At 68.8% G+C, this 114,703-nt stretch carries 102 protein-coding genes and 2 pseudogenes (1 of these 104 cut by a window edge); 59 read left to right on the top strand and 45 right to left on the bottom strand.

The annotated features are described in order from the left end of the window. On the top strand, positions 1 to 2,146 hold the 3' portion of the coding sequence (locus tag ACLJQF_RS35010) for an alpha-L-rhamnosidase (protein ID WP_020638712.1). Its footprint begins 485 nt before the window's first position; the window shows 2,146 of its 2,631 coding nt (coding positions 486-2,631); its start codon lies beyond the left edge, outside the window; its stop codon occupies positions 2,144 to 2,146. Between the two features lie 742 nt (positions 2,147 to 2,888). Here ACLJQF_RS35010 and ACLJQF_RS35005 read toward each other — a convergent pair. From ACLJQF_RS35005 to ACLJQF_RS34985, 5 genes are all read right to left on the bottom strand, one after another. Beyond that, positions 2,889 to 3,647, bottom strand: coding sequence for a hypothetical protein (locus ACLJQF_RS35005; protein WP_169523916.1), 759 nt, complete (start codon positions 3,645 to 3,647; stop codon positions 2,889 to 2,891). Between the two features lie 138 nt (positions 3,648 to 3,785). Continuing rightward, complete coding sequence (locus ACLJQF_RS35000; protein WP_410614584.1) at positions 3,786 to 5,255, bottom strand: multicopper oxidase family protein; 1,470 nt, start codon at positions 5,253 to 5,255, stop codon at positions 3,786 to 3,788. 271 nt (positions 5,256 to 5,526) lie between these two features. Beyond that, a complete protein-coding gene (locus ACLJQF_RS34995) occupies positions 5,527 to 5,799 on the bottom strand; it encodes a hypothetical protein (protein WP_020638715.1) in 273 nt (90 codons plus the stop codon). A 59-nt stretch (positions 5,800 to 5,858) separates the two neighbouring features. Continuing rightward, the gene (locus ACLJQF_RS34990) at positions 5,859 to 6,395 is read right to left on the bottom strand and encodes an amidohydrolase family protein (protein WP_211231802.1); all 537 of its coding nucleotides are present in this window, start codon (positions 6,393 to 6,395) and stop codon (positions 5,859 to 5,861) included. A 200-nt stretch (positions 6,396 to 6,595) separates the two neighbouring features. Then, positions 6,596 to 6,769, bottom strand: a complete 174-nt coding sequence (locus tag ACLJQF_RS34985; RefSeq protein ID WP_020638717.1) for a hypothetical protein — start codon at positions 6,767 to 6,769, stop codon at positions 6,596 to 6,598. A gap of 200 nt (positions 6,770 to 6,969) precedes the next feature. Here ACLJQF_RS34985 and ACLJQF_RS34980 point away from each other — a divergent pair, with 200 nt between their 5' ends. The 4 genes and pseudogenes from ACLJQF_RS34980 to ACLJQF_RS34965 all read left to right on the top strand — a co-directional run bounded on the left by ACLJQF_RS34980 (position 6,970) and on the right by ACLJQF_RS34965 (position 9,983). Continuing rightward, positions 6,970 to 7,269, top strand: coding sequence for a cupin domain-containing protein (locus ACLJQF_RS34980; RefSeq protein ID WP_020638718.1), 300 nt, complete (start codon positions 6,970 to 6,972; stop codon positions 7,267 to 7,269). A 99-nt stretch (positions 7,270 to 7,368) separates the two neighbouring features. Beyond that, a complete protein-coding gene (locus ACLJQF_RS34975) occupies positions 7,369 to 7,677 on the top strand; it encodes a RidA family protein (RefSeq protein ID WP_211231887.1) in 309 nt (102 codons plus the stop codon). A 144-nt stretch (positions 7,678 to 7,821) separates the two neighbouring features. After that, positions 7,822 to 8,626, top strand: a pseudogene (locus ACLJQF_RS34970) (fumarylacetoacetate hydrolase family protein). 82 nt (positions 8,627 to 8,708) lie between these two features. After that, positions 8,709 to 9,983, top strand: a complete 1,275-nt coding sequence (locus ACLJQF_RS34965; protein ID WP_410614583.1) for a glycoside hydrolase family 1 protein — start codon at positions 8,709 to 8,711, stop codon at positions 9,981 to 9,983. 689 nt (positions 9,984 to 10,672) lie between these two features. Here the strand turns inward: ACLJQF_RS34965 and ACLJQF_RS34960 are convergent. Together ACLJQF_RS34960 and ACLJQF_RS34955 are read right to left on the bottom strand one after the other, a co-directional pair. Further along, complete coding sequence (locus ACLJQF_RS34960) at positions 10,673 to 11,665, bottom strand: phosphotriesterase (protein WP_410614582.1); 993 nt, start codon at positions 11,663 to 11,665, stop codon at positions 10,673 to 10,675. Positions 11,666 to 11,820: 155 nt separating this feature from the next. After that, positions 11,821 to 12,786: a sugar-binding transcriptional regulator gene (locus ACLJQF_RS34955; RefSeq protein ID WP_020638723.1), complete on the bottom strand. Its 966-nt coding sequence runs from the start codon at positions 12,784 to 12,786 to the stop codon at positions 11,821 to 11,823. 49 nt (positions 12,787 to 12,835) lie between these two features. Here ACLJQF_RS34955 and ACLJQF_RS34950 point away from each other — a divergent pair, with 49 nt between their 5' ends. The 12 genes from ACLJQF_RS34950 to ACLJQF_RS34895 all read left to right on the top strand — a co-directional run bounded on the left by ACLJQF_RS34950 (position 12,836) and on the right by ACLJQF_RS34895 (position 24,139). Next, the gene (locus ACLJQF_RS34950; RefSeq protein ID WP_125592013.1) at positions 12,836 to 13,642 is read left to right on the top strand and encodes an orotidine 5'-phosphate decarboxylase / HUMPS family protein; all 807 of its coding nucleotides are present in this window, start codon (positions 12,836 to 12,838) and stop codon (positions 13,640 to 13,642) included. Continuing rightward, positions 13,642 to 14,514 (top strand): L-ribulose-5-phosphate 3-epimerase, encoded by an 873-nt coding sequence (locus ACLJQF_RS34945; RefSeq protein ID WP_410614581.1) that lies wholly within the window; start codon positions 13,642 to 13,644, stop codon positions 14,512 to 14,514. Before ACLJQF_RS34950 ends, ACLJQF_RS34945 begins: the two co-directional genes overlap by 1 nt. A 12-nt stretch (positions 14,515 to 14,526) precedes the next feature. Next, positions 14,527 to 15,189, top strand: coding sequence for an L-ribulose-5-phosphate 4-epimerase (locus tag ACLJQF_RS34940; protein WP_026468116.1), 663 nt, complete (start codon positions 14,527 to 14,529; stop codon positions 15,187 to 15,189). A gap of 150 nt (positions 15,190 to 15,339) precedes the next feature. Continuing rightward, positions 15,340 to 16,170, top strand: a complete 831-nt coding sequence (locus ACLJQF_RS34935) for an ABC transporter permease subunit (protein ID WP_020638727.1) — start codon at positions 15,340 to 15,342, stop codon at positions 16,168 to 16,170. A 2-nt stretch (positions 16,171 to 16,172) separates the two neighbouring features. Continuing rightward, positions 16,173 to 16,967 carry an ABC transporter ATP-binding protein gene (locus ACLJQF_RS34930; RefSeq protein ID WP_245589773.1) on the top strand — a complete coding sequence of 265 codons (795 nt, stop codon included), beginning with the start codon at positions 16,173 to 16,175 and terminating at the stop codon, positions 16,965 to 16,967. Then, positions 16,964 to 17,998: an ABC transporter ATP-binding protein gene (locus tag ACLJQF_RS34925; protein ID WP_410614580.1), complete on the top strand. Its 1,035-nt coding sequence runs from the start codon at positions 16,964 to 16,966 to the stop codon at positions 17,996 to 17,998. The genes ACLJQF_RS34930 and ACLJQF_RS34925 overlap by 4 nt, the downstream gene beginning before the upstream one ends. Continuing rightward, complete coding sequence (locus tag ACLJQF_RS34920; protein WP_020638730.1) at positions 17,995 to 19,023, top strand: ABC transporter permease; 1,029 nt, start codon at positions 17,995 to 17,997, stop codon at positions 19,021 to 19,023. Before ACLJQF_RS34925 ends, ACLJQF_RS34920 begins: the two co-directional genes overlap by 4 nt. Before the next feature lies 1 nt (position 19,024). Further along, positions 19,025 to 20,002 carry a sugar kinase gene (locus tag ACLJQF_RS34915; protein WP_020638731.1) on the top strand — a complete coding sequence of 326 codons (978 nt, stop codon included), beginning with the start codon at positions 19,025 to 19,027 and terminating at the stop codon, positions 20,000 to 20,002. 34 nt (positions 20,003 to 20,036) lie between these two features. Continuing rightward, a complete protein-coding gene (locus ACLJQF_RS34910) occupies positions 20,037 to 20,708 on the top strand; it encodes a nuclear transport factor 2 family protein (RefSeq protein ID WP_410614579.1) in 672 nt (223 codons plus the stop codon). Between the two features lie 4 nt (positions 20,709 to 20,712). Then, positions 20,713 to 21,381: a hypothetical protein gene (locus tag ACLJQF_RS34905; protein ID WP_410614578.1), complete on the top strand. Its 669-nt coding sequence runs from the start codon at positions 20,713 to 20,715 to the stop codon at positions 21,379 to 21,381. Positions 21,382 to 21,441: 60 nt separating this feature from the next. Continuing rightward, positions 21,442 to 22,272, top strand: a complete 831-nt coding sequence (locus ACLJQF_RS34900) for a cyclase family protein (protein WP_020638734.1) — start codon at positions 21,442 to 21,444, stop codon at positions 22,270 to 22,272. Between the two features lie 232 nt (positions 22,273 to 22,504). Then, complete coding sequence (locus tag ACLJQF_RS34895) at positions 22,505 to 24,139, top strand: ABC transporter substrate-binding protein (protein ID WP_410614577.1); 1,635 nt, start codon at positions 22,505 to 22,507, stop codon at positions 24,137 to 24,139. Positions 24,140 to 24,208: 69 nt separating this feature from the next. Here ACLJQF_RS34895 and ACLJQF_RS34890 read toward each other — a convergent pair whose 3' ends face one another. Further along, positions 24,209 to 25,693: a M36 family metallopeptidase gene (locus tag ACLJQF_RS34890; RefSeq protein WP_020638736.1), complete on the bottom strand. Its 1,485-nt coding sequence runs from the start codon at positions 25,691 to 25,693 to the stop codon at positions 24,209 to 24,211. 240 nt (positions 25,694 to 25,933) lie between these two features. Here ACLJQF_RS34890 and ACLJQF_RS34885 point away from each other — a divergent pair. Further along, positions 25,934 to 26,580, top strand: a pseudogene (locus ACLJQF_RS34885) (AI-2E family transporter); the annotation flags it as partial. A gap of 170 nt (positions 26,581 to 26,750) precedes the next feature. On the opposite strand, the gene ACLJQF_RS34880 reads toward ACLJQF_RS34885, so the two are convergent. Beyond that, entirely contained in the window at positions 26,751 to 28,886 is a 2,136-nt protein-coding gene (locus tag ACLJQF_RS34880) for a hypothetical protein (RefSeq protein ID WP_410614576.1), read from the bottom strand. A 358-nt stretch (positions 28,887 to 29,244) separates the two neighbouring features. On the opposite strand from ACLJQF_RS34880, the gene ACLJQF_RS34875 reads away from it, so the two are divergent. From ACLJQF_RS34875 to ACLJQF_RS34850, 6 genes are all read left to right on the top strand, one after another. Beyond that, positions 29,245 to 30,168 carry a hypothetical protein gene (locus ACLJQF_RS34875; protein ID WP_020638739.1) on the top strand — a complete coding sequence of 308 codons (924 nt, stop codon included), beginning with the start codon at positions 29,245 to 29,247 and terminating at the stop codon, positions 30,166 to 30,168. After that, a complete protein-coding gene (locus ACLJQF_RS34870; RefSeq protein ID WP_026468117.1) occupies positions 30,165 to 31,196 on the top strand; it encodes a hypothetical protein in 1,032 nt (343 codons plus the stop codon). The genes ACLJQF_RS34875 and ACLJQF_RS34870 overlap by 4 nt, the downstream gene beginning before the upstream one ends. Next, positions 31,180 to 32,283 carry a HAMP domain-containing protein gene (locus tag ACLJQF_RS34865; RefSeq protein ID WP_043790664.1) on the top strand — a complete coding sequence of 368 codons (1,104 nt, stop codon included), beginning with the start codon at positions 31,180 to 31,182 and terminating at the stop codon, positions 32,281 to 32,283. The genes ACLJQF_RS34870 and ACLJQF_RS34865 overlap by 17 nt, the downstream gene beginning before the upstream one ends. Then, a complete protein-coding gene (pgsB, locus tag ACLJQF_RS34860) occupies positions 32,280 to 33,461 on the top strand; it encodes a poly-gamma-glutamate synthase PgsB (protein ID WP_020638742.1) in 1,182 nt (393 codons plus the stop codon). Before ACLJQF_RS34865 ends, pgsB begins: the two co-directional genes overlap by 4 nt. Then, positions 33,455 to 33,937, top strand: coding sequence for a poly-gamma-glutamate biosynthesis protein PgsC/CapC (locus tag ACLJQF_RS34855; protein WP_020638743.1), 483 nt, complete (start codon positions 33,455 to 33,457; stop codon positions 33,935 to 33,937). Before pgsB ends, ACLJQF_RS34855 begins: the two co-directional genes overlap by 7 nt. 349 nt (positions 33,938 to 34,286) lie before the next feature. After that, on the top strand, positions 34,287 to 34,985 hold the full coding sequence (locus ACLJQF_RS34850; protein ID WP_410614575.1) for a S1 family peptidase: 699 nt from the start codon (positions 34,287 to 34,289) through the stop codon (positions 34,983 to 34,985). A gap of 448 nt (positions 34,986 to 35,433) precedes the next feature. On the opposite strand, the gene ACLJQF_RS34845 is transcribed toward ACLJQF_RS34850, so the two are convergent. The 3 genes from ACLJQF_RS34845 to ACLJQF_RS34835 form a co-directional block, all read right to left on the bottom strand. Continuing rightward, entirely contained in the window at positions 35,434 to 36,081 is a 648-nt protein-coding gene (locus tag ACLJQF_RS34845; protein ID WP_020638745.1) for a response regulator, read from the bottom strand. Further along, positions 36,078 to 37,151 (bottom strand): sensor histidine kinase, encoded by a 1,074-nt coding sequence (locus ACLJQF_RS34840; RefSeq protein WP_169523933.1) that lies wholly within the window; start codon positions 37,149 to 37,151, stop codon positions 36,078 to 36,080. Before ACLJQF_RS34840 ends, ACLJQF_RS34845 begins: the two co-directional genes overlap by 4 nt. A gap of 119 nt (positions 37,152 to 37,270) precedes the next feature. Next, entirely contained in the window at positions 37,271 to 40,150 is a 2,880-nt protein-coding gene (locus tag ACLJQF_RS34835; protein ID WP_211231804.1) for an ATP-binding protein, read from the bottom strand. 423 nt (positions 40,151 to 40,573) lie between these two features. On the opposite strand from ACLJQF_RS34835, the gene ACLJQF_RS34830 reads away from it, so the two are divergent. After that, entirely contained in the window at positions 40,574 to 41,455 is an 882-nt protein-coding gene (locus tag ACLJQF_RS34830; RefSeq protein WP_125592007.1) for a ribonuclease domain-containing protein, read from the top strand. A gap of 96 nt (positions 41,456 to 41,551) precedes the next feature. Here ACLJQF_RS34830 and ACLJQF_RS34825 read toward each other — a convergent pair whose 3' ends face one another. From ACLJQF_RS34825 to ACLJQF_RS34815, 3 genes are read right to left on the bottom strand one after another with little or no spacing between them, the layout of a single operon-like run. Then, entirely contained in the window at positions 41,552 to 42,040 is a 489-nt protein-coding gene (locus tag ACLJQF_RS34825) for a flavin reductase family protein (RefSeq protein ID WP_026468118.1), read from the bottom strand. A gap of 14 nt (positions 42,041 to 42,054) precedes the next feature. Next, positions 42,055 to 42,885, bottom strand: a complete 831-nt coding sequence (locus ACLJQF_RS34820) for a hypothetical protein (protein WP_020638750.1) — start codon at positions 42,883 to 42,885, stop codon at positions 42,055 to 42,057. Continuing rightward, positions 42,882 to 44,105, bottom strand: coding sequence for an MFS transporter (locus ACLJQF_RS34815; RefSeq protein ID WP_084641242.1), 1,224 nt, complete (start codon positions 44,103 to 44,105; stop codon positions 42,882 to 42,884). The genes ACLJQF_RS34820 and ACLJQF_RS34815 overlap by 4 nt, the downstream gene beginning before the upstream one ends. Positions 44,106 to 44,362: 257 nt before the next feature. Here ACLJQF_RS34815 and ACLJQF_RS34810 point away from each other — a divergent pair, with 257 nt between their 5' ends. The 7 genes from ACLJQF_RS34810 (at position 44,363) to ACLJQF_RS34780 (ending at position 52,944) form a co-directional block, all read left to right on the top strand. After that, the gene (locus ACLJQF_RS34810) at positions 44,363 to 45,844 is read left to right on the top strand and encodes a carotenoid oxygenase family protein (RefSeq protein ID WP_026468120.1); all 1,482 of its coding nucleotides are present in this window, start codon (positions 44,363 to 44,365) and stop codon (positions 45,842 to 45,844) included. A gap of 6 nt (positions 45,845 to 45,850) precedes the next feature. After that, a complete protein-coding gene (locus tag ACLJQF_RS34805) occupies positions 45,851 to 46,273 on the top strand; it encodes a nuclear transport factor 2 family protein (RefSeq protein WP_410614574.1) in 423 nt (140 codons plus the stop codon). Positions 46,274 to 46,297: 24 nt separating this feature from the next. Then, positions 46,298 to 47,746 carry a FadR/GntR family transcriptional regulator gene (locus tag ACLJQF_RS34800; RefSeq protein ID WP_410614573.1) on the top strand — a complete coding sequence of 483 codons (1,449 nt, stop codon included), beginning with the start codon at positions 46,298 to 46,300 and terminating at the stop codon, positions 47,744 to 47,746. Positions 47,747 to 47,834: 88 nt separating this feature from the next. Further along, entirely contained in the window at positions 47,835 to 49,145 is a 1,311-nt protein-coding gene (locus tag ACLJQF_RS34795) for an acyl-CoA dehydrogenase family protein (RefSeq protein ID WP_026468121.1), read from the top strand. 19 nt (positions 49,146 to 49,164) lie between these two features. Further along, positions 49,165 to 49,965: an SDR family NAD(P)-dependent oxidoreductase gene (locus ACLJQF_RS34790; protein ID WP_020638756.1), complete on the top strand. Its 801-nt coding sequence runs from the start codon at positions 49,165 to 49,167 to the stop codon at positions 49,963 to 49,965. Positions 49,966 to 50,018: 53 nt separating this feature from the next. Next, entirely contained in the window at positions 50,019 to 51,482 is a 1,464-nt protein-coding gene (locus ACLJQF_RS34785) for an aldehyde dehydrogenase family protein (protein ID WP_020638757.1), read from the top strand. Between the two features lie 19 nt (positions 51,483 to 51,501). Further along, on the top strand, positions 51,502 to 52,944 hold the full coding sequence (locus tag ACLJQF_RS34780; protein ID WP_410614572.1) for a carotenoid oxygenase family protein: 1,443 nt from the start codon (positions 51,502 to 51,504) through the stop codon (positions 52,942 to 52,944). Positions 52,945 to 53,000: 56 nt separating this feature from the next. Here ACLJQF_RS34780 and ACLJQF_RS34775 read toward each other — a convergent pair whose 3' ends face one another. Beyond that, positions 53,001 to 53,516 (bottom strand): VOC family protein, encoded by a 516-nt coding sequence (locus tag ACLJQF_RS34775; RefSeq protein ID WP_020638759.1) that lies wholly within the window; start codon positions 53,514 to 53,516, stop codon positions 53,001 to 53,003. A gap of 120 nt (positions 53,517 to 53,636) precedes the next feature. Here ACLJQF_RS34775 and ACLJQF_RS34770 point away from each other — a divergent pair, with 120 nt between their 5' ends. Beyond that, complete coding sequence (locus tag ACLJQF_RS34770; protein WP_020638760.1) at positions 53,637 to 55,274, top strand: FAD-dependent monooxygenase; 1,638 nt, start codon at positions 53,637 to 53,639, stop codon at positions 55,272 to 55,274. Beyond that, entirely contained in the window at positions 55,220 to 56,047 is an 828-nt protein-coding gene (locus ACLJQF_RS34765; RefSeq protein WP_020638761.1) for a fumarylacetoacetate hydrolase family protein, read from the top strand. Before ACLJQF_RS34770 ends, ACLJQF_RS34765 begins: the two co-directional genes overlap by 55 nt. A 19-nt stretch (positions 56,048 to 56,066) precedes the next feature. Here ACLJQF_RS34765 and ACLJQF_RS34760 read toward each other — a convergent pair whose 3' ends face one another. The 3 genes from ACLJQF_RS34760 to ACLJQF_RS34750 form a co-directional block, all read right to left on the bottom strand. Further along, the gene (locus ACLJQF_RS34760; RefSeq protein ID WP_026468122.1) at positions 56,067 to 56,870 is read right to left on the bottom strand and encodes an IclR family transcriptional regulator; all 804 of its coding nucleotides are present in this window, start codon (positions 56,868 to 56,870) and stop codon (positions 56,067 to 56,069) included. A 612-nt stretch (positions 56,871 to 57,482) separates the two neighbouring features. Then, the gene (locus tag ACLJQF_RS34755; protein ID WP_410614571.1) at positions 57,483 to 58,157 is read right to left on the bottom strand and encodes a MerR family transcriptional regulator; all 675 of its coding nucleotides are present in this window, start codon (positions 58,155 to 58,157) and stop codon (positions 57,483 to 57,485) included. Then, complete coding sequence (locus tag ACLJQF_RS34750) at positions 58,154 to 59,161, bottom strand: serine hydrolase domain-containing protein (protein ID WP_312024835.1); 1,008 nt, start codon at positions 59,159 to 59,161, stop codon at positions 58,154 to 58,156. Before ACLJQF_RS34750 ends, ACLJQF_RS34755 begins: the two co-directional genes overlap by 4 nt. Before the next feature lie 139 nt (positions 59,162 to 59,300). Between ACLJQF_RS34750 and ACLJQF_RS34745 the strand changes: the two genes are divergently transcribed. Continuing rightward, a complete protein-coding gene (locus ACLJQF_RS34745; protein ID WP_169523882.1) occupies positions 59,301 to 59,570 on the top strand; it encodes a hypothetical protein in 270 nt (89 codons plus the stop codon). A 480-nt stretch (positions 59,571 to 60,050) separates the two neighbouring features. On the opposite strand, the gene ACLJQF_RS34740 is transcribed toward ACLJQF_RS34745, so the two are convergent. From ACLJQF_RS34740 to ACLJQF_RS34720, 5 genes are all read right to left on the bottom strand, one after another. Continuing rightward, positions 60,051 to 60,224 (bottom strand): hypothetical protein, encoded by a 174-nt coding sequence (locus ACLJQF_RS34740; protein WP_020638766.1) that lies wholly within the window; start codon positions 60,222 to 60,224, stop codon positions 60,051 to 60,053. Positions 60,225 to 60,471: 247 nt separating this feature from the next. Beyond that, positions 60,472 to 61,422, bottom strand: a complete 951-nt coding sequence (locus ACLJQF_RS34735; protein ID WP_084641245.1) for a tyrosine-type recombinase/integrase — start codon at positions 61,420 to 61,422, stop codon at positions 60,472 to 60,474. Further along, positions 61,412 to 62,053, bottom strand: coding sequence for a hypothetical protein (locus ACLJQF_RS34730; protein WP_245589419.1), 642 nt, complete (start codon positions 62,051 to 62,053; stop codon positions 61,412 to 61,414). The genes ACLJQF_RS34735 and ACLJQF_RS34730 overlap by 11 nt, the downstream gene beginning before the upstream one ends. Continuing rightward, entirely contained in the window at positions 62,050 to 63,162 is a 1,113-nt protein-coding gene (locus ACLJQF_RS34725; protein ID WP_410614570.1) for a TRM11 family SAM-dependent methyltransferase, read from the bottom strand. Before ACLJQF_RS34725 ends, ACLJQF_RS34730 begins: the two co-directional genes overlap by 4 nt. Continuing rightward, positions 63,159 to 64,037, bottom strand: a complete 879-nt coding sequence (locus ACLJQF_RS34720; RefSeq protein WP_125592201.1) for a hypothetical protein — start codon at positions 64,035 to 64,037, stop codon at positions 63,159 to 63,161. Before ACLJQF_RS34720 ends, ACLJQF_RS34725 begins: the two co-directional genes overlap by 4 nt. 386 nt (positions 64,038 to 64,423) lie before the next feature. Here ACLJQF_RS34720 and ACLJQF_RS34715 point away from each other — a divergent pair, with 386 nt between their 5' ends. The 5 genes from ACLJQF_RS34715 to ACLJQF_RS34695 all read left to right on the top strand — a co-directional run bounded on the left by ACLJQF_RS34715 (position 64,424) and on the right by ACLJQF_RS34695 (position 70,839). Beyond that, a complete protein-coding gene (locus tag ACLJQF_RS34715; RefSeq protein WP_020638773.1) occupies positions 64,424 to 65,308 on the top strand; it encodes a sigma-70 family RNA polymerase sigma factor in 885 nt (294 codons plus the stop codon). A gap of 161 nt (positions 65,309 to 65,469) precedes the next feature. Beyond that, a complete protein-coding gene (locus tag ACLJQF_RS34710; protein WP_020638774.1) occupies positions 65,470 to 65,793 on the top strand; it encodes a pilin in 324 nt (107 codons plus the stop codon). A gap of 507 nt (positions 65,794 to 66,300) precedes the next feature. Further along, positions 66,301 to 67,989 carry a hypothetical protein gene (locus ACLJQF_RS34705; RefSeq protein ID WP_410614569.1) on the top strand — a complete coding sequence of 563 codons (1,689 nt, stop codon included), beginning with the start codon at positions 66,301 to 66,303 and terminating at the stop codon, positions 67,987 to 67,989. A 13-nt stretch (positions 67,990 to 68,002) separates the two neighbouring features. Next, positions 68,003 to 69,040, top strand: coding sequence for a PrgI family protein (locus ACLJQF_RS34700; RefSeq protein ID WP_410614568.1), 1,038 nt, complete (start codon positions 68,003 to 68,005; stop codon positions 69,038 to 69,040). 5 nt (positions 69,041 to 69,045) lie between these two features. Then, entirely contained in the window at positions 69,046 to 70,839 is a 1,794-nt protein-coding gene (locus ACLJQF_RS34695; RefSeq protein ID WP_026468124.1) for a VirB4 family type IV secretion system protein, read from the top strand. A gap of 44 nt (positions 70,840 to 70,883) precedes the next feature. Here the strand turns inward: ACLJQF_RS34695 and ACLJQF_RS34690 are convergent, their stop codons facing one another. Next, positions 70,884 to 71,570: a hypothetical protein gene (locus ACLJQF_RS34690; RefSeq protein ID WP_020638778.1), complete on the bottom strand. Its 687-nt coding sequence runs from the start codon at positions 71,568 to 71,570 to the stop codon at positions 70,884 to 70,886. Between the two features lie 386 nt (positions 71,571 to 71,956). Between ACLJQF_RS34690 and ACLJQF_RS34685 the strand changes: the two genes are divergently transcribed. The 4 genes from ACLJQF_RS34685 (at position 71,957) to ACLJQF_RS34670 (ending at position 77,240) form a co-directional block, all read left to right on the top strand. Then, a complete protein-coding gene (locus ACLJQF_RS34685; protein WP_410614567.1) occupies positions 71,957 to 74,431 on the top strand; it encodes a type IV secretory system conjugative DNA transfer family protein in 2,475 nt (824 codons plus the stop codon). Beyond that, a complete protein-coding gene (locus ACLJQF_RS34680; protein ID WP_410614566.1) occupies positions 74,428 to 75,498 on the top strand; it encodes a replication-relaxation family protein in 1,071 nt (356 codons plus the stop codon). The genes ACLJQF_RS34685 and ACLJQF_RS34680 overlap by 4 nt, the downstream gene beginning before the upstream one ends. A gap of 18 nt (positions 75,499 to 75,516) precedes the next feature. Then, the gene (locus ACLJQF_RS34675; protein ID WP_410614565.1) at positions 75,517 to 76,479 is read left to right on the top strand and encodes a C40 family peptidase; all 963 of its coding nucleotides are present in this window, start codon (positions 75,517 to 75,519) and stop codon (positions 76,477 to 76,479) included. Positions 76,480 to 76,655: 176 nt separating this feature from the next. Then, the gene (locus tag ACLJQF_RS34670; protein WP_125592199.1) at positions 76,656 to 77,240 is read left to right on the top strand and encodes a MarR family transcriptional regulator; all 585 of its coding nucleotides are present in this window, start codon (positions 76,656 to 76,658) and stop codon (positions 77,238 to 77,240) included. Between the two features lie 79 nt (positions 77,241 to 77,319). Here ACLJQF_RS34670 and ACLJQF_RS34665 read toward each other — a convergent pair whose 3' ends face one another. The 19 genes from ACLJQF_RS34665 to ACLJQF_RS34575 all read right to left on the bottom strand — a co-directional run bounded on the left by ACLJQF_RS34665 (position 77,320) and on the right by ACLJQF_RS34575 (position 98,445). Next, entirely contained in the window at positions 77,320 to 77,916 is a 597-nt protein-coding gene (locus ACLJQF_RS34665) for a hypothetical protein (RefSeq protein ID WP_020638783.1), read from the bottom strand. A gap of 107 nt (positions 77,917 to 78,023) precedes the next feature. After that, on the bottom strand, positions 78,024 to 79,793 hold the full coding sequence (locus ACLJQF_RS34660) for a vWA domain-containing protein (protein WP_410614564.1): 1,770 nt from the start codon (positions 79,791 to 79,793) through the stop codon (positions 78,024 to 78,026). A 41-nt stretch (positions 79,794 to 79,834) separates the two neighbouring features. Next, positions 79,835 to 81,049, bottom strand: a complete 1,215-nt coding sequence (locus tag ACLJQF_RS34655; RefSeq protein WP_410614563.1) for an AAA family ATPase — start codon at positions 81,047 to 81,049, stop codon at positions 79,835 to 79,837. A 787-nt stretch (positions 81,050 to 81,836) separates the two neighbouring features. Then, complete coding sequence (locus ACLJQF_RS34650; RefSeq protein WP_410614562.1) at positions 81,837 to 84,284, bottom strand: transcriptional regulator; 2,448 nt, start codon at positions 84,282 to 84,284, stop codon at positions 81,837 to 81,839. 69 nt (positions 84,285 to 84,353) lie between these two features. After that, positions 84,354 to 84,761, bottom strand: a complete 408-nt coding sequence (locus tag ACLJQF_RS34645; RefSeq protein WP_410614561.1) for a hypothetical protein — start codon at positions 84,759 to 84,761, stop codon at positions 84,354 to 84,356. 18 nt (positions 84,762 to 84,779) lie between these two features. Continuing rightward, on the bottom strand, positions 84,780 to 86,429 hold the full coding sequence (locus tag ACLJQF_RS34640; RefSeq protein WP_410614560.1) for a TadE/TadG family type IV pilus assembly protein: 1,650 nt from the start codon (positions 86,427 to 86,429) through the stop codon (positions 84,780 to 84,782). Continuing rightward, positions 86,426 to 87,301 (bottom strand): hypothetical protein, encoded by an 876-nt coding sequence (locus tag ACLJQF_RS34635; RefSeq protein WP_410614559.1) that lies wholly within the window; start codon positions 87,299 to 87,301, stop codon positions 86,426 to 86,428. The genes ACLJQF_RS34640 and ACLJQF_RS34635 overlap by 4 nt, the downstream gene beginning before the upstream one ends. Before the next feature lie 18 nt (positions 87,302 to 87,319). Further along, a complete protein-coding gene (locus tag ACLJQF_RS34630) occupies positions 87,320 to 87,742 on the bottom strand; it encodes a TadE/TadG family type IV pilus assembly protein (protein ID WP_410614558.1) in 423 nt (140 codons plus the stop codon). Between the two features lies 1 nt (position 87,743). After that, positions 87,744 to 87,944, bottom strand: coding sequence for a hypothetical protein (locus ACLJQF_RS34625; RefSeq protein ID WP_410614557.1), 201 nt, complete (start codon positions 87,942 to 87,944; stop codon positions 87,744 to 87,746). Positions 87,945 to 87,965: 21 nt separating this feature from the next. Further along, positions 87,966 to 88,853, bottom strand: coding sequence for a type II secretion system F family protein (locus ACLJQF_RS34620; RefSeq protein ID WP_410614556.1), 888 nt, complete (start codon positions 88,851 to 88,853; stop codon positions 87,966 to 87,968). Further along, entirely contained in the window at positions 88,850 to 89,734 is an 885-nt protein-coding gene (locus tag ACLJQF_RS34615) for a type II secretion system F family protein (RefSeq protein ID WP_410614555.1), read from the bottom strand. The genes ACLJQF_RS34620 and ACLJQF_RS34615 overlap by 4 nt, the downstream gene beginning before the upstream one ends. Further along, positions 89,731 to 91,083, bottom strand: a complete 1,353-nt coding sequence (locus ACLJQF_RS34610) for a CpaF family protein (RefSeq protein WP_410614554.1) — start codon at positions 91,081 to 91,083, stop codon at positions 89,731 to 89,733. Before ACLJQF_RS34610 ends, ACLJQF_RS34615 begins: the two co-directional genes overlap by 4 nt. Then, positions 91,080 to 91,922, bottom strand: a complete 843-nt coding sequence (locus ACLJQF_RS34605; RefSeq protein WP_410614553.1) for a MinD/ParA family protein — start codon at positions 91,920 to 91,922, stop codon at positions 91,080 to 91,082. The genes ACLJQF_RS34610 and ACLJQF_RS34605 overlap by 4 nt, the downstream gene beginning before the upstream one ends. Beyond that, a complete protein-coding gene (locus ACLJQF_RS34600; protein ID WP_410614552.1) occupies positions 91,922 to 92,587 on the bottom strand; it encodes a hypothetical protein in 666 nt (221 codons plus the stop codon). The genes ACLJQF_RS34605 and ACLJQF_RS34600 overlap by 1 nt, the downstream gene beginning before the upstream one ends. Positions 92,588 to 92,722: 135 nt before the next feature. Then, positions 92,723 to 93,496: a hypothetical protein gene (locus ACLJQF_RS34595; RefSeq protein ID WP_410614551.1), complete on the bottom strand. Its 774-nt coding sequence runs from the start codon at positions 93,494 to 93,496 to the stop codon at positions 92,723 to 92,725. Between the two features lie 194 nt (positions 93,497 to 93,690). Next, positions 93,691 to 94,248: a hypothetical protein gene (locus ACLJQF_RS34590; RefSeq protein WP_410614550.1), complete on the bottom strand. Its 558-nt coding sequence runs from the start codon at positions 94,246 to 94,248 to the stop codon at positions 93,691 to 93,693. 560 nt (positions 94,249 to 94,808) lie between these two features. Continuing rightward, on the bottom strand, positions 94,809 to 95,147 hold the full coding sequence (locus ACLJQF_RS34585; protein WP_410614549.1) for a DUF6355 family natural product biosynthesis protein: 339 nt from the start codon (positions 95,145 to 95,147) through the stop codon (positions 94,809 to 94,811). Between the two features lie 171 nt (positions 95,148 to 95,318). Continuing rightward, entirely contained in the window at positions 95,319 to 96,101 is a 783-nt protein-coding gene (locus ACLJQF_RS34580; protein ID WP_410614548.1) for a hypothetical protein, read from the bottom strand. 43 nt (positions 96,102 to 96,144) lie between these two features. Then, a complete protein-coding gene (locus ACLJQF_RS34575; protein WP_410614547.1) occupies positions 96,145 to 98,445 on the bottom strand; it encodes a helix-turn-helix domain-containing protein in 2,301 nt (766 codons plus the stop codon). Positions 98,446 to 98,666: 221 nt separating this feature from the next. On the opposite strand from ACLJQF_RS34575, the gene ACLJQF_RS34570 reads away from it, so the two are divergent. From ACLJQF_RS34570 to ACLJQF_RS34540, 7 genes are all read left to right on the top strand, one after another. Further along, entirely contained in the window at positions 98,667 to 99,086 is a 420-nt protein-coding gene (locus tag ACLJQF_RS34570; RefSeq protein ID WP_410614546.1) for a helix-turn-helix domain-containing protein, read from the top strand. A gap of 186 nt (positions 99,087 to 99,272) precedes the next feature. Further along, a complete protein-coding gene (locus tag ACLJQF_RS34565) occupies positions 99,273 to 99,719 on the top strand; it encodes a hypothetical protein (protein ID WP_410614545.1) in 447 nt (148 codons plus the stop codon). Next, a complete protein-coding gene (locus tag ACLJQF_RS34560) occupies positions 99,716 to 100,840 on the top strand; it encodes an MAB_1171c family putative transporter (RefSeq protein ID WP_410614544.1) in 1,125 nt (374 codons plus the stop codon). Before ACLJQF_RS34565 ends, ACLJQF_RS34560 begins: the two co-directional genes overlap by 4 nt. Then, the gene (locus tag ACLJQF_RS34555) at positions 100,837 to 101,283 is read left to right on the top strand and encodes a hypothetical protein (protein ID WP_020638811.1); all 447 of its coding nucleotides are present in this window, start codon (positions 100,837 to 100,839) and stop codon (positions 101,281 to 101,283) included. Before ACLJQF_RS34560 ends, ACLJQF_RS34555 begins: the two co-directional genes overlap by 4 nt. 13 nt (positions 101,284 to 101,296) lie before the next feature. Beyond that, positions 101,297 to 102,475 carry an amidohydrolase family protein gene (locus ACLJQF_RS34550; RefSeq protein WP_410614543.1) on the top strand — a complete coding sequence of 393 codons (1,179 nt, stop codon included), beginning with the start codon at positions 101,297 to 101,299 and terminating at the stop codon, positions 102,473 to 102,475. 273 nt (positions 102,476 to 102,748) lie between these two features. After that, positions 102,749 to 103,132, top strand: a complete 384-nt coding sequence (locus tag ACLJQF_RS34545; RefSeq protein ID WP_410614621.1) for an HAD family hydrolase — start codon at positions 102,749 to 102,751, stop codon at positions 103,130 to 103,132. Between the two features lie 280 nt (positions 103,133 to 103,412). Beyond that, the gene (locus ACLJQF_RS34540) at positions 103,413 to 103,970 is read left to right on the top strand and encodes an NUDIX hydrolase (RefSeq protein WP_410614542.1); all 558 of its coding nucleotides are present in this window, start codon (positions 103,413 to 103,415) and stop codon (positions 103,968 to 103,970) included. On the opposite strand, the gene ACLJQF_RS34535 is transcribed toward ACLJQF_RS34540, so the two are convergent. After that, entirely contained in the window at positions 103,961 to 105,409 is a 1,449-nt protein-coding gene (locus ACLJQF_RS34535) for a helix-turn-helix domain-containing protein (RefSeq protein WP_020638816.1), read from the bottom strand. The two genes, ACLJQF_RS34540 and ACLJQF_RS34535, sit on opposite strands and share 10 nt — an antisense overlap. Positions 105,410 to 105,919: 510 nt before the next feature. On the opposite strand from ACLJQF_RS34535, the gene ACLJQF_RS34530 reads away from it, so the two are divergent. From ACLJQF_RS34530 to ACLJQF_RS34495, 8 genes are all read left to right on the top strand, one after another. Continuing rightward, positions 105,920 to 106,747, top strand: coding sequence for a Scr1 family TA system antitoxin-like transcriptional regulator (locus tag ACLJQF_RS34530; RefSeq protein WP_410614541.1), 828 nt, complete (start codon positions 105,920 to 105,922; stop codon positions 106,745 to 106,747). Further along, positions 106,744 to 107,004 carry a hypothetical protein gene (locus ACLJQF_RS34525; RefSeq protein ID WP_245589424.1) on the top strand — a complete coding sequence of 87 codons (261 nt, stop codon included), beginning with the start codon at positions 106,744 to 106,746 and terminating at the stop codon, positions 107,002 to 107,004. Before ACLJQF_RS34530 ends, ACLJQF_RS34525 begins: the two co-directional genes overlap by 4 nt. Positions 107,005 to 107,051: 47 nt before the next feature. Then, positions 107,052 to 108,158: a radical SAM protein gene (locus ACLJQF_RS34520; RefSeq protein WP_410614540.1), complete on the top strand. Its 1,107-nt coding sequence runs from the start codon at positions 107,052 to 107,054 to the stop codon at positions 108,156 to 108,158. Beyond that, the gene (gene tmk, locus ACLJQF_RS34515) at positions 108,155 to 108,787 is read left to right on the top strand and encodes a dTMP kinase (protein WP_410614539.1); all 633 of its coding nucleotides are present in this window, start codon (positions 108,155 to 108,157) and stop codon (positions 108,785 to 108,787) included. Before ACLJQF_RS34520 ends, tmk begins: the two co-directional genes overlap by 4 nt. Further along, a complete protein-coding gene (locus ACLJQF_RS34510; protein WP_410614538.1) occupies positions 108,778 to 109,593 on the top strand; it encodes an endonuclease/exonuclease/phosphatase family protein in 816 nt (271 codons plus the stop codon). Before tmk ends, ACLJQF_RS34510 begins: the two co-directional genes overlap by 10 nt. A gap of 57 nt (positions 109,594 to 109,650) precedes the next feature. Then, positions 109,651 to 110,145: an NUDIX hydrolase gene (locus tag ACLJQF_RS34505; protein WP_020638822.1), complete on the top strand. Its 495-nt coding sequence runs from the start codon at positions 109,651 to 109,653 to the stop codon at positions 110,143 to 110,145. A gap of 514 nt (positions 110,146 to 110,659) precedes the next feature. Further along, positions 110,660 to 111,259 (top strand): restriction endonuclease, encoded by a 600-nt coding sequence (locus tag ACLJQF_RS34500; RefSeq protein WP_020638823.1) that lies wholly within the window; start codon positions 110,660 to 110,662, stop codon positions 111,257 to 111,259. A gap of 21 nt (positions 111,260 to 111,280) precedes the next feature. After that, complete coding sequence (locus ACLJQF_RS34495; protein WP_410614537.1) at positions 111,281 to 114,367, top strand: DEAD/DEAH box helicase; 3,087 nt, start codon at positions 111,281 to 111,283, stop codon at positions 114,365 to 114,367. The last annotated feature ends 336 nt before the right edge of the window (positions 114,368 to 114,703 follow it).

The following is a 114,703-nucleotide window of genomic DNA, read 5'->3' as shown; positions in this document are numbered from 1 at the left end:
CAACGGCGCCCGAGTCGGCGAAGACACGCTGGCGCCCGGCTGGACGAGCTACGGCAGCCGCTTGCGCTACCAGACCTATGACGTCACCGATGCGCTGCGCACCGGCGACAACGCCATCGGGGTCACCGTGGCCGATGGCTGGTGGCGCGGGCGCCTCGGCTGGACCGGCCTGCGCAACGTCTTCGGCCACCGCCTCGGGCTGCTGGCGCAGCTCGTCATCACCCACGACGACGGATCGAAGACGACGCTCGTCAGCGACAGCGCCTGGCACTGGTCGACCGGGCCCGTGCAGACCGCTGACCTGTATGACGGAGAAACCTACGACGCCCGCCTGGCGCGTCCGGGATGGGCCGAGCCGGGCTACGACGACACCGACTGGAAACCGGTTGAAGCGACAGCAGCGCCAACCGAGCTGCTCTGCGCGCCGGATGGACCCCCCGTACGCCGGACCGAAGAGATCCCGGCCAGGCAGGTGATCACGACACCGTCGGGCGCGACCGTCCTCGACTTCGGTCAGAACCTCGTCGGTCGCCTCCGCATCCGGGTAACGGGGCCGGCGGGGACCGAGATCACGCTGCGGCACGCCGAGGTCCTGGAGAACGGAGAACTCGGCGTTCGCCCACTGCGCAGCGCCAAGGCCACCGACACCTACGTCCTGCGCGGCGACGTCAAGGGTGAGGTGTGGGAGCCGGAGTTCACCTACCACGGGTTCCGCTACGCCGAGGTCACCGGTTGGCCGACCGCGGTGAACCCCGCGGACGTCGTCGCCGTCGTGCTGCACACCGACCTGCGACGCACCGGATGGTTCGAATGCTCCGACGAGCGGGTCAACCAGTTGCACGACAACGTCGTCTGGAGCATGCGAGGCAACTTCGTCGACCTGCCGACCGACTGCCCCCAGCGTGACGAGAGACTCGGCTGGACGGGCGACATCCAGGTGTTCGCGCCCACGGCGAGCTACCTCTACGACTGCGCGGGCTTCCTCATCTCGTGGCTCAAGGACCTGGCGGCCGACCAGCGAGCTGACGGCGACGTGCCGGTGTTCATCCCCTTCGTGCCCATCCCCGGACAGACCGCCGGCGCGTTGGCCGGCCAAGCGGGCTGGGGTGACGCCGCGGTCATCGTCCCGTGGGTGCTCTACCAGCGGTTCGGCGACCTGGAAGTGCTGCGCACGCACTACGGCAGCATGTGTGCCTGGGTCGATCGCTTTCAGACCGGCGATCCGTCAGGGCACGGCGGCGACAACCAATTCCAGTTGGGGGACTGGCTCGATCCGAACGCGCCACCGGATGATCCGGCACGCGCCGAAACCGACCCCATCCTGGTCGCCACGGCTTACCGAGCACACGTCGCCCGTCTGCTCGCCCGCATCGCCGGGCTCCTCGACCAGGCGGCCGACTCCGGCAAGTACCACGACCTGGCCGACTGCCTTTCCGCGCGGTTCAACGACGAGTACGTCACGCCGAACGGCCGTCTCGTGAGCGACTCCCAAACCGCCTACGCCCTCGCGCTGAGCTTCGGCCTGCTCTCCGCCGACCGCGTGCCGCACGCCGCCGAGCGATTGGTCGAGCTGGTCCGCGAAAAGGGTCACCGCATCAGTACCGGTTTCCTCGGGACGCCGCTGATATGCGACGCGTTGACCCAGGCCGGCGCCCTGGATGACGCCTACCGCATGCTGCAGCAAACCGAGTGCCCGTCGTGGCTCTACCCCGTCTCGATGGGGGCGACCACGATCTGGGAACGCTGGGACAGCATGGTGCCCGACGGCCGCATCAATCCGGGCGAGATGACGTCCTTCAACCACTACGCACTGGGAGCGGTGGCCGACTGGCTGCACCGCGTCGTCGGTGGGCTTCGATCGACAGCGCCCGGCTTCCGCACCTTCGACGTCACCCCGCAACCGGGCGGCGACCTGAACTGGGCGCGCACCGCCCACGAGACTCCCTACGGCCTGGCCGAGGTGTCCTGGCGCCGTGCAGACAGCAGGTGGGAGGTCGACGTGACCGTGCCGGTCGGGAGCGAAGCGACGATCCGCCTCCCCGTGCCGGAGTGGACGCCCGTCGTGGTCGGTGCCGGTCGCCATCGGTTCACCCACCCGGACACGCCCGGCGCCCTCGGCGACGCCACGCCTCCGGCTCAACTCTGAAAACGGCCCCGCGCCCATCCACCGTGCGTCGCCGAACACCCGGCGCTGCTCGACGGGTCCCGGGATTCGCCGACCTGGACGCATTCGCGGTCGCCAGCGGTCTCGGGGAACCGCCCGCCCGTCGCGATCGAAGAAGTCGCCGTTCCGGGACCCACACAGGTCGATCAGCGTTCGGATCTACCGGATGGCCTCCGACGGTATCGAACCCGCCGTCGCTCGCGCACATCCGTAACCATCGGTGTCATGCCGCCATACAACAGGTACCGCCCACTTACGGTGCAACGCGGGTGATACGAGCTGAAATGCGGCTATTCGAGTGCACATCGGCGCCAAGCTCGTCACCGGCGGCAGGCGACTGCGTTCCGCCCTCGACCCGAACCCGCCTCAAGCATCGAGGTGCACGATGATCATTACCGCCCGCAGAGCCACCATGCCACACGCAGTCTCGCCGCGCCGCGCCGGTGCCCGGCGCCGCCGGCGGTCATGGAATGAGGTTCGCATCTTACGGGAGGATGTCCACGGTCGAGTTCCAAGATCGGGAGACGTCGTCGGGGTGGCAGCGAGAGGTCGCTGAGGAGACGGTCCGCGGGCACGGTGTCATCGTGGCGGAGTACTTCGACGAAGGATGTTCACGTCGGCTGCCCTGGCATCAACGGCCAGCCGCGGCCCAGCTGATCGCAGCAGCAGAGCGACCGGACCGTTCGTTCGACGCGGTCGTGATCGGCGAATACGAGCGCGCGTTCTACGGCGACTCGAACCGCAGCCCCGGCGCGGACCACCCCGTGAGGAACGACCTGATGCGGTGGTAGAAGACGTAGTGGTCGCACCAGCGCTCCACGTCGAGGAACGCGTCCGTCACCCGGTCGACGACACTCCGGATGCCGGACAGCGCCTCGGTGAGACGGGCGTGGTCCTCGCCCGCCACCGCGTGCTGGGCCTGCACGAGAAGAGGCAGCCCGGGGGCACCGGCGAGCTCGACACCCACCGTCGCCAGATAGAACCACTTCTCGTCCACACCGCCGAGGAACGTCAGCTGGGTGTCGATGTTGGACATGCTCAGCGGTTCACCGGCGTCGATGCGCCGCCAGTTGTTCAGGACCATGGAGGCGTGGGCGGCGATCGGAGCCCGGTCCAGGTCCTGGGCGAGCGCGTGGAGAGGCTGCGCCACCGGCGCCGGAAGCAGGTCCACGGGCGTCTCGGCGCCCCAGACGTAGGCGTTCGCCAGACAGCTCAGCAGCAGCATGGCCCGCTCCTGCTCCCCGGCCGACCGGAGGCGGTCCGGGGTGAGGACGGGCATCGACTCCACCGCCGGGCGCATGCGTCCGGTCATGACCAGCGCCGCGACGTTCCGCCCGAGCCGCTCCCAGGGCGCGTAGAACGCGGGCAACGCGTCCACCGGGTCCTCGCCGGGCACGAACCCGCGCTCGGCGTCGAAGGCGTACTCGCCCAGCGTGGCCACCCGGGGCCTGGTAGCGCGGCTGCGCGTCGTCTCGGGGATCACTGCGCGCCTCCTCGTGTGTCCAACGAGGTTCGCTCCCCGCACGGGGTTGTGCCTATGGGCGGCAGCACGAAGCCCACGTGTTCTGATTGGGGTAGAGCACAATGACCTTGTCCGGACGCGGGCTGCGGCGGTCTATGGTTATCCGGTGCCGCCTGCGGCGTTGACGTTGACGTAGCCCATCATGCCGTTGTCCTCGTGGCCGGTGATGTGGCAGTGGAACATCCACTTCCCGGTAAAGTCCGCGAAGCGGATCCGGATCACCACTTTTCCGGCCACGCCGTCGACCGCGTAGGGAACGGTCACCCCATCCAGGTAGTCGGCAGGCGGCTGGGCGACACCGTTCACGCTGAGGAGCTGGAACGGTGCGGTGTGGATGTGGAACGGATGGTTCTGGCCACTCGCGTTCGTGAGCGTCCATTCTTCGACGGTGCCGAGGGCGGCCGGTTCCGGGAACGTCGGCTGCATGTCGAACAGCTTGCCGTTGATGGAGAAGTTGTTGCCGCCGTCGTCGTTGAGTTCCACGCTGCGAGACCGGGCGACGGGTTCCCCGGACAGATCGGGCAGGGATCCGGGAAGCGGCCCGGCGATCTGGGGCGAGGCGGTCATGCCCGCCGGTCCAGCGCCGTCGCCCTGTTGGACATCGACCTTCATCAGGGTCGTGTCGGGGTAGTTGTCGGCGGTCGGCCCGGTCGAGTAAGCCAGGGTTCGCAGCCAGGTCGATCCGGGGGCTCCGGCGGTCACCAGGACGTCGAAACGTCCGCCGGGCGGCAACAGGAGGTGGTTCACCTGAGCCGGCGCCGCGGACGGATTTCCGTCCTGGCCGACGATCGTGAAGCTGCCGCCGTCGAGCTGGAGGTCGTAGGCGATGGCGTAACCTTCGTTGGCGATCCGCCACAACTGGGTTTCCCCGGCTGCCATGGTCAGCGTGGGCTGGTATTGACCGTTGACCAGGCGAACCGTCGCCGATGCGGGCTCGAGGACCCCGTCCGGGTAGACGATCGAATTGCCTTCCTTGACCTGGGCGTCCTTGAGCGCCAACGTGTGCGCGGTGACGCCGCGGTAGGCGGGCGGCAACGATTCGCGGTTGTCCCCGACGATGATGGTTCCCGACAGCCCGGCCCCGATCTGGCTCTCGGTTCCGTCGCAACGGCCGTTCGCCGGGTCGGCGGGCATCGTCATCCCCGGCATCGACTGGCCGCTCTTGGGGCACATGTCGTGGTCGTGGTACCAGTACGTCCCCGGCGGCTGGTTCGCGGGAATGTCGAGCTGGTAGGTCAGAGTGCGACCAGGCTTGCCGGACAGGAAGATGTTGTCCGCGTTCCCCTCCGGGGACAGGTGCAGCCCGTGGAAGTGCAGGTTGGTCGACGTGCCCAGCTTGCTGACCAGGTTCAAGGTGACCCGCTGGCCGGGCAGCACGTGCAGCGTCGGCCCGACGAGGCTCCCGTTGTAGGTCTCCGCCATCACCTTCTTGCCCGAGATCATCACCTCTTGCTGAACCGCCGTCAGCTCGACCGCCTGGTCGCCGGGGGTTGCCGGATTGAGGTCGGGCGGATCCGCCAGCGCGGCGCCGGAAACCATGCCGGACGCCTGCTCCTCGGCGGCCGGCACCTTCCCCCCTTTGGGGGCCGAGTCCGGCCCTGCGCTCTCGCACCCCACGAGGCAAGCAGACAATAGCGCGGCCCCGGCAGCGAGGGCTCCCAGGCGGACGACACGCGATCGAGGCGCGATTGAACGTGCGGTCAAGAAGGCCATTCCTCTCCGGCCGACGGAACAGACATCGTCCCGATGAACGGGAAGATCATAAGTTCCCCGGATGCACCGACCGGGTCAAGCCATCTGACACAACCCGAAGGTGTGAGGACCGTGACACAACCTGCCTTCAGGCGGCGGTGCCCCGGGCTCCGAAGCCGGCGTCGGCTAGGACGCCGCGGCCGGTGTCGGTCAATCTCGCCGGGACCTGTTCGCCGATCCGGCCGGGCCTGGCCGGGCTGATCAGCCCGGCGTGGATCAGGGCACGGGCGCCGGGTTGGTCACAGAAGGCCAGGCCGTCGACGAAGATGTCCGGTTCGCAGCTGAGCGAGACGCGGACACGGCCGCACGCCGTCGCGCGGAGGATGGCGTGGGCTCGGTGGGTGAGCTGGGGGTTCGTCATGGTGGATCACCACTCGGTTCGTCCGCTGCCCTGACCCTGCCGACGTTAGGTGACCGGGGTCACTGCCGATATCCGTTGAGCGCGTCCGGCCGTCCGTTGTGCGATGCCAGTGCGGAAGCCGCGTTCACCGAGGCGACCTGCCGCACGAACTCCTCGCCGCGATGGGAGACTTGACCGCGCGGGTCGTCGGTGCCCATGGCGAAGGGCCAGTCGCTGCCGAGCACCATGCGGTCCTCCCCGAACACCGCGACGGCCTGGTCCACGAGCGCGGGGTCGTGGGCGAGGCAGTCCACGAACACGCGACGCAACGCGGCAAGGGGGCCCTCGGCCAGCGGCGCGACGTCCGGCCGGGCTGTGTCGACGCCGCGTTGCCAGCGCCCCGCGACCGTGGGCACGGCGCCGCCGCAATGCACGAGCAGCACGCGCAATCCCGGATGGGTGGCGAGGACGTCGCCGAAGACGAGCTGCGCGGCCGCAACTGCCGTCTCGACGGGTTGCCGAGCAGGTTGTGCAGGTAGAACGGGGAAAGCCGGTCGTCCGGCGACGCGCCGGGGTGCAGCAGGAGCAGCCGCGAGTCCGCGTCCAGGACCTTCCACAGGGAACCGAACCGCGGGTCCGCAAGGGACTGTGACGCGCCGTCCGCCGCGCCACAGACTCCGGCGAACCGCGGTTCGGTCCGGACGCGGTCGTACTCGGCCCCCGCGAGTTCCGGCTCCTCCAACGGAAGGTAAGCCAGCGGTCGCAGGCACGGCCGGCCGCCGACCGCGCGCAGGATCCCGTCGTTCACCGCGCGCACTCACTCCGCCGTGGCGGGTTGCCGGAAATACGGCGGTGGGATGGACACGACCCCCTCGTCCAGGCCCGCGCGGTCGAGGTAGGCCACGGCTTCGCCGGGCTGGTGCAGCAGCGCCGGCCCCACCTGGCCGACGCCTGCGGGGGCGAGGTGGACGTGCAGATCGATCGACGTCATCAGGCCACCGCCGCGGTGTCGCGCAGGACTTCGTCGAGAACCGATGACGACCAACCTCTCGGCCCCCGCCGCCTACTCCGGCGAAGCCGCCGACCGTGCCCGCGTAGGCAAGCCCGGCGCGCTCAGCCGGTTCCGGGAGATCCTCGTCCAGACCCACGACCCGGACTGGATCGACAAGACCCTGGACGGCCTGTCACAAGATGCTCTGGCGCGACGACGAGACCGGCGCGTCGATCGCGCTCGTCCGGTTCCGGAAGGGCGCGGGCATCCCGTCCCGGCACGCGCACGCGTCGAACCAGTTCATGTTCTGCCTCAAGGGCCGCTACACGTACGTGCCGACCGGCATCACGCTCACCGAGGGCGCCTTCTACTGGAACACCAAGGGATCCGAGCACGGCCCGACGCACGCCGACGAGGAATCCGTGCTGCTCGAGATCTACGACGGCCCACACTACCCCACCCAGCCCGACTGGTACGAAGACCCTGCCGACGCCCGCTGAAGGAACTCCCATGCCCAAACAGGAAATCGTCTCCCCGGATCTGGCTGTCCCCAACGGACACTTCGCGCAGGCGACCCGCGCGGGCCGGCTGGTCTTGATATCCGGCATGACCGCCCGCAATGCCACGGCGGCGTCACCGGCGTCGGGGACATCAGCGCCCAGACCCACCAGGTGTGCCAGAACCTCGAAGCCGCGGTCAAGGCCGCCGGCGGCACGCTCGACGACATCGCCCGCGTCGACGTCTACGTCCGCAACATGGAGGACTTCGAAGACATCCACGCCGTGCGCCGGCAGTACTTCACCGGCGCGGCCTCCGCCTCGACCATGGTCGAAGTCTCGAAGTTCGTGAACAAGGACTACCTGATCGAGATCAACGCGATCGCCGTCCTCCCGGAGGACGCGCGATGAGGATCGCCACCGTCCGGCTCCGCGGCAAGGACCACCTCGGCGCGGTGCGGCCGGAGGACGCGACGGTGACGATCCTGCCCGCGGCGGCGCCGACGCTCGACGACGTCGTCCGCGACGGTCCCTCGGCACTCGCCGCCGTCCGCCGTGAGCTTCTCGGCGGCGAGCGTCTCTCGCTGGACGCCGTCCGGCTCGCCGCGCCGCTGCGCCGGTTCAACCCGCAACGTCCTGTGCACGGGCTGGAACTACTGGGACCACTTCGAGGAATCCCGGGGCAAACGCGATGGACAGGACCCACCGGAGCGGCCGCGGCATCCGACGTTCTTCACCAAGGGCCCGGGCACGGTGATCGGCCCGTTCGACGACATCGCGTTCGACCCGGCGATCTCGGCCAGATGGGACTATGAAGCCGAAGTCGCGCTGATCGTCGGCAAGGACGGCCGGTCCATCCCGGAAGAGCGGGCCTGGGAGCACGTGTTCGGGCTGTGCGTCGCCCAACGACGTGTCCCAGCGCGACCTCCAGCGCCGCCACGGCGGCCAATGGCTCAAGGGCAAGAGCATCGACGCGACCATGCCGCTGGGCCCCTGAATCACCACGGCCGACGAGGTCACGGACCCGTACGACCTCACCGTGCGCTGCACCCTGAACGGCGAGGTACTGCAAGAGGCCTCCACGCGCCAGGTCGCGTTCCGCTTCGAGCGCATCATCGCCGAACTGAGCTGGGGCGTGACCCTGCGGGCCGGCGACGTGATCCTCACCGGAACCCCAGCGGGATCGGCAACGCCCGCGAACCGCAAGTGTTCCTCGCGTCCGGAGACGAGGTCGTCACCTCCGTCAGTGGTCTCGGCGAGCTTCGCAACCGGGTTGTCACGACCGACCTCAGCGGGCAGCCGTAGCATCACCAGCGGCGATTACGGCCCCGCCTCTCGACGAACGAATGTGCAACAGTAGTTGACGTACGTACAGGGGTAGCTAGCGTTACCTCGAACTCCGAAAGCTCCGATCAGTCGCCGGAAGGAAAGGCACTCACCGGATGTCCGACAACCCGGGCGCACCCGCACAGGGAAAGCGCCCGCTTCGCTTCCCGGACGGCTTCCTCATCGGGGCGTCGACCGCAGGACACCAGACCGAGGGCAACAACACCAACTCGGACTGGTGGGAGTTCGAGCACCGCCCGGGTTCCCCGGTGCACGAGCCGTCGGGAGACGCCTGCGACTCCTACCATCGCTACCCCGAGGACATCGGCCTGGTCGCGGGCTTCGGGCTGAACGCCTACCGGTTCAGCGTCGAGTGGCCACGGCTCGAGCCGGCCGAAGGGATGTTCTCCAGGGCCGAGACGGCACATTACCGCCGCATGCTTGCCGCCTGCCACGAGCACGGCATCGTGCCCGTAGTGACCTACAACCACTTCACGCTGCCGCTCTGGTTGCAGCGGCGTGGCGGTTTCGCGGCCGACGATTTTCCGCAGCTCTTTCAGCGCTTCTGCGCCCACGTCACGCGGACTCTGGGTGATCTCATCGGCTGGGCGGTCACGATCAACGAACCGGAGGGAGCCGGTGATGCCGGGTACGTCCTCGGCATCCACCCGCCCGGCAGGGTGGGCGACCGCGAGCTCGCTCACCGCGTCGCGGACAACGTGCTGACCGCCCACCGCTTGGGAGTCAAGGCCATTCACGACCACGGTTCGATGCCGGCGGGAGTCTCACTCGCCCTTCAGGACATGCAGTACGAAGACGGCGCGACACCCGGCAAAACCGAGTGGGAGCTCAACGCACTGATCAGCGAACGGTACATCGAAGCCGCCCAGGAGGATGACTTCGTCGGGCTGCAGACCTACACGCGCATCCGGTTCGGCCCCGAAGGGGAACGCGGACCGGGCCTGCACCCCGAGAACAAGAACGGCCTTGTGGAAACCGACGACACGACGCAAGTCGGCTGGGAGTTCTACCCCGAAGCTCTCGACGGGACGATCCGGCGGGTTCACCGAGTCAGCGGCGGCAAGCCGATCCTGCTCACCGAGAACGGCATCGCCACCACCCACGATCCGAAACGGGTGGCTTTCATGGACCGGGCGCTGCGCGCCGTGCACACGTGCCTGGCAGACGGTATCGACGTGCGCGGCTACCTCCACTGGTCACTCCTCGACAACTACGAGTGGTCAGGCGGATTCGAGCCGACCTTCGGTCTCGTCGCGGTCGACCGTCAGACCTTCGCTCGCCGGCCGAAGGAGAGCGCGTATTGGCTCGGAGACGTCGCACGTTCCCGATGCCTGCCGGCTGAGCCGGTGACGTGGCCCCCCGCGGCATAGGCGATCGGGCAGGTCGTCGGCGCGGCGGCCACGGCTGGTTCTGTCTGTGCGAAGTGGCCGCGTTTGTTCGTCGGAGCCGATCACACCCCGGTGGGGGAAGTCCGTGTCCGCGAGGAGTGATCGCACTTGCCCGTGGGCCTAGCGCGGCCTCCGGATCAGCCGCTTCGGCCAGTCGAACTTCAGCACGGACTGAGAGTCCAATGTGGACCATTGCTCGCCAAGAGCACCCAATGTATCGGTGGCGCGGGCGATGTCTGCGGATGTCCACGGGAACGGATCCTGGTTGACCACCCCCCACGCCTCGCGCACTGCCGATTGCGGAACCGGTCGGCGATGCTCCACCGGCTTGGTGCAGCACTCCGGCCAGCACCTCCGCCGGTCCTAGGCCAGTCCCAGCTCCCGCTCGGTGACCGCATGCGCAAGGTCGTGCGGCACCCGCCACTTTCGCGAGTACGACGGCAGTCACACCAGCACCCCGTCGGGGCGGTGGACCCATACCTGCGACTCTCCCCGCGGCGCGCGGCGGAACTCGATCAGCACCTCGTGAGCATCCCCACCGGCACGTCTGCTCACAAGCCGATTCCCGCACGCCCTCCCAGTGCGGTCGGTTCAGGCGAACATCGGAGTCCGCACGCCAGCCCGCCCGGCATCGAACGACATCGGGCGGGCTGAGCTGTCCCCAAGAACGCTTACTGCTGACGCCCCTCGCCGAACTGGAAGAAGGTCTGGGCGTTGTTGACAAGCAGGTCCAGGACGACGTCGCGGTCGAAGCCTTCGTCGAGCAGCCGGGGAGCGAACACCGCCGGGTCGAAGTCCATGCCGGTGACCGAGCCGTAGGCCTTCTGGTAGGACCGCTTGCCGGAGTCCGTGCCGAGCAGGAGTTGCTTGCCGTAACCGAGTTCGGTCAGACCCTTGACGATCATGACGCGGCTGCTATCGGGCAGGTACTTGATCCGGCTCGTGCCGTCCAGCTCGAGGTAGCAGCCGAGCTTGGTGATCTGCGAGAGGTACCAGACGTCATTGTTGCGCTGGACGTGGCCGATCGCGACCTTCGCCGGGTCGACACCGAGCTTGACGAACGCCTTGGCCTGCTCGAGCGCCGCGGTTCCCGCGGACGTGTGGGTGTTGATCGGACAGCCGGTCTCTTTCGCCGCAATGGCGACGGCCTCCAGGGTCTTGTGCTCCCACTCGGTGATCTTGCCGTAGGCGGAGGCGAACTTGATGACACCGGCCTTGTGCTTGGTGCGCTCGACGATCGGGCCCATGTAGTCGTGGGCATCGACCCCCTCGACGATGTCGGCGATCAGCAGGTCCGCGATCTGGTTGACGGAGTACTGGTTGACCCAGCTGGTACGCGTCTCGAGGTACACCTTTTCCTGGTGAAAGCCGGTCGCGACGACGATCTGCAGTCCGTCGACGCGGCTGTCGACCTCAGCGAGCTTCGTCACCGAGCGCCCGCACGCCGAGGGGCACATGTCGATGACCGTACCGCCGGCAACCCAATCCTGGCTGGCCTTGACGAAGTACGAGGCCTCTTCGACGGCCTTGTCGACGTCGTCGAGCAGATGGTCGGCGTCGAGGAAGACTTCTCCGGCACCGACCCGGATCAGGTGGTCATGGCAGTTGACCACGCCGAGACTGCTGGGATCGACGTCACCTTGGATGGTGCGGACGAAGGACATCGTTGCTCCTGGGAGTCTGCGGTAGTGGGAGAAGGCGGCAGATTCTCATGGCGAACCAACTGCCATCCGTACTCACATCCTCGCCCCCCGTGGACACCTGTCAATCAGCCGTGCACGAATGTTCAAGCTTGAGGGGAGCCCGGAATCAGGGCCGGCTACCGGACGGGCGTCATCCGCAGCATCCGCTCGGCCGCGCGGTCGTCGGTGATCAGCGTGTTGAAGTACCCGCCTCGAAGACCGGCGACGATCGCGGTCGCCTTGGACGCTCCCCCGGCGACAGCGATGACCTTCGGAATCCGCTTCATCGCGTCGAGGCCGATGCTGATCGTCCGGTCATTGAGGTTGGCCTGCACGCGGGCACCGGTCGCGGTGTAGAACTCGCCGCAGATGTGGCCGATGCCGCCGGCCTGCCTGGTCTTGACGATGTCCTTCTGCGTGATGAGACCCTCGAAGATGGGACTCTGGTTCGTCGGATCCAAGGTGCCGACGCCGACGACGGCCACATCGACGTTCGCGCCGACACGCAGCGTCTGCGCGATGTTGCGATCACGCATCAGCGTCTGCTTGATGACGGGGCTCTCGACCAGGATCGGCACGTGCAGGTACCGGCACGTGGCGTCATAGGCCGTGGCGAAAGCCCGGGCCACGTCCGGCCCGTCGATCGCCGGATTGTCGTGGCCGAGTGCGCCGATGATCTGAACGACGTTGATGTGGACCGCGAGTTCAGGCTGCAGGAAACGCGCAGTGGCGGCCAGCGACCGGCCGTTCGAAACACCCAGGGCCATACCATCGCGGAGAACTGACTGCAGGTAGTTCGCTGCGGCACGCCCGAGATGATCGGCCGTGTCCGGTTCCCCGGATGTCGACCTGACCACGCGCGCGTCTTCGAGTCGGAAACGTTCCTGGAGCGCGCGCTCCAGCGGAACCAACCGCGTCAGCGGTGGCCGGATCTCGATGTGCACGATCCCTTGCTTGCGCGCGGCGGCCAGCATCCGGGAGACGGTCGGCCGTGACTTCCCCAGAGCTTTGGCGATCTCGTCCTGGGACAGATCCTGCTCGTAGTACATCCGCGCAGCTGCCACCAAATTGTGGATCTGGTCCTCGATCGAGTCCGCAGTCATCCCCTCCTTGAGTCGGGCGACGGCCAGTGTATCGCGACCGTGAACAAAAGTGCAGGGGAAGTTGACGATTGTCCGCCCCCTGCTGACCCTAGGTCGGCGTCAAGCCCGCACCGACACCAAGGAGTGCGCCACAGTGACAGAAACACATACGAGGGCTGCTCGCCTCGGATCCCTTGAGGAGCAGCGGACGGCGGTCCGTCCGGGCCGCAAGGTCCAGGTCGCGCTCGACACGAAGAACATTTTCGACGCGCTCGCCGCGGCGCGCCAGGTCGGGCAGCACATCGACATCATCGAGATCGGCACCGTCCTCTGCCTTGCCGAGGGTATGCGTGCGGTCCGGGAGATGCGGGCCTGCTACCCGGATCACCTGCTGCTGGCCGACATCCGCGTCGCGGAAGCCGGCTCGATCCTCTCTCGCCTCGCGTTCGAGGCCGGCGCCGACCTCGTCTCCGTCGTCAGCGGTGCCGCTCCGGAGAGCTTTGCGGCCGTCGTGGACGTCGCCGCCGAGTTCGGCGGCGACGTCCAGGTCGAACTCTCGGACGGCTGGACCTGGGCCCTCGTCGAGAAATGCCGCGATCTCGGCATCCGCCATTTCATCCTGCACCGCAGCCGTGACGCCGAGGCGCGCGGCGAGCTCTCCTGGTCCGCCGACGACCTGGCGTCGATCTCCCGCATTCACGAACTCGGCGGCCGGGTCAGCGTTACCGGCGGCATGTCGGTGAGCGAGGTCCCCCACTTCGCCGCGTACCCCGTCGAGATATTCATCGCCGGGCGGGCTCTGTACGACTCCGCCGATCCGGCTGCGAGCGCGTGGGATTTCCGGGCCGCGGTCGCGAATCTCCCGTCACTGAAGTAATGGAAAGCGATCCGAAAATGCGCACCGCATTGGCCGACCGCCCGTTCGGCATCTACGAGAAGGCTCTCGCGCCGGGACCGTGGCTCGGCATGCTCGAGCAGGCACGCGATGCCGGTTTCCAGTTCGTCGAGATGTCACTGGACGAGTCCGCCGATCGTCTGGCCAGGCTGGCCTGGTCCGCGGAGACACGACGCCGGCTGGTCGCCGACATCCAGGAGACCGGCATCCCGATCTACTCCATCTGCCTCAGCGCACATCGACGCTTCGGCCTCGGCAGCGCGGACCCGCAGGTGCGGACCAAGGCGGCGCGGATCCTGCACGACGCCGTCGATCTCGCGGCCGATCTCGGTGTCCGCGTCATCCAGATCGCCGGCTACTTCGCCTATTACGAGCCCGAATCCCCCGACGCCCGCTCCCGGTATGTCGACGGCCTTCGCGTCGGCCTGGCGCACGCCGCTGAACGCGGCGTGATGCTCGCCGTGGAAAACATCGACACCGTCGACATGGCGTCAGTGAGCGACTGCCTGACCTTGCGGGACGAACTGGACAACCCGTGGTTCCAGATCTACCCGGATATCGGCAACCTCGCCGTCCATTCCCTCGGAGTCGCGGCCCAGACCGCACTTGTCAAGGGAGCGGCGGTGGGCCTTCACCTGAAGGACGCGCGGGCCGGCGAACCGCGACGTGTGCCGTTCGGCGAGGGCACCGTACCGTTCCCCGCCGTCTTCCAGACGCTGAACCAGATCCGCTACGACGGGCCACTGACGCTCGAGATGTGGAACGACGATCCCACCACCGCCACCCAGATCGCGACAGACGCGCTGCGGTGGATCCGCCAGACGATCTCCGACGCGCTCGCCAGCGCCAGTTGACAGGACACCAGGATGCTTCTCCCCGAACTTCGCGAGCAGGTCTGCACTGCCAACCGACAGCTCCCCGCTGCCGGCTTGGTGACCTGGACCTCGGGCAACGTGAGCGTTCGCGACCCCGAGACCGGCTTGGTCGTCATCAAGCCGAGCGGCCGCATGTTCGACGACCTCACCCCGAACGACATGGTGGTCGTGGACCTGGACGGCAAAGTCGTCGACGGTGACCTCGGTCCGTCCTCGGACACCGCCGCGCACCTCTACGTCTACGCGAACCGGGACGACGTGCGAAGCGTCATCCACACGCACTCGACCTTCGCGACGGCCTTCGCCACGGCCGGTCTTTCGATCCCGGTCTACATGACCGCCATCGCCGACGAATTCGGGTGCGAGATCCCCCTCGGCGACTATGCCGCCATCGGCGGCGACGCCATCGGGAAGGAGATCTGCCGGTCCATCGGTCGATCGCCGGCCATCCTGATGAAGCAGCACGGCGTGTTCACCATCGGCGCGTCGATCAAGGCCGCACTCAAGGCCGCGGTCATGGTCGAGGACGTGGCGAAGACCGTTTGGTACGCAAGCCAGCTCGGCCCGCTCACCCCGCTTCCCGAGGCCGAGATCACGGCCAACCACGAGCGATACACCCACCGTTACGGCACGGCAACAGCAAGTCAGGGTTGACGCACATACGTGCATTCACATTTGACGAATGTACGTAGTTGCTTAGAGTTATGGCACTCACGGCGAAGTGGTGCGCGTCACGCCGCGTGAGTGGAACACACTCGACGAGACGGCGGTGATTGCGTGACTACAGCAAGTGTCGTTGACACGATGCTCCCGGAGTCGCATGAGGCTCCGAAGTCGCCGCGCGGCGACTACATCCGGCTCGCGCTCGGACTCGGGCCGATCATCGGCCTGTTCCTGGCGAGCGTCTTCGCACCGCTGCCGTACGCCCCGACCACGCCCGACACGAGCGTGATCTCGGTGGCCCCCAACGGCAGCCACTGGTTCGGGACGGACGCCAACGGGTTCGACGTGTTCTCCCGGACGATCGAGGCGGCCCGGATCGACCTGCCGCTGGCGTTCGGCGGTGTGCTCCTCGCGATGGTGATCGGCGTGCCGATCGGGCTGGCGGTCAGCAAAGAGTCCTGGTTGTCCAACATCGTGATGCGCGGAGTCGATGCGCTCCAGTCACTTCCGCTGCTGATCGTCACCGTAGCCGTGGTGGCACTGGCGGGCGACCACTTCTACGACGTCATCCTCGCGATGGTGCTCGTCATCGCACCCGGCTTCATCCGCCTGGTTCGAGCCGGCGCCGTCGTGATCCGGTCCAAGCGGTACGTGGAGGCGGCCACCGCCACCGGCAGCAGCGAAGCACGCATTCTCCGGGTGCACGTGCTGCCCAACGTGCTCAACCTCGTTCTCACGCAGCTGACGCTCGGCGTCGGACTCGCCATCGTCGTGATCGCCGGCCTGAACTTCCTGGGAGTGGGCGTCGATCCGCCCACCCCGACCTGGGGCGGCATGATCTTCGATGGTGCTGGCGTCATCAACCAGGGCCAGTGGTGGGTAGCGCTGTTTCCCAGCCTGGCGATTCTCGTGGTCATCAGCTGTGTCAACCTCACGGCCCGCGTGGTCGAAGATCTCACTCAGGCGCGGTGACCATGGTGCTCTCCGTCGAAGACATGACCGTCACCTACCGGACCCGGCGTGGCTCCAACGTTGTCGTCGACAACATGAATCTCGAAATCGGCGACGCCGAGTTCGTGGGCCTGGTGGGCGAAAGCGGATCCGGCAAGTCGGCAGCCATCCATGCGATCGCCCGGCTTCCTCGCCCGGTCGAGTCCACTGTGGCCGGACAAATTCACCTTTCGGGCGTGGACATGCTCGCCGCTCGAGGAGAGCAGCTGCGCCAACTCCGCGGAACAACGCTGGGTTTCGTGGGACAGAACCCCTTCGGGTCACTCCATCCCACACTTCGCATCAGCAGGCAGTTCCACAACGTGCTGCGTGCACACCGCAAGACCAGCTCCAAGTCCGAGTCTTTCCGGTTGGCCAAGGAAGCGCTCGACTCCGTCGGCATCGTCGCCGTCGACAAAGTCCTGAACGGATATGCCCACCAGCTCAGCGGTGGAATGGCGCAGCGCGTGGTGATCGCCATGGCCACCATGCTCGGCCCGAAGCTCCTCATCGCGGACGAACCGACCACCGCGCTCGACCCGACGGTCCAGGTGCAAATCCTCGACCTGCTCGCCCGGCTCCGCGACGAGATGCACACCTCTGTCTTGATCGTCACGCACGACCTCGGCGTGATCGCCAACTACTGCGATCATGCGCTGGTGATGAAGTCGGGGAGCGTGGTCGAGCAATCCTCGGTCTCCACGCTGTTCACGGACCCGACCCACCAGTACACACGCGAGCTCTTCGCCGACGACTTCGAACTCCGGGAATCGGTATGACGACCAATGGTCCCGCGCCTGTCGTGATCGACGCACGCCATCTGCGAAAGACTTTTCGAGGTCAGGGCGGAACCGACCTGATCGCGGTGAACGACGTGAACCTTGCGATCCGCGCCGGCGAGACCGTCGGCCTGATCGGTGAGAGCGGGTCGGGAAAGTCCACTCTGGGCCGCCTGCTGCTCGGGTTGCTCGCCGCGGATTCGGGCGAAGTGTACTTCCAGGACACCGAAATCGTCGGAGCATCACCGAAGGATCTTCAGCGACTCCGCACCCAGATGCAGGTGGTCTTCCAGGAGCCGTACGAGTCCCTCAATCCGCGGCTGCGGGTCAGCTCCTTGGTCGCCGAGCCGCTCGTCGTCCAGGGCGATGTCTCCAAGGCCGAACGCAGGCAGCGCGTCGCCGAGGCCCTCAGCCAGGTCGGCCTGAAGCCCGAACTGGCCGGTCGGTTCCCGGGCGAGCTCAGCGGCGGGCAGCAGCAGCGCGTCGGGATTGCCCGCGCCATCATCGGACGTCCCAAGCTCGTCGTCCTCGACGAGCCCACGGCCTCCCTGGACCGCACCATCCGGCGACAGATCACGGACCTGCTTCACAAGGTGCAAGCCGACCTCGACCTCGCCTATCTGCTCATCACCCACGACATCGGCTCGGTGCGGCGGATGGCCAAACGATCGGTCGTCATGTTCCGCGGCCATCTGGTCGAGTCAGGCCCGACGGCAGCCATCCTCAACGCGCCCGGGCACCCCTACACCAAGGCTCTCGTGTCGTCCGAGCTGCCGGCGAAACTCGACGCGGCGCCGTCACGCTACCGGCTCAAGCCGCGGCCGCCGGGCAGCGAAGGGTTGCCGACGGGCTGCCCGCTGCGCGCCGTCTGCCCGCTGGCCATCGATGCCTGCGCAACCGAACTGCCCCCGATGGCAGCCATCCGGCCGGGCCACGAATCGCGCTGCATCCGCTGGGCGGATCTGACGCCTCCGCCATCGGCCCCGGCCGACGCAGCGCGCGAGCGAAGTGCGAAGGAAGCGATCCGATGAAAGCCTGGGCCAAGTTCCTCAGCCGCCGGCTCCTGCTCATGGCAGCCTCCCTCTGGTTCCTGATCACGGTCACGTTCCTCTTGGTCACGCTGGCCCCCTCCGACCCCGCGCGGACGATCGGCGGGCCGTACGCGACCAACGACCAGATCGCCGAGATCAGCCATCGCCTGGGCCTGGACAAGCCGCTGCTGACGCGCTACTTCGACTACTGGAGCAGCTTGTTCCACGGCTCCCTAGGCAATTCGCTGTTCGGAGCCAATCCGAGCGTGCGCGACCAGATCGGGAAGTACCTGCCTTCGACGATCGAGCTGATCATCCTCAGCCTGCTCGTCGCCGTGGTCCTCGGCCTTCTGCTCGGCAGCGTCAGTGCGTACTTCCACCGGCGATGGCCCGACCGCGCGGCCTCCACCGTCGCGGGCATCTTCCAGTCGATGCCGGACTTCATCGTCGCGGTGGTGCTCATCTACTTCCTCAGCTACCTGACGGGGGCTCTGCCCGGACCTGAGGGGCAGCTGTCCATCGTCACCACACCTCCCCCGCACCGCACCGGTATGGTTCTGCTCGACAGCCTGCTGACCGGTCAGTGGGACACGTTCCACGACGCATTGATGCATGCGATCCTCCCGGTCCTCACGCTGGGCCTCGTCATCGCCGCGGTGTTCGCCAGGATCAGCCGCACGGCCCTGCGCGAGGCTCTCGAGTCCGACCAGACCAAGTTCGCCCGGGCCTGCGGGCTGCCAGAGCGGCAGATCCTCCGGTACGCGTTGCTGACCTCCAGGACGCCGATCCTGACTTATGGTGCCATCGTGTTCGGCAGCCTTTTCGGTGGTACGGCCATCGTCGAAACGATCTTCAACTGGAACGGGCTGTCCCAGTGGGCGGTTCAGTCGATGGAGCGGTCCGACTACCCCTCGGCCCAGGGTTTCGTCCTGCTGGCCGGTGTCGTCACCTTGATCGTCTACGTCCTCCTCGATGTTTTCACCGCGATCTTCGACCCGCGTGTGCGGACTGAGCAGGCGCGGTGACATGACGACCGGCAAGATGCAGCCATCCCGCGATGTCACCGCCATCGGCGAAGGTCAGCTACGGCTGAACACCCGGCTCGGAACATCGCTCGAGGTGGCGAACGACCTCGCCGTGCACGTCGCCGGCGCGGAGGGCAACGTACTCGGCCTGCTGTCCCGCCTGGGGAATCGCACCGGCTTGGTGACCAGCCTCCCCACCGGATCTCTGGGCCGGCGCATCGCCGGCGAGTACCGCACGGCCGGCGTCGACACGTCGGCGATCGTGTGGCGGGAAACCGGCCGGGTCGCGCTCTACTTCGTCGAAACCTCCACCCCACCGGTACCCAGCCGGGTGACCTACGACCGAGCCGACTCCTGCTTCGCCCGGCTCACCCGGGACGACATCGACTGGGACTACCTGGGTGACGCCCGACTGCTCCACGTCACCGGCATCACGGCCGCGCTCAGCGAAGGCCTCTACGCCTGCCTGACCGAAGCGGTGGCTCAAGCACACCGGCACGCGCAAGCCGTCTCGGTCGACGTCAACTACCGGTCGCAACTCACCACGCCCGAACGCGCGCTGAAACAGCTCACCCCCCTGCTGGACGGAGCCTCGATCATCTCCTGCTCACGACGTGACGCCGCGACGGTCTTCGGCCTCTTCGGCCCTGTCGGCGACGTCGCGACCGCACTGAGCAACCGCTTCGGCGCCCGCTGGGTGCTGGTTTCCGACGGGGCGTGCGACGCCGCAGCCTACGTGGACGGGACCGTGCTCCTGGCAAAGCCGCCGGCGACCACCGTCGTGGACCGGGTCGGCGCCGGCGACGCGCTGATCGGTGGTTTCCTGCATGGATTCCTCAACGAAGACCCCGAGCAGGGCCTGCGGCTGGGAATCGCGGCAGCCGCCCTCGCCCTCACGCGCCACGACGACCAAGTACGGACGACTCTGCCGGACTTGGAAGCCCTGACCAGGTCGTTCGGCCAGGATATTGTTCGCTGAGCCTCACCGTAGAGCCGAGTGGAGAAGACCGAGAATGGCTGTCACAGACGAGCGGCGGGCTCGGCTCGCCGCGAACCTGAACAAGTTGCGGGCGTACCACGAGATCCAGAACGAGATGGGCCGCGTTGTCGCGGCCGTCAACTTCGGACAGCCCGACAAAGTTCTCGCGCGATTCGCCCTCGGCCGTCCCGACGTCTCCGTGGAGTGGGCCGACGAAGGCGTCTTCATCGGCCCCGAAGCCGTGACGACGATCGTGCGGGAAACCATCGGACGTGAACGTGCGCCCGGCGAGATGGTCGACCTCCAACTCACCACACCGATGATCGAGGTCGCGGACGACCAGCGAAGCGCCGAAGCGCTCTGGTGGTGCCCCGGCGCCGGCACGCTCGTCGAGGGCACCGACGAGCCGGAAGCGATCTGGCTGTGGGGAACGCTCGCCGCCGACTTCGTACCCGACGGCGGCACGTGGAAAATCTGGCACCTGCACTACTTCCGGTACATCAAGTGCCACTACGACCGGGGCTGGACGGACGACACCAGTCTGATCAACAGGCCGAACGTGCCGATGCACCCGCTGGCCGAGCCGACGACCCATCACAACCCGTACTCGCCGCTGAGCATCCGGGACGGTCTTCCCGCAGCCCCACGGCCCCACCGCACCTACGAGGGCATCGGCTGGATGCTCAACCGCGACAAGACGCACTGACCCGATGGACCCGATCACGATCGACGACCTCGCCGCGCTCGACGACGAGGAGTTCGAACAGTACGAGGCAGAGGTGGAGCGGCTGCTCGCGGTGTGGCAGGTGCAGAATCTGCGCGGGCAAGCCGCGATCTTCCATGACGACCAGCACCTCGGAGAGGCGCGCCGCGAGCTGTACGCGACCCGGCACCCCGGTGCGAACCCGGCCTACACCGCTCCCCGGGCCGCGGTGGTCGACAGTCTCGAAGGGAACGCGCTCTTCCACCCTCTGACGACGCCGATCATCGAGGTCGACCAGACCGCCACCCGGGCACGCGGCGTCTGGTGGTCACTCGGGCTCGAGGGGTTGTCGAAGCACCGTGAGCACCCGATGGCGATCATCAGTATCGGCATGGTCCCCGGAACTCACGTTGTGGAGGATGGCGAGTGGCGCATCCTCTCCGGCGTCTGGCAACGGACGACGAAGAACGAGTACCACGCCGGCTGGGTGCACAGCATGGAGCCGACGAACACACGCCCGCCGTTGACGCCGGAACAGGACAGGGCCTTCCTCGGCAGATTCGCCTACCGCAAGGACGAGGTCCGGCCAGCGGTACCCGAGCCGCCGGCGCGCGACACGTGGGAACGCTATCCCGACGAGACCGACGATGGCTGGCTGTACGAAGGTCTTCCCTGACACACAAAGGCGTTATCACGGCCGGGCCGGACGGCCCGGGCAGACCGAAGAGGTGAGGGCGTGGGCGATCAGGTCGCGGTGCTGAACGGGCTGTTGCAGGCTGAGGTGGTATCGCTCGCGCACCCTCTTCGGGTCGGGGAGGCCCGGGCTGCCCTCTCGCCGCCCTACATGCATGCCTTGCTCAGTCCGCTCGGCACCACAGCGGGAAATCTCCCCGGACAATCCCCCGAGATCCATGGCGCCACCGACGCGATATCGCTCGGCGCACACACCGGGACGCATGTGGACGGCCTGGCCCACGTCTCCTACCGGCGCAAGCTCCTCGACGGTACCCGCATCGACGACCCCGGGGTGCAGGACGCCGCCCACGGCATCCGGATGCGCACCATGGAGAACTTGCGGCCTGTGGTGTCCCGAGGCGTCCTGCTGGACTTCGCGCGATGGTTGGACGTCGAGAGGATCCCCGGTGACTATGTGATCACCCCGGATCGCCTCGACGCCTGCGCGGCCGACCAAGGCGTGCAGATCCGGAGCGGCGATACCGTTCTGTTGCGCACCGGCTATGACAGCATCTATCACGATGCGGACACCTTCCTCGAAGCACCGATGCCCGGTCCCGACACCGCAACCGCCAAAGCACTCACAGCACGCGGGATCGTGGCGACCGGGTCCGACACCATGCCTTACGAGGCAGTCCCCTCCCCCGACCCCCTCGGCGTGCACGCGGAACTCATCCCCAAGGCAGGGGTCTTCATCCTGGAGATGCTCGACTTGCGTGCGCTCTCGGAGCGCCGGCCGGCAGAGTTCCTGTTCGTGATGGCACCCCTGATGATTTCAGGCGGCACCGGGTCGCCGGTCAACCCGCTCGCGCTCATCCCGGCGAACGCCTGACGAACCGGTCCTCCTGCGGCCAGGAGGCTCCGCGTGGACCCTCGTGCCCGCCTGTTTGCGGCCCTGACCTCGCACTATAGTCGCCTGCACATATGTGCACGTCGCGTTGACGTACGTACATTTGCGGTTAGCGTTACCGGTCAACCAGACGGTTCCACTACATGCGTCGACGTCGTTCGGTGCCGTGGAGGGCGGCTCGAGGAGACCGCAACTGACATTAAGAGAGGCAATGATGCCCAAAATCGGCAACCTGTCGCCCCTTGGGCGCATCCGGGGGCGCTCGCGCACCGCTGCGGCGTGCTTGAGCCTCTTGGCCGGCGCCGGCCTCGTCGCCGGATGTGGCAGCAGCGGAGGATCGGGTTCTCCTGCATCGTCCACCTTCGTCGCCGCCATCCCCGCCCTGCCGCCGACGCTCGACCCGACCTCGTTCAGCGGCGGCACGCGGCCGGCGATGTCCTTCCTCGACTCGTTCCTCTTCGACTTCGAGTCCACGAGCTGCACCACCTCGTTGTCCGGCGACAAGCTCGTCGGCAACCTGGCGAAGTCATGGACGCAGTCGCCGGACAAGAAGTCCTACGACATAGTCCTGAACGACTACAAGAGCAGCTACGGCAACCCGTTGACAGCTCAGGACGTCAAGTGGAGCGTGGACTACGCGATCGCGAACAGTCCGATCTCGAAGTACCTGGCGTCCGCCGACGCGCACTTCTCGAAGACCCCTGTCACCGTCGTCTCCGATCACGAGTTCAAACTGACCGTCGACCAGGCGACCCCGGACGATCTCGCCCTGTTCGCCATCCCGACCTTCACCATCTTCGACTCGACCGAAATCAAGAAACACGCCACCCAGGACGACCCGTGGGGCAAGAAGTGGGTCGCTCAGAACGCGGCGGTCTTCGGCCCGTGGAAGCTGGACTCGTTCGACCCGGGCAACCAGATGACCCTCTCTGCGAATGAGGGCTACACAGGCAGTCGAGGCAAGGTCGCCAAGCTGATCGTCAAGCAGGTTGCCGGCGCATCCGACCAGACCCAACTGCTCCAGCAGGGCTCGATCAACTACGCCAACGCGCCGACGTGGACGCAATACAAAGATTTGATGAGCAACAGCAAGGTCAAGGTTTACCCGTGTGCACCGCTCAGTCGCGACGTTCTCATCCTGAACTTCAACGACAAGGCACTCGGCAACGTCAAGGTTCGCCAGGCGATCAGCATGGCGATCAATCGCGACGAGCTGAACAAGAGCGCCTACGCCGGACTCGCGACACCGTCGACCACAGCACTACTGCCCTCCGAGATGCCGCCGAACTCCGACAGCGTCCCGAAGTACACCTACAACGTGTCGGCAGCGAAGCAACTACTGGCCGAGGCTGGTTTTCCGAACGGCCTCGACCTGACTCTCAGCTACAACGAGAACCAGCCTGGTTCGCAGGTCACACAGAGCTCGATCCTGATCCAGAACCAGCTCAAACAAATCGGCATCAACGTCAAACTGAACCATGTCGCCAACGGCAATGACTTCAACTCCCAGTTCCAGGAGGGCAAGTACCAGTCGATTCTCTACTACTCGGGCGCAGCATTGCCGTCGACGTACTTCGACGTCAGCCTCGAGTCGCCGGACTCACCGAACGTCTCATGGGGTTTCAAAGACCAGCAGTTCTCAGCCCTGGTGCACACGGTTGGCGCATCCGAGCCCGGTTCTCCCGAATACAACGAAGCCCTTGTCAAGATCGCCCAATACAACGCGACGCAGTTCCCGTGGATTCCCCTCGTGGACACGCCCAACATCTTCGCCATGAACTCGAACGCCGGAAACGTCGATCAGGCGGTCGGGCCGATCACACCGCGGATCTCAAACCTCAACAAGTAGCATCTCCGCCGGCGGCCGCCCAGCTTCCTGGGCGGCCGCTGCCGGCCCGGCACTTTTCCATGAAAGCGCCTACCCCGCCGGCGTCCCGTAGACCGCCAGCTCGGTGCTGCTGATGAAGAAGGAGCCGAGCGTGGACGTGCCGGGGGTGCAGAGGCCGTCCTCCTGGCCTCGCGTGGTCAGCATCGTGTACCGGACGTATCCGACGCCGTTGCCGGTGCCCGGGGTCAGCGCCACCGGAGCGGGCGTGAAGGTGGCGGAGGGGAACGTACCCTTCGCGGCCGTGGTCCACGTCGTGCCGTCGGCGGACGTCTCCACCAGGTACTGACCGGTCTGCACGCTCTCGAGGGGGAGGCAGACCGGCGTCGGGTTGACCACCACCTGGGCGATGTCGACCTTCGACGGCAGCTCGACCACGACGTTCAGCCCGCCGGGCTGGATGAGGGAGACCCAGCCCTTGTACTGCGACTGGTCGATCATGGTGCCGGGACCGCACATCGGGCTGAAGTCGGGCCCCGTGAAGCTTGCCACCGTACCGCCGCCGCCGGCCGCGGCCCAGTCCCGGCGGACCGTCCAGTCCTGGCCGACCGGGTGCGACGGTACGGACAGCGTCTTCTCCGTGGGGTCGAAGCCGGGTCCGCGGGCGACCACCTTGGTGTACGTGCCGGGCAGGATCCCGGAGATCGTGTACCTGCCGTCCACGGCCGTGGTGGCCACCAGGCCGCCGCCGAAGCCGGAAGCGTGCCCGCCGAAAGCGACCGTGATGCCGCCGAGCGGCGCGCCGCTGTCCTGGTCGGTGAGCGTGCCCCGCGGCGTGTCCGCCGCCGGCGGCATCGAGAAGTCCTCGACCGGCTGGATGTCGTCACCGTCGCTCGCCGCGGCGAAGTAACCCATGCCGCGGTGGGCGAAGACCTGCCAGATCGCCTTCTGCAGCTTTCCGCCGTCGACGACCAAGTCGGCCTGCAGGATCGAGTTGCGCTCGTCCAAAAAGGACGGATTCGCCGGGGACAGCTCCATGGCCCGGGTGATCAGCGACTCCGCTTTCGCGCTGCCGACGGCCTTGCGCAGGTCCCACAGGGTCTGCGCCCAGATCTCCCCGTCGTCGTGCACCTCGGCGAAGCCGGAGAGACGGCCGTAGTCGCCGTAGGTGTAGCCACCGGAGCCGGTCGTCGGGGTGCCGGGGCAGACCCTGGCGGGCGCGCCGACGGTGCAGTCGAGCGGCTCCGTGCGGATCGTGCCGCCGCCGGTCACGTATTTGCCGACCCGCACGTCGCCGACGGCCTTGTCCCGCTCCAGGCCCTGGCCGACCAGGAAGTCCTCGGCGTACCAGTCGCTCCACTCTTCGCCCATCGCGCCGGCCTGCACGTCACCGAGCGTGGAGACGCCGTTCGCGTCGACCACCAGCCGGTTCGACAGACCGTGCGGGTATTCGTGGTAGACGATGTCCGCACTGTCGCCCGAGTTGCCGGCCAGGAACCGCGAGTCCGGCTTGAAGAGGTACATCTGCATCCGCGGCGGGGTGCCGTCCAGGGGCGTGCTTATGTTCGCGTTGTCCACGTGCGAGCCGTCGGGCAGGCCGCCGGCAGTGTCGGCGCCGTCGTCCGACCCTGCCCTGCACGGCGTCGCCGTCGACCGCCTCGAAGTTGCCCGCGGTGCGGGTGAAGCCGATCGGGCCGGCCAGCAGGTGGTCGTGGAAGGTGCCCAGGAAGGAGAACATCTGCACCGCGTTCTGGGCCCGGTTGACTTGCCAGGAGTTCGACGTCTTCGGATCCCACGAGCATTGCAGGGCGGCCGAACAGCACAGCGGGCGCCGTGGGCGAGTTCCTCACCGGTGCTCTGCTCACCCTCTTCATCACGATCTTCTTCCTGGCCGGCGGCGACGGGATCTGGGGCTTCCTCGTGAAGGGCGTTCCCGCGGACATCCGTCCTCGCGTCGACGTGGCGGGCCGGCGCGGATTCGTCTCACTGGTCTCCTACGTCCGCGCGCGGTGGTGGCCGTGGTCGATGCCGTGGGTATCGGCCTGGGACTGTGGATCGTGGACGTACCACTGGCGATTCCCTTGGCGACACTCGTGTTCCTGGCCGCGTTCGTCCCGATCGTCGGGTCCGTCGTGGCGGGCGCGGTCGCCGTGCTGGCCGCCTTGGTCACCAACGGATTCGTGACCGCCCTCGTCGTGCTCGGCATCGTCGTCTTGGTGATGCAGCTGGAGAGCCACATCCTGCAGCCGCTGCTGCTCAGCAGGGCCGTAAAGCTGCACCCCCTGGCCGTCGTGCTCGCCATCAGTGTCGGCCTGGTTGCGGGCAGTATCTCGGGCGCACTGCTCGCGGTGCCGCTGCTGGCCGTGCTCAACACCGGAATCCGGTCGCTTGTCGACCGTCGCATCCCACAGTCCGAAGAGGAGCCCGCCATCGACGCACCGAAGAGCGGGCCCGTCCCGGCATAGCCGCACCTGCTGACCATCGGCCGGAACCGCCCGGAGCTGGGCTCCGCCGGCACCAGGACGGCGGAGTCGACTCCGAGCCGCTCCGCGTCACGGTCGAGGAGGCAGCCGCCCTCCAGACGTTCTCGGTGGACTACTCGTGGCAGGGGCGTCCGGTCCGCGGCCCCGGCGGGTCAGCGTCTTGGTCGCCGGGTGGTCGTCGACGTGGGTGATCGAGGCGTCCTCCGCGAGCTGGGCGGGGGCGGCCCTGCGGCGGTGCGCGAGTGGGTGGCGGTCGCCGGCCTCGGTCGCGGCGTCGGGCGGCGAGCGGTGGGTGGTGTCGTCGCGATCGATCGGATCAGGTCGCGCCGGGTTCGTTCCAGGCCGCGCGCGACAAGGCCGAGCTGGTCGTAACCGCGGACGATCACCGGAGCACCGGTGTCGCCGCGGCCGAGTCGCTCCGCCACCTCCGCCAGCGCGGACAACGGTCTGATGACCACCACGTAGAGCCGGGCGAAGATGACGATGGTCAGCACGGCGATCAGCGTCCCGAGCAGGATCAGGTCGCGTTTTTCGTTCAGGTGGGTCGGCGGCGTTTCCGGCCGGTCGGTGACGACGGTGAGGCCGGTCAGCAGGGTGCTGGTGACCGGCGCCCAGCTCACCAGGTGCCGCCCGCCGTCCACGTCGCGCAGCGCGTGGCCGGGCCCTCCGGCGGCGTCCCGGACGGCTTGCGCCAAGTCCGGGCGGCTCGAGAGCCCGGACGCGGTGGTCGTCCCGATGACCTCCCGGTCGGCGTCGAGGAACCAGGTGTTGCCGGGTCCCGCCGACGACAGCGGTCCGCTGAGCGCGCTCGGTGCGAACTCGGCGATCAGCCGGCCTGCCTTCTCGCCGGTGACGGGAGCGGAGACGAACACCCGCGGTGAGCCGCCCTGCGGGGTGTCGACCGCGAGAGCCGGTTCGTCGGCGGCCTTGATCGCCGCGGCGTTGACGTCCTCTCCGGACTTGGCTCGCAACTCGTCGTTCGGGGCGAGGTAGACGACGCCGCGATAGCGGTCCCGTGTGGACATCAGCTGGGAGAGGAGCTTCGCCGGTGTTTCGGTGTCCTTCGACATCCGGACTCCCGTTGCCACGGCGGTCAGGTCGGATACGCCGCTGTCCAGCAGGGATTGCACCTGGTGAGCAGCCAGTGATGACCGCGACTGTTGTTCCGCTGCAACACTCGCCGGGATCGCGTCGACCGGCCAAAATGACGGAAGAACCGTGACGGTGGCCGCAGCGCCGAGAAAGAGGGCGGCGCCGGCGGACCAGGTCAGCAGGGCCAGCGGACGATATCGTCCGGAGCGCCCGGCCCGGGCGTGGGTCAACACCAGCGCGATGCGTCCTGCTTCCCCATGCTTCGGTGCCTTCGCCGCGGTGCGGCGGGAAGATGTCGCGACTCGGCTGAGAAGCCGGATCGGCCGCAGCAGCAGAAGATAGAAGGCGGCGAAAACGATCACGGTGAGCACGGCCAGCCCGGCGCCGACCGTGATTGCACGCCGACCAGACGCCTCGGCGAACGCGGCCGGCTCGGTGGTCGCCTGTTCCGACGCCACGGTCCAGCCGAGCGCGGTCGAAGAAGACGTGCCATCCATGGCTGCCCAGGCGACCACCTCCTCCTGCCCGGCAGCGTGCTGAGCCCGGCTGCCGGAGGCAGCTGCGCCGGGCTCCAGCCCCGGATCGATGACTCCCAGAGGGGGTCTGCGGTTGTCCGGGCCGACGATCACCGAGCCGGACTTGTCCAGCAGCCAAGCGCCTTCCGGCCCGGCGGCGGCGAGCAGTTCGCCGAGCCGGTCCGGATCGACATGCCCGACGAGCAGGTATTTCGTGTCGGCCGCCTTGCCGATGGGCGTGTATTCCACGATCTGTCGTCCGGTGTCGACCTGGGCCAGCCGCATCCCGGCCTCGCTGGGGGCCGGGTCGCCGAGAAGCGCAGGCTGTGCCGGTGCACCGGCCTGGGCCACGACCTCGCGGCTGGCCCGATCGACGACGTAGAGCGACTTCCAGGCCCGGCCCTTGGACAGGACCGGCAAAGCTCGGTCCGGCCGGCTCAGCGATTCCTCGACGACCGCGGCGATCTCCGCCAGGCTGCCCAACCCGCCGTCGAGTGACCGGGAAATCGCTTCCTGCGCCGCCTCTGTGCTTTCCTGCCTGCTGTCAAGCACCGACTGGGGAACCGGAGCGGAATCCCCGGTGCGGGACAGGCAGATTGCCGCGGCGGACGCCAGCACCAGGAACGACATCAGCCCGGCGACCCAAGGTGCCCGCAGGCTGGGAAGGCGCCGCCCGCTCATCGGCAGACCGCTTGCTGCGCGAAGGCCGACACCCGGATGGCCGTGCGGGATTGCCTCACGAATTCGACTTTTCACGAGCACCCGTCCCAGCGCAATCGAATGTAACTATCTTCCAGCCCATACGCGACGAACGGCCGGTTCCGCGTCCGCCAGGGACAGTGACGTGCCCGGTCCAGCGCAAACTTCGTCATCGCCACGTTGAACCGGGCGCTCACAGAGGGCCGGCAGGGGCTCGTCCGGTCTCGCGTGGGCGGAACGGCGCACTACGGCGGCGCTCGGCCAGCCGACGGTCGGGCATGGGCTGGAAGATAGTTACATCCAGCTGCGCCGGAGCGCGTGATCGTGGAATGTCGAATTCATGAAGCACTCCCGCACGGCCATGTGGGTGTCGACCGGCGTCGTGGTGGTGACCAGCGCGGTGGCCCTCGTCCTGCTCCTCGTGCCCGGCGTGACCGACAAGCCGGAGCAGCTCGACGCCGGCGAGATCGACCTGGCGGCCGACGTCCGCCAGTTCGCGGAGGGGATGTCGGCTGAATCCGGCTACTCGAAGCCGTCTCCCGCCGAGCGCGCGGCGATCGGCGAAGGCGTTCGGCGCGTGCTGGACGGAGAACCGCTCGATGCGAGAAAGGCAATGGCCTCCGTCGGCTACACGGTCTCGAAGCGTGTCGACACCGGGACCAAGCGGAGCTTCTACGAGGTGTCGGACAGCACGGACCGGCCACGCGGATGGGGCCGGATCCTGATCGACACGGCCGCCACCGTCCACTTGGGAATCGAAGTCCCCCATCCGAAGGCCGACTTGGGCAGCGAGCAGCTCGGCATCGCCCTGTTCCAGCGGGTACCCGGCTCGGTTCTCGTGATCGCCGGCGCGCACCGCCGCGCGGCGCCGTACAGACAAGCCGACATGGCCCACACGAATGAAAGCGTATTCGAGACGGTGCACGAACTTTTGGTACAGCGCAAGGTTCCGGTCATGCAATTGCACGGTTTCCGGAACGAATCGGCGCCTGACAGCGATATCGTCCTCTCCGCGGGTCCGGAACTCGGCAGCCCTTATGTGGAACGGATCGCCCAGGGGCTCAAGGCAGCAGGGCTCTCGGTGTGCCTGTCATGGGTCACCGGCTGCAAAGGCCTGGAAGCCACCACCAACGTCCAGGCAAAATGGGTCGCCGAACACGGTGGCGACTTCGCGCACATCGAGGTATCCCAGGACACCAGGTTCACCGCTGAAGCAAGCGGCCGTGTCGTGTCCGCACTCGCCCAACAGGTGGCCGGCCGATGAGCGCGCGGCGCGTACCGGGCGTCCGGGCACCATGGATCGCCGGGCTGGTGTTGTTCCTGACACTGGCGGCCGCCGCCGGGATCTACATGTCCCGCCCGCGGGATTCCTCGCCGGTTCCCCAGTCCATCCTCGACAGCAGACGGGAAAGCACCGTAGCGGCCCAGCAGGCCATCGCCCGGTCGCTCAACGGCGGGCTGAGCAGCCTGGCGGAAATCGCCACCGTCGTCGACGAATCGATGAGCCAGCGGAACAGAGCGTTGCTGCTCCCCTTCAAGGGCCGGATCTGGAAGTCTCTCTACGTCGTCAACCGAACCAGTCACGTGGTCGTGGCCCAGGTCGGCGACCCCGCACAGCCCGCGGTGCTCGGCGACCCGCTCCCGAGCGAGGCCGGCTCGCGGCTGGCACAGGTCGGCACCGACCGGCAAATCGTCCAGTACACGCCGGTCGGCAAGGCCGCCGACGCGAAGTACCTGCTCGTCGGGCATCTCGATCCGAACCGGCTCGGCGAACTGCTCGCGGTGGCCGGCCCGGAAGGCGCCTGGCTGCTGGACAAATCCGGCTCGGTGATTGCCGGCCCCCGTGATCGCACGCCACCGCAAGGAGTCGTCGACCAGGACATGGAACCCGGCGAGGGTTCCTCCGGCAGCCGGGTTCAGCACACCGCCGAGCGGTACGAAGTGATCGCCTGGGCGTCCCTGGGCGGCAAGCCGCCGTCGAGCACGCTCGGCTGGACTGTGGTGTCGAACCAGGCGACCGTCGAAACTGTCGCCCCCACCGACGCCTCTCGTCAGCGAGCCATCACTGTCGCCGCCCTGCTGGCCGTGCTCACCGTGATCGGTTTCGCGACCCTCTATTTCCTGGTGCTGCGCCAGATCCGGCTGCTATGGCGAGTCGCCGAGTCAACCGGCCAAATCGTACCCAAGGCACCGAAACACGGTGAAGCAGGACGCGTGGCGATGGCGTTCACCCACGCCCGGGCAACACCGTCCGGCCGGAATCTGACGAGGGGCAATGACTACACGCACTGACGGCAATCACGCGCAGAACCGGCACGCCCCGGTGCCGAGAACGGCCCCTGCGGCCGAGAGCCGCCCCAGGCGCCATTTTCCGCTGGCCCTGCTGACCTGGGGCCTGGGCGCTACCCTCTTCCTCGGTACCGCGGGCACGGTCGCGACCGCGCCGTCCTCCTGGCTGGTCGACCCGATACCGGAGAGCGTCGCGGCCGAACAACAGACACGAACGGCTCTGGCCGCCCGCCAGCTGCAGCACTCGCTCGACAGCGGCGTGTCCGACCTGAACGCCGTCGCCGCGGGGATCCGGGTCCTCAAAGACGCCGAAACACCATCGAAGCTGCTGTCGCAGCTGATGTCAGCACGGGATCGTTATCGCGGCGTCGCGTACCTCTCGCCCACCGGCGAGGTCCGCGCCAAGGCCGGCGAGGACGTCGACGCCGCAGCGATGAAGACGGCCGACAAGCCGGCTCTCGCGGTCGGCCCGCCGCAGGGCGTCTCACCGCGGGTGTTCGTCTCCGCTCCCGTCACCGGCGCGAAGGCCGGGCGGCTGGTCGCCGAGTTCAAGCCGGACGCGCTGATCAAACCGCTGTCGCTGGCGGGGCCGGGCAACACCCGGCTTCTCAACTCCGACCGGAAGGTCATCGGCGCGACCACCGGCTTCACCGCGTTCGAACCCCTGTCTCGCCCGGATCTGGAGCAAGCCGCGAAGGATGCCGCAGGCGGGCCCGGTCACGCGCTGCGCGAGGTGGACGGTGAGCGGCACGCGGTCAGCTGGGCGCCGGTCACCAGCACTCAACCCACCCGGCAAACCGGGCTCACGGTCGTCACCGACCGGTCGGAGTCCGCGCTGACCCTCTCCCACTCGGACGAAAAGCGCGAACTGATCCTGCTCGGGGCCCTGATCGCCGTGCTCACCATCGTCGTCTTCGGCTGGCTCTACGTGGTGATCGTCGGCCCGTTGTCCGCGCTGGCGAGGGCGGCCGGACGCATCACCCGCGGCGACACCGACGACCCGGTGATCGTCCGCCGCTACGACCAGCTCGGCCTCATCGCCCGGAACCTCGAACGGGTCCGGCGCGAGCTGATCCGGAGGAACCGATGATCTTCCTGTATGCGGTCTTCAGCCTCGCGCTCGGCACGCTGCTCGTCGCGGGGATCATCGAGCAGCGCCGGCACCAACGCAACCTCGACACCATCCCCAGCCGGATCCTGGTCAACGGCATCCGCGGCAAGAGCTCGGTCACCCGGCTGTGCGCGGGAGCGTTGCGCGCCGGCGGCCTGGCCACGGTCGCCAAGACCACCGGCACCGCGGCCCGGTTCATCCACCCCGACGCGACCGAGGAGCCGGTCCACCGGAAGTTCGGCATCGCCAACGTCGTCGAGCAGATCGGCATCGTCCGCCAGGCCGCCGCCGCGCAGCCGGACGTCCTGGTCATGGAATGCATGGCCGTCATGCCTCCGCTTCAGGAAATCAACCAGACCAAACTCATCCAGTCCACCATCGGCGTGCTCAGCAACGTCCGCGAAGACCACCTTCAGGAAATGGGCCCGACGCTCCAGGACGTCGCCCGCTCCCTGTCGCGGTCCATGCCGATCGGCGGCATCTGCGTCACGGCCGAACGCGACCTCCTGCCCATCCTCCAGGAGGAAGCGGACAAACGGTCCTGCCAGCTGATCGCCGTCAACTCCGACGACGTGACCGACCGCGAAATGGCCGGATTCCGCTACCACAGCTTCAAGGAGAACGTCGCCATCTCCCTCGAAGTCGCCCGCCTCCTCGGCGTGCCCCGGCAACAGGCCCTCAAGGGCATGTGGGACGCGCCACCCGATCCCGGCGTCCTCACCGTGGAGTCCTACGACTTCGGCAGCAAGACACTCCGCTTCGCCAACGTGTTCGCCGCCAACGACCCCCGCTCCACCGTGATGAACGTGCAGCAGCTCATCGAGCAGCGACAGATCCGGGAACCCGTCTTCACCCTCGTCAACTGCCGACCCGACCGCGTCGAACGCAACGGCCAGATGGGCGAGATCGTGCCCGAACTGCGCACCGACAAGCTGTTCGTGATCGGCCACCCCGCCCGGTCGGCGCTGGCCAAGATCCCGGCCGGCTGGCGCGGCCAGGCCTTCGACCTGGGCGGCCCGAACCGCCCCGTCGAGGAGATCCTGCGCACCATCGTCGACCAGATCGACCGCGACGCCTCGCTCGTCGCCATCGGCAACATCCACGGCCAAGGAGAAAAACTCTTGCACCACCTGGAAAAGGCAGGAATGCAGTGCTGACCGCCACCGTGACGGCCGAGGTGGCCGTGCTCGGCATCGCCATCGGCCTGGTGTTCTCGCTCGGCTGCTACCTGGTCTCCAACCTCTCCCCCGGCGGGATGATCACACCCGGCTGGCTCGCCCTGGCCACCATCACCGATCCACGCAGGCTGTGGATCATCGCCGGCGTCACCGTCGCCACCTACTTCGGCACGCGTCTGTTGCAGAAATTGGTGATCCTGTACGGCAAGCGGCTCTTCGCCGCCGTCCTGCTGCTCGGAGTGTTCCTCCAGCTGACGACCTTCATCTTCCTGCTGAAGGACCACCCGTTCCTGTTCTCCCATGGAACACTCGGCTTCATCGTGCCCGGCCTGATCGCCTACCAGTGCGTCCGCCAGCCCATCAAGGCCACCCTCGCCTCCACCGGCATCGTCACGCTGCTGGCCTACGTCGTCCTGCTCTCCGGCGTCCTGCTCAACTTCCTGCCGCATTCCTGAAAGGACTTCCGGTGACCGAGCAAAGCAGGGGACCAAGAGACGAGCCCGGCGTCTCATGCTTTCCAGCCACCAGGCCGATGCGGATCTCGCGTAGGACCGGATACGGCGCAATCGCCACGACTGAGAAGACGCTGAGACCTGCGCACAGGCTCCTACCTTTGTCGGGTACCACCACCTGCACCGGCCGATAAAGTTCGACTTACCCGCGCACCCCGAGCCGGGATTCGCCGAAACACCGTCCGCGACAGTCCTTATTTTTCTCCCCGGGAAAGTGGTTGCAAAACCAACTCACCCCCGGTCGGCTTTCCGCGGAATCGACGCCCCCACTGAGTCGCCGAAAGGATCCACCATGCGCAAAACCGTCGCCGCCACCCTCGCCGCCATGACCCTCACCACCGGAACACTCGCCACCCCCGCCGCGCAGGCGAGCACTGTCGTTCCGAACATCATCGGTGGCGGCACCGCCACCGATGCCCCCTGGGGCGCCCAGGTCTACTGGAACAGCGTGGGTTTCCAGTGCTCTGGCTCCATCATCGCCGCCCAGTGGGTACTGACCGCCCGGCACTGCCTCGCCAACGGAGCCATGTACGTGCTGGTCGGCAGCCTCAACCTCGGCCAGGGCACCAAAGCCACCGTCGACCGCACCCAGACCCCACCCACCGGCGACATCGCCCTGCTCCACCTGAGCTCCACAGTGGACGCCACCTACATCACACTCGCCGACTCCGACCCCGCCGTCGGCGACACGAACCAGATCTACGGCTGGGGCCGCACCCAGGGCACCAACCCGCCCTCCCCCGTCCTCAAGACCGCCAACGTCCAGGTCACCGGCGCCGGCACCGACGCTTACAGCGGACCCGCGATCGCCAGCCAGGGCGTCGACGGATCCGCGTGGCACGGCGACTCCGGCGGCCCCCAGCTCGCCGGCGGCGCCCAGGTCGGCGTCTGCTCCACCGGTTCAAACAGCGGTTCCGACATCAACGGAACACAGAACTACGCCAGCGTGGCCAACAGCCGAGCCTGGATCCGCGAAACCGCCGGCGCGTAGCCCCCCGCACCTCCACCCGGCCCACCGATCCCCCAAGGGCCGGGTGGAGGCCAGACCACCCCCACCGGGACAAGACACCGCGCCGGCGTGAACCCGGATCGGGCATGCGTTCAGGCGGCAGTGCCCCGAGCCTCGAGGCCGGCGTTCGCCAAGACGCCGCGGCAGGTGTCGGCCAGCCTTTCCGGAACCTGTTCGCTGATTCGGCCGGGCCTGGCCGGATCGATCATCTCCGGGGTACACCGTCCGTGAGCAGACCGACACCGGCGCCCGGCGCACCTTCTGCGAGCTGCTGCACATCGGCAAGAAGGTCGGTCTTCCCGGTCTCGGGTACCCAGTCGTGCTCGCGGTCGGCACGAGAAAGAGGGCAAGGCCCACGACTACGATCGCGACCGGTGCCCGTGGTAACCACCGTCCATCCGGGAACCGACGCCCGGCTGGACCCGGCCGGTCAGCTTTCGGCAGCCTCGTAGGCGATCAGGGCCAGTTGCACGCGGTTGGCGCACTCGAGTTTCACCAGCATGCGGCTGATGTGCGCCTTGACCGAGCCTTCGCTCATCCGGCAAGTACGGGCGATCTCCGCGTTGGACTGGCCTTGAGCGAGCGGCCGCAGAACTTCACGTTCGCGGCCGGTCAGCGAGGCAAGCCGGGCCTGGGCGCGTTCGGCACGCCGTGGGTCGCGGTCCCGCAACCGCGCGAGCACCGCACAGGTCACCTGCGGCGAGAGGTACCCCTTACCGGCGGCGATCGCCCGCACGGCGTCGAGCAACACCCGCGGTTCGGTGTCCTTGAGCAGGAACCCGGCGGCGCCGGCGTGCAGCGCCCGCAGGACATACCGATCGTCGGAAAAGGCGGTCAGCATCGCGACCGCCGTGGCGGGCACGTGCCGGCCAACCAGTTCGGCCGTGGCCAGGCCATCGCCGTCGGGCATATGGATGTCCAGGAGCAGGACGTCCGGCTGGTGGCGGTGCGCCAGCCGCAGCGCCTCGGACCCGCTCCCGGCTTCCGCGACGACCTTGATGTCCCCCGCCGTCTCCAGCAGCCCCCGGACGCCGGCCCTGATCAGCTGCTCGTCGTCCGCGACGACCACCGAGATCACCGGGCACCCACAGTCGCCGGGAACTCCGCGGCCACCTCGAAGCCGCCGTCCGCGTCGGCGCCCCAGGTCAGCCGGCCTCCCCTCGCCGCGACCTGCGCGGCCAGCGTCCGCAGCCCCCGGCCGGTGCCGGTGCCCTGCGTGCTCGGCGCCTGTTCCGGGGGACGGTTGCGGATCAGCAGCCGCGCCCGGCCGTCGACCACCCGGAACTCGACGACGACGTCCACCGGTCCGGCGTGCTTGTGCACGTTCGTCAGCGCCTCCTGGACGACGCGCCGGACGACGTCGGCCAGTTCGGGAGGGAGTTCGTGGAGGTCACCGGGCAAAGTGGACTCGATGCGCAAGCCCGCGCGGCGGGAGGAATCGATGAGGGTGTCCACTGTGACCGGTTCGGCGTCGAGCACCCGGACGATCTGCCGCAGATCATGCATGGCGGCGCGGCTGGTCCCGCCCAGCAGCCGCGCGGTCTCGGCGTCCGCGGCGCCGCCGAGTTCGAGCCGCCCGGCGTGCAGCGCGATGAGGCTGAGCTTGTGCCCGAGGACGTCGTGCATCTCGCGGGCGATCCGGTCGCGCTCCTGCGTGAGCACCAGGTCCCGCTGGATCGCCGCCATCTGCCGGGAACGCCGGACGTAGGCGCCCGCCATGAGCGGCACCAGCACCTGCACCCCCACCTCGGCCACGAACAGGGTGCCGTCAGGATCAGGTACATCCGGCATATCCGGCGCCGGCAGCGCGAACACCACCGCGGTCGCGACGACCGCGAGGGCACCGGGAACCGCACGCCCGAACGCACCGACCGCGTACAGGGCACACATCGGCACGACGATGGCGTCGGAAGGCGAGAACGCAACGAGCGCCGTGATCGCGAGCAGCACCGCCGAAGGCGCCTTCCGCCGCGCCGCAAGCAAGGCGGCAGCGCCGGCGTTCCACCACGCCTCCTCGGCCCCGGCCGCCAGCACGACACCCAGCGTGACGCAGCTCCCGGTGACCGCCGCGTCGACGATCAGCTCCCGGCTGCGTCGGCCGAGGCCATGCCACCGGGCCCGGAACCACTCGACAACGGAACTGTCCACGGCCACCAGTTTGACACCTGCCCGAGTGCTCGCGTGGAGGCCCATCCGGCGCGCTTGCCGGAGGTCCGAAACCCGCAAGGCCAGGCATTGCCCAGAGTTCTCCGCTCGTTACGCCGAGTTCAGCTGTGGTCGGTTGTCGCGGTGAACGTGTCGGATGATCGGCCCACCGGGTCGATGCCGGTCGATGGTGCGAGGGTGGTGCGGACGCCCTTGCGGTCCGTGCCCAGCTTCGCCAGGATTCGAGCCACGTGCTTCTCGACCGTGCGGGGCGAGAGGAACAGGGTCTCGGCGATGTCGGCGTTGGTGGCGCTGCGGCTGAGGAGTTCGGCGACCTCCAGCTCGCGGGGTGACAGCTCGTCGCCGTACCCCCGGCGTCCGCGCCTGGCCGATTCCTCGACCCCCAGCGCGCGCAGAGTGTGCTGGCAGCGCATGGCATCCGCGATCGCGCCGAGTCCGCTGTGGACGTGCGCGGCTTCGGTGAGGTGCGCGGCCGCGTCCTCGGGGCAGGAGCGCACCAAGGCGTTCGCGAGCTGTTCCGCGGCCTGTGCCGCGTGGTAGGGCCTGCCGATGTCCTGCCACGCGGCGCGGGCCGTGGCGAAGTGCTCGGCGGCGGTGGCCGGTGCGCTGTCCCGCGCGAGCAGTCCGGCTGCGAGCTCGAGTTCGGCCGTGGCAGCGGGAGCATCCCGGTCCCGCACACCGCGTGCGGCATCGGCCACCAGCCGCTCGGCTTCCTCGCGGTGTCCGCCGGCCAGTGCGGCTTCGACCGCGACCGGGACCAGGCCCGTGGTGCGCGTCCAGCTGCCGAGCCGGCGCAGCATGGTCACCGCGGGTTCGGCGCTCGCCCACGCCGCCCGCGGGTCGTTCTGTGCGAGTCGCACCGCGGTGAGGCCGGCGGCGATGCTCATGCTCACGTCCGCCTCGGACGTCTCACGTCCACGCCCGGCGGCGGCGAAGTGCTCGAGTGCCTGGGAGTGTTTGCCCTGGGCGAGCGCCAGATGTCCCCGGTACAGGGCGCGGTCGAGGTCGGCCTGCCGGACGTCGGGATAGGCCCGGCACAGCACGTCGTACTGCTCGTCCAGACCGACCCAGCGACCGGCCAGCCAGTCCGTGCGCAGCAGCCTGACGCGAGTGAGGCACTCGAGCGGGGCGTTCTCCGTGCGGGCGGCCAGATCCTGGCTCTCCAGCATCAGGCCGCGGGCGCGCCGGTCGTGGCCGAGCTGGAGGGCCGCCTCGCTGAGGTTGTACAGCGCTTGGCACATCCGACGCAGCACGGGCTCGGCCGCGTCCCGGCGCGGCAGCCGGTCCACCAGCGGCCACACGGCGGGATCGCCGGCCCTGGCCATCAGCATGAGCCTGGTGACCTGGACGTCTGTCCGAACCGGCTCGTCAGTCTCGTCAGTGCTGTCGCGGACGGCCTGCTCGGCCCGGTCGAGCCACTCCCACGCGTGCGCGGCGGCACCGTCGTACTCGTTCAAAGCCAGCGCGATCATGGCCCTGGCCGCCTTGCGCGGGAGTGTGCCCAGTTCTTCGACGGCGCGTTCGAGCTCGCAAAAACCCGCCGGGTCGCCCGCGAGGTTGAGCATGATCAGCCCCAGACCGAGGCGGATCTCGCCGCGGACCTCCTCCGGCAGCCGGTGGTCGGCGAGCACGGCGGTGAGCACGGAGGCGGTCGCGGCGTAGTCGACGCCGGCACTGGCAATCCTGGCGAGTCCGAGCGCGGCCCTGGACCGCCGGTCGGCGCCGATGTCCTGCCGGTTCAGGATCTGGCGCAGGAGGGTGGCGGCGGTGCCGGTGTCACCGAGCGCCACGGCCTGGTCGGCCGCTTGTTCCACGCGCACGAGCCAGGTTTCGTGGTCACCCGCGGCGAGCGTGTGGTGCGCGACCTGCACCAGCGGCGCCGGATCGTGGGTCTCGAACACCTCGACGGCTCGCCGGTGCAGGCGGATGCGACACGGGCCGGGAATGTGCCGGTAGGCGACCTGCTGCGCCAGCACGTGCCGGAAGCCGTACCGGCCCGTGCCGGCCTCCCTCAGCACGGCGGCGTCCAGTACGTCGATCAGGCCCTGAGCGCCCTGCTCGGGATCCAGCCCGGCGATCTCCGTGAGCAGCGCTTCGGTGGCGGGGACGGCGAGCACGGCCGCCGCGTCGACCACCGCCGCCCCTGCGGGTGACAGGGCGACGAGCCGCTCGGTGATCGCCGCGCGCAGTCCTAGTGGCACGTCGGCGTGCTCCAGCGCGGCGGCGTCCTGGCGCTCCTGGTGGCGGAAGGTCAGCAGATCTTCCTCGGCGACCAGCGGCAACCCCTCGCTGCGGCGGTGCAGCACAGCGCAAAGCTCCGGCGTGGCCCTGGCACCCAGCACGGCCCCGGCCAGCTCGGCGACGTCGGTCTCGGTCAGCGGCGCCAGCCGGATCACCGTGGGGCGGCAGGCGCCACCGAGCACACAGGACCGATCCTCGGCGCGCCAGGTCAGCACCAGGGCGAGGTGGTCGGGCAGGTCGCGGGCGAGCATCACGAGCAGCTCGCGGGTGGCGTCGTCGACCCAGTGCAGGTCCTCGACGACCACAATCACCCGGCCGAGCGAGGCGAGCACCGACCGCACGGCCTGGATCAGCTGGTGCCGGGCGACGCCCGGATCGTCCGGTGTCGGCGGTGCGGGCGGCAGCAGGCCGGCGAGATCCGGGAGCAGCGGTGCCAGCGCACCGGCAGTGGGCGGCAGCTCGGCACCCGGCAGCCAGGGGCCGACCTTGCGCAGCGCTTCCACCACCGGCCCGTAGGGCAACGGCTCGCGCAGCGGGTGGCAGAAGCCGGTCACCACCCGCCACCCCTCCCGCTCCAGGATCGTGGTGGCCTCACGCACCAGCCGGGACTTGCCCATGCCGGCATCGCCTTCGACCACGACCACGGCCGGTGCGCGCCGGACCGCATCGACCAGCTGCCCCAGTTCGTGACGGCGGCCGACGAATGCGAAACCCCGGCCAAATCCGGCATTCCGATCCACCGCGTCACCGTCCTCCCGCATACCCATCTTTTGCGCATACTACCCACTCAAATCCGTTCCCCATTGCTGCGGCCTGCGCAGGACCCGCATCGTCTGGATCGTTCGAGAGCACGACGGCGCGGTCACGCTCACTCCACCGCGTGAAAACGGAGCGCAAACGCCATGACCCACTAGTTGTTCGCGCCGGGGCCGAGGTGCGGGGCCCGCCATGGGCCGACGACCGGACTGTCCGGGGGGTACCGGTAAACAACCCGTGAACCCCGAGCGACCCGTTGAACTCCAGCGGGGTCGTGTGCTCCCGAGCGCCGAAACAACGGGAAATCCGCCGATCGGAACCGCTTCTCCAGCGCCGGGCCACCTCACCCGGCGCGCCACTCGCGGCCGGCCAACCGGGGCAGGTCCGCACCATTGAAAGGGAAGACAATGAAAACGAAGAACGTGCTCGGGGCGGTTCGTTCCCGCCTTGGGACCGCGCAGAACCGGGGGCGCACATCTCCCGAGATCGGCGGCAGCGCGTCCAAGCGACGCCCGCGCAGGATGATCGTCCTCGTCCTGGCCGCCGTCCTGGCGTCCGTGCCGATCTCGGCCACCGTCCAGACGGTCGGCGCGGGCAAGGCCGACGCGGCCGTCGACGACCGCTACTCCTGGGTCACCAGCACTGTGGCAATGACGGCCTTCAGCTACTGGATGAACACCGCGAACTGGCCGGCTACCGGCTCCCAAAACGCTGCGTTCAACACGGGTCACGGGTATGTGAACGGGGGCGGGGCGTACGGCGACCGCGACGGGCAACTGGCCGGCTGGCTCTCGCGGCAGACCGGCCACTGGGGGCCGTGGGATTTCCGGGAGTACGACGGCGAGGTCAGGCAGCACACGTGGGACAACCGGGGCGCCCAGCGATATGTCCTCAACCTCCAAACGGGCATCGTCTTCCACACCGAAGACCACTACGCCGACTTCACCCCGCTCAACTTCGGAAACCTGCCCACCCCCGGTTTCCCCGACCACGTGTTCTGCTACGAGCACCCGACCGGTCAGCCGAACGACAGGCGGATCGTCCTTCACTCGGGCCACTGGAACCGCGCTGAGTGGACGGTTCACGGGCTTCCAGGCTCCGGAATGGAAGTGGACTACCAGCGGGATTGGGAGTGGTGGAACTCCCACGATGGCCAGTACTACGTGGACACCAATGCCGACAATTTCCGTCAATACATCAGCTTCAACGCCCAGCACTCATTGAACATTCACAACGACCCCAGTGCACTCTGCCGGGAATTTACCGGTTTTTGGTACGGAACCTGGTAGTACCGCGACAAGACCACCACCAGGCCCGTCACGGCCGACCGGATCGGGTCCCAGGGGGCAGTTCCGCTGGGACCCACCGGCCGGTCGCGACGCCGCCTATACAGGCGCCAGCCTTTCGAAACGCCCGCGGTGGAAAACCAGAGGCCGGATCCGAGGGAACGGAGTCACCCGTCGGAGGCGCAGCAGGGCGATCACGTGGTCGCCGGCATCCACCTCGGCCTCGAGCGAGCATTCGAGCCACAGCGCCGTCTCGTGCAGGAAGATCGCACCGGATTCCCCTGCCTCCCATCGGATGCCCGCGAAGCGGTCCCCCGCCGGAGCGGACAGCTGGCGGCACAGGTCGCCGTGGTTCTCCCCCAGCACGCTGACGCCCAGGCCCCGCGCTGCGCGCAGCACACTCCACGTGCGCGAAGTGCGCATCGCACAGAACGAGACCAAGGGAGGGTCGAGGGAGACCGGGACGAAGGAGCTCGCCACCATCCCGACCGGCTTGCCGTCCACGAGCCCGCAGACCGCCACCACCCCTGATGCGGTGTGGCCGTAGGCATCGCGTAGTTCGCGCGACGCGTTCGGACCGACTGCCATGGCTATCTCCTCCGTCACCATGCCTGCGGCGTTCCGAGCGGCAGGATCTCCCGGATCTCGTCGATACTGCGGATCTCGTTGTCGACCACTTTGAAGACCGCCACCATGTAGAAGGTCCCGCTGTCGGGTCTCGGACTGTGCGTCACCGGGTGGAAATCGACCATGACCGTGCTGACGGCGACGCCACGGGCCGGATCGAGAACGGGGAAGTGACCTCCGCGGACGGTCGGCCTGGCCCCTCGGGTCTGGTTGAGGCAGCTGGCGACGGTGTGCACTGTCGCGTCGGGTGACAACAGCGTCGTGAGCGTGTTCGTCACCTTCTTGCCGTTGTCGTAGCGGTCGCAGCGGTAGCCGATCCGCGCCAGGCTGCCGTCGCTCTCCCCCAGGGCCGACCAGTAGCCGCCGGCCACCGCCGCGAGCGCGTCGCGGTCGCAGGCGCGTTCGGGCGGCACCCGTGCGTCGTAGAGCACGTCGGGAGTCAACAGCCGGTCGACGTCGGCGAAGTGCCCGGCCGTGTCGGTACTGACGAGCAACTCCGCTTCGCTCACCGCATCGTCCGCCACCCTGAGCCGGAGCGCGAACGGACGGCGTTGCCCGGCGCAGACCGCGACCCCCGTCGTCGCGAGCTGGCCCTGTTCGACGTCGACGAACGTCTGCAGGCCGAGGAAGTCGCCGACCGTGTTCCAGAGCCCTTCACCCGGCTTGATTTCGACGGCGTTCTCCGTCACCCGGGAGGAGTTGTTCCACCGGGCGAAGCCAGGGTCGTGGCGGACCAGGCTGTCCAGGAAGCGATCACCGTGCCCTCGGAGCATCCGCTCGACTTCCTGGACGGGCGCGGCGGTCATCGCTCGGCCGGGGAAGCCAGGACGGCGCTCTCGCTGCGCGCCGGCGTCCGCGACACCGTGTAGGTGAAGGGCTTGAGCGTCGCCATGAGCAGGAAGGCGACCACGGTGGCGCCGATGACCAGCGCCATGGGCACCGTGAAGCTGCCGGTGGCGTCGAAACCGTCGCTGATGAGCAGGGTCGCCGTCCCGATGCTCACGACGTTGAGTCCGAGGCTGAAGCCGAAGATCTCCGCGGACGCCTTGAGGCCGAAGTACCGGGTCACCAGGTACGGCAGCAGCATGGTCACGGTACTCAGCGCGACCCCGGAGAGGACGGCTCCGAGGAACTGGAGAGCGAACGACGTCCCGGAGAAGAACAGGAGCATCGTGCCGGAGACGGGAATCAGGTACAGGGCAGCGATGAAGCGCTGCGATTGAATGCGGTCGGCGAAGAACGCGCAGAACACCACGCCGGCCATGCCCGAGAACGCCAGCACCGAGGCCAGGAGGGTGGTGCGGTCCGCCGAGACCCCGCGGCCCGCCAGCCAGGGCACCAGGTGTGTCTGGGTGCCGACCAGCGACCCCGCCGCCAGGCAGTCGGCCAAGGTCAGGGCCCAGTAGGTCCGCGTGCGCATCGCCTTCGTCCCCGAAGCTCCCGCGTCGGCTGCCGGGCCGGCACCGTCATCCGCAGTCGGGGCGCCGAGCGGCTCGGCCGGGTTCAGCCGGAGCAGGAACGCCGCCGCGCCGCCCGCGCAGATGAGCACCGCCAGGGCGAGCACCCGCAGGGCGAACCGCCAGTCGTGGGTGTCGATCAGCCAGCGTGCGACCGGCGCGACCCACGTCTGTGACAGCTGTACCGCGACGGCGGTCACCAGGGCCAGCATGAGCGCGCGGTTGGCGTCGTACCAGGACGAGACGACCCGCGCGTAGACGACCGGCCCGGACAGGCCCGCGCCGAGCCCGATGCCGACGATGCCCAGCCAGTAGAGCGGCCCGGCCGAGTCCATTTGCGACAGGGCGAGCAGTCCGCCCGCGAACAGCACCACGCCGGTGGTGGCCGTGATGCGCACCCCGACGAGTCTGATGATTCGGCCGCCGAGCGGGCAGGCCGCAGCGGTGACGTACTGGGAAACGGAGAACACGAGCGTGAAGACGGGCAGTCCCCAGTGCATCGCCTGCGAGACCGCGGGCAGGAAGACCGAGAAAGAGCCCACGAAAATGCCGGACATGCTGAATGTCATGCAGATGAACGTGGCTACCGTAGCCTGAATACGCAGTGATTTCGCCATTGTTTTCCTGCCACTTCGTCGTGGGGGCGACCGTGCTCCACGATGGTAGGTGGGGTACTCGCCCAAACAAGGCGGCGAAACCCGGGGCCGTGGCGGGGGGCGCCCGGTCTCCAATCCGCCGTCTGGTTTGACTCCAGGATGCGTCCTACCGTGACGCAAGCCGCAGGGAGCGGCACGTACCACCCAGGTCAGTCAAAGGAGACGGCGTCATGGCAAAGGCTTTCCCGCCGGAGCTCACCTCGGGTATGGACGAGCCGTGCCGGTTCGATCTCGAGGTGTTCGACCTGGAAGTCGTGGACGGCGAGGTGCCGGCGGACATCGACGGGCTGTTCGTCCAGGCCGTGCCGGACCAGGTGTACCTGCCGGACGTCCCGGTGCTCTACCCGATGACCATCGCGGCGGGCGGGGACGGCGCGGTCCGGGCGTTCCGGATCAAGGACGGCTGCGTGGACTTCCGGACGCGCTATGTCCGCACGGAACGGTTCGAACTGGAGCGCAAGGCGCGCAGACCCCTGTTCGGGAACTACCGGGACCCGTACTCCGACGACCCCAGCGTCGCCGGCAAGGACCGGACCACCGCGAACACCGCCATCTACTGGCACGCGGGCCGGATGCTCGCCTCCAAAGAGGACGGGCTGCCGTACGAGGTCGACCCGGTCACGCTGGAGACCCGCGGGGTCTGGAACGCGCACGGGGCCATCACCAGCCTCACCTTCACCGCGCATCCCAAGTTCGACCCGGACACCGGCGAGATGTTCGGCTTCGGCTACGCGGCCCGGGGCGAGACGACCCGGGACATCGCGTACTACGTGATCGACGCCGCGGGCAAGGTCACCCACGAGGCGTGGTTCGAGGCGCCGTACTCGGCCATGATCCACGACTGCGCGCTGACCGAGCACTACATGCTGTTCCCGATCATGCCGGTCACCAGCGATCTCGACCGGCTGAAGGCCGGCGGCCCGCACTTCGTCTACGACGCGGACCTCCCGCAGGTCTTCGGCGTCATGCCCCGTTACGGGAGCGCCGACGAGGTGCGCTGGTTCCAGGCACCGCACGCGTTCCCCGGCCACACGATCAACGCCTACGAAGAGGACGGCACGATCGTCTTCGACCTGCTGGAGACCGACGGCAACGGCTTCGCCCCGGTCGTACCCGACAAGAACGGCGCGCCGATGCGCCCGGACGGCCTCACCACGCGCCACGTGCGCTGGCGCATCGACTACTTCGCCGACGACGAGCACCTGGTGGAGCGGGAGGTGCTGGCCATCGTCAACGGCGAGGGGCCGCACGTCGACCCCCGGCGCCAGTTGAAGCCGTACCGGCACGTGTTCGTGCCGACCCTGGACCGCGGCAAGCTCGCCACGGACGTCAACGGCCGCCCCTACCCGGTGATGTTCAACCAGCTCAGCCACTTCGACCTGGAAGCGGGCACCCGCGAGGACTGGTACCCGGGGCCGGCCGCGACGTTCCAGGACCCGGTGTACTTCACCAAGTCCGCCGACGCGCCCGAACACGACGGGTACCTGATCGCCACGCTCAACTGGCCGCTGGAGCGGCGCAGCGAACTCGTCATCCTCGACACGCTCGACCTCGCGCGCGGGCCGGTCGCCCGGCTCCGGCTCCCCGTCCGCATGCGCCTCGGCATCCACGCCACGTGGTTCGACGGCGCCGAAATCCCCACCTGGAGGTAGCACACCGTGACCATCGACCACACCGAAGCACCGGTCACCGACCCCGTCGCGGCCCAGCTCGCCGCAGACAAGGACACCGTGCTGACCATGATGTCGCTGCTGACCGATCCCGCGACCTCCGAGCAGGCACGCGCCTACCTCACCGAGACCTACCTCCAGCACAACCCGAACATCGCCTCGGGAGCGGACGCCATCATCGCCTGGACGAAGACCGAGGAGGCACGGCACGCGCGCGAATCGATGCGTCCCGCACCCGAACCTCCGGTTATGGTGGCCGAAGGCGACAAGGTCGTGATGATGATCAGCCGGGACCTGCCCGACCCGCGGGAACCGGGCAAGACCTACCGGTCCTACTGGTTCGACATGTGGCGCGTCGAGGACGGCAAGCTCGCCGAGCATTGGGACGGCGCTCCGGTGAGCACCGAGTAGATCGCAGAACGGAGGGAGGCGGCCATGAGCAGCACCGAGATCTCTCGCCGCTCTTCCCGGTCGGGTGCGGACGCGAAGCCTGGGCCGACGATCTCCGCTTTGTACTCCAGCGTGGTCGGCGCCGAGGAGGCGCAGACGAAACTGCCGCTGCTCGTGGCCCGGGACATCGAGGAGCGGTTCATCCGGGACGGCTGGCCGGTGGGCCGGGTCTACGGCAGCGAGGCCGAGATGGCAGCGCACTACGGGGTGGGCCGCGATGTGATGCGCGAAGCCGCGCGCGTGCTCGAAGCGCGCCAAGCGCTCCAGGTGCGGCGCGGCCCGCGCGGCGGTCTCGCGGTCGCGAAGCCGTCCGGCACCCACCTGCGGGTCATGGTCGGCGGCTACGCGCACCTCACCGGCATCGAGCTGTCGGAAATCGTCGAGGCCTGGGTCGCTATTCATGTCACGGCCGTGCGCCTGATCGGTGCGCACCGACCCGGTGCGACGCCCTCCGGCGCGGACATCGAGCGGTTCGCCGCCCAGGTCATCGAGTGGAGCGGAAGCGGTGTGCTGCGGCGCCTGCGCGACATCATCGCCCCGCTGCTGCCGCCGATGTGCCTGGACCAAGCCGATGCCGCGCCGGAACTGATCATCGGCGACCTCGAGCACGGCCGTAGCGACGAGGCCGCGCGGCGGACCCGCGTCCTGCTGCGCGCCGCGGCGCGCGAAACGCTGGACCGATCGGCGGGCTGGTCCGGCACGGACGTGCCGGCACCGCTCGACCAGCTCCGGATACCGGCGTTCCGGATCGTGCGCGAACTGATGTCGGAAATCACCCCGGCCGAGTGGGTCAAGGGCCGGCCGCTGGGCAACGAGTTCGACCTCGCCGAGCGGCTCCGCGTCGATCGCAGCGTGATCCGCCAGGCCATCCGCATCATGGAGGACGCGGAGACCGCGGTGCCTCTGCCCGGGCGCGGGCGCGGCCTGATGACCCGTTGCCCGGGTTCGGGGCCGCTCAGCCGCCAGCTGTGCATCCACCTCGCCGCCCGTGGCGAACCGTGGGATCAGACCGCGCGAGCGCTCGGCGGCCTGATGATCGAGCTGGCGGAGCTCGCGGCGCGCAAGGCCGATCCGGACGACGCCGCCCTGCTCGACGCGGCCTACGACCGGCTGCGCGAACCGGCCCAGGCGGCGCCGATATCAGCCGTCCAGCCGATCGAGAGGTTGCAGAACCAGCTGGCGCACAATGCCCTGCTGGCACTTTTCGTGGACGGCATCAAGGCGTATTTGTCGTGGAGCATGCGTGATGAGCTGTACGCGCCGTCCTGGGTCATCGACTTGTACGCCAGGTCCACCGAGAACGTCCTGCGGGCCATCGGCCGCGGCGACCCCGAGGAGGCCGAGCGCCTCCAGTCGGTGAAACTGGAAACGCTCGCGGAGTGCCGCCACATGCTGCTCACTTCGGAGCACGGCCTGCCCGACGCCGGTCTCTGACTGCTCGCCCCCGGCCGGAATTCCACCGTCTTTTTTCCCGGGAAGCCCGACTCTAGCATCAGAGAAAAGCGGCTTCGAAAGGCAAGAAATGGTTGGAATACCGTCTGTTCACGAGTCACCTTTCAGCACGCCCGAGGGGCGCCGTATCCGCGACGAGGTACGCGAACTCGTTCCGTTGATCCGGGAGCACGCTGCGGCCGGCGAGGAACTCGGATGCCTGCCTCCGGCGACGCTCGACGCACTGCACCGCACGGGTCTGTTCCGTGCCTCGGTACCGCCTGAATTCGGCGGCTACGCCCTCGGAGCCCGCGACCTCGCCGAGATCGTGACCGCGGTCGCGACCGGCGACGGGTCCGCGGCGTGGATGGCGATGATCGCCAGCGGGTTCGCCCGGGTCATGCTGACGTTCCCCGAGGACGCCGTGCGCGAGGTCTACTCACGGTCGCTCGAATGGCCTGGGCCGGTGGTGGCCAGCGCATCGCTGTTCTCCGAGCGGATCCAGCGGGCGAGCCGCGTCCCGGGCGGCTATTCGATCCCCTCCGGCGGCAAATGGGGATTCGGCAGCGGCTGCAAGCACGCCGCGTACGTCGTCGTCGGCATCGAGGTGCCGACCGGCCCCGGCTCGGTGCTGCGGGCCATGGCGCTGCTGGAGAAGGGCCAGTACGAGATCGTCGACGACTGGCACGTCATGGGCCTGCGGGGCTCGTCGAGCAACAGCGTCAGGACGACGGAGGAGATCTTCGTTCCCGAGCAGCGTGTTGCCGACCTGGCCCGGATGCCGGAGCGTCTCGACCAGCTCCACGAGCGCTACCAGGGGCTCGGCTACCAGCTCGACGGACGCGGCCAGATGCTGATTCCCGCGTTGGAGACCATGGCCGTCACGCTGGGGATGGCCCAGGGCGCCTTCGAGTGCTTCCTCGACCAGTCCCGCCGGAAAAAGCCGTTCAACCTGCCTTACGACACGCTGGCCGCCACCCCGTCCGTCCAGGTCGCCGCGGGCAAGACGCACGCGATGATCAACGCCGCGGAATGCCTGCTGTTCGGCCGGGCGGACCACATCGACCGGAAGGCGCAGGCCCGGGAGCCGTTCACGGCCGCCGAGGAGTCCGCGATCATGATGGACCTCGTCCACGCCGGGAACGTGTGCGGTGCGGCCATCGACACCCTTCAGCTCACCCTCGGGTCCTCGACCGTCAGCGTGCGCAACCCGATCCAGCGGTTCGCCCGCGACGTCCGCGTCGCCCTGACGCACGGCTCGACCCGGCTCGACCCGTCCGCCGAGATCAGCGGGCGGCATCTGCTCGGGCAGCCGCCCTTCACGGACGGCATGGCGGCGGTACCGGGAGTGGCCAAGGCCGCCGAAACCGCCCAGGTCGCCGTCCCCGTCCCCGTCGCCTGAACCGGGCAGGAGAACCCAGATGGACCTCGGACTTTCCGGTAAGCGCGCCCTCGTCACCGGCAGCAGCTCCGGCATCGGCGCCGGCGTCGCCCTGATGCTGGCAGCCGAAGGCGCCCACGTCGTCGTGCACGGCCGGGACAAAGAGCGCACCGCCGAGACCGCCGCCACGATCCGCGACCACGGCGGACGGGCCGACGAGGTGCTCGGCGACCTCACGGTCGAGCCGGAAGCCGCGGCGGCCTGCGAGCAGATCCTCGCCTCGGGCGGCGTCGACATCCTGGTGAACAACGCGGGCGGCCGCTACGGCGGCTGGGAACGCAACGGCTGGCTGGCGACCCCGCCGGGCAACTGGCTCGAGACGTACAAGCTGAACGTCGTCTCGACCGCCACCCTGATCAACCGGCTCGCGCCGGTCATGGCGGAGCGCGGCTGGGGGCGGGTCATCCAGATCGCCAGCGCCGTGGCCCTGCACCAGCCGCCGCACTTCCCGGACTACCAGGCGGCGAAGGCCGCGGAAATCAACCTGACGCGCAGCCTCTCCAGGAGCCTGGCCGGCACCGGCGTCACGGCCAACTGCATCAGCGCCGGAATCATCCATACCCCCGGCTCGGCCGCGGAGCTCGACGACATCGCCGCGGAACTCCGGCTCGACGGCGGATGGCGGGCCCACGAGCGCCACCTCGCCGTGGAGGTGTTCCAGCAGACGACCGGGCGGGTCGGGCGCCCCGAGGACATCGCCGCCGCCGTCTGCTACCTGGCCAGCCCGCGGGCCGACTTCGTCACCGGCGTGAACCTGGTGGTGGACGGCGGTACCGACTGACCGCCGGCAGTTCATCGGCCATCCAAGCCGCACAACGACGTGAAAGGAACATCATGACTCTTCTCGATTCCGATGACTGGCAGGGACGGATTTTCTCCTCCGGCTGGGTGCAGGGTTCCGGCGAGGCGTACGACTCGACCGAGCCGGCCACCGGCAAGACGCTCGGGCGGGTCGGCGCGGCGGCTCCGTCCGATGTGGACCAGGCGGTGGCCCGGGCGCAGCGGGTCCAGGCCGAATGGGCCGCGCTGCCGTACACAGAGCGGGCGCGGGTGCTGCGCCGGGCCGGGCAGCTCTTCGAGGAGCACCAGGAGGAGATCGCGGAGTGGATCGTGCGCGAGGCGGGCACGCACCCGGGCTTCGCGGCCTTCCAGACTTCCAATGGCGCGGCCGAGGAGTGCTACGAGGCGGCGGCGCTGGCTGCCGCGCCGTACGGTGAGGTGCTGCGCTCGGTCGAGCAGCGGCTTTCGTTCTCGCGCAGGCGCCCGGTCGGCGTGGTGGGCGTGATCTCCCCCTTCAACGCGCCCATGGTGCTGGCCATGCGCGCGCTCGCCCCGGCACTGGCCCTGGGCAACGCGGTCGTCCTCAAGCCGGACCCACGCACCGCGATCTGCGGCGGCGTCACCATCGCGCGCGTGTTCGAGGAGGCCGGTCTCCCCGAAGGCGTGCTGCACGTGCTGCCGGGCGGCGCGGACGTGGGCGCGGCGCTCGTGGACCACCCGCGCGTCCCGGTGCTCGCGTTCACCGGCTCGACCCGGGCGGGCAAGGCGATCGCCGCGGCCGCCGCGCAGCGGCTCAAGCGCGTGCACCTCGAGCTCGGCGGCAACTCCGCGCTGATCATCCTCGACGACGCGGATCTGGAGAAGGCAGCCTCCGCCGGAGCATTCGGGTCCTTCCACCACGCCGGACAGGTGTGCATGGCTTCCAGCCGGCACCTGGTGCACGCTTCGGTCGCCGGCCTGTACGCCGAACTGCTGGTCGAGCGCGCGAACGGCGCGCCGGTAGGCGACCCGGCGAGCGGCCCGGTCGCGGTGGGCCCGATGATCGACGAGCGGCAGCTGCTGGCCGCGCACGCCGTCGTCACCGACAGCGTGGCGGCCGGGGCGCGCCTGGCCGCCGGCGGCACCTACGAGGGCCTGTTCTACCGGCCGACCGTGCTCACCGACGTCCCGCTGACGGCCCGCGCCTACGCCGAGGAGATCTTCGGCCCGGTTGCGCCCGTGGTCGCCTTCGGTGACCTCGACGAGGCGGCCCGGCTCGCCGCCGACACGGAGTACGGGCTCTCCCTCGGCATCCTGACGCGGGACGTGGCCAAGGGCCTCGCGCTCGCCGAGCGCATCCCGACCGGTCTGGTCCACATCAACGACCAGACCGTCAACGACGAGGCCACCGTCCCGTTCGGCGGTGTCGGCGAGTCCGGCAACGGCTCCCGGCACGGCGGCGCCGCCGCCAACCTCGAGGCCTTCACCGAGCTGCAGTGGGTGACCGTGCACGGCGAAATCCCCGCCTACCCCTTCTGAGGCACTGGAGAACACTCACGTGCACACCGACAACAAGTTCCTGGCCGGGCCGTTCGCTCCCTGGGCCGAGGAGAACGTGGCCTACGACCTGGAAGTCGACGGTCAGATCCCCGAAGATCTCGCCGGCGCGCTGTTCCGGATCTCCGCGAACCCCCGCTTCGCGCCGCTGGACCTCGACCGGTACCACTGGTGGGAGGGCGACGGCATGGTCTGCGGCGTCTACCTGCGCGACGGCCGCGCCGCCTACCGCACCCGCTGGGTCGAGACCGACTCGATGAGGTTCGAGGTCGAGCAGGGCGAAGCCGTCTACAGTGGATTCGCCAACGGCGGAAACCCGCGCCCGCTCCCGCCCGGCGCCCCACCGGCGAAGAACGTCGCGAACACGAACGTGGGCATCTTCGACGACCACCTGCTGGTCTATTTCGAAGGCGGGCTGCCCTACTCGATGCATCCCGAGACGCTGGAGACGTACGGCACGTACGACTTCCACGGCGGCATCGACGTTCTCTGCACCGCCCACTACAAGATCGACCCCTCCGGCGGCGACATGCTGTTCTTCGCCGCGACCGGGCCGAGGATCACGTGGTTGCGGGCGGACGCGAAGACCGGGACCGTGATCGACAGCCACAGCTTCGACATCGGGGTTCCGGTGTTGATGCACGACTTCGCGGTCAGCGAAAACTACGCGGTCTTCTTCGTCACCCCGGCGCAGTTCCGGCTCGACCACATCATGCAGGGCAAGCCCGGCGTGGTGTGGGACGAGAAGTCGTTGCCGCACGGCGTGCAGATCGTGCTGCTGGACCGGCGCACCCACGCCGTCACGTGGCACGAGGTGGGCGGCAGCTGGGCCAACACGCACTTCTACAACGCGTACGAGGACAGCGGCCGGCTCATCATCGACGGGCACCGGATCACGCGGCTCGGCACGCCGGCCGACCGGCTGGACGCCCCGCCGTCGGCACACTCGTGGTTCCCGCCGGCGATCCCGCACCGATGGACCGTGGACCTGGCCACCGGCACGGCGAAGGAAGAGAGGGTCAGCGGGCTCGCCGGCGAGTTCCCGAAGATCAACGACGACTACACCGGACGGCGCCACCGGTACGGGTACTTCGTCACCACACGGGGTGTCTCGCGCGACATCATGAGCGATGGCCTGGCCAAGCACGACTACCTGCGGGACACCACCGTCGTCGTCGAGGGCCCCGGGCCGCTCACCAGCCCCAGCGAACCGGTCTTCGTCAGCCGGGCCGACGCCATCGGCGAGGACGACGGCTACCTGCTTTCGCTGTGGTGGAACCGCGAGACGGACCTGACGGAGCTGCTCGTCCACGACGCCGCGGACCTGATCCGCCAACCGCTGGCCAGGGTCAAGCTACCGAGCCGGGTCCCGTTCGGGTTCCACGGCTCCTGGGCCGGTCAGGCGACGCTCGACCAGGCCGTCGCACGGCAGAACGAGGGCTGATCGGATCGTTTTGGGCCGGGCCGTGAAACACGGCCCGGCCCAAAACCGTCGATACGTCACCTGGCCGGATCCGGCTGCGTGGTCACCGGCTGGTAGGCGGCGCCGCCGTCGCTCAGCAGCCGCTCGGCCTCGGCGAGGATCGCCTCGAGGTCCTGGTCGAGGTTCAGCGACTTCCGGAACGGCTGGCGCACGTCCTTGTCGATGCGCAGGTAGACCTCGTTGCGGTTGCCCTCGGGGTCGAAGAAGTAGATGCCGATGGCGTTGCCGTGGGTCACCTCCTGCTGCACCTGGACGCCTTCGGCCCGAAACCGCTGGTGGTACTCGACGATGGCCTCCAGGGAGTCCACCCGCCACGAGACCTGGTGGGTGAGCAGCGAGCCCGCGGGAGCGGTACGACCGTTCGCCAGGACGAACTCGTGGTGCTCGACCTCCGGGCGGGACGAGAGGAAAACGATGCCGAGCTCGTCGTCCTCGTCCGTCACGGTCAGGCCGAGCACCCGCGTGTAGAAGTCGCGCATCTTGGCGAGGTCCTCCACCCAGAAGCCGGTGTGGCCCAGTTCAACGATCGACATGATGTCTCCTTTGGCAGGACAGATGCTCTGAATATCAGAACGTACGGCTTGACACGAAGAGAGAGCAAGTCCTGTAATGAGAGACACGCATCCTGCTTAACGAGACAAGGAAGTGGCGTAGTGCGCGAAGAGCCGGACGTCGACGTGATCGTCGTCGGGGCCGGGCCGGTCGGTATGACGGCCGCGGCCTTGCTGGCGGCGCAAGGCGTGTCGGTCATCGTCCTGGAGGTGCAGGCCGAACCGGTCGCCGAGCCCAAGGCGATCAGCATCGACGACGAGTCGCTCAGGACCTACCAGGCGGCGGGGATCGCCGACCGGATCATGCGCATCGTCGTGCCGGGCACCGGCACCGTCTATTTCGGACACGACGGGCGCCGGCTGTTCCAGGCCTCCGGCCCGGCGCCGTACCGCCTCGGCTTCCCGTTCAAGAACCCGTTCGCCCAGCCGGAACTGGAGCAGGTGCTGCGCACCGTGCTGACCGAGAACCCGCACGTAGACCTGAGGTTCGGGTCGCGCGTCGTGAACGTCACCCAGGACCGGCACCGGGTCTGCGCCGTGACCGAGGTGGCGGGCGTCGCGCGCAGCGTCCGGGCGCGCTACCTCATCGCGGCGGACGGCGGGCGCTCGACCGTCCGCACCCTGCTCGGGATCGACCTGACCGGCCGGTCCTATTCGGACAACTGGCTTGTCGTGGACACCCTCGAGGACACCCGCACCGAGCGGTACGCGATGCACTACGGCTGCCCGGAAAGGCCGCACGTCATCGTGCCCGGCCTGGACGGGCGATGCCGCTACGAGTTCGCCCTTCAAGGCGGAGAGGCAGAGCCCGGCCCCGACCCCGGCTTCGCCCTGATCGAGCGCCTGCTCGAACCCCATCGGACCATCAGGCCGGACCAGGTGCAGCGGGCGGTGGTCTACCGGTTCAACGCGGTCAACGCCGACGAGTGGCGGCGCGGCAACATCTTCCTGATGGGCGACGCGGCCCACATGATGCCCCCCTTCGCCGGCCAGGGGCTCAACTCGGGAATTCGGGACGCGGCGAACCTCTGCTGGAAGCTCGCCGGGGTCCTCGGCGGCACCCTCGAGGAGCACCTGCTCTCGACGTATGAAACCGAGCGCCGACCGCACGTGGACGCCACCATCCGGGTCTCCGAGCGCCTCGGGCGCGTCGTGATGACCACGTCGAACCGGCTGGCGACCGGCCGGGACCGGATCATCCGCCGGATGCTCGAGACGGACGACGGGCGCAACTACCTGGAGCAGATGCGCTACCGGCCCGCCAACACCGTCGCCGCCGGGCTGGTGCGCAGCGGCGACCTCGGAGCCGGCACCGCCGTGGCCCAGCCGCGCGTGTTCGACGCCGCCACCAGCAAGGTCCGGATGCTGGACGAGCCGGCGGGCCACGGATGGACGACGATCGGCGTGGACGTTCCCGCGGCAGCGTGGACCGATGCCGAGTCCGTCTGCGCCATGACCGGTGCTCGACGCCTGCACGTCGTGGTCGGCCAGACGCTCCCCACCGCGATGGCGAACGCGCGCGTGCTCGTCGACGTGGACGGCGGCCTCGTGCGCGAGTTCGAGCCCTACCGCGGCAGATTCCTGCTCGTGCGCCCCGACCGGCTCATCGCAGCCTCATGGACTCCAGGCTACGGGGACGACGTCCGCGCATGGCTGGGCCAGTGGATTGACGACAAGGAGAAGAAATGCGACTCACCCGCTACTACGACGACAACGGCAACACCCGCATCGGCGAGGTGACCGACGGGATCGTCACTCCGCTGGAGGGCATCACCACGATCGACGCCACCACCGGCATCGACCGCCTGGCTTCGGCGGCACGCGACGAGGCCGGCCGGTTCCCGTTCGAGGAGCGGGTGCTCGCCCCCATCGCCGACCCGCGGCGGGTCGTGTGCGTGGGGCTCAACTACCTGACCCACGTCGACGAGTCAAAGCGCGAGCTGCCGACCTACCCGGTCCTGTTCACCAAGTTCGCCTCCGCACTGATCGGTGCGCACGACGACATCCTGCTCCCGCCGGAAGCCGGACAGGTGGACTACGAGGGCGAACTCTCCGTGGTGATCGGCCGGGCGGGCCGCCGCATCCCGGCGAAGGACGCCACTTCGCACATCCTCGGCTACAGCGTGGCCAACGACGTGACCATGCGCGACTACCAGTACAAGACACACCAGTGGCTGCAGGGCAAGGCCTGGGACAACTCGACCCCGCTCGGCCCGGTCGTCGTCACCCCGGACGAGGTCGAGATCGAGTCCCGGACACTGACGACCACGCTCAACGGCGAGGTCGTCCAGTCTTCCTCGCTGGACCGGCTGATCTTCTCGATCTCCGAGTTGATCAGCACCGTCTCGGAGTTCACGAACCTCGAGCCGGGCGACGTCATCCTCACCGGGACGCCCGGCGGCGTGGGATACCGGCGCGACCCCCAGCTGTTCCTCAAGGACGGCGACAAGGTCAGCGTCGAGGTCACCGGCATCGGCAAGATCGAGAACCGAGTCGTCGCGGAGACGGTCTGACCGCGCCCACCTCCGTCGCTCAGCCGGCGAGGGCCAGCCGGTCGCTGACGCGGGCCGCGGCGTCGACCACGGCAGCAACCACCTCGGGCAACCGTTCGTCGGGGACCCGGGTCTCGAGGGCTGCCACACTGACGGCCGCGGTCACCGCTCCGCTCGCATCGACGATCGGAGCCGCGACGCCCAGAATGTTCTCGTCCAGCTCCCCGCGCGCGACGCAGTAGCCGTCGGCCCGGATCGACTCGAGCCGCGCCAGCAGATCCTCGACCTTGGTGAGCGTGCGCGGCGTGAACTGCTGCAGCCGCTCCCGCTTCAGCAGCACCTTGCTTTCGGCGGGAGGCAGGTGGGCGATCAGGACGAGCGCCGATGCGCCCGCGTTGACCGGCAGGGTACTGCCCCGCTCGTACGAGATGCGGACCGGATGATCGGCCTCCACCCGCTCCAGGCAGATCGCATGGGCCCCGGCACGCCTGGTGAGCAGCACCGTCTCGCCGAGCTTCTCGCAGAGCTCGAGCATGATCGGCAACGCCACGTCCGAGAGGCCGTAGCTCCGCCGGGCGAGGCGGCCGAGCTCCAGCACGCGCGGACCGAGCCGGAAGCCGCCGGCCGGGGCTTCCTCGAGGAAACCCGCTCCGACAAGGCTCTGCACGTAACGGTATGCCGTCGACCGCGCGGTACCCAGCGCCTGCGCGACCTCCTGGGCGCTGACGCACAGCCGGGTGTCGCAGAACAACCCCAGGATGTCCAAGGCTCGGTCGGCCGTCGAATTGCGTTCGCGATAATGGCTCGCAGCTGCGGGCTCACCACTCGGCACCTGTCCTGACATGCAGGACATCATAGCTGAAGATCCGACATATGGCTGGCTTGACGCCGACCCTTCAACCAGCCCTTTACCACTGCACCGAGGTCGACCCGGCTGCCTATGGCGGGCACCGGCAGCAGAGTGAGCAGCCGGTGGGACCGACGGAAGCGCAGACCCTCTACGAGTGCCACTCGTGAGCGGCGTTGCCCGGCACCCCTCGCAGCCGCACCTCGTGACGGCCACACTCCGGCTGCCGGCAACGGCCGCCGCAGCGCACTCGAAGGTCACCCACCCCAACAGCTGGTTTTGTTCGCGAGATGCGATCGCGTTTCTCTGTGAAGACCGACCGCACGGGGTTCGGTGGGGAGGCTTGTGTTCGTGATGCCCGACCGCACTTGATGCCCGGCTTGTGAGACGGGGACTCCGTCACTTCGCGCCCGAGCCGACGAGGTCCAGAAGAAGCCGGGAACCAGTGCCACCGGGTCAGCCTGCGCACGCCGGCGCGCAGGGTCGGGGAATGGTGCGGTCAGCGGGGATCCGGTCCGGGGATGCGGATGCCGGCGGCGCGGAGCTTGGCTTCGAACAGTGCGGTCAGCCGCGCCGCCGCCGGGGTTGGCTCTTCGCCGTGGTGGGCGATCAGCGTGTAGCGGGTGCTGCGTCGGTGCGGGCTTGCAGGCCGGTGACGGTCTTCAACAGTGCGGGGTTGGCGAGGTAATGGTCGGCGACGGCGGTGGCGAGTTCGTCGATGCGGGGGTCGTCCGGTTCCCAGGCCGCGGCTTCGGCCGCTTGCCGGGTCAGGGTGACGAGCCGGGTGTCTTCGAGGGCGTGCTCGAAATGGGTGAGGTAGTCGTCGAAACCGTCGGGCACCAGGGCCTCGGCCAGCACCCAGCCTTCTCGGGTGGCCGCTACCTCGTCGGTGGGGAACCCGATGTCGTGCATCCGTGCCAGCAGCGCCACGGCGCGGTCGGGCAGCAGCGCACGGTCGCCGTCGGTGAGCCGGTGCAGTATGGCGCGCCGCGTGATCAGCTCGTCGATCCGGGCGGTGAGCTGCCGATCGACGTCGGCGAGCGTGGCGGCGAATCCGGCGGCGTCGGCGTCGAGCAGGCGTCCGATCTCGGCCAGCGGCACCCCGGCGGCGGCCAGCGTCCGGGACTGCACCAGCCGCAACAGTTCGGCCGAGCCGTATCGCCGGTAGCCGGAGCTGTCGCGTTCCGGCTCCGCGACCAGGCCGAGCTTGTGGTAGTGCCGCACCGTCTTCACCGTGACGCCGACGAAGGCCGCCGCCTCCCCGATCGGGACCCCATTCCTCATGGGGTCAGCTTGCCCGGTGCGACGAACACCTCGTCGACGAGCCTCTGCTGGGCGTTCCGGAACGCTGCCGCGATGGACATGCCGGCGTCGTCCACGCAGTTGAGCGCGGCGGTCAGGGTCTTGCTGCCGTCGGGTGAGCTGTACATCAGCGCCGCGTGACCGACGGTGGCGCCGTCGGCCGTGGTAAGCACGAACACGCCCAGGCCGTAGTCCATGTCCGGGATACCGGTCGGGTGCGGGGTGCACATCTCGGCCAGCAGCTCGCCCGGCAGAAGCCTGCCACGCATCAGCGCGGCGATGAACGTGTGGAGGTCCCGGGTGGTCGAGATCATGTCGCCCCCGGTGGAGAGCCAGGACGGGTTGTGCCGGGTGACGTCGATCGTCTTCTGTTCGCCGGCGTCCTCGTATCGGTAGTAGGCGTGGGCGTGCGGCTCGGGGATCTCCGGTGAGGCGTCCGGAACCACGGTGCCGGACAGCCCGAGCGGTTCTGCGATCCGCTGCCGCAGCTGCTCGGCGAGCGAGTTGCCGGTGACCTTCTCGATCAGCAGCCGGATCAGCGCGTAGTTGGTGTTGGAGTAGCTCCAGCCCGTCCCCGGCTCGAACCGCACCGATTTGGCCGACGCCAGCCGCACCAACGCCTCCGGGCGGTAGGTCGTGAACCGGCTTTCGACCCACTCCGGGCCCGCGCTGCCGTACGGAATGGGGATCCCCGGCGTTACGGTCCCTTCGTCGGACACCTCGCCGGTGAAGTTGAACAGTCCGCTGGTGTGCTGCAGCAGCATCCGGACCGTGATGCGCTCGTCCAGCCCATACTCGGGCAGGTAGCCCGCCACGAGACGGTCCAGTCCGATCTTGCCCTCGGCCACCAGTTGCAGCGCCAGGGTCGCGGTGAAGGTCTTGGTGTTGGAACCGATCCGGACGTGCCCGTCGACCGACGGTTGCATGGTCCCGCCCAGCTCGGCCACTCCGGCACTGCCGACCCACTCGCCCCGCTCGTCGTGCACCCCGCAGCGACACCCCCAGGAAACCGGAATCGACGATCTCCTGGATCGCCTTCCGCAGCTCCGGCCGATCCGGCTCGGCGATGTCGAGCACGGCGGCGATCTTGCGGGCCATCTCGGCCATGGTCGGGCTGGGCCCGCCGTGGCGGGTGGCTTCGACGGCGAGCAGGACCGTGTCGCGGAAGTGGGCGGCCTCGGCTGGTTCCTGCCGGTTCAGCAGGTTCACGGCAGCGGCCAAGGCCAGCAGCACCTGATCGGCGAGTGCCGCGGCGGACTTGCCCTTCAGGTCGATGTCCTTGACCTTCGCGGCGAGGACATGCCCGAGCGGACCGGTCGCCGACGCCAGGGCGATGCTGCCGTCGGTGGCGATCTCGACGGGCTTGCCGGCAGCACCGGCGGCGGCCATCAGTGAAACCGCACCGTAAGCGGCGGTGCGCAGGGTGCTCCGGTCCTCATCGGTCAGGGTGATGGACATGGCGGTGCTCCTTCAACTCGGTCGTCCCGGGGCTTGATGCGCCGGTGCGACGAGCTTCCGGCCTGCCCCAAGGTCAACCTCAACCGTAATCTGGCTCACGCAGTCAGCGGCGAGACGTACGCTCATGGCTCATGGCTTACCGGTCGTTCGGGAAGGCGGCGGCGTTCGCCAGCCGCCAGCGCGATAACCCGTTCCACTTCCGCGCTCCTCGGCCACCCACGACTGACAACGCGGTGGCCCCGCAACGACGAAAGACAACTGGGGCGTCCGGCGCGAAGCGGAGGACGAACGATCTGAACAGGCCTCACGCAGCGGCCCGACTTGATCACAAGTAATGCCATAGTGCGGTCGGAACTCGGCGACATTGATCATGGCAGGTGACCGACATGTGCGGTCAGAATCCACGAACAAGTGCGGTCAAAACTCGCGGACATAAACATCGGCCCGCTCGGCCGCCTCCAGAGGCTTGTCGCCGTGGACCTCGGCCGCGGTAATCCGGCGTAGTTCGTCTTTGGCCCAGACGCTGAGCATGCCCGCGTCGATACCCAGCTCGCGGGCGACCTCGGAGATCGTCCGGCCGGAATCGATCACCCTTGTGGGCAGCCTCGACCTTGTACCTCAAACACCCGACACAGGGTCGGCACAACACCCCTGGGGCCGGCAACGCCATGGGCCCCGACCGGTCAACCCGCCGGCGCCACAGCACCCGGCGACCGTAGCTGTTCGTGGCCGCGACATAATCAAGGTCCGCCCCCGTGGAGTCCGCCCCGCAGCTTGCTCCTCGAGATAGAACACCCACATCTGTTGCTCAGCCGACTCATCGACAGGCGGCAAGAGCTTAAGCGGCCTGATAATGAGGTCGGCTGATAACCGAGTTGCGCTCGCGGCTTTCCGCGAGCGGGTGAGTCTCGCCGGTCATGGCGGCCAGAGCAGCGGCGACTTCGTGGAGATCGGCCCGGACGTAGGTGGTCGTGGTGCCGGCGTCGCTCTTGCCGGTATGCCCCGCGTACTCCCGCGCGACACCATAGCCGAAGTTCCGCTCCACCCAGGTCAGGGTCGTGTGTCGCAGCCAGTGCGTGGTGACTCCCTGCCTTGCGACCCACGGCAGGTGCTTTCCCAAGCGCGTCCACAAGTAGTCGTAGCGCCGAGCAGTGATCGGCTGGCCAATGCGATACCTCAAGAGCTGGTCACCGGAGGTCGCGCCACGCTCTTCAGCGTGCCGGAGGAGATGGCGCATCAGGGTGGGAGACACCGGCTGCCACCGCACCGTCTCGCCCTTCTCACGCAACCGAACCAGACACTGCTCGGCGTCCAGGTCGTCGGGACACAGGGCGAGTGCCCCACCCCGGCGGCACGCTGTCTCGGTGTGCAGTCGCAGGATGAGCAAGTCGAGTTCCGGATCGTTTCCGGTCGCCGCGGCGACGTCGTTGATCTCAGCGAGTCGCTCGTTCGGCAATGCCCGTCGGGTGCTGGCCAGCCGTCGAGGCTTGGCAACGCGTGTCGCCGGGTTGTCCGCCTCGGCGATCAGCTGATCGGCGACAGCATGCCGATACATGCACCTCAGCGCAGCGATCAAATGCTCCGCCGCGCTTCGCCCGCCCCGTGAGTTCTTCCGGACGACAACGCGAGCCTTCACCTCATCGGCAAGTTGCCGGATTTCCAGCGGCGTCGGCTCGTCGATTCGCCGATCGCCCCAGACCGCGACGACGCGTTCCCAGTACGAGCCGTAAACGCGACGAGTACCTGCTGGGACAGCATTGGCGACCTGCGGAAGGTAGTCAGCGCTCATCCTGGGACCCGGCTCCCGACCCGAAGCGCTTCGCGATACGCGAGCAACATCGCATCAAGAGCAGAATCGATGTACACCGCCAGCACGTCGCATGTCGGAAAGGCGGCGACGAGGACGCGACAGCCGGGCTCAAGTCGACACAGGTGCCGGATCCGCGCGGGAGCCGAACATGCCCCTGGCCGGTGATCGTGTCCGGGCCGTCGCAGCGCCGGATAAGGATCAGCTCACCTTTGACGGTCTCGATGGAGACTCGCGACAGCGGCGACCAACCGAGGACGCGCAACGGTGATCGATCGGCCAGACGCCCCCGGCTGTCGACGGTCGTCACCGCGTAGTACGCCATGGTCTGGGGTGCGCGCTCGATGAGTGTGGCAACCGGCAATCTCGGCGGCGATGCGGCCGTCGGCACCTGAGACGGATCGCCGGTCCTGGGTTCGACGCCACGTCTACTCAGCGGTGTTCGAACGACGTCAGCGAGCTGCTCCAGCACGGAGGACTGGCGTTGGCGGACGTCATCCGGCACGGTCGGCGAAGTGGCCGCCCGCACCGCCCCCACCGCCAGCGTGGTGACGGCGACGAGGGCGGAGTCGCGCTCCGACCGAGCGCGGGTGCGGGGTAGCCGGGTAGTCATGCCGCCCAGCTCTCCGACACACTCGACTCGCCCCTCGGGTTCCCGGCGTGTCGCGCTCGGCCGGTGAGGAACCGTCGCGAATCCGAACGGTCCGTCGAGATTCCTGAACCCGCCGAGCGGGACCGGGGCTCACGGAACACGACGACGTCCTCGTGAGCGATCAGGTGCAAGGGCAGGCCGGCGTCGCGCTGCTTGCGGATGAAGTCGCGTTGGAAGAAGCTGCCGCGCGTGACCAGCTCGGTGTCCGCAACCCGGGCCAAGAGGGCCACGCACCGCTCGACCGGGATCAAGCCGGCAGCAGCGCCGCAGGCGACCACCTGCGACGGAAGGTCGACCAGCTCGGCGTGCTCGCGCCACGGCCGGACCGTGATCGCCACGTGGCCGCCCGGGCGTACGACGCGTGCACAGGCGGTCAGGATGCGGGTGAAACCTACGAGCAGCCGGTGGTGCCCGATGTTGGCGAGGTTGCCGCGGTCGAGTGCGCTGCCGTAGCGGTAGTGGCGTTTGCTGACCTTGTCGATGCCGGGCTCCCGGTTCGTGTTGACCAGGCCGTGCACCGACGGCCCATACGGTGGCGAGGTGACGACCAGCGCGACCTGGCCGACGTACTCGGCGGGCAGCAACCGTGCGAGCTGGCGGGCGTCACCGCGGACAACCTGGCCGTCATGATCGTGGCCGCGCTCGCGGGCGAAGCGCAGGTTCGCCCGGGCGATGTCGGCCCAGTGCGGCTCGTACTCGACGCCGACGGCGCGGCGGCCGAGGTCAATCGCCTCGATCAGGGTGGTGCCGATCCCGCACATCGGGTCCAGCACCACCTCCCCCGGTTTGGTGTAGTGCTCGATGGCGTGCGCGGCGACGGCGGGCAGCATTTTGGCCGGGTGCGCGGTCGACTCGGGCACGTACCGGCCTTTGCGCTGCGCGGCCGGCGAGGTCTGCGCGGTCGCCCACACTGACACCGGCAGATCGCCGAAGTCGGCGGGCGGGGTGGTGTCGAGGGCGTCGATGAACGCGCGGGAAAGCGGCATGGTCGGCTCGTCGGCCGAGGACGACGCGGTGTTCGGCGGCGTGGTGGTCATGGCGGTGCACGTGCCTTTCGGTCGGCTGGTCATCGGAGGTCTTCGGGCTGCGTGGCGTCGGCGTGGGCTTGGGCGAAGACGAGGACGTCGCCGTGCGCCCGCGTGTGCGTCGTCGGCGCGGCGGGTTCTCGGCCGCCGCGCGCACCGTCGGTTCGGTCCGTCGCGGTGGGCGGCTGTAGGCGGCCGTTTCGGATGGGGGTGTGGAGGGTGACGATGTGCTGGAGGTAGAGGAGGTCGGCGTTTTGCCCGGCCGCGATCATCGGGCCTGACGGGTCGGTCAGCCGGCCGCTCGACCAGTCGCTGTAGGTGTAAACGGCGAGGATGCCGCCGAAGGCGAGGACCTGAGCTGCCGCGAGCGCCAGCGTCTCGACCGAGCCGTCGGCGCCGCGTTCCGGCGGCAGCGACGTGATGACCAAGTCGACTCGCTCGACAGCCGCGACCGAGGCTGACGTCGTCGCGCCGCTCGTGGACGCCTCGTCCGTGGTCTGCGATTCGAGCTTCGTGATCGCGGGGTGGCGACCGAGCGCGTGCACGGCATCAAGCGCAGCGTCCAGTTCGCCGACGTGCTCTGCGCGGCTCGCGGCCTCCTCAGCGGCCGGCCATGGCGCGAGCAGGACCCGGGCGCCGGGTGCCGAGAAGCTGGTCGTGATGGTCTCGATGATCGGCACCGGCCAGGTGGCTGCCGGGTCGATCGGGTCGGGCCCGGCGGTCCACACCGTCGGCGGAATCGGTGCCGGCTCGCGGGTGGCGGCCGGTCGTTTCGCGGAGCGGCGGGTGCGAGCGCTCGAGCCGGCAGGGTCGGGTGCGCCTGGGTACGGGATGCCGTTGGTGGGCCGGGTGCGCGGTGGGCGGGTCGAGCCGTCTCGATTGGACGGCCGGTTGGCGGCGGACGGCGGACGTCGAGTCACGAGCGGAACCTCCGGAGGCGGGTCACCGACGGATCGAGTCGGCAGCTTCTGCACGGTCGCCGCCTAACTCCGGGAACGAGGTCGCCAAGAGACACCGTCACGCCGGATCCGTGTTTTCCGTCCGGCGGCCGAACCTCCGTGGCGAAGTCCGAGCAGGTCTGCAGCCAGATCTCCCCATAATTTCGAGGCCGGGGTGCAGGCGTGAAACGGCTTTGAAGCGGCCTTGGCACGCCTCTGACCTGGTCTTGAAGCGGTTTTGAGGCGCCCCGACGGGCTTCCTGGCGACGTCACCTTTCCGCTCGCTCAGGAGTGCCGCCATGGACCACCCCTCATCACCGAAACACCCCGCATCCGGCCCGCCAGCGCGTCCGCGTGGCGAGCCCGGCGTGTTCGATACCGCCCGCACCGCATTCGCCTGGCTGGTCACCGGACCGCACCCGGTCGCCCTCGACGGCCGCCAGATCCGCGGACTGCCACCGCGGCTCGTGCCGCTGGACGAAGTCGGCAAGCTGACCGTCTCGAAAGGATGTCCACAGCAGACGCGAGACGCGGTGTGGACAGCGCTCGTAACGCGGTCCCGTGCCGAGGGCAGCACGTGGACGGTCGCGTGCGCCGGGCTCGCGCTGCCCGTCCTGTTACCGGTCGCGGCGAAGCTGACCAACCGGTTCCGCGGCGAGGTCCATGACATCCACGCCGCGGTGCTGACCGGCTTCCTCGAAGCGCTCACCGACGTCGACCTCGACCGGCCGGCCATCCTCGTCCGGCTGCGCTGGGCCGCCTACCGCGCCGGCCACCGCGCCTTGCGTGAGGCGCTCGACGCTGCGGCGCCGGTCGCCGACCTCGGCGCTCGCGCTCCCGGGCCGGAGCAGGTCGGCGGACATCCCGATTTCGTTCTGCTCGCCGCCGTCGAGGCCGGTGTTCTTACTGCTGCCGAAGCCGCGCTGATCGGCGACACGAGGTTTGGCGAGATGTCGCTGGCGGATGCGGCGCAGGCCCGCGGACAGACGTATAAGGCGACGCAGCAGGCCCGGCACCGCGCCGAACGCAAGCTCGCCGAATACCTGAACGCTATGCGCGAGAGCGACGCGGCAACGCGGCCGAAGAGGCGGCGCACTGTCGCCCGCGAACCCGAGAAGACGCGGCGTCCGGTGTCTCCCCGGCCACCGAAATTCGGAGTTGGTGAGCGCGGGACGCGAGTGCCCGCTCGCCCTCGCCCATCCCGGTCCACGTCGGAACCGGGCGCCGTTCAGGAGGCGTCCTCATGCGACTGATCTCGCACCGCCCCGGTCATCACACACCCGCCCGCCGACCGCCGAACCGGCGCTACCACCGCACGACGGCTCGAGTTCCAGTTCACGCGACGAGCTGCCGCCAGACCCGTTCTGTGCTGAAAGCTCCGATCTCTCGTGTGCGATCGCGTCGTCGCCGGGTCATGGTGCTCGGCTGCATGCTGGCCGCCGCCGCGCTGCTGCTCGGTGGTTCCGCGGCGCACGCGGAGACCGTGCAGTACGTCGCGCTCGCCCAGTCCGTCGATCAGGTCCTGTCGAATATCCGCTCGTGGATCATGGGCATTCTCGCCGGCGTCGCGCTCGTGTTCCTGACCATCGGCGGGCTCCGCTACCTCCTGGCGTCCGGCGATCCGGGCGAGATCGAGAAGGCGAAGGGCGCGTTCAAGGCCGCCGGGATCGGGTTCGGTCTCGCCGCGCTCGCGCCGCTGGTCGTCGAAATCCTCAAGACGATCGTCGGCGGGGTGTAGACGATGTCCGCCCACGCCTCACGCCGCATGGTCGCACCCAGGGATTCGGTTCGGCCGTCGCGTCGCCACCGCTCGTTCTGGCTCGTTGCCCTGGCGGCGTTGCTCGCGGCCGTGCTCGACGGCGTCGCGTCCAATGCAGCCGCCGCCGGCCCGCGACACGCCGCCGCAGTCCAGCTCGCTCCGGCACAGCCACCGTTGCCGCTGCCACCCAACCCGCAATGCGATCCAGGTTCCGCGGAACCGGCCTGTCACCTTCCGAGCGCGAGCTCGGTCTCGTCGATTCCGGCGACTCCCCTGCCGCCGATCACCGAGCTGCCTGCTCCGCCGTCATGCTTTCCCGGGTCGTTGGATCCCGGCTGCACACCGGCCGGCAGCACCTCGCCGTGTCAGGGGCCGAATTGCATCCCGCAGCCGTCCACGCTCGTGCCGAGTACGCCACCGACAGCTCAGGTCCCGGACGGCGCCGGCGACGCCGCGGAGTGCGGCCTGACCGATCTCACCGGGTGCATGGTCGTCGCCGCGAGCGCACTGCTGGCCGCGGTCGTGGCCGCCGGGATGAACCCGCTGCTCGATCTGCTCGGCAAGACGCTGCTGACGACCCCGGAACCGGATCAGCTGCCCGGCCTCGGCGCCGTGTGGACCGGCTCGTGGCACATCCTGCTCACCGCCTACGTGATCCTCGTGCTGCTGGCCGGGCTGATCATCATGAGCTACCAGACCCTGCAGGCCCGCTACACCGTCAAGGAAATCGCGCCCCGGCTTGTGATCGGATTCCTCGCCGGGACGCTCTCCCTGTTCCTGATGACCAAGGCCATCCAGGTCGCCAACGCGCTCTCAGCCGCGGTCCTCGGCGAAGGCGTCGACCAAGCGCAGCTGACACGCAGCTTGATCACAATGGTGCAGAGCTCCCTGCACGGCGGCGGCATCTTCCTCGGCATTCTCGGCCTGGCCCTGGTGGCGATGCTCCTGATCCTGCTGGTCGTCTTCGTCGTGCGAGTGATGGTGACGATCCTGCTGGTCGCCGCCGCCCCGATCGCCCTGATGTTCCACGCCCTCCCCCACACCGAAGGCATCGCCTACCTCTGGTGGAAAGGCTCCGGCGGAGTGCTGTTCATCCAGGTCGGTCAGTCGTTGACGCTCGTGGTCACCGTGCGGGTGTTCTTCGCACCGGGCGGGTTCACCATCTTCGGGCCGTCGCTCTCGTCGCTGATGAACCTGCTGCTGTGCATCGCTCTGATGTACGTGCTCATCAAAATCCCGTTCTGGTTCCTCGCCCCGCTCCGCTCCGGCCGCCCCTCGCTGCTCGGGCGGATCGCACGCGGCGTGATCGCCTACAAGACCATGGGCCTGCTCGCCGGCGCCGCCGGTGCCCGCGGCACTGGACGCCCGCGTATCGGCAGGCCGCCCGGCGCGCTACCCGATCCGCCAGCGACGCGGTCGGGCCAGTTCATGCTGCCCATGCGCCTGCGCCGCACTACCAGCTCGCCCCGGAATTCGCGCCGCCGGTGGGACGAGCCGCCGACGACCGGTGTGCTCGACGGGACGCCGGTCCCAGGCCAACTGTCGCTATTCACCAAACGCACCCACGACAGGCACCCGGAAGTGCATCCGAATCCGCGCGCATTGCCACTGAAGGACCTGCCGAACGCGCTGCCGGCCGACCAGCTCGGATTGCCGATGACCGTCCGACGCGACCCCGACCGCATTCCGCGACGCACCCTCGCCGACGACCCCACGCACCCAGCACCTGTTCGGCCACCGCGCCAGCCGGGCCTGCTCATGCCCGACGGGCGGATCAACCGCAACGCCCGCCCACCCGCCAAACTGCCGAACGCGCTGATCCCACCGAGCGCGGGCATGCTGCCGATCCACCTCCCGCCGCAAACTACGCGACCCGCGCGGCGCACCCTCGCCGACGACTTCGGACAGACCAACCCGGCGCCACAGACCGGACCGGGGCTGATCACGCCGTCCGGGCAGATCAACCGCGCGGCCCGCGCTCACCGACGCCCCGCGCCCGACGCCTTCAGCGGCAACCGGCCGCTCGCGTCCGGGCAATACCCGCTCCCGCTCGGCCTGCGCCGCCAGCCGAAACCCACACCGCCGCCACCAGCGCCCGCGCGAAAACCCGCCGACACCCAGCTGCCATTGCCGCTGAGCATGCCGTTGCGGCGCCACCGCCCGAAGTCGAAGTGAGGTCGCGACGCCCATGTCCTATCCCGTGCGCATTCCCGCCGACGTCGACCGGCCCGACCGCGTCCTCGGCCCGCTGACCGCCCGGCAGCTGGCGATCCTCGGCGTCACCGGCCTGCTGCTCTACGCCCTCTACAACGCCACCCACAGACTCGTCCCGCTGCCGCTGTTCCTGGTTTTCGCAGCTCCGGTCGCGCTCGCAGTCACGGTTGTCGCGCTCGGCCGCCGCGACGGCGTCCCGCTCGACCGCCTGCTGGCGGCCGCGGTCCGGCAACGGTTCACACCGCACCACCAGGTGTCAGCGCCCGAGGGCATCCAGCCGGTTCCGGAATGGCTCGCCGGCAGCCACTCGGGAGATGACGTGGCGCCGACACCGCTGGAGCTGCCCGCCCGCGGCGTCGACGGCGGGACGGCCGCGGGCATCGTGGACCTGGGGCCGGATGGGCTCGCGGTGATCGCCGCGTGCTCGACGGTCAACTTCTCGCTGCGCACTCCCGCCGAGCAGGAGGCCCTCGTCAGCTCGTTCGCCCGCTACCTGCACTCGCTCACCGCGCCGGTTCAGTTCCTGGTTCGGGCGGAGCGGCTCGACCTCGCCCCGCAGATCGCCGAGCTGCGCGCACGAGCCGGCGGGCTGCCCCATCCCGCGCTCGAAGCCGCAGCGCACGACCACGCTGACTACCTCATCCAGCTCGCCGAGCACGCCGACCTGCTGCGCCGCCAGGTCCTGCTCGTCCTGCGCGAACCCGCCCGCCCGACCGTCACCTCGGCGCTAGGACGCTTCCGGCGCAGCGCGGCAGCCGAAGTGATCGACCCCGCCGCGCGCCAGGCTGGCGAGCAGCGACTCGTCCGGCGCCTCACCGAGGCGGTCGAGCTGCTCACCGCGGCTGGGATCGCCGTCACCGCGCTGGACGCCGCGACCGCCACCGGGGTGCTGGCCGCCGCCTGCAACCCCGACACCTTCCTCCCACCCTCGGCCGCGCTCGCAGGCGCCGGTGACATCATCACCGCCGTCCCGGGCACCGACCTCTACGACGACGAGATCGAAGGCCGGTGACCGCGATGTCCAAGATCCAGCACCGCAGTTCGACGGCCGAGGCGTTCACGCCGGACGCGCTGTCGATCGGCAGCCGCCACCTCGAAGTCGGGAACGAGTGGGTCGCCTCGTTCGGCGTGACCGGCTACCCGCAGGAGGTCTACCCTGGCTGGCTCGCGCCGCTGCTGACCTACCCCGCAAGGCTCGACGTCTCCGTACACGTCCAGCCGGTCGATCCGGTCACGGCGACCAGCGGGCTGAAGAAGCAACGCGCTCGGCTGGAGTCCTCGCGACGCCACCACGCCCGGCACGACCAGCTCGACGACCCCGATCTCGACGCGGCCGCCGAAGACGCCGCCGACCTCTCGCGGCGCATCGCCCGCGGCGAAGGCCGGCTGTTCAAATTCGGCCTCTACCTCACCATCCACGCACCCGACGAGGAGACACTCGCCGAGGAAGTGTCGGCGCTTCGGTCGTTGTGCGCGTCGCTGCTGCTGGACGCCAAACCGGCGACGTACCGGTCGCTGCAAGGCTGGGTCACCACGCTGCCGCTCGGGCTGGACTCCCTCGGTCTGAAAAGGACGTTCGACACCGCCGCCGCGTCCGCCGCATTTCCCTTCACATCACCGGACCTGCCCGCCGTCGATCCGACCTCGTCCGTGCCGAGCGGCGTGCTCTACGGCTACAACGTCGGCTCCCAAGGGCTCGTGCACTGGGACCGGTTCGCCTGCGACAACCACAACGCCGTCGTCCTCGGCCGATCCGGCTCGGGCAAGTCCTACCTGGTCAAGCTCGAGACCCTGCGCAGCCTCTACCGGGACATCCAGGCGTTCGTCATCGACCCCGAAGACGAATACGCCCGCCTCGCCGCCCAGGTCGGCGGCGCCTACGTCCACCTCGGCGCCGGCGGCGTCCGGCTCAACCCCTTCGACCTGCCCATCCACATCACCGCGGCCGGACGCCGGACCGCGCCGCAGGACGCGCTGACCCGGCGCGCGCTGTTCCTGCAGACCGTCCTCGCGGTGTGCCTCGGTGCCGAGCTGACCGCCGGCGAACGCGCCGCCCTCGACACCGCGCTCACCACGACCTACGCAAACGCTGGCATCACCACCGACGCCCGAACCTGGACCCGGCCAGCACCGCTGATGCGGGACCTGCGCGACGTCCTGGCAGCGAGCGGCGATGCCGTGGCCACGGACCTCGCCGCCCGGCTGCACCCATTCGTCGACGGCGCCTTCGCCGACCTGTTCTCCGGCCCGACCACCACAGCACCGGATGGCCACCTCGTCGTGTTCTCCCTGCGGGACCTGCCCGAGGAGCTCAAGGCGATCGGCACGCTGCTGACCCTCGACGCGGTCTGGCGGCGGGTGTCCAACCCGGCCGACCGGCGCCGGCGGCTGGTGGTCGTCGACGAGGCGTGGCTGCTGATGCAGTCCCCCGATGGCGCGAAGTTCCTCTACCGGATGTCCAAGACTTTCCGGAAGCACTGGGCCGGGCTCACGGTCGCGACCCAGGACATCGACGACGTCCTGCACAGCGAACTCGGCCGGGCGATCGTGGCCAACGCCGCCACCAGCGTCCTGCTGCGCCAGTCCCCGCAGGCGATCGACCAGATCGCGGCGACCTTCAACCTCTCCGAAGGACAACGCCAGTTCCTGCTCACCGCCGACCGCGGCCAAGGCCTGCTCGGCTCCGGTACCGAATGGGTTGCTTTCCAAGCGCTCGCCTCGCCGGCTGAAGACGTCCTCGTCACGACTGACCCGGAGTTCCTGTCGACGCTGCAGGACGCGGACGCGAACCGTGAATGGGTGGAGCTGTGAAGGCGTCCGCGGAACCACGTGGTGCGGGTCTGCCGTCGTGCCCCTCAATCGATGTGCAGTTTGAAGGCGTGGGTGACGTCGTTGGGACAGGCGAAGATGTTGAAGGCGCCCTGTCTGCCGAATTCCCACCCGACGGGGTCCGGCTGGTCTTGCTCGCAGGAGCACAGCGCGTCCTTGTGCTCGTAGGAGTGCAGCGAGAGCAGAAGACGAAGACCGGCGCCGCAGTCCTGGCAGTCGTGTTTCCACGGACTGCTCTGCCACCAGAAGGCCCAGCCACCGACCTTGCTGCTCTGGCCGACCTTAGGCCAGCCCTCGTAGTTGTCGACGAACCCGCCCGGCTGCACAAAGGACAACGTCCGTTTGATCTCGTCCGGGACCTCGTCGAGCGCCGGGTATTCGACGACCTGACAAGGAGTGAACAGGCACGGACGGGGCACGAATTCGCCGCCGACGCTCGCCGGCTGTGGCGGTTGCCCGGCGACCTCGGTCACCTCGGCGGATGCGCGCCAGACAAGGTGGGCAGCCGGACCGTAGTAGTAGTCCGCCCCGCTGCGATCGAGCTGGTGCTCGTTGGGGCACAGCAGCACTTGCAGCAGGTCAGTGCCCTCGGGAAACGGCAGGTCGGGGAAGTCACGGCGGAACAGCTGGGCAGCGCCGATCAGCGCAATCGGCCCGTCGACCTCGTGCTCGGCTGTCCAGCAATCCTGTGGTCTTCCGCTGGAGGTGGGCATTCGTCCGTCGCAGTGCGGCCACGGCTCGTCGGCGGGCCACCACAGTGGCCCCCCGATGTGGCTGTCGCGAGCGGTGGGCGCGCCAGGTCGCGGGTGCAGGCGCGTGGCAGTACGAGCGAATCCCGCAATACCGGGAATCTCGCGGCCGTTGTCAGTGGGAGCTGCGGTGGAAGTCACGGTCGCGGACCCTACCGGCGACCACCGACAATCCGGGGCCCTTTCCGGAGGGACCGACACCGATCAATGAAGTTTCGGTTCACAAGAACCGCCGAAGAGCCAGTCGACTCACGACGTCGCCAATCCAAGGCGCTGCCGTCATCACTCCATCGCGCTCACACGGAGGTCAGCTCGTGATTCTCGGGTATACATCCGAACTCCATCGAGGGTTGGTCGGCAGCTACCTGACCGATCCCTGGACCTCGATCCACCACCTGCTCGCCGAGGTCGTCGAGTGGGCGCTGTGCTGGGGTCCGGTCGCTGTTCCGGCGCTCGCCGTGTTCGCCGCAGGGCAAGCCGCCGGTCGCTGGTGGTGGCGAGCCCGCTGCCACGCCCAGCTCGTCGCCGACGCGCGGTGCATCACCGTGCTCGCCCCGCCCACCGTCGATCCCGCCGGCGGCGTCCTCCTGTGGGCCAATCTCGTCGGACTGCTGCGGCCGAGCTGGCGACGCTGGCTCACCGGCCAGCCGCACCTCGCCTGGGAGTACCGGTTCTCCGAACACGGCGTCACCCTGCGGCTGTGGGTCCCGGGCGTGATCCCGCCGGGCCTGGTCGAGCGCGCGATCGAAGCCGCGTGGCCCGGCACGCACACCCGCGCCGTCCCCGCCGAGGCACCGCTACCCGAGCAGAAGAACCGACGGGCCATCACGGTAGGCGGCCAGCTGAGGCTCGCCCGCTCCGAGGCGCTGCCAATCCGGACCGGGTTCGACGCCGACCCCATCCGCGGGCTGCTCGGCGCACCGGTCGGCCTCGGCCGGGACGAGCACGCCAGCGTGCAGGTCCTCGCCCGGCCAGTCACCGGCCGCCGGGTGGGCCGAGCTCGGCGTGCCGCCCGGCGGGTGCACGCCGGCTCTTCCGGGCGGCTCGGCGGTCGACTGCTTGACCTCGTCACGCCAGGCGCGTCGGCAAGTAGTCCCCGGCGTACGCGCGATGCCCGCCGGATCAGCCAGGATCCGCAGCTGTCGCTGGAGTACTCCGCGCAGAACCGGGCGATCGTCGGCAAGCAGCGCGGCTCCCAGTACGAGACCGTCGTCCGCTACGCCGTCACCACCCACCTCCCCTCCGACGCCACCGACGCCGAGGTGCGGCGGGCTCGGGACACCGCGCGCGGCCGCGCTCATGCCTTGGCCGCCAGCTTCGCCGCCTACACCGAGCACAACCACTACACCCGGATCCGCCTCCGCCACCCCGACCGAGCACTCGCATCTCGGCGCCTCGACCGCGGCGACCTGCTCTCCGTCCCCGAGCTGGCCGCGATCGCGCACCTGCCGGTCGACGCCGAGATCCCCGGCATCGAACGCGCCGGCGCCAAAGCCGTCGCCCCACCACCGGGCATCGCTGTACCCGGCCCCGAGGTCAAACCGCTCGGCGTCGCCGACACCGGCCACGCCCGCCCCATCGGGCTGCGCGTCCCGGACGCCCGCCACCACCTGCACGTCCTCGGCGCCACCGGGTCCGGGAAGTCGACCCTGCTGGGCAATCTGATCCTCGACGACGCGGACGCCGGCCGCGGCGTCGTGCTCATCGACCCCAAGGGCGACCTGGTCACCGACGTCCTCTCCCGGCTCCCGCGCGAGGCTGCGGACCGGGTCGTGCTGTTCGACGCCGACTCCCGCCAACGCCCGCCCTGCCTCAACCCCCTCGAAGGCGGCGAGACCGACCGCGAGGTCGACAACCTCGTCTCCGTCTTCCGTCGCGTCTACTCGGCGTTCTGGGGTCCGCGCACCGACGACCTCATGCGCGCTGCCTGCCTCACCCTCCGCGCCCAAGACGGCGTCCCCACCCTCGCCGACCTGCCCAAGCTCCTGACCAGCGAAGCCTTTCGGACACGGATCACCGGCGGGCTGACCGACCCGGTCCTGGCCGGGTTCTGGGAGTGGTACGACGAGCTCACCGACTCCAGCCGAAGCCAAGTCATCTCCCCGCTGATGAACAAGCTCCGCGCCTTCCTCCTGCGCCCGTTCGTCAAAGACGCCATCGCCGGCGGCCGCTCCACCGTCGACATGAACCACGTCCTCGACCAGGGCGGCATCTGCCTGGTCCGGATCCCCAAGGGCTCGCTCGGGGACGAGACGACCCGGCTCGTCGGCTCTCTCGTCGTCGCCCGCACCTGGCAGGCCACCACCGGCCGCGCCCGCGTTCCGCAGCGCGAACGCCCGGATGCGTCGCTGATCATCGACGAGTGCCACAACTTCCTCAACCTGCCGTACCCGATCGAGGACATGCTCGCCGAAGCCCGCGGCTTCCGGCTGGCGATGACGCTTGCCCACCAGCACCTTGGCCAGCTCCCCCGTGAGCTGAAGGAAGGCATCTCGACCAACGCCCGCTCGAAGATCTTCTTCAACGCCTCCCCCGAGGACGCCCGCGAACTCGCCCGCCACACCGCACCGCGGCTGTCCGAACACGACCTCGCCCACCTCGGCGTCTACCACGTCGCCGGACGGCTTGTGGTCAACGGCGCCGAAACCGAGCCGTTCACCATGACCACCTCGCCGATGCGCCCCGCCGTTCCCGGACGAGCCAAAGAAATCCGTGCAGCAATCCGCAGCGCCGAGGCCGCGCCCCCGGGCCACTCGCCTTCCCCAGGACCACACGGACGCAAGACCGATCCCCGCCGCGACGTTTCGCTCGGAGGTTCGCCGTGATCATCACGACCACCCGCCAGCACCACCTGCGCCAGCACCTTCCCGGCCGGACGACCGCCCGCGCGGCCGGCTCGGTCGAGCACCAGGCCGCACTCGCAGCCCGCCTCACCGCCCGGGACAAATGGCTGCTGGCCCTGCTCCACGAACACCGCGTCCTGACCTCCACCCAGATCCAGGACGCCGCGTTCCCCTCGAGCCGCTCGACCCGCCAGCGTCTGCGCGAGCTGTATCTCTGGCGCGCTGTCAGCCGGTTCCAGCCGTTCCGGCCACTCGGCTCGGCGCCGATGCACTACGTCCTCGGTCCCGCCGGCGCCGCCGTCTTGGCTGCCGAGCATGGCTTGGAGGTCAAGGACCTCGGCTACCGGCACGACCGTGCGATGGCCATCGCCCACAACCAGCGCCTCGCCCACACCGTCGGCGTCGCCGACTTCTTCACCTCGCTGATCGCGCTCAGCCGACGCCGCGACCCTGTTCGACGTGGTGAGGGGGTCACGGCCTGGTGGTCGGAGACCCGCTGCGCCCGGCACTTCGGTGACCTCGTCATCCCGGACGCCTACGGCCGCTGGCGCAGCGCCACCGGCGAACTCGAGTTCTTCCTCGAATTCGACACCGGCAGCGAGTCGCTGACCAAGGTCGCTCGCAAGCTGCTCGCCTACGCCCGGCTCGCCGACTCCACCCGCATCGCCACCCCGGTGCTCTTCTGGCTCCCGACGAGCCGCCGCGAGGCCGGTGCGCGCTCAGCGCTCGCCTGCATCCACGCCGACCTCGACCAGACCGCCGGCGTCCCCGTCGCCACCGCGGCCGCCGACCTCCTCGACGCGGCCACAGCCTGCCCGAGCCCTGCCGACGAGGTCTGGCTCCCGCTCAACGCGACGTCATCGACGCGGACTTCGCCGCGGTACGCGCTCGGCGAACTGACGCGCACGTGGCCGACCCTCGTTCCAGCGGCTGACCTTGACGACGGGATCGCCCCGACATCCGGGCAGACCGTGGCATACCGGCTGCCGCCGCCCGCTCCCACGCCGCCGGACGCCACGCCCACCCGAACTCGCCGTCCCGAGTCCTGACCACACGAGGAGAGCGTCATGGGATCGAAGATCGCGGTCGGCGTCACCGTCGTGGTCGCGATGCTTCCGGTGCTGCTGGGAGCCGTGCCGCAGGCCGTCGTCACGGCGTTCACCGGCAACGGGAGCACGACCTGCACACCCAGCGGGACGACTACCGGCACTGTGCCTGGCTACGGGCCCGACCAGCTCGCCAGCGCAGCAATCATCACCTCGGTCGGGAAGCAACTGCAGGTCCCCGAACCCGGGTGGGTCATCGCGATCGCAGTCGCCATCCAGGAATCCACCCTGCGCAACCTCGATCACGGCGACCGCGACAGCCTCGGTCTCTTCCAGCAGCGACCGTCCCAAGGCTGGGGCACGCCCCAGCAGATCATGGACCCGACCTACGCGGCGACGCAGTTCTATCGGCACCTGCAGGCCGTGCCGGGCTGGCAGCAGATGAGCCTCAACGACGCCGCCCAGGCCGTCCAGCGGTCCGGGACACCAGAGGCGTACGGCCGCCACCAGTCGGCCGCCGAAGCCATCGTCGCCGCGGTCGCCGGAGTGGCCTGCGAGCACACCGGCGCCGGGGACTGCACGAACATCGCTGCGCCCACGCCCGCCGCACTGACCGCCATCAACTACGCCTGCGGGCAACGCGGCCTGCCGTACGTGTGGGGCGGCAACGGCCCCGAGTTGGGGGACGCCGGCTTCGACTGCAGCGGCTTGACCCGAGCCGCGTACGGCGCCGCCGGCATCCCATTGCCACGAACCTCGCGCGAGCAGTACGCCGCCGGACCGCGCGTGCCCGCCGGCGCACCGCTACTTCCGGGCGACCTCGTTTTCTACGCGACCGCCGGGCGCGTGCATCACGTCGGCCTGTACGTCGGCGGCGGCAACATGATCGACGCACCTGACTTCGGACAGGCCGTGAGAGTGGAGCCATACCGCCACCCCGGCGACGGCTACATCGGCGCCACCAGACCGGCCGGGCCACGTTGATGCCTGAACACAAGCACTTCTGGGCGATACGTGTGTCTTGTTTGGACAATGGCTTGACACGAAGTAGCTGACGGAGCGTCCATGGACGTGTAGCCCGAACCACCGGATGCGCACCGGCGGGCGAACGCCCCGGCCGGGGCATGACCACCCACCGCTTCAACCGAAACGGAATCGTCATGTCTCAGAACGACTCGTCGAACACCAAACCCGAAACCGCGGAGCCGAAGGTTCGCCGCGCGCTCGAAGCCAACCCCGGCGCAACCGCCGCACGGATCGCGACCAAAGCCGGAGTCGGCCGCTCGACAGCCACGAAGATCCTCTCCCGCTGGGCCGCCGAAGGACTGGTGACCCGCACCACCGGCAAGGACCAGTCGGTCCCCGTCACGTGGACGGTCCACGACGATCAGACCAACGACGCAGCCGAAGTCGTGGAGCCCGGCGACGTGCCCGCCACGGCAGATCAGGAGGCGGAACGTCCCGTCGGACCCGCCGACGAACGAGAGGCCGATGCCTCCTTGCCTGACCCCGGCGCTACCGCTACGGCGGAAACGCCGCAGAAGGACCGGTTGCCGAAGGGCGCGCTTTACGAGCTGGTGAAGGAGTTCCTTCAGGCGCATCCCGGCGAAGAGTTCGGCCCCGCCAAGATCGGAACAGAGCTGGTCCGATCCAGCGGCGCAGTGAACAACGCCCTCGAGAAGCTCGTCACCAACGGGCTGGCAACGAAAACGTGCGAAGCGCCGAAGCGCTTCACTTCCAGCTGACCGTCAGCGCAACCCGACGGGGGCGGATCACCATCGTGGTGATCCGCCCCCGTTTAGCGCTGGAACCCGGCAGGGAAGGTCACTGTGTCGCCTGCTGGTTCACCTCAGCCGGATGAGGAAAGATGCACTCGTCGTCGCAGTCCTGCGCGCCAGCGGTGGCAATGAACGGGCAGTCGCCTCGATGGGCCTTGGTGAAGGTGACGCTACCGTCAGGATGTTCGAGTATGTGCAGTGCGCCGCCGTGGCGGTAGGCCCACACGATGTCGTCCGGATCGATACACTTTTCGCCATCGAAGCCGTAAGTCATGGCCAGCAACGCACTGATCCCACCGTGGACATGAGGTGAAATGGTCTGCGTGGTCGGTGGGGCGGCAAGGATTTCGGCGGCCCTGCCGAGGAGGCGCTCGGTCAGCCCGGCGAGAGCGGTGGCAGCGTGGACGTCAGTGCTCGGTCGCGGCGTGTCGTGCCACCAGTTGCTGGGAGCGTCAGCGGCGAGACTCGTCCACGTCATCTGGTCGCTGAGTACCTCGGCGACCGCGAAGCTCTGGTTGATGTAGTAGTCGCGCTCGACGCGTGCGCGGAGCGTGCGTCCGGCAAACTCGACGACGCGGGTGTGGTGGTAGCTGGTCAGGGTGACGCCTGTCGCTTCGTCGCGTTCGGTCATCGAGGCATTCATTGTGGTCTCCTCTGTCTTCGTGTGCGATTTGTTGGTCGTACAGGTCCAGTCAGGTCGTCAGGTCGAGGCAGACCCCAATAGGCGAGCCAGCTCTGGCGCGATCACGGTTACCGGCGGGCGGCGGCGCGAAGCGCGGCGGTCGCGGCGTGGCCGATGGCACGTGCGGCGGCCGTGGGGTCGGTCAGCACGTGGACGGTGGCCCCATCAAGGGGGGTGTCGAAGTCGCTGGTGGTCAGCCACAGCACCGCGCACCCGGACGCGCGCAACCGGTCGAGCTTCTTCTGCCCGTCGCGGCGGGGGTCGTCGCGGTAGTTGCCGTCGGACACGATGACGACCAGCCGGGCCGCGCCGGGCCGGGACAGGCCGAGGGCACCGTCGAGGGCGTCGAGCGCGCGGGGGATGTCCTCGTAGTTGTCATTGGAGCGGAACTCGGTGACCTCCGTGGGCGGCTTGCCCGGGTGGGTCAGCGGGCGCACGTGGTTCCCGAAGATCACGCTCGCAGTGTCGGCGGGCACCCGCGTGTGGCGGGCGGCGTTGGCCAGGATCCAGGCGGCCGAGGCCACGTGTTCGCGTGCCCAGCCCATTGAGCCGGACACGTCGCACGCGATCCCGACCCGCAGCGGCGGCACGGTGACCGGTGTGCGGATGGTGCGGGTGAACGGCTCGGCGGTCACCACGGCCCCGGCGGCACGCTGGGCTTCGGCCGCCCGCACCCCGCGCATCCTCAGCCGCCCGGGCGGCACCTCCGAGGTGGATCGCACGGCGACTCGTTCGCGGGTTCCGGCGGTGTCCAGTGCCCGCGCGAGCACCCGCGCGGCTGTGCACTCCTCCGACGTGGGCGGCCGGGTGCCCGTCGTCCTGGTGTCGCCGCCACGGGGGCCGCCGGTGCCGAACACCCGTCGCGCCACTGCTCCCGCCTTCTTCTCAGCGGCCTCGTCGCTTTCCCTCGCGGCGGCCGCGAGGGCGGCCGGGTCCTCGGGTGCCTTCTCCCCCGCGACGTTCGCCGCCACCCCGCCCAGCACGGCGGCGATGGCATCTGCCAACGGTGACGGGGCGGCGGGAGCCCCGGGTCCGGGCGAGCTGCCTGTCGGGTCCGAGGTGCCGGTCGAGGCCGGCGATGAGGCCGAGTCCGGGTCGGTGCCGAGGATCTCGCACCACTGCCGTCCGAGGTCGAGCATGTCCTCGCCCGCGTCGTCGGCGGTCCGCAGCGCTTGCCGCCACACCGCCCGTAGCTTGCCGAGGACTTCCGCGCCGAGCACGTCCTCGACGACCCGGGCGACCGGGTGGACCTCGGCGTGGGTGAGCACCCCGCCGTCGGCCCGGCCCAGCAGGAGCGCGGCGGTGTGCGCGGCGTCGGTGGCGGTCATCTTCGGGGCGGTGGCGGGGTCGGCAAACAGGTGCAGGTCGGTGGCGACGATGCCCTGCACGCACGCCCGGAGCCAGTGCCGGTCGTCCGGGCGGCGGCGGGTGTGCGCGGCTTCCATCCGGGGCTCTTCCAGCAGCATGGCGGCGGCGACCACGGCGGGCGGGGCGTCGTCCGGCGGTTCCCACGCGGTGTGTTTGGCGTGTCCGCACTCGTGGGTGAGGGCACCCCAGGCCGGGGCGTAGCGCGTGCGGTCGGACAGGTTCGCCGGGTCGACGGTGGCGGGGTCCACGCCGAGGTGGTCGCCGTCGACTTCGATCAGCGCGCGGTGCGGGTAGAAGCAGGCGGGTGCCCCGCCGCCCGCGCCGGGGGCGACGCTGACCACGAGGTCGTCGCGGTCGGCGATCACGGGGACCTCGTCGGCGAACGCGGCGGACAGGGCCAGCCATTCCGGGCGCGCGGGGAACACAGCGGCACCGGTGGCGGCCGGGTCGGCGGTGAAGTGGGCACTCATGGCGCGGGTCCTTTCGCGACTGTTCGCAGGTACGGCGGGGTTCAAGGTTTGGTGGTGATGCGGGCGCCGAGGGCGAGCGGGGTGACGGGCTTGCCGAAGACGTCGCGCACCACGGTGGCGACGGTGGCGCGGTCCTCTTCCGGCGCGATCCCGACCAGGTTTCCGGCGGCGGCGTCGAGGTCCCACGCGTCGGCGAGCTTCTTGAATGCCAGCAGCTCCCGTAGCTGCGGGGCCCAGCCGATCTCGCCTTTCTCCTGCCGGGTCGCGAGGTTGCGCGCCACCCGCACGGCCCTCTTGTCGACTCCCAGTTGTTCGGCGAGGGCGTAGTCGCTGGAGACCTGGATGTGCACGGAGAACCGGGAGGACAGCGCGTCGGAGAGAACGGCCCCGTGGACACCGGGGTTGTGTCCGGCCACGACGTAGAAGCCTGGTTCGGCGTGGATGACTTCGCCGCCGTTGGCCTTGATCACGATCTCGCGGCGTCCGTCCATCGCGGGGTAGACCACGGCGAGCACGGTCGGCGGGATCAGGGTCGCGTCGTCGATGAACAGCGGCACCCCGGTGCGCATCGCGCGGACCAGCGGGCCGTGGACGAACACGAAGTCGCCGTCGGGGGTTTTGGTGTAGTCGCCCACCAGGTCGGCGACCACGGTGTCGCCGTCGCCCTGCACGGTGAGGCAGTCGTTGAACGCCGCCTCCACCACCGAGGTCTTCCCGGTGCCGGGCGGGCCGTACAGGAGCGCGGCGACCCCGGCGTCACGCAACCGCGCCAACGCGGTCACGTCCGGCATGCCGGACAGCAGCCGGGGGTGGTAGTCCATCCCGTTCGGGCGTTTCACCGGGCCGGTAACCTTCCGCGCCGGTCGGCTGGTGGTACTGCCTGCACCGGACGGGGCGGGCGCGGTCGGGGTTGCAGCGGGTGGCTTGCGGCGGGGTGTGCATGGCGGGGCGGGGGTGATGGCGGGCGCGGCGGCGGCCCCTGTCGTCGCGGTTGCCCGGTAGGCCAGTGGCGCGGTAGTGGCGAGTTCGGCTTCTCCTCGGTCGGTCAGCGCTTTGCAGGCGTTGCCGACCGCGCCGGATGAGCGGTTGAGGGTGTGCGCGATGCCGCCGGGGGTGTGGGTGGCCGTGGGGTCATCGGCCAGGACTTTGGCGACCATGGCGCGGAGTTCGCCGTTGCGGAGTCGGGTTGCCGTCCCACCCGCCGGGGTGGTCGGCCCGGTGGCGGGTGCCGTGGCGGGCGGGGTGGGCGTGGTCATCGCAGGTGTTCCCTTCCAGTGCGTGACGCGGGCGGTTCGGCGAATCAGAAAGATTCGTTGCGGCCCTTAATGTGATTTCCGGATTTCCCGGGGGACACAACAAAAGTAACTCGATAAGGCCAGTCACGCAATACCTTTCCAGACCCCATTCAGGTGACGAATTCCGCCATCCAGCCAAAAGCATTTGAAGTATTTCGCCGAACCGTTTGCGCAGGTCGCGAACGTCAGGCAGCCGACAACGGTCACAACAAAGGAGATGGACAATCGTTTATTTGGGCAAAATAGAAATGGGCGGATGACTGTCGACACGAGGTGAGATGACCAGGAGGGCCAGACCGTGGGGACATGTTCACAGCAGCGGGACCGACGGGGCGGCCCTGATGTGCTTACCTGCTTGTCGCCAAGCGAGTCTGGGATACCGGCGGATCCCCGCATGTAGGCCTTGACCTGCGAGCATGCCTGGAGACGGAGGATCCGGCTTAGGCGGTCCACGGAGCGCCGGGGCGATCGGCGCGTGCGGTGGCACCCCCGATGGCTGGCGGCCATCCGAGGGACGGTGCCCGCGGCTGATCGGCTCCGGCGAGCGGGCCGCTCGGACTGTCGCACGGGCGCGTCCGTCCGTGCGACGCGTTGTGGCACCTCGATGGTGCCACACCAAATGGCGACTCTGAACGGAAACACGGGATGCTTTTCTTCGCGACGACTATCAGTACGTCGACACTAACATCCGTCGCGACTGACCAGCTATTTCAGCGTAGAGGTACTTTATGGCGCGCCCCGGGCCGGTTCAGGCCTTGGGGGCTGCGATTCCTGCGTGGGGTTCTCGGAGTCGTTGGGCGAGCTCGATTGTCGCGGCGGTCGGTGTTTCGTCGATCTCGGCGAGGCGTGCTTCGAGCAGGCGTAGCGTTCGGGCTATCGCGTCGTGCCGGCCGAGGGTGTGTTCGAGGCGCATGATGTCGCGGTAGAGCAGCTCGTTGTGCGGGTCGAAGTCCCGCGCCGCTTCCAGCAGCTCCAGCGTGGACTCGGGATCGCTTTCGACTCGTGCGCGGGCCAGGGCGGCGACGGCGTCGAGGGCGTCGCGGCGGACGCCTTCGCGCAGCGCGGTGAGCCAGTCTGCTTCGATGCCGGCGGCCAGCTCGCCGCCGTAACTCGCGACGATCGCGGCGTAGGCCGCGGCACGGTTCTCGTCGTCGGTCGTGGTGCGACGCCGGGCGAGCGCGCCGGCGAACGTCCAGTAGTCGACCTCGACGACCGCAGGCTCGAGGCGATATCGGCCGTGCTGTGCGACCACGAGGTCGCCGATGTCGGGTGAGGTGGCTTTGTGGACGGTGCTGCGGAGGCGGGACAGGACGGTGCGCAGCACGGCGGCCGGGTCCTGCGCTGGGCGATTGGCCCACAGGCTGTCGATGATCGCGGCCCGCGGAACTCCCTCCGGATGCAGGGCGAGGTAGATCAGCAGCTCCCACAGTCGTCGCGACAAGCTGCCGGTGACTTCCACCGCGTGCTCCGGGCGAGTGAGGTCCGGTCGCCACGACAACCTCGGCTGCCCGAACACCGCCAGCACCAGCGGCGCGGCGACGTCACGCTGGTGTTCGGCCGTATTCGTCGAGTCTGGCTCGGGTACTGCTTCGGCTTGGTCCGGTGGACCTGCGATCTCCAACCCGTGGCTGGGCTCGAGAGCAGGCTCGGGGTGGTCGTCCCGGGTGCCGTGTGCGGCGTCGAAGAGGGCGAACAGCTCGCGGGTCGCGGATTCGGGAAGGGAGAAGGCGCGCCGGCCGCGTAACCGCTCCCCCGGGCCCGGGGAGGTAGCGGTGATGGTGCCAGTGGTGTCCACGTAGGCCGTGACGCCGGGATGCCATTGGCCGAGCAGCAGCACGGTGGTGCTCGCGCCGTCTCCGGCGAGGGCGTGCTGCAGCCGGGTGCGATCGTGTTCGCCTTCCGGCGCGCTCGCCAGAAAGATCCGGCCGGCGCTGTCGTGTGGTGTCTGGCTGTCGAGGTGTGCGAGCGCGGCGGCGAGGTCGTCGACGACGTGGACGCACTCGGGCAGGTCGGCGTTGTGCTCCGGGACGCCGAGCAAGCCACGCAGATCCGCGACCGGCGCGACGATCTGTGGGTGACGGGTGGTGGTCATGGCCGTGAGCAGCAGCGCGCGGGCGGCGGCGTGGCTGCCGGGGCCGATGAGCCCGAGGCCGTGCGTCGCCGCGAGGTCCAGCGCCAGGTCCGCGGCGGCCTCATCGGCGGGCTCCCCCAGCTCGAGCATCGTCTCGGGCTCGGCGGCATCGGCCTCGTCGGGTCCGGTCTGGGCGTGCTGGTGGGCCAGGTGCAGCTGGTAGACGACCGGAGCGACGGGCAGGTCGTCGTCGCGCCGGCCGCTGCCGGGCCGGTAGGCGGTGCGGTGACGTCGTCGGGCGACCAGCAGCATTGCGCTGATCGCGCCCGCCAGCCCGAGGCCGACGTACACGCCGGGTTCCCACGACGAGCTTGGGCCCGGAGCAACGGTGGGAGGTGGCGGCAGGCTCGGCGGAGAGGGAGCCGTGGGCTTCGCTGGTGGCGGCTGTCGCTGCGGTGGTGTGGAGGCGGCAGGCGTGGGCGTCGGCGGAAGGCGGATTCGATCGCCCGGATGGATCAGGCTGGGTGAGGTCAGCGTCCGACCGCCCGGCTGGGTGCTCTCGGCGTTCAGGCGCCAGAGCTCCGGCCACCGGTTGCCGTCACCGAGGCGGCGCTGCGCGATCCGGTACAGCGAATCGTGGACACCGCCGCGGGGCGGACGCACCAGCTCGACATCCTCCGATCGACCGTCAACAGCCAATGGCGCGGTCACCGACGAGCTCACACCGGCCTGGACCGCGCCGCTTCCACCAGAGGCGGCGAGGGCAGTGCGGCCGACGAACGACACGACCACCGTGGTGATGAGCACCGCCGCGACCCGGCGAAGCGGACCGCCGCACCAGGCTGCACCCGGCCGACCGGCGGTGCGGACGAGGTCGCGTCCGCACCTGGCCAGCTCGACGAGGAACGCGCCCCACAGCAGCCACGCGCCGCACGCGAGCATATCCAGCAGCAGACTTGCCGACAACCGAGCCGTCAGCACCTCGCCGAGCTCGGCCATGGTGGGCAGGTGATCCGGGAGGGGCCAGCCGATGAACCGCACCAGCGCCCACGGCAGCCCGGCACACAACCCGGACAGCAGCGCAAGCGCCACGCCCGCCTGCAGCACCCGCCCTGCGCGACGCACGAGCGCACGACATGCTCCCCGCGGCCCGGTTCCGGTCTGCCGTTTTGCAGGCACAACAGCGTCCCTGGCTCAGCTTCGCTGGCCGTGGACAACCGATGGCTGAATCCCGGCTGCTGGCGGCCCCGGTCGCGGTTCCGGCGGTGCAGGTGCCGGCAAAGCCTCGGGCTGAGTCTCCGGCTTCGGCCGGCGGCTGCCCCGCGGTCGACCTCGCCGGGCGCGGGGTTTGGCGGCGGTGAGCCACCGGGTGAGGTCGGCGGCCGGGACGTCGGTGAACTCGGTCAGCTCGTCGATGCCGATGACGTCCGCCGCTGCGACGAGCACGGTGCCGAGTTTGCGCTCGACCTCCGCCAGCTCCTCGGCCAGCGCAGCTCGACGATGGGCGAGCTCACCGACCTCGCGGGCTGCCGCTGTCCTCCTCGCGCTCTTCTCCGTGTCGGCCTTCTCGACGCGCCGTTCGATCTCGTCGGTCATGATCATGACGTCCTCCTCCGGTGTTCAGGGCTCCAGTTCGGTGACTCCGCGCTGGGGGTGGGCTGAGCCGCTGCCGTGGGCGTCGATCGACGAGATGCCGATGAGTGACAGCAGCTGCGTGCGCTGGGTGGTCGTGACGGTGACGGTCACCGTGTCGGCCGTGGCCGTCACCGTGCCCGTGGCGCCGACGCCGGCGAGGTAGCGGCGGGCGAGACCGTCGGCTTCTGCGGATAGCAGCCGGAGCGTGCCGGTGGCCCGGTAGGCGGCGAGGTCGATCGCTTGCGCGCCGGCGCGTGCGGCGGATTCTGCCTGGCCGGTGGCTCGGACCTTCGCGGCGAGGGCGAGGCCGCCGTCGAGCCCGAGGCCGGCCAAGGCCATGAGCCCGAGCACCAGCACGACGAGGAACGCCGAAACTTGACCTTCGTCTGCTCGCCACCAGCCACAGGGCCGGCGCCGAACAGCCACCACCGTCGAAGCTGCGGCACACTGAACAGGACGAAGGTCGCGTGCCGGTGACAGCTCTCCGCTCGTGCTCGGCGGACGAAGCGGCGCAGGACCGCCTCGACCGGACGCGGAGGGGAACGCATGCCGTACTGGTGGCAGATCGCGACTTCGAGTGCAGCAGGGGCGTTGATTACGCTTATCGGCGTATTCGTCGGTGCGGCTCTGACTGGCCGAACTCAGCGGCGTCTGTGGAACCGCACGAAGCAGATCGACACCTGCGCCACCATCCTCGCTGAGGCAACTCGCATCAGCCATGCGCTGGCTGCCAAGTGGCGGCGAGGAACGCCGATCGAGTGGGTGACGTGGAACCAGGCGCTTGCGGCTGTGTGGCTGATCGGTGAGCCGGAAGTCGTCGAGAAGGCGTTGAGCATCGACAAGACCTTCTGGATCCAGAACGACCGGGTCAACCGGGGCGAGATCACCGACGATGCCACCTGGACACCGGTTCTCGATGCCATGGACGCCGATCGTTTGGAATTCGTGAATGCTGTTCGAACCCACATAGTCAACTCCAGCAAGCTGTTGACTATGGTGCCGACGGGCCGCACAGTGCTTGGCGAGACACGAAGTCGGCCCGAAGCGCGCGAGACTGCAGAGAACCAACAAACCCTGTAGGCCCGGCCGGTGGAGACCGGAGCGGTCGTCGACCCAAAGATCAAGGTGCAGCAGCGCGCCGTCCATCAACTCCACCTCTCCCCCGTGCTGCGTCGCCGAGGCGGCTGCGTGAGCGGCCCCCGCCCTGAAGGTGTCGATGACCTCGCTGGCCGTGGCGCTGAGCGTCCGGCTGCCGGGAACACCGAGAACGAGCGCCTGACCGAAATCGACGGTGCAGCGGACGGTGACGACGACGGTGCTGCCCGGGCGCCCCGAGGTCATCGTGCTGACCGCGGCGTCGCGGCAAACCAACCCGGCGTGCGCCAGCGCCGAGCCGGCGGTCGCCTGAGCCGCGGCGACAGCTGCCGCCGGCGTGCGCTGCAGGCTCGCGGCGCGCGCGGCCTGGTGCGCGGCGTCGTCGAGCCGCAGCCGGGCGTCGACGCCGCGGTGGACGACCACGGCGACGAACACCAGCAGCATGACCAGGACCGGCGCGATCAGGACCGCCTCGACGGTCACCGCCCCGCGCTCGGCGCGCCACCAGCCGACGCCCCGGCGGAGCTGTGCCGCGGTCATGGAACCGGCTCCGCGGCCGGCAGTTCCCACGGGAACCGACCAGCGCCGGTCAGATCGCGGGCCGCGGTGACGTACGCGAAGACGGCCTTCGGCAGCTCCTCGGCGACCTCGACGATCAGGCCGATCGACGCGGCGCGCAGCTCAGCCTCGACGGCGCTGGTCCGCTGGACGAGCTCGGCGTGACGAAGCTTGGCTTCCCACTCCCGGGTCAGCGTGACACAGCCCTGGAGGTGGAACAGCAGCTCGCTGAGCAGAGTGTCGAATTCGGCGATCGCCGTGGCGGTCGTGGTCGCGAGGTCGGCTTCGCCTGGCATCGCGACGAGCCGCGCGGCGTGCCGGCGAGCAGGCGCTGTCCGGATCAAGCGGGTCAACGCATTCCACACCGCTTGGTGGGCTCGGCCGGGCAACTCAGGGTCGATCCAGTCGCGTGCAGCCGTGGCATGGAGCTCGCCGGTGAGATCGATCAGGAGCCCGGCCGTGCGGTGCGCCGCTGGGCCGAGGTCGAGGAAGTCGTCACTGCGGAGGAAGAACTCGCCGGGGGACCGTTCCAGACGGCAGCGACGTCCGTGCCGGTGATCGATCGCGAGGCAAGCCGCGGTGATGCCCGCGTCGCAAAGGCCGCTCAGCAGCAGCGCAATGGCGCCACCGACCGCCAGCGCACCACCGAGGCTCCCCGTGGCACCCGTACCCAGTACCAGCGCCAGGATCAGAAGCCCTGCCACGGAGCGAGTCGAGAAAAACCTTGCGAAGAAAGCGCGCTTGACCAATCCGCGCCAGCGTCTCGTTGTGAGAGCGGGGTTCCACAGCATGATGTCGGGCCCGTCAGCGAAGTCGCCGACGGTAACCGCATCGGGTTTTTCCAGCAGTGACATGGTTTTACCTCCCTTCGGTCAGGCGTCCGGAACGAACCTTTCGACTTCGCCTGCGGTTTCGGCGTGCACGTGCAGGTGCACGCCGGGCAGGACCGCAACGACCTCGCCCTGCACGCTGGCCGAAGCCGAGGTCGCGGTGCGCACGACGTTGATCTGCGAAGACCGCAGCGGCCCCTGCGCGAGTTGGTCGAGCAACTGCCGGCCGGCGGCGTGTCCGGCTGCGGCGGTGCCGTTCTGCACGCGGGCCGCGGCGAGCGCCTCGGCGGCGGCCGCTTGAGCGACATGGGTCGCGTGCGACCAGAGGGCGAACTGGATGATCGCCAACAGCGCCAGCAGGAGCAACGGTGTCGCGATCACCAGCTCGGCGGTAACCGCGCCACGCTCTCCAGACAGGGCGCGCCGAACGCGCCAAGCCGTCGCAACGACCGGATTCGCCGGCATGTCAGCCGCCGAGGCCGAGGTCGATGCTGTTGGCTTTCGCGGTCAGCTTCGCGGCGATGATCGCGATCAAGGCGATGGCCAGCACCGCCATGAGGGCAGTCACGATGACGGTCGTCGTGATCTCGCCACGGTCATTGTCCTTGCGCAGCAGCAGGATGCGAGCAGTGGTGAGGGTCCAGAGTGTTCGACAGTAAGTCAGCATGATATGTCTCCTGTGGACTTCTCATAGTCCGTTGAGGACTTGGGTGACGGCCGGGTAGGCGATAAATCCGAGGAAGCCGAGAAACAGCAGCATCACCGGCAAGGCCATGCGTTCGGTAGCGGCCAGTGCTGAGGCTTCGGCATCGGCGATCAAGTGGGTCCGCAGCGCCTCGGCTTTCGCCGCCAGCGAGGTGCGGATCTTGGCGCCTTCGGTACCGGCGAGGGAGATCGATGCGGCGAGCTCGGCGAGCTCGGTGATGTCCAGCCCCTCGCCGAGTCGGCGGAGCGTCGACCACGGGGTGGCGCGGGTCAGCTGGGCAGCGTCCAGCGCCCGGCGCAGCTGGGTGAACGCGGGCCCGCGCCCGACCTCGGCGGCCGCCAGGAGCGCAACCTCGACCCCGGCGCCGCCGGCGAGGGTGATCCAGACGAGGTCGAGGAAGACCGACAGCGCGCCACGAAAGTCAGCACGTGCTCGCGCCGCCCTGGTGCGGACCTCGAGGTCGGCAGCGAGAAACCCGGCCCCAGCAAGCAGAAACGCCGCGACCAAGAGGACCTCGACGCTGACCGGCACGTCCGCGAGCGCGAGCAGGCCCTGAAGCAGGAGGGGTGTCACCAGGCCGGCGCAGCCAAGGACGACCTTGACGGCAAGGTGCGTGTCGACGCCTCGCCCGAGAACTCGCAGATCGCGTTCGAGCTTCTCCCCCGGCAGGCCAAGCCTCCGCAGGCGGGGAACGAGCGGTCGCGCCACGGCCACCGCCCAGCCGGCCTCCGACACGTCCACAACCGGTGCCGCGGCAGAGTCCGCTGACGAGAGGTGCTCGTGAAGCGATGGTTGCGGCGGGATTGCCCAGGCCAGCAGCATCCACAAGCCGATGCCGGCACCCAGCCCGAGGCAGATGATCGGGATCATGCGCGCTCACCGTCCCGCTGAGCCGTGACTGCAGCGGCTGGCTCGCCGAGCGACAGCACGCGAGAAGCGGCGCGGCCGGCGGCGATCCTGACCAGCCAGCCGAAGCCGGTACCGAACAGGCCACCGATGACAAGCAGGACGGCTTGGCCGAGCGCGCTGTCGTAGGCCGTCAGGTAGGCACGGTTGAACGCCACGACGCCCACCGCGAAGGCGATCGTGGTGGCCACGACGACCCGCACCGAGGTCCGGGTCCGAGCGCGGCCGGTCTCGACGCGCATCCGCATCGCCGCCTGCGACCGCGCCGTCTCCGCGAGGGAGCCGAGCAGCTCGCCGAGTTGCCGCGCCTGGTGCTCGGCGACCAGGACCAGCGCGGCGATGACCAGGTCGGCGGTCGGGTCGGCCAGTTCCTCCGCCAGCTGCCGCAACGCCGGAGCGAGCCGACGCCCGTTCTGCAGCCGCGACGCCAGCCCGACCACCTCGCCGCGGATCGCGGCGGGCGCCAGCGGAGCGGTGGCGAGGATAGCCTGCTCCAGCCCGGCCGCGGCCGAGAGCGTGTCGCGCAGCATCTCCGTCCACGACGCGACCGCCTCGATCCGCGCGACCCGACGCACGTGCACGCGATCCGGGCCGACCAACCGCGGCAGGAACCAGACCGCCCCGGCCGCGAGCACTCCCCCGACGAGCCACCCGGTCGCGACACCAACCAGCAGACCGGCACCCAGCGCGAGCGCCAGCCGAAGACCCCACGCCCGATCAACCCGCCAAGGCGGCACGGACCGCGGTCGGCGAACCACCTGCGGGCCACGGAGGCCGACGAGGACGAACAACAGCCCGACGGCGGTGCCGAGCCCGGCCAGGCCGGCGACGACGGTGGTGGTCATGGCGCCCACCAGCCGTTCGGCTCGGCCAGCAGCTCGGGATCGAACCCGGCCTCGACGAGGTCGTCCAGGGTGTCCGTGCGGAGCGCTCCGGCGGCTGGGCGAGCCCGGCGGTCGGCTCCGGGGCGGTAGACCTCGTTGGAGACGACCGTGCTGCCGTCGGCGTCGACGACCTCGCGGATCGAGGAGATCACCCGGGTCGCGCGATCCGCGGCTTTGTCCAGGTGCACGACGAAGTGCACGCTCGAGGCAACCAGCAGCGCGGTCGCCTCCAGCGACAGCCGCTCCGCGCTCTGTGCGGCGTAGGAGGCGAGCCGGGTGAACGCGATCCTCGAGCTGCTCGCGTGCAAGGTCGCCATCGAGCCGTCGTTGCCCTGGGACATCGCGTTGCACATCGGGATAACTTCGGGCCCGCGGATCTCGCCGACGATGACGCGGTCCGGGGACATCCGCAGTCCCCAGCGGACGAGCTCGGCCTGGCTGACCGCGCCGGCCCCTTCGATGTTCGCCTCGCGGGCCTGCAGTGCCGTGACGTCGGCGTGCAACTGCGGGTCGAGCCCGAGAGCGAGTTCGAAGGCGTCTTCGACGGTGACGATGCGCTCCAGCGGGTCCATCTCCGCGGCCATCGCCCGCAGCAAGGTCGTCTTGCCGAAGCCGGCGCCGCCGGTGATGAGGATGTTCTTCCGCGCCCGGACCACGGCGCGCAGGAATCGCTCAAGACCGACGTCGAGGGTGCCGCGGCGACGCAGCTGGGCCAGGCTCGTGGTCAGGTAGCCGTGCCGGCGGATCGAACACGCCGTCACCCCGTCGGCCGTGAGCCCGAGCACCGCGAAGAGCCGCTCGCCGCCGGGCAGCTGGAGGTTCAGCGCCGGCGAGCCGCGGTCGAAGCGGCGCTCCTCCGACGACGCGCGGGCCGCGAGCGTCCGGACCAGGTCGGTCAGCTCGTCGTTCGAGGCCGCGACCGGCGCGACCTGCGCCCGCGAGCCGTCGGTGTACTGGACGAAGACCCGGTCGAACCGGTTGACGTTGATCGTCTCGACCTTCGGATCCGCCAGCAACGGCTGCAACCCGCCCAGCCCGAAGACCTCGTCGAGCACCGCCTCGGCGATTCGTCTCTCGGCCTCCGGAGGTAGCAGCACGCGGCCGGCCTGCAATTCGGCCTCGCTGTGCGCGGCTCCTGCGGACCGTAGGAGCTCCCGGGCGAGCTCGCGGCGGCGCTCTGCCGTCATCGGGGTGTTCTCCGCTTCGGCTCGGTGCGGCAGCTCGGTGGCGAGCGCGTGGTGGAAGGCAGCGCGAAGACGTGCGTCCGGGCTGGTCGCAGAGGGGCGGCGATGTTCGTCGAGCACGGTCATGGTGAGACCTCCCTTCCAGGCAGGCCGACTTCGTGGAGGTCGGGTGCGATCCGGACCCCGTATGCCGGGACGCGCTGGGGCGGAACGCCCGGCACGTGCTGTCCGACGGCCGGTCCGGGAGTTCCGATCGACGCCCCTCCGGCGGCGAGGGTTCGTGCCACCTCGACGGCGGTTCGGACGAGCCCGCCTTTGTGTGCGCGACCCGGGATCGCGTGACCGGTCAGGCTCGCGGCCGCGGTTGGGTCGTAGGGAATCCGGGCCATGACCGGGATGCCGAGCTCTTGCTCGACTTCCTTTGTCGGGTGGCCCTGGCCCGCGAGGACGAGGGACGGACGAGCGGCTACCCGGCCCAGTTCGTGGATCCGGGCGGCCAGATGTGCGAGTTCGTCGCTGTGCGTGCCGGCGATCAGGAGCAGCGCATCGGCTTGCCGGATCATCGGCTCCACCGGCGATCCGGGGTCCAGCCGCCCGCAGTCGGCGAACACCACCACCCCGGGCTCGCGGGCAGCCCGGTGAAGTGGCGAGCCTGCCGGCACCAAGGTGCTCAAGGCCGCGCGAGCTTGTGGTCCACCAGCTGGTCCGGGAACGACCGGCAGCCCGTCGGCAAGGAGCTGCGTGTGGTTCCAAACGGCATTGGCCTCGACAGGCTGGCGCGCCGCGGCGGCAAGGCTGAGCAGGCCAGGAGAGAGCGCGAGTCCGAAGCGCTGGCCAAGGTCTCCGCCGGCCGGGTCGCACTCGACCACCACCCGGCGGATGGTCGCCGGCCAGTTCGCGGCCAGAGCGACGGTGAAGGTGGTGACGCCGGGCGAACCCTTCACGCTGGTCAGGACGATCAACATCAGCGCTCACCACCCGCGAGCATGACCAGCGTGACCTGCCCGGCCGGCATTCGCGCGAGCGCCGGCGCGGTGGCGCTGGGCATCTGCAGCGAGATCACCGTCGTCTGGTCGCTCTCCGCCCGTACCACGCCGGTCACCGTCGCCGGCCAGGTCGGCCCGTCGCCGCTGCCTTGCACGGCTGGAAGCGCAGCCGTCGGCGTAGACGCCGCGACCACGACGAGGACGGGAGCTCCCGGAGCGAGCTCGAGCGGGAACTGGCCTGCCTTGAGACCCACCGCCACGACGGCCTGGCCGGAGGCGGGGATCATCGACGGCCCGAGGCTGCCCCGGGTGAGCAGCGCGCCGGCGGTCAAGCTGGTGGCCATCGGCCTGCCGAGCACGGTGGCCGCTTGGCCGGCCGGAATGGTGGCAACCCCGTCAGCAGCAGAGATTTCGACCTGGTGGACGTCCGCTGGCTCGAGGACGTGCCCGACGCTCACGGGCCGGGCAATGGCCAGTACCGAAACGCGGCCTTGAGCGCTGGCTGCCCACCACAGCGCCCCGCCGACGCAAACCACGACGAGCAGCACGCCCACCAGCAGATGCGGCAAGCGCCGCCGCGTCCGGCGACCGGGCGGTACGGCAGCGAGCCGGCCGTTCTTCCCCAACCACGCCACGGAACCCACGTCGGCTCCTGAGCTACGTTGACTCGTACTGGTCATGACGTGCCTCCCCAGGCATGGTTCGACCGCACCGCGCATCACAGAGAAGTGTTGCGCGCAGCAAGAATTTGATCCGTTTGTTCGCGGAAATGGTTAGTGTCAGCGGTGACCGGTACCGAGTGCCTGCACTTCGGCCACTCGGAAGGCCGCGGTTGCCGAAGTGTTCAGGTCCGGGAACGTGCCGCTGGCTCCGGCACCGGACCAGGTCACCGTCCAGTGCACGGTCGCCTTGACGGCGAAGTGTTGCCCTGGCGCCGCAGCGGACGATCGGCGGTAGGTGTGGCCGCAGTCAGGTGAAGGCGCCCGCGGATCTCCAACGGCTGGGTAGGGAGTTCCGGGACCCGAGCAAGTCACGTCTTCACCGTCGCCCATCGACCACGAGACCGTGGCCGGCATGGCTACCGCGGTGACCGACACGCCTGGTACAGCCGCGGTGGCTTGCCGCGTGTCCCAGCTGCTGCGATCCAGCCACATCCAGGTCGACAGGCTCACGAGCTTGTCGCCGGGCGGATTCGCCTCGATCCGGGGGGCCGGCAACCGCAGCTGGGCCCGCGCCTGGTCGGCCAGCTCTTGCGGCGAAGGCGACGCGGCGGCCGCGGGCACTTGGCCGTCGGGAAGCCAAATCGGAGCCCGGTACAGGCCGTCGTGTACGCCTGGGCCGGAACACCGATAGACGTACCAGGCGCCCGCCGGCTGTCGACGCCTGAACTCCGCAAAAATCACCGAGGCGCCGTTTCGCCGCACGTCGTGGAACAAGATGGTCTGCACGCCGTTCGCTTGCGGCTGGTAGTTGCTCCGGACGTACGAACACTTCGCCGTGGTGTCGTTGCCGCCGATGATGCTGTCGCCCCAAGGCTGCTGTTGTCCCGGCATCGGCTGGGGGCGCGCCGGCTTACCCGGAGCCACAGGCGGCTGCGGTGCCCTCCCGCCGTTGCGACCGGCTCCGAGATCGCAGTACGGCGAAGACTCCTGGGCGCAATCGACTGACCCCCAACCACCGGCTATGGCTTCCGCGGCCGAAGCCAGGAGCATTGCGACCACGACTCCGCCGACAACTGGGGCTCGCATCAACACGTGCCCACGTCCTGGATCGCAAAGTCGACGACTTTCCAGGAGCCGTCCACCGCCTTCTTCACCATGGCATTGATGTGGCGCCTCCCGGCAGGGCCGTCATTGGCCGGTTGACCGGTATCGGCACGGTATTTGAGCCATTGGCTGTCGTCGCCGCAGTCCACAAGGTTCACTGTCGTCGGAGCCGCCGCAGGCTCGACGGACTCGACGGTGGGGTGGTTGACGGGATGCCCCTTGGAGACGAGGCCGTTGAAGTGATCGGCGTAGAGGCCGCGGGAGATCCTCGACAGCGCGTCGGCTGTCGCGTTCTGCGCGAGTTTGGGCGACTGCCAGTCCGAAGTCACGGCCGCGTCCGCCATGTCGTGCCACATGCCGAGGTAGGCGGCCGTCGCGCGCTCCTTCGCAAGGTCGGCCGGGTGCGGGACCACGGTTGTGGCCGCCGACGTGCTCGACGACGCCGTCGGCCGGCTCGGTTCGGTTGCGCTGCAGCCCCCGAGCAGGACGACGGCTGCAGACGAAGCGACGGTGATACGGACGGCTTCACGCAGGTTCATGGATTCCCCTCCCGATGCGATGATCAGCTGGCCGCCGGGTCTGGAACACCACCGCGGCGGAGGTTCACTCGTTGGAAGGACGAGCGATGCGCCTCGGCTCCGCGCTGGCCAGCATCGCTCCGTGGGGACGGAGATCAGCGCGAGCGGAATTCCGGTGGCACTGTAAATGTCTGCCTCGCCGTGTGAGGCGCCGCCGTCGGCCCGATGCTGGGAGCTGCCGCCAGCTCGGTCACCAAGGCGGTGCTGCGGCAACCAGCTGGCGTCGCGCAATACTGGTGGCTCCGTGCGGTTATCACCGCGGCGCCGTTGGCCCTCCTCAGCTGGTGCATCGGCCTTCGAGGAGAGCTGGCGGTCTACGCCTACGTCCTGACGCTCGGCGTCCCGCTGGCGGTCATCAACTGGGTCGAACATCGGTTACCTCGGATCGTTGTACTTGCACAGCTGGCCGGTACCGCTCTGGGGTTTGGCGATCAACGCCGACGCGGAGGGCGCCGCAGAGGGGGCAAGGACGCCCACCGCGTCGACTGGCCGAGGACTGGGAGACGTCCTCAAGTCCGTGGTTACGCCGGGCCCTCGTAGCCCGGGTAGCAACCGACGCCGCCGTTCCACCAAGCGCCGGTCACCCTCCACCGGATGACGGGCTGCAGGTTGGTCGTCCCGGGACCGACGCAGTAGCGGTAGACGCTGCCCCAGATGTCCCGGACGTCCAGATCCACCCGAGAGCCGGTGCCACCGTCACAGTGCCGGTATTCACCCCAGCCCAGGTAGCCACACTGCTCGCGGAGCTGGACGTCAGGTGCGGCAGCCGCGGGATTTGCGGCGACCACGCACGCGGCCACAGCCGCTACCGAGACGCCTAGAACACGGGAGATCTTGGAGCGCAGAGTTCGCGGCCTCATCGTTCCTCCATGGATTTCCTTGAGCCAGAAGAAATTTCGATGGCTCTGATAAATCCACTTTGGACCTCAAGGCACCTCCGAGGAACTGATCTAGCAACCCAGCGTTGTCCTGATTCAGTGCCGCTGCTGTGCCGATCGTGTCAAGCCGATAATCCTTTTCAAGATCGAGCGTCAGCGCGGAGGAGTGGTTCCCCGCCGGTCCAGGGCGGTCTTCGCCGTGCATGGGACTTCGCCGGACTGGACCTGGTCCCACGAGGGACGCCAGACCAGCGTCGCCCCCTGCACCCGGGAGCCCAGCAGGCAGTCGGTCCCATAGGTCGACCGGTCGCCCGCCCGGTATGCGACGCCGACGTCGGCTCCGCGCAGGGCGACATCCTGCACCGGTGGCTGCTCCGGGGTCTGTTTGTCGGGATTGACCGGACGCGGTCCCGGCATCGACCGCGCCAACACGGCGAGCACGTCGCTTTCGGCCACAGCAGCGGGAAGCCCGGTGAGCACGGACCGCAAAGCGGGGTCGAAGCCTTCCGGCACCTCCCGCAGCGGGATCGGCGGCGGGTCCACCGACGTCGCCCCCACCGGGCAGTCCCGCCGGCTCGGCTCGCGAACAAGCCCGCGGAAGTTGAAGCCGACGTCGTAGCACGCCGTCACCGGCTGCCCAGGGAACCACTCGTCCTGGGATCCGTCGTGGTGCACCCGGAAGACGAGCCTCATCGTGACTGCCTCCGGATCGTCCGAAGGCGTGTCACGCATCTCGACCACCGCGAAGCTCGGCGAGGGGCCGTGCGCCGCGTCGAGCGCCTTCCGCGCATACCGGGCCGCCGAGGTCTGGGGCGGCGAGTCGATCTCCGCGGCCACCTGGCTGGCAACCTTGTCGGTCTCCGCGTCCCCCGGCGCACACGCGACCAGCACCACCGCACAAAGCACGGAAAGGCAAGCCACACCCACGATCCTCACCGAACCGAGGGTACGCGGACCACACCCGCAGCGTGACGATTCGCTAGGCAGTGGCTGAGATCTGTCGTGTCCAATCTGCCGATCCGACGCTACGCGCCTCCAAGGAAGCCAACCGCGTGCGAACATCCAGAGCCCGTACGTCGCGGATAGCGTCGAGGATCTCAAGGCTCTGCAGGTACGTTTCGCGCGCTTGCTCGACTTGCCCCAGCTGGTGGAGCGCCTCTGCTCGCGAGATCAGTGTCTCGGCGGCTCCCCAGCGCTGCCAGCTCCGGCCGCGGACAGCCAGGGCCTCGTCGAAGTGCTTGAGCGCCGACCGGTGGTGGCCGTGCCGGCTGAGCAGCACACCGATCCGTTGGTGCGCGATGCCGAGGACGGCTTTCGACGTGAACGCCTGCGCGCGGTTCAGGGCGTCGAGGGCGTACTCCATCGCCTCGTCCGCCTGGCCGACGAGGTCACAAGCGCCGGCAAGGGCCGCCCGATTCACCGCCAGCCCGATCTTGGTCCCGGAATCGGCGAACAAGCAATCGGCAAGTTCGTGGACTTTGCGCGACTCGTCGGTACGCCCGCAATCGGCGTAGGCGAGCCCGAGCCCATAGGCGGTCCATGCGCGTGACCGGTCGTCGCCGAGTTCAGCGTGACGGCGAAGCGCCTCTTCGAGGTGCAGGATGCCCTCGTCGGTCCGGCCCAGCTCGTGTTCGACCCAGCCGAGTGCCTCGAGGCTTCGAGCGATCCCGGCCTCGCTGCCGGCCGCATGTGCCGCGGCGAGGCCGTCATGGGCCGCGACCAACCAGGTGTTCCAGCTGCGGGTCAGCACGAAGTACGGCAGGAACGCCGTCGGCAGCTGCCACAAGATGTCCTTCGCGCCGTAGGTCCGGGCGTTGCGTGCGACCTGCAGGGCAGTCGATACCTCACGCTCGCACCAGGCCATCGCGGACTCGAACCCGCGCGCCTTGAACGACATCGATCCGACTCCGGACAGGTTCCGCGGGGTAAGGCCGCTGTCCGCCCAGTTGGGGATCAACGTGTTATTCGCTTCCCACGCTGCGGCGGCGTACCACCGCAGTGTCCGGTCATGAGCCCGCTCGACCTCGGAGAGCTTCTCCTCCACCAGAGCCCGTTGGTGTGCGTAAGCCCGCAGGAGAACACTGATCCGGTACCGGCCATCCGGCAACGTCTCCAGCAGGTGTGCCTCGGCCAGGATCCGGAGGGCCTGTTCAGCGCGCTCGACTTCCAGGTCGGCGAGCACGGCGGCCGCCTCGGGCCCGATGACGTTGGCCGGGCCGATGCCGAGGTACCGGAACACCCGCCTGACCGTCACCGGCAGCGCCAGGTACGAGACGTCGACGACTCCGTGGATGTTCACCGCCGGATCGTTCGACGTGAAGAGATCGAGGCGTGTCTTCTCGGAGTCCAGGCGCTCGGCCAGTTCGGTCAAGGACGTCTCGCGGTGCCGCTGCAGGTGCTCGGCAGCGACGAGAACTGTCATGGGCAAGCGGCCGCACCGCTCGACGATGAGGTCGGCAGCGGCTGCGCTGGCTCGCACGCGGGCCTCGCCGATGCGACGTCCGAGCAGTTCGAGCGCTTGTCCGGCAGTCAGGGGCGGCAACTCGATCACAGTGCCACCTGTACGCGCCAGCAGCCCGGACTGCCGTTCCCGGCTGGTTGCCAGCACGACGCTCCCGGCGCCAGGCAGGAGCCACTCGGCTTGCTGGTAGTCGGCGACGTTGTCGAGGAGCACGATCGCGGGCCGCTCGGCGAGCAACGAGCGGTACCAGGCGACTCGAGCTCGCAGGCTGGACGTGCCGAGCTCGGCCAGGCTGACACCGAGCGCGAGCAAGAACCCGTCCAGGACCTCTTCCGGATCGGCTGGTGCACCGGGGGCGAGACCTCGCAGGTCGGCGAACAGGCACCCACCTGGAAAGCGCGCTTGGACGCCGACAGCCCAGTGCACCGCGAGCGCGGTCTTGCCTGTCCAGAAGCCGCCTTCGATGACGATGGTGGCCGTGGCTCCCGGGCGGCCCTGCGTCACCAGCGCGTGGTCCATGGCCTGCAGCTGATCCTCGCGACCAACGAAGTCTGCGGGAGCGGCTGGCAGCTGGACGGGACGCGCGACCGGCCTCGTGTCGCCGCGTTGCGCTGCCGCGATCTTGTCCAGCTCGCCGTCAGCCGCCAGAGCGGTGTCGAGGTCGTGCACTACCGCCGGCAGGAGCGTGCGGTGGCCGTGTAGCAGCTTCGAGAGGTAGCTCGCGCTGTAGCCGGCCTTTGTCGCGACCTCGCCGAGTGTGAGACCTCGTTCTCTCCGCTTGCGATGCACCGCCGCTGCGAAGCTGTCGATTGTCCTCATCGCGCCTCCCCGCGCACCAGATCGCGTCGGATGACGCGTCTACCTGGGCGGGGACCCGATCGAGCGACAGCGGGCTTCGGCAGTTCCCGAAGTTCCCGGTGTCCGATACGTTGGAATGATCAACAAGAACAGTACGAAACGCCGGACGGAGAGTCAACCAAACCGGACGCACTGCGACCAATAGTCCAGTATTTCGGACTCCGGTTCGAAAGGGGTGGGGCGTGTCCGAACCGACCGGGCCCGCGCTCGGCGACGTAGAACCATTCGGAGTCTTGCTCGAACGACTGATTCGCCTGAAGAAGCACGACGACGGGCGGCCCTACACTGTGGCCGAGGTCGCCGAAGAGGTCAGCATTTCCAAGAGCCATCTCTACGGCTTGCTCAAGGGCTCCAACGAGCCCAGCCTTCGGCTCACGCAACTGCTCGCCACGAATCTCGGGGTCGAACTCGAATACTTCGGTACCAGCGAGCGCGCCCGCGAGATCCAGGGCCAGTACGCCATCCTCGCCCGGCTGTCCCGGCAGGGCATCAGCGACCTCGCCTTCCGGGCGAGTGAGCTGTCACCGAACGCCCTGTCGACCGTCCTGGACTTCATCGACTTTCAGGCCAGCCGTGACAGCGAAAATCACACGTCCGGGTGACTTGCCGTCCAAGGTGCCGAACACTGCGTCTGATCTGCGACGATCGTGAAAGTTGATCAACAACGGGCTGGGAGGACCGTCGTGAGTAGCCTTGTTCAGCGCGTGCGTCGCGCTCGGCGGACAGCCGGCCTGCGGCGCCGGTTGCGATCCGAGCTTCGCGCCGCCGGGATCGAAGGTCCGACGCCGATGGCCGAGATCTGTAGCCGGCTCGGCGAGCACCGTGGAAAACCGATCCGCCTGCTGGGCGTCCCGATGGAGGTCCCTGGACCGTTCGGCCTGTGGATCAAGACGACGGCGGCCGACATCATCCTCTACCAGCGGGCGGGCACGACGCGGTTCCACCAGGAGCACATCATCGCCCACGAACTCGGCCACCTTCTCGCCGATCACCCCTCGGACGAAGGCGACGACGCGATGTGGCGCCAGCTGCTTCCCGACATCCCGCCGGATGTCATCCGCAAAGCTCTGCGCCGCCGCACCTCGTACGACAACGAGTACGAGCAGGAAGCCGAGGCACTTGCGACCGTCCTGCTGGAGGCCACCGTCAAGGCCCAGGAAATCAGCCTGCCAGGACGATCGCCGCGGGCGCGCCGCGCACAGACCGCCCTCGGCGATCCGGTCGATGTGCTGTGAACCTGACGAATTTCCTCCTGCTCGTGCTGGCCTGGTTCCTCTACCGACTGGCCCGTTCCCCGCGTGACCCGGCGCTGTGGGCGGTCGTCGTCTGCGTGACCTTCCAGCTGCTCGGCGCCTCCACCTTCGTCACGTTCGTCCGAGCAGTGTTCGGCGAGTTGCCCGCGTCCAGCACCGTGAAGCTGCTGACGAACCTCGCGCTGAGCACCTCGCGCTACGCCCTGCTGCTGTTCTTCCTGCTCTCGGCCGGTGGTTCATGGCGACGAGTCCGCATCGAAACGGCGATCCTCGTCAGCGTCTGGCTGGCGATGACGGCCGCGATTCTCGCGCTTCCACCCGGCCTCCGCGATACCGCATACCCGCTGACCGGGGTCCTGCCGAACAACATGAGCCACCCCGGAGTGGCGCCGTTCTACATCATCACCGACAGCTACACCTTCTACGCCACCGTGCAGACAAGCCGCTGGGCCCTCCGCTACGCCGCCGAGTCCGGCCGTCGTGCCCGCTTCGGCCTCCGCGTTGTCGCCTTCGCACTCGTCTGCGCCGCGATCACAACCGGCACCCGAACCGTCGTCACGATCGTCCGCTGGGCCGGCCATCCCGGCTTCGGGTATCCGATGACGCAGCTGACCAACCGGCTGGCTCCGATCAGCATCTTCTTGTTCCTCGCCGGCGTGTTCTCCATCGGTCTCGCCGCGCGTTTCGCCGCGCTGAAGACCTGGCTACGCCGACGCCGCGCCTACACCGAACTCTGGCCGCTGTGGCAGGCCCTCCACGCTGTGTTCCCGGCCGACACGCTCGACCACGCACCGAGGCGAGCCTGGCTGGACACGCTGCTCCCCCACCAGGTCGGCCACCGCTACTGGCGACGCGTGATCGAGATCCGCGACGGCCTCCTCCAGCTCAGTCCGCAGCTGCTCGACGCGGGCTTCGACCCGAACCACCCGGCCGACGAGCAGCTCGGTGTCTTCCGGCGCGCACTCCAACACCAGGCTGGCGGCCGCCGACCAGCCAACCGGACAGCCGTGCTCGTCGCGGCGCCCGACGACGCCGGCATCAACTCCGATGTCCGGCAGCTCATCCACCTCTCGCGGGCACTGGCCCGGGAAGGAGCGTCGTGACCACCCCCTCGAACGCCGAGATCGGCCACCGCAACCAGCAGATGCTCGAGCGGATCCGCTCGCAAGAGCCACAGCCCCACCGCGAGGGCCACTATGCGCTGCGGGTCATGACGGTCGCCGGCCGCACCAGCGGCCAGCCACGATCGGTGCCGATCGCCCTGATGCAGCTCGGCGGGGTCCAGTACGTCTGCTCGCCGGACCGCCGTCGCGACTGGGTGCGCAACCTACTCGCGGCCGGCCGATGCGTCGTCGAGCCCGACGAGCACGAGCTTCGCGACGCCGAACTGGTCGAAGACGAAGACGGGGCCACCGCGGTCGCCCGCTACCTGGGCCGTCTCCCCCGGGTCTCCGACGAATGGCCCTTCCCCGGCGACGCCCCGCTGGAACAGGTTCTGCCGTTCATGCAGCAGATCGCCGTGTTCCAGCTGCACCTTCCCGCCTGAAACGTCCCCCGCCGTGCGACAGCAGCTTCTCGCCGCCGACCAGGTCCTCCCCGGCCCGGCCGGCCGCCGGATCCACAACGGAGCCGTGCTCCTCCAGGACGGCACCATCCGCGCAGTCGGGCCCCGCGCAGCCGTCGAAGGAATCGCCTCCCCCACCGCCGAGCGCCGCGCGTTCCCGGGCGGCACCATCCTGCCCAGCCTGATCAACTGCCACGTCCACCTCGTCCTCGACGCCGGACGCGACCCGGTGCAGGCAGCAGCCGATGCGACCCACGCCGACCTGGCGGAACGAGCGGGCCGCCTCCTTCGCTCGGGCGTCACGACGATCCGGGACCTCGGTGACCGCGACGGACTCGCCATCCAGTTCCGAGACCAACACACCCAGGGGCCGCGAATCGTCGCGTCCGGGCCACCGATCACCGTTCCGGACGGACACTGCTGGTTCCTCGGCGGCGCCACCGACGGCGAAGCCGAGCTCCGCGCGCGTGTGCGGCACAACGTCGAACTCGGCGCCGACGTCATCAAGGTGATGGCATCCGGTGGCCAGATCACCCCGAAATCGCCGCCAATGTGGGAGAGCCAGTTGACCAAGCGCGAGCTCGCGGTCGTCGTCGACGAGGCAGCGAAGGCACGCCTACCAGTCGCCGCACACGCTCACGGCTCGGACGCGATCGCCGCGGCCGCCGAGGCAGGCGTCGCCACCATCGAGCACTGCACCTGGATGCAGGAAGGCGGAGGTGGCTACGACCTGCGGGACGAGGTAGCCGAGAAGATCGCCGAGCGCGGGATTTTCGCCTGCGTCGCCTGGCCCTCGGACTGGCGAGCCGTCATGAACCGCTTCGGTGCCGCACGCGCCGAGGCTGTGGCCAACCGGTTCAAGTGGATGGCCAGCCACGGCATCCGAATGATCCCCGGCACCGACGCCGGCACCGCGAACTCCAGCTTCGACGACTACGCCGGCGCGTTCCAGCTCTACGAGCACCTCGGCTTCGACCGCGAACGAATCATCGAGATGGCCACGACAACGAGCGCGGAAGCCTTGGGTCTCGGCGGCACAACCGGCCAGCTGACACCGGGCTTGTCGGCGGACCTGCTGGTCACGACGGGCGACCCGCTCTCCGACCTGGCCAACTTGAGGCAGCTTCACCTGGTCTTGGTCAGGGGGCTGCCCGCCACAGCAGCGGCGAGATGACAGACTCGGGCGCGGAACATCTCCTACGGGAAGGTAGCGCCATGCCGGTGAGGGCGGTCGTCCTCGACATCGGGGAAACCGTGCTCGACGACACGCGCGAGTGGAACACCTGGGCGGACTGGATCGGCGTCGGCCGGCACACGTTCTCGACCGTGCTCGGCGCCGTCACCGCGTCCGGCCGGGACAACGCCGAGACGTTCCGGTACTTCAAGCCGGACTTCGACGTCGCCGCCGAGCGACAGCGCCGCGAGGACGCCGGCAACCGGCGAGCACATCGACGAGAACGACCTCTACCCCGACGTCCGGCCCGCCCTCGCCACGCTCCAGCAGAAAGGGCTCTGGGTCGGGCTCGCCGGCAACCAGACCGCCAAGGCCGGGAGCCTGCTCCGCAAGCTCGACCTCCCTGTCGACGCGATCGCGACCTCGGCTGAGTGGGGCGTCGCCAAGCCGGATCCCGCCTTCTTCCGGCACGTCATCGAGCTGGCCGGCGTCGCTCCCAACGAGCTGCTCTACGTGGGCGACCACTGCGACAACGACGTCGTCGCCGGTCACGCCGCCGGGCTCTGGACCGCGTTGATCCGCCGCGGTCCCTGGGGACACTGTGGGCGGACGCCCCGGCGGTTCTGGCGAACGCCGACTGGGTCATCGACTCCCTGAACGAGCTGCCCAGCCTGATCGCCAGAACTTCGGCGGCCTGAGGCGTCGCGAAGCCGGATCCGGCGTTCTTCCAGCGCGTCGTCGAGCTGGCTGATGTGCCGCGGAGCGAACTGCTCTACCTCGGCGACCACCGCGACAACGACATCGTTGCCGGACTCTGGACCGCGCTTCTCCGCCGTGGCCCGGCCAAAGTTGATCACGAGAGTGTGAACATGCGCGGACGGTGATCCTCACCCGGCAGCGCGCGCACCCTGCGGAACACGTCGTAGCATCTCGTGACGTGGCCGACGAACTCAATGGGCAAGAGCTGACGCGCTGGACGATCCACGGCGAGCGGGTCGTCGACGACACCCGTCGCCTGCGCCTGAGCATCGCTTCGGTTGAGCTACCCGACGGAGTGAAGTTCGAGCAGTACGTGCTCCGCATGCCCAAGGCCGCGATGATGGCAGTTCTCGACGACCAGGACCGCGTGCTCATGATGTGGCGACACCGGTTCATCATCGACCGGTGGGTCTGGGAACTCCCTGGCGGCTATGTCGACCCCGGCGAGGACCCCGCGGCGACAGCTGTCCGCGAGGTCGAGGAAGAGACCGGTTGGCGGCCGCTGAACGTCGAACCGCTCGGATCGATGCAACCCACCGTAGGCAGCGCGGACGCCGAGAACCTCCTGTTCGTGGCCCGCGGCGCGGAGTACGTCGGCGAGCCCGAAGACATCAACGAGGCCGAGCGGGTTGCCTGGATACCGCTCGACACGGTCCGTGACCGCATCACCAAGGGTGAGATCGTCGGCGCGGCTTCCCAAGTCGCCTTACTCCACGTCCTCGCGTTCTACCGATGAACCGGCGTGGGCACGCCGGCGGCGTCCATCTGCGCGTAGAGCGCACGCACCCTTCGGTCGGCGCGGTAAGGGCTGAGCCGACGGCCGACGTCGGCGAGGTACGCACCGCCTCGGATCGACCGGACCTGCTCGCTCATGCGCACCGCAGCCGTGGCCTCCACGCACGCTTCATCGACCCTGCCTTGATCGGCCAACGTCGACGCGAGCAACGCGGTGTTGAACAACTTCCCACGCTCGTACCCGTCGTCCATCCCGAGCGCTCGGCGTGCGAACTGCTCGGCTTCGGCCGCGGAGCCGAGATCGCGGAACACGTGAGCGAACTTCGCCGACAGGTACGCGCTGTCGAAGTAGTTGAGCCACGCCGGCCCGGCACCGGGTGAAAACCGTTCGAAGGCCCGCTCGGCTTCGCGGAGTGCCGCGAAGCAGGCCGAGGAGTTTCGTTGAAGAGCGTGGCCATGGGCTTCGAGCACCGCGGCCTCCGCCTGCAGCGCGGCCAGACCGGACCTTTTTGAGGTACGCCTTGCCGCAAGCGCCATGTCGACGGCGACCTCGGGGGCGCCGTTGAATGCAGCGTGGTGGCTCATGGCTGCCAGCATCTCGGCTTCGAGCGCATCATCACCAGCGTCCTGCGACAGCTTCAACGCATCACGCAAGCGCCGTTGTCCTTCCGCGGCGTTGCCAATATCGAACGCGATCCAGCCGGCAACCTGGTGTAGTTCGGCGGCCGCACCGAGCAGTTCTTCGCGTGCCGCAGCTTTTCTGGTCGTATCCTTCAGCATCGGCGCGACGGTCGATGTCAGGTAGTTCGTGATGGTCGTCGTCGCGCGGCTGTGTCCGCCCCCGAAGCGATTGTCCAGACGCCGGAACGTCGCCGTCATGTCGCGCACGATCTCGACGTCCGTGCTGCGAGGCTTATGCGGGCCGGCAGCGGCGGTTGGCCCGGCGCCGAGCAATGATGCGCCGATCGCCGTGGCGCCGACACCTGCGGTCCTGAAGAACTGTCGCCTTTGCACACATCCGAGGCTAATGTCGTCGCCCGAGTCGGCCAATTCGTCGACGGTATGGGAAACGCTGAACCACAGCAGTGCCGGAGGAACCTGCAGGGCCTTCGCCCAGCGTTCGAGGTTCACCAGGTTGCTTGGAGGGCGGGCGCCCGGCGCTTCCAGCCGGCTGACTTGCGCCTGCGTCAGGCCGAGCCAACGGCCGAGCGCTGCCTGTGACACGTGCGGGTTGGATTCCTTACGATAGGCGGCGAAGAGCCAGCCGAAATGACGATCCTTCAGCGCAGCGCTGATGCTCTCCGCAGCCCAGAAGGTGTCCGGCTGAGGCGGCGCCTCGTTCGCGATCAACACCCGGAGGCAGGGGCCGCAGTGGTTGCTCACGCGGTCACGAGCCAGGCGCGCGCCGCATTTCTCGCACCTTCTCGTCGACATCTGCACGCTGGCTCCTCTCCTCCTCAATACCTGGCACGCAGTGTATTCGATTGAACACAACACCGTGTCGGATTTCATCCTCCGGATGTATGGAATCCGGTACCACACGACTCCTACCTGCTGAAACTCATACGTCGACGTCGTTTGCGGCCGCAACGTTCCGCTGCACGCTCAACCCATGCAAGCGACAGCGGTAGCACACGGTGACAACAAGATCCCCCGCGACTCAGGTGCCTCGACCGAAGTTCAGGTTGCCTCCTCGGGTCCGGTTTCGTTGGCCGTGACTCCCCAGCCGAAAGGGGCTGTCCTCTTGGAGGCCGCGTTCCGGCAGCTCAGGCGACCGCGCGAACACGGTGAGCAGCTGACCGAGATGGATCATCAAGCGGCGACGCTGGTACTCGACACCTTCTGGCCGAAGTTCGGTACTCCGCGACCACTGCCGGAGCGCTGGCGATAACAAGCCACGGTTCTTCGTTTGTATCCCAAACAACACGACAATCTGCAGAGAGATCGACCATGTCATTGCCAACCATCCGCCGCCCTGCCGCATTGATCGTCAGCGCCAGCCTCCGCGAGGCACGCGAACGGCGAAAGATCGGGCTGCGCCGACTCGCTGACAAGCTCGGCGTGTCACCGGCGCGCCTGTCCGGCTGGGAGCTGGGAACCCACATCCCGCATCCTCCCAATGTCGCCCACATTCTCGGCTTCCTCGGGATCAGTGGCGCCGAGTACCAGAGGTTCATGGAGCTGGCGAAGCACCTCCATGACGACAACCTCATCACAGGCGAGGACGCGCAGGCCTTCAGTCTGATGTGGACGTACGAGCAGCTGGCGGAGCGGGTCGTGGAGTGGGCTCCTTTCTGTCTTCCCGATCTCCTTCGGACTCCACAACACTTCGATCGCGACCCCGGCGCGGACGAGAGCCCGTCTTGTCGCGAACTGGAATCACTTGAACGAACCGTTCGCCAGCAAGCGATGCTGAACGGTCCTCGCCGCTACCTCTTCCTCATCAGCGAGGAGGCAGTACGTGCGGCAAGCAACGAAGCTGACGCTGAGGAACAGATCCAGCGCCTTCGAAGCGCGGCGAGCCTGCTCCACGTCACTGTCAGGATCGTGCCGACAACCGCGAACGAACTGAGCTCGCCTCACGCTTTCACCCTCTTCGAGAACCGACGCACATCGATTGCCGTAGCGTTCAAAAACGTTCATTGCACCGCGTACCTCACAGAGAAGGTACTGCTCGACAAGTATTCGGACACCGTAGGAGCCCTTCAGCGCCAAGCCTCGACGGAGGCGGCTGAAGCCGACACGCTGGACGGCTTCACGTGGGGCCGAGCGTCATGACGGCCGCGGTGATCTACATCGATCCCCTCATGATCCACCCGGTGATGGACGGCGTGTGGCACCACGCACGCCTTGCAGGCATCCCCGACCCGGGCGAGGCGATCACCATGCTCTGCGGCGTCACGGGCGTCGCAGCATTCCTGCCGCTGAGCCAACGGCGGCACAGCACGATACCCCGTCAGTGCGAACGATGCGACGCGATAGTCCGGCAACAGCGAGGCATCCCACTGCGGCAGAACCGAACCGGAAGAAACTGAACCTGCCCTAGCCACAGCCATTCGCATCGTCCTCAAGGGAGTAAACGATGACCGTCCGTCCGATCGCCGTCGACGAGCAGGCGTCGAGCTGCTACTTCCGCACCACCGTCGACACCCCGTACCGCAAGGCACTCGTCCAGATCACCGAGCGGTGCAACCTGCGTTGCGCGCACTGCTTCGTCTCCGCCACCAAGCGCGGCAAGGACATGCCGCTGACCGAGGTCGTGAAGAAGGTCGTGCCACGGCTGGCCGACGCCCGGGTACGCCGGGTGACGCTGACCGGCGGCGAGCCGACCGTCCACCCGGACTTCCTCGGCATCGTGCACGCCTTCCGCAACGCCGGAATCGACCTCGGCATCTGCACCAACGCCACCGAACTCGACGACAAGCTCATCCAGCAGCTCGCCACCGCCGGGGTCCACGTCAACGTCTCGCTCGACGGGTTCGCGGCCGACTCCCACGGCCTGTTCCGCGGCGACCGCGCCTCGTTCGAGGTAACCGTGGCCAACGTCCGCAAACTCGCCGCGGCCGGACTCCTGCAAGGGCTGCTGTGCACGCCGAACTCTCTGGCCGCCAACGAGGAGTACGTGCAGCTGTGCGAGTTCGCGCGCGAGAACGGCGCCCGCTACGTGCTACTCAACCCGCTGGGCAGCATGGGCCGCGGCGTGAAATCCCAGCGGAAACTCGCGAAGACCACCATGCACATGCAGGAGATCTTCGAGCTGACTACCCCGTTCGACGGCCCTGACCTCGACATCGCCCACATCCGCTTCCCCAACACCGACCGCAAACCCCTCGCCGGCTGCGAAGCCGGAACGATCATCTACGTCTTCACTCCGGGCGAGGTCACCGTCTGCCCCTACCTCGTCTTCGCCGCCCGCACCCCGATCTCTCGCCACCCCGACACCGACTTCATCGTCGGCAACATCTTCACCGACCGCGACCTCGCCGCCCGCCTCGACGCGTACCGGTTCCACGAGCGGTTCCAGGTCGGCGCGAACCCGACCTGTACGTCCTGCAGCCTCGAACCCCGATGCGGCAAGGGCTGCCCGGCCGCGGTCGTCGCCGCGGGCGGACGCATCGGCGACGTCGACGCCGAGCAGTGCCCGGTCACCGCCGAGACCCGCCGTCTGCTGCCCCTGGACGTCGCGTGAGCGCGCCGCGGCTTCCGGGCAAGCTGGTGGCATTCGAAGGCCCCGGCGGCGTCGGCAAGACGACGATCACTGCGCTGGTCGCCGAGCTACTCGGAGCGGACGGCGTTCCCGTGCGCGCCACCGTCCAGCCGTCGCGCTCCCCGCTGGGCGAGCTGGCTCGGCATGGCACCGACACCTACCGCGACATGGCTCTGGCCTGCCTCTGCGCGGCCGACCGTCACCACCAGCTGGCCAGCGAGATCCTCCCGGCCCTGGCCGAAGGCAAGATCGTGCTCTGCGACCGGTACGCGGCATCGTCGCTGGTCCTGCAGGGGCTCGACGACATCCCGCTCGATGTCGTCTGGGCGCTCAACCACGATGTGTACCGCCCCGACCTCGTGTGCGCGCTCACAGCTCCACCCGCGGACGTCGAACAGCGGCTCCGCGCCCGCGGCGGACACAGCCGCTTCGAGCGCACCGCCGGAAGCAGCTTTCGCGAAACCCTCGGCTACCTGGCGGCCATGACTTTCCTGCGCGACCAGGGCTGGCCCGTCGAGATGATCGAGTGCGCCGACGATCCCCGCACCACAGCTGGCACCATCGTCGACCTGATCCACCGCACCCGCACGGAGAGCCCGGCATGCCCCTGACCGTCCTCACCCTCAACGTCGGCAACCCCGCCCTCGAACGAGCCCGCCGCCAGCGCGACTGGCTCGCCCGCCGCCACGAGGACGTCTTCGTGCTCACCGAGACCGGCTCCGGGCCCGGCACCCAGCTGATCGCCGAGTCCTACCGCGACGCCGGCTGGTCAGTCACCTACCCGCACCACGCCGACAAGGAACGCGGCGTCATGCTGCTGTCCCGGTTCGAGTGCACGGTGGACCCCATCGGCGCGGCGATGTCCTACCTGCCCGCCCGGCTGGCCGGCATCGCGCTGGACACCGACGACGGTCCGCTGCGCGTCCTCGGCGCCTACGTCCCCTCCCGCGACGCCACCGAAGCTAAGACCACCCGCAAGCGCGCGTGGATCGACGCCTTCCACCAGGCCTACGAAGCCACCGGGGACGACGCCGCCGTTCTCCTGCTGGGTGACCTCAACGTCCTGGAACCCGGGCACGTACCGCCTCACCCAGGGCAGTTCGCACCGTTCGAGAACGCCTTCTACACCGCGCTCACCCAACGGCACGGCCTCACCGACCTTTTCCGCGCGCTGCATCCGACCGCCGTCGAGCACAGCTGGGCCCGCCGCGCGGAACTCGGCTACCGCTACGACCACGCCCACGCCTCCACCCCGCTCCTCGCCCACCTCACCAGCTGCACGTACGTCCACGACACCCGTTCGGGGAACCCCGCCCTCACGGACCATTCAGGACTCGCCATCCAGCTGACGCTCACCGCGACCGCGCCGCTGATAACCTCCGACCCGGCCGCGGACCGCGAGGCAACGCTGTTCTAGCCAGAGGGCTCGTGCCCGGCCGCCACACCAGCCGCCGAGCACAAGGGGCCTCACCGGATGACCGTCGCCAGCGACCCGACGTTGCGGGTCGGCGCCCGCGTCCTGCTCCTCAACCCCGCCGACGAAGTCCTGCTCATCCACGCCCGCGATCCCGACAACCCCGACCATCACTGGTGGGAACTCCCCGGCGGCGGCCAGGACCCGGGCGAGAAGCTCGAGGACACCGCCCGCCGCGAGATCGCCGAGGAAACCGGGCTGGTTCTGGACGAGATCGGCCGCAAGCTCTGGACCCGCGAGAGCCGCTTCACCTACCGCGGTCAAGAGCACCACCGCCTCGACCACGTCTACCTCGCCCGCACCGACCACGACGCCCCGCAGGTCGCCCTCCGACACACCGCCAACGAGCGCGCCGGCCTGATTGAGCGGCGCTGGTGGTCAGCTGCCGCGGTCTCGACCTGCCGTGACAAGCTCTTGCCCGCCGAGCTGCCCGACCTCCTGCAGGCACTCTTTGACGACCGCTTCCCAATCACTCCCCTGACACTCACTGCCTGAGACCAGCCTTCCCGCGTGGGCGCATCGCTGACCAGGTCGGCATCGCGATCGGACACAGACCGACTGCGCCACCGGACCGTCTAGCAGCGGAGCCGTCCAATGACACGACGAGGGCCGAGCCATCGCGGCCGCGCAAACGTCCGGCCGAAGCCGAGGAACTGATACTCAGCGGTGATGTGAGAATCACCGAGAGTATCCATCCGGCGGCTCACGCACAGGCCCAGCGGTCACCGCACCGACCTCTGTGCTGTCGATATCGAGTTCGACCGACCGCTCGGCCAGCGTGCCTGCGGCCGACGGATGGGCGACTGAGACGAGGCCGACGCCCGGGCTTCCCCGCAGCCGATCGCGACAGCGATTCACACGACCACGCAGGCTCTGCGCGGATATTATCAAACGGTTTCAGTCCGCACGGTCGACGTAAAGCAGCGGTATCCCCTACGAAAATCGACCGCACCACACGGTGTAGCGTGTCGGAAAGCTATCTGCTTGCGGCGCGGAACAATGGTCGCTGATGCCGATGTCCGCAACGGAAGGTGGGGCGCTCGTGGTAGAGGATGGGTTCGATCGGTGGCCGACGTTCGCTCTGAGCCCAGCTGAGTACGAGCGCGCCGTCGTCGACATTGTCACGACGACGGGCCACGAGATTACCGACTGGCGAGTAGAGCACCTGGACCCGGTCGAGGGCATGGACGGCACATACATTATCGATGTGACCGCCCGGTTCAGGGTTATGGGCGCCGATTTCGTGATCCTCTTCGAATGCAAAAGACACTCTCGCCCGGTCGAACGCGAGGACGTCCAGGTCCTCCAGGACAAGCTGCGTTCGACGGGAGCACACAAGGGTGTTGTCGTCGCTGCAAGCGGGTTCCAGCGTGGCGCGTTGCAGTACGCGCAGAAACACGGAATCGCGTGCGTGAGGCTGGTCGACGGAGCCTGGACATACGAGACACGTGACCACAACGCACCGGCCGTCCCGCAACCCACAGGCAACTTTCTCGCGTACGCCCGCAGTCTCGGCGACCGGGGATTCCGCAATGTGCTGCTGAGCGACCAGCAATCGTCGGTACGCGACCTGCTGTTCACTACCTCCGGCGAGATGCCGACGGTATAGACCCCGGAGAACGAGTTGACCATGCGGTTCCACGGCACGTTTATCGGGATCGACCGCTACCAGGCGGCCGACATCGGCTTCCTCACCTCTGCGGTACGCGACGCGACCGCACTGCACGCGCTGTTCACCGATGGCTTCGACGGCGAACCTGCTCTGCTGACCGACGCGGATGCGACCCGAGCCAAGATCGTCGAGGAGCTACGGCGGCTGGCGGCGTCCAGCAGCGACGACGATCTGGTCGTCGTCAGCTTCTCGGGTCACGGCAGCACCACACACGAACTGGTCCCGTATGATGCGGATCGCGCCAGGCTCGAGGAAACCGGGCTACCGCTGGAAGACCTCGCCGAACTTCTGAACCAGATCCCGGCGGCGACGCTGATCTGCGTGCTCGACTGCTGCTTCTCCGGCGGATTCGGCGCCAAGGCCCTGACAGCTCCGTTACACGCTCGCGGTCTTGAATCGGAGCTCGACCTATTGGAGCACATCGCCGGCCACGGCCGGATCGTTCTCGCTGCGTCCGCGCCGAATGAGCGGGCATACGAGGACCCCGGGCTTGGTCACGGCCTGCTGACCTACGAGCTGCTGACAGCGCTGCAGGGAGCGCCGGAGGTCGTCAGCGGTGGCAAGATCGACGTGTACAAACTCCTTGAACACGTCACCCGCAGGGTAGTCGACGCGTCCTCGGCAGTCCGCAAGGAACAGCATCCATGCTTTCGAGGCAGCCTCGCCGGCACGCCGACGTGGCCGATCCTCACGCCGGGCGCCCGATATGCGGCAGCCTTTCCCGAGTTCGTTCGCCAGCCCGCGACAGCGGACCTGGACAGTCTGGCATCCTTTGGCATCCCTCAGGTAGTCCTGGACACCTGGGGGCGGTCGATAGCCGAGCTCAATGCGCTACAACTGGCCGCGATCAACGACTTCGGCGTCCTTGACGGCAAGAACCTGCTCGTCACCGCTCCGACCTCGTCGGGCAAGACCATGGTCGGCGAACTGGCCGCGCTCCGTGGCGCGGTGGACCACCAGCGCGCATTGTTTCTGCTCCCCATGCGCGCGCTGGTCAATGACAAGTACGCGGAATTCACGCGCAAGTACGCCGATCTCGGTGTCGTGACCATTAGGTCGACCGGGGAAATCAGCGACGACAACGCGGCGCTGATGAGCGGCCGCTACGACATCTGCCTGATGACCTACGAGAAGTTCGGCTCGATGATCCTCGCCAACCCGTACTTGCTGCGCCAAGTCGGCACGATTGTCGTGGACGAGGTGCAGATGCTGGTCGACCCGGGCCGCGGAGCAGACCTCGAGTTCGTCTTGACCCTGGTCAAGAGCCGCCGGGCCGCCGGAATCAATCCGCAGATCATCTGCCTGTCTGCCGTCATCGGCGACACCGGCGGTCTGGAGCGCTGGCTCGACGGACGGCAGCTCCGGCGGGAAGAACGCCCTGTGCCCTTGGTCGAAGGCGTCGTCGACGGGACCGGCCAGTACCGGTACCTGGACGAGGAGGTACAGCCGAAGGCCGAGAAGGCGATCACGCCGTTGTGGAGTGGCAAGAACAGCAGCCAGGATGTGGTCATCCCGTTGGTCGCCAAGCTTGTCAGCGAAGGCAAGCAAGTCATCGTCTTCCGGGAAACCAAGGGCGAAACGCTCGGTTGTGCAGGTTACCTGTCCGCACAGCTCGGTCTCCCACCGGCCCAAGCCGCGCTCGACGCCTTGCCGACGGGCGATCTCTCGACATCCTCCGAACGGTTGCACAAGACGCTTGCCGGAGGGGTCGGCTTTCACAACGCCGACCTCACCCGCGAGGAAAGGCTGGTCCTCGAGGAGGAGTTCCGTCGTCGCGACACCGAGCTTCGTGTTCTCGTAGCCACCACCACGCTCGCCATGGGCGTGAACACTCCCGCATCCGCGGTAGTGATCGTCGGGCTCAATCATTTCAGCGGTCCGTACACTGTCGCCGAGTACAAGAACATGGTCGGCCGGGCCGGCCGGCTGGGGTATGCTGAACACGGTGAGTCCTACATCGTCGGAACCCGAGGTCTCGACGTTCAACGGATCTGGTCTCGTTACGTCACTGGCAGGCCCGAGGACGTGAAATCGGTTTTCCTCAAAGACGTCACCGACCACCGGACGCAGGTGCTTCGCACACTCGCAGCGCTGCAGCCCGGCCCGGACAGCAGCGTCGAGTCCGACGTGCTGATCTCCTTCCTGGAAAGCACCTTCGCCGCATTTCAGCAGCGTCAGGCCAACCCCGGATGGAGCTGGGGAAAAGGCCGCATTCTCGGCATCCTGGGCGAGCTTCAACAGCACCAGCTGATCGAGATCGTCGACGGTGGTCGGTACCGGCCAACCGACCTCGGGCGGTTCGCAGGCGAAGGTGGAGTATTTGTCGACTCGATCATCCGGCTGGTCGAAGTGCTGCGCCACGTGACTGCACAACCGAACTCGACGACGTTGATCACCGCCGCCCAAGTGACGAAGGAACTCGACGATGTCCACTTCCCGTTCCATCGGAAAGCCAGGAATACCGAACACCGACGATGGCCGCAGGAGCTGATGAACCAGCAGGTCGAGCCGCGCGTGCAGAACATGCTGCGCATTGGCGGCACCGGCCAGCTCGCCAGCGCGGTCAGGGCGAAGAAGGCCATGGCCTGTCTGCTGTACGCGAGCAGCACACCACTCGGCGTTGTGGAACAACACCTCATGCAGCACAACCTTGGCAACGAGGCCGCGGGCGCGATACGTAGCGTCGCCGGTCGCACGCGCGACTTGGTACCGGCCGTCATGCGAGTGTTCACGTTCCTGCACCCCGATGTCGCGACGAGCTCCCTGGCCGAGCGCACGATGGTACGTCTCGAACTCGGCATCCCAGCCGAGCTTGTCGACCTTGGAATGGTGCTCGGCGCCGAACTCACCCGGGCGCAGTACCTCGCACTTCTCGGCCACGGCATCACGACCCCTGATGAGGTCGAAGCCAGCGACGTCGAGAGCCTGGCCGATCACCTCAACGTCTCTACGGCCAGGGCCGCTGAGCTCCAGGCCTTCCTGCACAACCGTGAGCGGCAGAGCGAGGAGTCGTTCGTCCCTTTGCTCCCGCCGCCCACTGAGTAGCACCGTCGTGGACACCCGCGGCCGCAGAAAGCTAGGTGTACTGCTCGGGGAGGTCGCGATCGTGGTCACACATGGTCGGATGACCTTGGTGTGACGGAAGGCCTCCGGTTCGGTGTGGATTGCGACGTCGACACCAGCCCAACGGAGGTCCCCGTGACCCACGCCAACGCACCCTGACCCCGACCGGCAGAGACTCCACCTGGCCCGATGGGGTCTGCCCAGAGTTTGGTTGACACCGGAGCTGACTGTTTTCAGGCCGCAGCTGCGGTCGTGTAGATGGTCTCAAACTCGACCGGGGTGAGCTTGCCCAGGGTGCGTTGGCGGCGTTTGCGGTGG

It is taken from the genome of Amycolatopsis sp. lyj-109, from assembly GCF_046548995.1.
Lineage (GTDB): Bacteria > Actinomycetota > Actinomycetes > Mycobacteriales > Pseudonocardiaceae > Amycolatopsis.
This window is presented reverse-complemented; position numbering and strand designations above follow the sequence as displayed.

What these genes read in the sequence shown, in the direction of transcription:
- ACLJQF_RS34995 (WP_020638715.1), bottom strand. Translation starts at nt 5,799, where the DNA reads ATGACGAACCCCCAGCTCACCCACCGAGCCCACGCCATCCTCCGCGCG.
- ACLJQF_RS34985 (WP_020638717.1), bottom strand. Translation starts at nt 6,769, where the DNA reads ATGACGTCGATCGATCTGCACGTCCACCTCGCCCCCGCAGGCGTCGGC.
- ACLJQF_RS34980 (WP_020638718.1), top strand. Translation starts at nt 6,970, where the DNA reads ATGCTCTGGCGCGACGACGAGACCGGCGCGTCGATCGCGCTCGTCCGG.
- ACLJQF_RS34965 (WP_410614583.1), top strand. Translation starts at nt 8,709, where the DNA reads ATGTCCGACAACCCGGGCGCACCCGCACAGGGAAAGCGCCCGCTTCGC.
- ACLJQF_RS34960 (WP_410614582.1), bottom strand. Translation starts at nt 11,665, where the DNA reads ATGTCCTTCGTCCGCACCATCCAAGGTGACGTCGATCCCAGCAGTCTC.
- ACLJQF_RS34955 (WP_020638723.1), bottom strand. Translation starts at nt 12,786, where the DNA reads ATGACTGCGGACTCGATCGAGGACCAGATCCACAATTTGGTGGCAGCT.
- ACLJQF_RS34945 (WP_410614581.1), top strand. Translation starts at nt 13,642, where the DNA reads ATGGAAAGCGATCCGAAAATGCGCACCGCATTGGCCGACCGCCCGTTC.
- ACLJQF_RS34940 (WP_026468116.1), top strand. Translation starts at nt 14,527, where the DNA reads ATGCTTCTCCCCGAACTTCGCGAGCAGGTCTGCACTGCCAACCGACAG.
- ACLJQF_RS34935 (WP_020638727.1), top strand. Translation starts at nt 15,340, where the DNA reads ATGCTCCCGGAGTCGCATGAGGCTCCGAAGTCGCCGCGCGGCGACTAC.
- ACLJQF_RS34930 (WP_245589773.1), top strand. Translation starts at nt 16,173, where the DNA reads ATGGTGCTCTCCGTCGAAGACATGACCGTCACCTACCGGACCCGGCGT.
- ACLJQF_RS34925 (WP_410614580.1), top strand. Translation starts at nt 16,964, where the DNA reads ATGACGACCAATGGTCCCGCGCCTGTCGTGATCGACGCACGCCATCTG.
- ACLJQF_RS34920 (WP_020638730.1), top strand. Translation starts at nt 17,995, where the DNA reads ATGAAAGCCTGGGCCAAGTTCCTCAGCCGCCGGCTCCTGCTCATGGCA.
- ACLJQF_RS34915 (WP_020638731.1), top strand. Translation starts at nt 19,025, where the DNA reads ATGACGACCGGCAAGATGCAGCCATCCCGCGATGTCACCGCCATCGGC.
- ACLJQF_RS34910 (WP_410614579.1), top strand. Translation starts at nt 20,037, where the DNA reads ATGGCTGTCACAGACGAGCGGCGGGCTCGGCTCGCCGCGAACCTGAAC.
- ACLJQF_RS34905 (WP_410614578.1), top strand. Translation starts at nt 20,713, where the DNA reads ATGGACCCGATCACGATCGACGACCTCGCCGCGCTCGACGACGAGGAG.
- ACLJQF_RS34895 (WP_410614577.1), top strand. Translation starts at nt 22,505, where the DNA reads ATGCCCAAAATCGGCAACCTGTCGCCCCTTGGGCGCATCCGGGGGCGC.
- ACLJQF_RS34880 (WP_410614576.1), bottom strand. Translation starts at nt 28,886, where the DNA reads ATGAGCGGGCGGCGCCTTCCCAGCCTGCGGGCACCTTGGGTCGCCGGG.
- ACLJQF_RS34875 (WP_020638739.1), top strand. Translation starts at nt 29,245, where the DNA reads ATGAAGCACTCCCGCACGGCCATGTGGGTGTCGACCGGCGTCGTGGTG.
- ACLJQF_RS34870 (WP_026468117.1), top strand. Translation starts at nt 30,165, where the DNA reads ATGAGCGCGCGGCGCGTACCGGGCGTCCGGGCACCATGGATCGCCGGG.
- ACLJQF_RS34865 (WP_043790664.1), top strand. Translation starts at nt 31,180, where the DNA reads ATGACTACACGCACTGACGGCAATCACGCGCAGAACCGGCACGCCCCG.
- pgsB (WP_020638742.1), top strand. Translation starts at nt 32,280, where the DNA reads ATGATCTTCCTGTATGCGGTCTTCAGCCTCGCGCTCGGCACGCTGCTC.
- ACLJQF_RS34850 (WP_410614575.1), top strand. Translation starts at nt 34,287, where the DNA reads ATGCGCAAAACCGTCGCCGCCACCCTCGCCGCCATGACCCTCACCACC.
- ACLJQF_RS34830 (WP_125592007.1), top strand. Translation starts at nt 40,574, where the DNA reads ATGAAAACGAAGAACGTGCTCGGGGCGGTTCGTTCCCGCCTTGGGACC.
- ACLJQF_RS34825 (WP_026468118.1), bottom strand. Translation starts at nt 42,040, where the DNA reads ATGGCAGTCGGTCCGAACGCGTCGCGCGAACTACGCGATGCCTACGGC.
- ACLJQF_RS34820 (WP_020638750.1), bottom strand. Translation starts at nt 42,885, where the DNA reads ATGACCGCCGCGCCCGTCCAGGAAGTCGAGCGGATGCTCCGAGGGCAC.
- ACLJQF_RS34815 (WP_084641242.1), bottom strand. Translation starts at nt 44,105, where the DNA reads ATGACATTCAGCATGTCCGGCATTTTCGTGGGCTCTTTCTCGGTCTTC.
- ACLJQF_RS34810 (WP_026468120.1), top strand. Translation starts at nt 44,363, where the DNA reads ATGGCAAAGGCTTTCCCGCCGGAGCTCACCTCGGGTATGGACGAGCCG.
- ACLJQF_RS34800 (WP_410614573.1), top strand. Translation starts at nt 46,298, where the DNA reads ATGAGCAGCACCGAGATCTCTCGCCGCTCTTCCCGGTCGGGTGCGGAC.
- ACLJQF_RS34795 (WP_026468121.1), top strand. Translation starts at nt 47,835, where the DNA reads ATGGTTGGAATACCGTCTGTTCACGAGTCACCTTTCAGCACGCCCGAG.
- ACLJQF_RS34790 (WP_020638756.1), top strand. Translation starts at nt 49,165, where the DNA reads ATGGACCTCGGACTTTCCGGTAAGCGCGCCCTCGTCACCGGCAGCAGC.
- ACLJQF_RS34785 (WP_020638757.1), top strand. Translation starts at nt 50,019, where the DNA reads ATGACTCTTCTCGATTCCGATGACTGGCAGGGACGGATTTTCTCCTCC.
- ACLJQF_RS34775 (WP_020638759.1), bottom strand. Translation starts at nt 53,516, where the DNA reads ATGTCGATCGTTGAACTGGGCCACACCGGCTTCTGGGTGGAGGACCTC.
- ACLJQF_RS34765 (WP_020638761.1), top strand. Translation starts at nt 55,220, where the DNA reads ATGCGACTCACCCGCTACTACGACGACAACGGCAACACCCGCATCGGC.
- ACLJQF_RS34760 (WP_026468122.1), bottom strand. Translation starts at nt 56,870, where the DNA reads ATGTCAGGACAGGTGCCGAGTGGTGAGCCCGCAGCTGCGAGCCATTAT.
- ACLJQF_RS34755 (WP_410614571.1), bottom strand. Translation starts at nt 58,157, where the DNA reads ATGAGGAATGGGGTCCCGATCGGGGAGGCGGCGGCCTTCGTCGGCGTC.
- ACLJQF_RS34735 (WP_084641245.1), bottom strand. Translation starts at nt 61,422, where the DNA reads ATGAGCGCTGACTACCTTCCGCAGGTCGCCAATGCTGTCCCAGCAGGT.
- ACLJQF_RS34730 (WP_245589419.1), bottom strand. Translation starts at nt 62,053, where the DNA reads ATGACTACCCGGCTACCCCGCACCCGCGCTCGGTCGGAGCGCGACTCC.
- ACLJQF_RS34725 (WP_410614570.1), bottom strand. Translation starts at nt 63,162, where the DNA reads ATGACCAGCCGACCGAAAGGCACGTGCACCGCCATGACCACCACGCCG.
- ACLJQF_RS34710 (WP_020638774.1), top strand. Translation starts at nt 65,470, where the DNA reads ATGGTGCTCGGCTGCATGCTGGCCGCCGCCGCGCTGCTGCTCGGTGGT.
- ACLJQF_RS34705 (WP_410614569.1), top strand. Translation starts at nt 66,301, where the DNA reads ATGGTCGTCGCCGCGAGCGCACTGCTGGCCGCGGTCGTGGCCGCCGGG.
- ACLJQF_RS34700 (WP_410614568.1), top strand. Translation starts at nt 68,003, where the DNA reads ATGTCCTATCCCGTGCGCATTCCCGCCGACGTCGACCGGCCCGACCGC.
- ACLJQF_RS34695 (WP_026468124.1), top strand. Translation starts at nt 69,046, where the DNA reads ATGTCCAAGATCCAGCACCGCAGTTCGACGGCCGAGGCGTTCACGCCG.
- ACLJQF_RS34690 (WP_020638778.1), bottom strand. Translation starts at nt 71,570, where the DNA reads ATGCCCACCTCCAGCGGAAGACCACAGGATTGCTGGACAGCCGAGCAC.
- ACLJQF_RS34675 (WP_410614565.1), top strand. Translation starts at nt 75,517, where the DNA reads ATGGGATCGAAGATCGCGGTCGGCGTCACCGTCGTGGTCGCGATGCTT.
- ACLJQF_RS34670 (WP_125592199.1), top strand. Translation starts at nt 76,656, where the DNA reads ATGTCTCAGAACGACTCGTCGAACACCAAACCCGAAACCGCGGAGCCG.
- ACLJQF_RS34665 (WP_020638783.1), bottom strand. Translation starts at nt 77,916, where the DNA reads ATGAATGCCTCGATGACCGAACGCGACGAAGCGACAGGCGTCACCCTG.
- ACLJQF_RS34660 (WP_410614564.1), bottom strand. Translation starts at nt 79,793, where the DNA reads ATGAGTGCCCACTTCACCGCCGACCCGGCCGCCACCGGTGCCGCTGTG.
- ACLJQF_RS34655 (WP_410614563.1), bottom strand. Translation starts at nt 81,049, where the DNA reads ATGACCACGCCCACCCCGCCCGCCACGGCACCCGCCACCGGGCCGACC.
- ACLJQF_RS34645 (WP_410614561.1), bottom strand. Translation starts at nt 84,761, where the DNA reads ATGATCATGACCGACGAGATCGAACGGCGCGTCGAGAAGGCCGACACG.
- ACLJQF_RS34640 (WP_410614560.1), bottom strand. Translation starts at nt 86,429, where the DNA reads ATGACCGCGGCACAGCTCCGCCGGGGCGTCGGCTGGTGGCGCGCCGAG.
- ACLJQF_RS34635 (WP_410614559.1), bottom strand. Translation starts at nt 87,301, where the DNA reads ATGTCACTGCTGGAAAAACCCGATGCGGTTACCGTCGGCGACTTCGCT.
- ACLJQF_RS34630 (WP_410614558.1), bottom strand. Translation starts at nt 87,742, where the DNA reads ATGCCGGCGAATCCGGTCGTTGCGACGGCTTGGCGCGTTCGGCGCGCC.
- ACLJQF_RS34625 (WP_410614557.1), bottom strand. Translation starts at nt 87,944, where the DNA reads ATGCTGACTTACTGTCGAACACTCTGGACCCTCACCACTGCTCGCATC.
- ACLJQF_RS34620 (WP_410614556.1), bottom strand. Translation starts at nt 88,853, where the DNA reads ATGATCCCGATCATCTGCCTCGGGCTGGGTGCCGGCATCGGCTTGTGG.
- ACLJQF_RS34615 (WP_410614555.1), bottom strand. Translation starts at nt 89,734, where the DNA reads ATGACCACCACCGTCGTCGCCGGCCTGGCCGGGCTCGGCACCGCCGTC.
- ACLJQF_RS34610 (WP_410614554.1), bottom strand. Translation starts at nt 91,083, where the DNA reads ATGACCGTGCTCGACGAACATCGCCGCCCCTCTGCGACCAGCCCGGAC.
- ACLJQF_RS34605 (WP_410614553.1), bottom strand. Translation starts at nt 91,922, where the DNA reads ATGTTGATCGTCCTGACCAGCGTGAAGGGTTCGCCCGGCGTCACCACC.
- ACLJQF_RS34595 (WP_410614551.1), bottom strand. Translation starts at nt 93,496, where the DNA reads ATGCCGGGACAACAGCAGCCTTGGGGCGACAGCATCATCGGCGGCAAC.
- ACLJQF_RS34590 (WP_410614550.1), bottom strand. Translation starts at nt 94,248, where the DNA reads ATGAACCTGCGTGAAGCCGTCCGTATCACCGTCGCTTCGTCTGCAGCC.
- ACLJQF_RS34585 (WP_410614549.1), bottom strand. Translation starts at nt 95,147, where the DNA reads ATGAGGCCGCGAACTCTGCGCTCCAAGATCTCCCGTGTTCTAGGCGTC.
- ACLJQF_RS34575 (WP_410614547.1), bottom strand. Translation starts at nt 98,445, where the DNA reads ATGAGGACAATCGACAGCTTCGCAGCGGCGGTGCATCGCAAGCGGAGA.
- ACLJQF_RS34565 (WP_410614545.1), top strand. Translation starts at nt 99,273, where the DNA reads ATGGCCGAGATCTGTAGCCGGCTCGGCGAGCACCGTGGAAAACCGATC.
- ACLJQF_RS34530 (WP_410614541.1), top strand. Translation starts at nt 105,920, where the DNA reads ATGTCATTGCCAACCATCCGCCGCCCTGCCGCATTGATCGTCAGCGCC.
- ACLJQF_RS34525 (WP_245589424.1), top strand. Translation starts at nt 106,744, where the DNA reads ATGACGGCCGCGGTGATCTACATCGATCCCCTCATGATCCACCCGGTG.
- ACLJQF_RS34520 (WP_410614540.1), top strand. Translation starts at nt 107,052, where the DNA reads ATGACCGTCCGTCCGATCGCCGTCGACGAGCAGGCGTCGAGCTGCTAC.
- ACLJQF_RS34510 (WP_410614538.1), top strand. Translation starts at nt 108,778, where the DNA reads ATGCCCCTGACCGTCCTCACCCTCAACGTCGGCAACCCCGCCCTCGAA.
- ACLJQF_RS34505 (WP_020638822.1), top strand. Translation starts at nt 109,651, where the DNA reads ATGACCGTCGCCAGCGACCCGACGTTGCGGGTCGGCGCCCGCGTCCTG.
- ACLJQF_RS34500 (WP_020638823.1), top strand. Translation starts at nt 110,660, where the DNA reads ATGCCGATGTCCGCAACGGAAGGTGGGGCGCTCGTGGTAGAGGATGGG.
- ACLJQF_RS34495 (WP_410614537.1), top strand. Translation starts at nt 111,281, where the DNA reads ATGCGGTTCCACGGCACGTTTATCGGGATCGACCGCTACCAGGCGGCC.